Annotated in this window: 101 protein-coding genes and 3 pseudogenes (1 of these 104 only partly in view); 66 read left to right on the top strand and 38 right to left on the bottom strand. The window is 60.8% G+C overall.

Annotated features, from left to right (window positions below):
• A protein-coding gene (locus RCCGE510_RS05560) for an APC family permease (protein WP_007627963.1) crosses the window boundary here: on the top strand, positions 1 to 1381 show its 3' portion. It extends 404 nt beyond the left edge of the window; only the last 1381 of its 1785 coding nucleotides appear in the window; its start codon lies beyond the left edge, outside the window; the stop codon is at positions 1379 to 1381.
• Between the two features lie 199 nt (positions 1382 to 1580).
• Here RCCGE510_RS05560 and RCCGE510_RS05555 read toward each other — a convergent pair whose 3' ends face one another.
• Positions 1581 to 2612: an aldo/keto reductase gene (locus RCCGE510_RS05555; RefSeq protein ID WP_007627962.1), complete on the bottom strand. Its 1032-nt coding sequence runs from the start codon at positions 2610 to 2612 to the stop codon at positions 1581 to 1583.
• A gap of 225 nt (positions 2613 to 2837) precedes the next feature.
• Positions 2838 to 4106 carry an NAD(P)/FAD-dependent oxidoreductase gene (locus RCCGE510_RS05550; RefSeq protein WP_007627961.1) on the bottom strand — a complete coding sequence of 423 codons (1269 nt, stop codon included), beginning with the start codon at positions 4104 to 4106 and terminating at the stop codon, positions 2838 to 2840.
• 115 nt (positions 4107 to 4221) lie between these two features.
• Here RCCGE510_RS05550 and RCCGE510_RS05545 point away from each other — a divergent pair, with 115 nt between their 5' ends.
• The 6 genes from RCCGE510_RS05545 to RCCGE510_RS05530 all read left to right on the top strand — a co-directional run bounded on the left by RCCGE510_RS05545 (position 4222) and on the right by RCCGE510_RS05530 (position 8689).
• On the top strand, positions 4222 to 5202 hold the full coding sequence (locus RCCGE510_RS05545; protein WP_007627959.1) for a 3'-5' exonuclease: 981 nt from the start codon (positions 4222 to 4224) through the stop codon (positions 5200 to 5202).
• Positions 5203 to 5393: 191 nt separating this feature from the next.
• A complete protein-coding gene (locus RCCGE510_RS33120) occupies positions 5394 to 5540 on the top strand; it encodes a DUF1127 domain-containing protein (RefSeq protein WP_081525675.1) in 147 nt (48 codons plus the stop codon).
• Positions 5541 to 5715: 175 nt separating this feature from the next.
• Positions 5716 to 6021 carry a hypothetical protein gene (locus RCCGE510_RS35095; RefSeq protein ID WP_192815278.1) on the top strand — a complete coding sequence of 102 codons (306 nt, stop codon included), beginning with the start codon at positions 5716 to 5718 and terminating at the stop codon, positions 6019 to 6021.
• 122 nt (positions 6022 to 6143) lie between these two features.
• Entirely contained in the window at positions 6144 to 6980 is an 837-nt protein-coding gene (kduI, locus tag RCCGE510_RS05540) for a 5-dehydro-4-deoxy-D-glucuronate isomerase (RefSeq protein WP_007627956.1), read from the top strand.
• Positions 6977 to 7741, top strand: coding sequence for a 2-dehydro-3-deoxy-D-gluconate 5-dehydrogenase KduD (kduD, locus tag RCCGE510_RS05535; RefSeq protein WP_276310626.1), 765 nt, complete (start codon positions 6977 to 6979; stop codon positions 7739 to 7741). The genes kduI and kduD overlap by 4 nt, the downstream gene beginning before the upstream one ends.
• A 204-nt stretch (positions 7742 to 7945) precedes the next feature.
• On the top strand, positions 7946 to 8689 hold the full coding sequence (locus tag RCCGE510_RS05530) for a FadR/GntR family transcriptional regulator (protein ID WP_007627946.1): 744 nt from the start codon (positions 7946 to 7948) through the stop codon (positions 8687 to 8689).
• A gap of 4 nt (positions 8690 to 8693) precedes the next feature.
• Here the strand turns inward: RCCGE510_RS05530 and RCCGE510_RS05525 are convergent, their stop codons facing one another.
• From RCCGE510_RS05525 to RCCGE510_RS05515, 3 genes are all read right to left on the bottom strand, one after another.
• On the bottom strand, positions 8694 to 11975 hold the full coding sequence (locus RCCGE510_RS05525) for a hypothetical protein (protein ID WP_007627939.1): 3282 nt from the start codon (positions 11973 to 11975) through the stop codon (positions 8694 to 8696).
• Between the two features lie 279 nt (positions 11976 to 12254).
• Positions 12255 to 12863 (bottom strand): DUF2026 family protein, encoded by a 609-nt coding sequence (locus RCCGE510_RS05520; RefSeq protein WP_007627937.1) that lies wholly within the window; start codon positions 12861 to 12863, stop codon positions 12255 to 12257.
• Between the two features lie 335 nt (positions 12864 to 13198).
• A complete protein-coding gene (locus RCCGE510_RS05515) occupies positions 13199 to 14737 on the bottom strand; it encodes a DHA2 family efflux MFS transporter permease subunit (RefSeq protein WP_037077846.1) in 1539 nt (512 codons plus the stop codon).
• Positions 14738 to 15133: 396 nt separating this feature from the next.
• Between RCCGE510_RS05515 and RCCGE510_RS05510 the strand changes: the two genes are divergently transcribed.
• Both RCCGE510_RS05510 and RCCGE510_RS05505 read left to right on the top strand, forming a co-directional pair.
• Positions 15134 to 17155 (top strand): beta-N-acetylhexosaminidase, encoded by a 2022-nt coding sequence (locus tag RCCGE510_RS05510; RefSeq protein ID WP_007627935.1) that lies wholly within the window; start codon positions 15134 to 15136, stop codon positions 17153 to 17155.
• A gap of 269 nt (positions 17156 to 17424) precedes the next feature.
• Complete coding sequence (locus RCCGE510_RS05505; RefSeq protein WP_007627934.1) at positions 17425 to 18447, top strand: class I SAM-dependent methyltransferase; 1023 nt, start codon at positions 17425 to 17427, stop codon at positions 18445 to 18447.
• Between the two features lie 77 nt (positions 18448 to 18524).
• Here RCCGE510_RS05505 and RCCGE510_RS05500 read toward each other — a convergent pair whose 3' ends face one another.
• From RCCGE510_RS05500 to RCCGE510_RS05480, 5 genes are all read right to left on the bottom strand, one after another.
• Positions 18525 to 19727: an ROK family transcriptional regulator gene (locus tag RCCGE510_RS05500; RefSeq protein WP_007627933.1), complete on the bottom strand. Its 1203-nt coding sequence runs from the start codon at positions 19725 to 19727 to the stop codon at positions 18525 to 18527.
• Between the two features lie 69 nt (positions 19728 to 19796).
• Positions 19797 to 21026: an MFS transporter gene (locus RCCGE510_RS05495; RefSeq protein ID WP_007627931.1), complete on the bottom strand. Its 1230-nt coding sequence runs from the start codon at positions 21024 to 21026 to the stop codon at positions 19797 to 19799.
• A 15-nt stretch (positions 21027 to 21041) separates the two neighbouring features.
• Positions 21042 to 21818, bottom strand: coding sequence for an SDR family oxidoreductase (locus RCCGE510_RS05490; RefSeq protein ID WP_007627929.1), 777 nt, complete (start codon positions 21816 to 21818; stop codon positions 21042 to 21044).
• A gap of 24 nt (positions 21819 to 21842) precedes the next feature.
• A complete protein-coding gene (locus RCCGE510_RS05485) occupies positions 21843 to 22706 on the bottom strand; it encodes a MurR/RpiR family transcriptional regulator (RefSeq protein ID WP_007627927.1) in 864 nt (287 codons plus the stop codon).
• Positions 22707 to 22727: 21 nt separating this feature from the next.
• Positions 22728 to 23117, bottom strand: a complete 390-nt coding sequence (locus tag RCCGE510_RS05480; protein WP_007627924.1) for a RidA family protein — start codon at positions 23115 to 23117, stop codon at positions 22728 to 22730.
• Between the two features lie 111 nt (positions 23118 to 23228).
• Between RCCGE510_RS05480 and RCCGE510_RS05475 the strand changes: the two genes are divergently transcribed.
• The 3 genes from RCCGE510_RS05475 to RCCGE510_RS05465 are packed head-to-tail and all read left to right on the top strand — an operon-like array spanning position 23229 to position 26318.
• Positions 23229 to 23711 carry a hypothetical protein gene (locus RCCGE510_RS05475; protein ID WP_007627923.1) on the top strand — a complete coding sequence of 161 codons (483 nt, stop codon included), beginning with the start codon at positions 23229 to 23231 and terminating at the stop codon, positions 23709 to 23711.
• A 30-nt stretch (positions 23712 to 23741) separates the two neighbouring features.
• Positions 23742 to 25217 (top strand): M81 family metallopeptidase, encoded by a 1476-nt coding sequence (locus RCCGE510_RS05470; protein ID WP_007627921.1) that lies wholly within the window; start codon positions 23742 to 23744, stop codon positions 25215 to 25217.
• Positions 25218 to 26318 (top strand): D-TA family PLP-dependent enzyme, encoded by a 1101-nt coding sequence (locus RCCGE510_RS05465; RefSeq protein ID WP_007627919.1) that lies wholly within the window; start codon positions 25218 to 25220, stop codon positions 26316 to 26318. It begins immediately after the preceding gene.
• Positions 26319 to 26405: 87 nt separating this feature from the next.
• Here the strand turns inward: RCCGE510_RS05465 and RCCGE510_RS05460 are convergent, their stop codons facing one another.
• The 5 genes from RCCGE510_RS05460 to RCCGE510_RS05440 form a co-directional block, all read right to left on the bottom strand.
• The gene (locus tag RCCGE510_RS05460; RefSeq protein WP_007627918.1) at positions 26406 to 27092 is read right to left on the bottom strand and encodes a TetR family transcriptional regulator; all 687 of its coding nucleotides are present in this window, start codon (positions 27090 to 27092) and stop codon (positions 26406 to 26408) included.
• Positions 27076 to 28176, bottom strand: coding sequence for an NmrA family NAD(P)-binding protein (locus RCCGE510_RS05455; RefSeq protein WP_007627917.1), 1101 nt, complete (start codon positions 28174 to 28176; stop codon positions 27076 to 27078). The genes RCCGE510_RS05460 and RCCGE510_RS05455 overlap by 17 nt, the downstream gene beginning before the upstream one ends.
• A 66-nt stretch (positions 28177 to 28242) precedes the next feature.
• Positions 28243 to 28827 carry a glutathione S-transferase family protein gene (locus tag RCCGE510_RS05450; protein ID WP_007627916.1) on the bottom strand — a complete coding sequence of 195 codons (585 nt, stop codon included), beginning with the start codon at positions 28825 to 28827 and terminating at the stop codon, positions 28243 to 28245.
• Positions 28828 to 28999: 172 nt separating this feature from the next.
• Positions 29000 to 32131, bottom strand: a complete 3132-nt coding sequence (locus tag RCCGE510_RS05445) for an efflux RND transporter permease subunit (RefSeq protein ID WP_007627915.1) — start codon at positions 32129 to 32131, stop codon at positions 29000 to 29002.
• A complete protein-coding gene (locus tag RCCGE510_RS05440) occupies positions 32131 to 33234 on the bottom strand; it encodes an efflux RND transporter periplasmic adaptor subunit (RefSeq protein WP_007627914.1) in 1104 nt (367 codons plus the stop codon). Before RCCGE510_RS05440 ends, RCCGE510_RS05445 begins: the two co-directional genes overlap by 1 nt.
• A 96-nt stretch (positions 33235 to 33330) precedes the next feature.
• Between RCCGE510_RS05440 and RCCGE510_RS05435 the strand changes: the two genes are divergently transcribed.
• The 3 genes from RCCGE510_RS05435 to ftsZ are packed head-to-tail and all read left to right on the top strand — an operon-like array spanning position 33331 to position 36272.
• Positions 33331 to 33912 (top strand): TetR/AcrR family transcriptional regulator, encoded by a 582-nt coding sequence (locus RCCGE510_RS05435; RefSeq protein WP_037077866.1) that lies wholly within the window; start codon positions 33331 to 33333, stop codon positions 33910 to 33912.
• 46 nt (positions 33913 to 33958) lie between these two features.
• A complete protein-coding gene (gene fabF / locus RCCGE510_RS05430; RefSeq protein ID WP_037077841.1) occupies positions 33959 to 35236 on the top strand; it encodes a beta-ketoacyl-ACP synthase II in 1278 nt (425 codons plus the stop codon).
• A gap of 43 nt (positions 35237 to 35279) precedes the next feature.
• Positions 35280 to 36272, top strand: a complete 993-nt coding sequence (gene ftsZ / locus RCCGE510_RS05425; protein ID WP_037077865.1) for a cell division protein FtsZ — start codon at positions 35280 to 35282, stop codon at positions 36270 to 36272.
• A gap of 18 nt (positions 36273 to 36290) precedes the next feature.
• Here the strand turns inward: ftsZ and ugpC (RCCGE510_RS05420) are convergent, their stop codons facing one another.
• From ugpC (RCCGE510_RS05420) to RCCGE510_RS05400, 5 genes are all read right to left on the bottom strand, one after another.
• Positions 36291 to 37424, bottom strand: a complete 1134-nt coding sequence (gene ugpC, locus RCCGE510_RS05420; RefSeq protein WP_007627909.1) for a sn-glycerol-3-phosphate ABC transporter ATP-binding protein UgpC — start codon at positions 37422 to 37424, stop codon at positions 36291 to 36293.
• Positions 37425 to 37517: 93 nt separating this feature from the next.
• A complete protein-coding gene (locus tag RCCGE510_RS05415; protein ID WP_037077838.1) occupies positions 37518 to 38723 on the bottom strand; it encodes an extracellular solute-binding protein in 1206 nt (401 codons plus the stop codon).
• Between the two features lie 73 nt (positions 38724 to 38796).
• Positions 38797 to 39654, bottom strand: a complete 858-nt coding sequence (locus RCCGE510_RS05410; protein WP_007627907.1) for a carbohydrate ABC transporter permease — start codon at positions 39652 to 39654, stop codon at positions 38797 to 38799.
• Entirely contained in the window at positions 39651 to 40535 is an 885-nt protein-coding gene (locus RCCGE510_RS05405) for a sugar ABC transporter permease (RefSeq protein WP_007627906.1), read from the bottom strand. Before RCCGE510_RS05405 ends, RCCGE510_RS05410 begins: the two co-directional genes overlap by 4 nt.
• A 13-nt stretch (positions 40536 to 40548) precedes the next feature.
• The gene (locus RCCGE510_RS05400; RefSeq protein WP_007627905.1) at positions 40549 to 41706 is read right to left on the bottom strand and encodes a Gfo/Idh/MocA family oxidoreductase; all 1158 of its coding nucleotides are present in this window, start codon (positions 41704 to 41706) and stop codon (positions 40549 to 40551) included.
• Positions 41707 to 42023: 317 nt separating this feature from the next.
• Between RCCGE510_RS05400 and yghX the strand changes: the two genes are divergently transcribed.
• Positions 42024 to 42911, top strand: a complete 888-nt coding sequence (gene yghX, locus RCCGE510_RS05395) for a YghX family hydrolase (RefSeq protein ID WP_007627904.1) — start codon at positions 42024 to 42026, stop codon at positions 42909 to 42911.
• A gap of 66 nt (positions 42912 to 42977) precedes the next feature.
• Here the strand turns inward: yghX and RCCGE510_RS05390 are convergent, their stop codons facing one another.
• Entirely contained in the window at positions 42978 to 44351 is a 1374-nt protein-coding gene (locus tag RCCGE510_RS05390; RefSeq protein ID WP_007627902.1) for an MmgE/PrpD family protein, read from the bottom strand.
• 39 nt (positions 44352 to 44390) lie between these two features.
• Between RCCGE510_RS05390 and RCCGE510_RS05385 the strand changes: the two genes are divergently transcribed.
• The 18 genes from RCCGE510_RS05385 (at position 44391) to RCCGE510_RS05300 (ending at position 65115) form a co-directional block, all read left to right on the top strand.
• Positions 44391 to 45365 carry a LysR family transcriptional regulator gene (locus RCCGE510_RS05385; protein ID WP_192815277.1) on the top strand — a complete coding sequence of 325 codons (975 nt, stop codon included), beginning with the start codon at positions 44391 to 44393 and terminating at the stop codon, positions 45363 to 45365.
• 37 nt (positions 45366 to 45402) lie between these two features.
• Positions 45403 to 46308 (top strand): LysR family transcriptional regulator, encoded by a 906-nt coding sequence (locus tag RCCGE510_RS05380; RefSeq protein ID WP_007627898.1) that lies wholly within the window; start codon positions 45403 to 45405, stop codon positions 46306 to 46308.
• A 178-nt stretch (positions 46309 to 46486) separates the two neighbouring features.
• A complete protein-coding gene (locus RCCGE510_RS05375; RefSeq protein WP_007627896.1) occupies positions 46487 to 47431 on the top strand; it encodes an ABC transporter permease in 945 nt (314 codons plus the stop codon).
• Positions 47428 to 48246: an ABC transporter permease gene (locus RCCGE510_RS05370; protein ID WP_007627893.1), complete on the top strand. Its 819-nt coding sequence runs from the start codon at positions 47428 to 47430 to the stop codon at positions 48244 to 48246. The genes RCCGE510_RS05375 and RCCGE510_RS05370 overlap by 4 nt, the downstream gene beginning before the upstream one ends.
• Positions 48243 to 49871: an ABC transporter ATP-binding protein gene (locus RCCGE510_RS05365; RefSeq protein WP_007627891.1), complete on the top strand. Its 1629-nt coding sequence runs from the start codon at positions 48243 to 48245 to the stop codon at positions 49869 to 49871. The genes RCCGE510_RS05370 and RCCGE510_RS05365 overlap by 4 nt, the downstream gene beginning before the upstream one ends.
• Before the next feature lies 1 nt (position 49872).
• On the top strand, positions 49873 to 50736 hold the full coding sequence (locus RCCGE510_RS05360; RefSeq protein WP_007627890.1) for a serine hydrolase: 864 nt from the start codon (positions 49873 to 49875) through the stop codon (positions 50734 to 50736).
• A 24-nt stretch (positions 50737 to 50760) separates the two neighbouring features.
• On the top strand, positions 50761 to 52305 hold the full coding sequence (locus tag RCCGE510_RS05355; protein WP_007627889.1) for an ABC transporter substrate-binding protein: 1545 nt from the start codon (positions 50761 to 50763) through the stop codon (positions 52303 to 52305).
• A gap of 135 nt (positions 52306 to 52440) precedes the next feature.
• Positions 52441 to 53889 carry a M20 family metallopeptidase gene (locus tag RCCGE510_RS05350; protein WP_007627888.1) on the top strand — a complete coding sequence of 483 codons (1449 nt, stop codon included), beginning with the start codon at positions 52441 to 52443 and terminating at the stop codon, positions 53887 to 53889.
• A gap of 145 nt (positions 53890 to 54034) precedes the next feature.
• Positions 54035 to 55168, top strand: a complete 1134-nt coding sequence (locus RCCGE510_RS05345; protein ID WP_007627887.1) for a transporter substrate-binding domain-containing protein — start codon at positions 54035 to 54037, stop codon at positions 55166 to 55168.
• A 1-nt stretch (position 55169) separates the two neighbouring features.
• Positions 55170 to 55793, top strand: a complete 624-nt coding sequence (locus tag RCCGE510_RS05340; RefSeq protein ID WP_007627886.1) for an ANTAR domain-containing protein — start codon at positions 55170 to 55172, stop codon at positions 55791 to 55793.
• A gap of 194 nt (positions 55794 to 55987) precedes the next feature.
• A complete protein-coding gene (locus tag RCCGE510_RS05335; protein WP_007627884.1) occupies positions 55988 to 56833 on the top strand; it encodes a nitrilase family protein in 846 nt (281 codons plus the stop codon).
• A 30-nt stretch (positions 56834 to 56863) separates the two neighbouring features.
• Positions 56864 to 58012, top strand: a complete 1149-nt coding sequence (locus RCCGE510_RS05330; protein WP_037077833.1) for a substrate-binding protein — start codon at positions 56864 to 56866, stop codon at positions 58010 to 58012.
• Positions 58013 to 58062: 50 nt separating this feature from the next.
• Positions 58063 to 58896: a branched-chain amino acid ABC transporter permease gene (locus tag RCCGE510_RS05325; RefSeq protein WP_007627880.1), complete on the top strand. Its 834-nt coding sequence runs from the start codon at positions 58063 to 58065 to the stop codon at positions 58894 to 58896.
• Positions 58883 to 60646: an ATP-binding cassette domain-containing protein gene (locus RCCGE510_RS05320; RefSeq protein ID WP_037077831.1), complete on the top strand. Its 1764-nt coding sequence runs from the start codon at positions 58883 to 58885 to the stop codon at positions 60644 to 60646. The genes RCCGE510_RS05325 and RCCGE510_RS05320 overlap by 14 nt, the downstream gene beginning before the upstream one ends.
• Positions 60639 to 61346, top strand: coding sequence for an ABC transporter ATP-binding protein (locus RCCGE510_RS05315; protein WP_007627878.1), 708 nt, complete (start codon positions 60639 to 60641; stop codon positions 61344 to 61346). Before RCCGE510_RS05320 ends, RCCGE510_RS05315 begins: the two co-directional genes overlap by 8 nt.
• Positions 61347 to 61356: 10 nt before the next feature.
• Positions 61357 to 62517: an amidase family protein gene (locus RCCGE510_RS05310; RefSeq protein ID WP_037077829.1), complete on the top strand. Its 1161-nt coding sequence runs from the start codon at positions 61357 to 61359 to the stop codon at positions 62515 to 62517.
• Positions 62518 to 62747: 230 nt separating this feature from the next.
• A complete protein-coding gene (locus tag RCCGE510_RS05305; RefSeq protein ID WP_007627876.1) occupies positions 62748 to 64508 on the top strand; it encodes an MOSC and FAD-binding oxidoreductase domain-containing protein in 1761 nt (586 codons plus the stop codon).
• 382 nt (positions 64509 to 64890) lie between these two features.
• Complete coding sequence (locus RCCGE510_RS05300; RefSeq protein ID WP_007627875.1) at positions 64891 to 65115, top strand: hypothetical protein; 225 nt, start codon at positions 64891 to 64893, stop codon at positions 65113 to 65115.
• A 39-nt stretch (positions 65116 to 65154) separates the two neighbouring features.
• On the opposite strand, the gene RCCGE510_RS05295 is transcribed toward RCCGE510_RS05300, so the two are convergent.
• Together RCCGE510_RS05295 and RCCGE510_RS05290 are read right to left on the bottom strand one after the other, a co-directional pair.
• Entirely contained in the window at positions 65155 to 65595 is a 441-nt protein-coding gene (locus RCCGE510_RS05295) for a DMT family transporter (protein WP_007627874.1), read from the bottom strand.
• Positions 65592 to 66077, bottom strand: a complete 486-nt coding sequence (locus RCCGE510_RS05290) for a DMT family transporter (protein ID WP_007627873.1) — start codon at positions 66075 to 66077, stop codon at positions 65592 to 65594. The genes RCCGE510_RS05295 and RCCGE510_RS05290 overlap by 4 nt, the downstream gene beginning before the upstream one ends.
• Positions 66078 to 66255: 178 nt before the next feature.
• Here RCCGE510_RS05290 and RCCGE510_RS05285 point away from each other — a divergent pair, with 178 nt between their 5' ends.
• Both RCCGE510_RS05285 and RCCGE510_RS05280 read left to right on the top strand, forming a co-directional pair.
• The gene (locus tag RCCGE510_RS05285; RefSeq protein ID WP_007627872.1) at positions 66256 to 66495 is read left to right on the top strand and encodes a hypothetical protein; all 240 of its coding nucleotides are present in this window, start codon (positions 66256 to 66258) and stop codon (positions 66493 to 66495) included.
• 194 nt (positions 66496 to 66689) lie between these two features.
• Entirely contained in the window at positions 66690 to 67067 is a 378-nt protein-coding gene (locus RCCGE510_RS05280) for a nuclear transport factor 2 family protein (protein WP_240539630.1), read from the top strand.
• Position 67068: 1 nt separating this feature from the next.
• On the opposite strand, the gene RCCGE510_RS05275 is transcribed toward RCCGE510_RS05280, so the two are convergent.
• Entirely contained in the window at positions 67069 to 68835 is a 1767-nt protein-coding gene (locus RCCGE510_RS05275) for an SLC13 family permease (RefSeq protein WP_007627864.1), read from the bottom strand.
• 183 nt (positions 68836 to 69018) lie between these two features.
• On the opposite strand from RCCGE510_RS05275, the gene ligD reads away from it, so the two are divergent.
• The 8 genes from ligD (at position 69019) to RCCGE510_RS05235 (ending at position 79096) form a co-directional block, all read left to right on the top strand.
• Entirely contained in the window at positions 69019 to 71664 is a 2646-nt protein-coding gene (gene ligD, locus RCCGE510_RS05270) for a DNA ligase D (protein WP_007627863.1), read from the top strand.
• 167 nt (positions 71665 to 71831) lie between these two features.
• A complete protein-coding gene (locus RCCGE510_RS05265; protein WP_037077826.1) occupies positions 71832 to 72560 on the top strand; it encodes an FCD domain-containing protein in 729 nt (242 codons plus the stop codon).
• A gap of 51 nt (positions 72561 to 72611) precedes the next feature.
• Entirely contained in the window at positions 72612 to 73604 is a 993-nt protein-coding gene (denD, locus tag RCCGE510_RS05260) for a D-erythronate dehydrogenase (RefSeq protein WP_007627861.1), read from the top strand.
• Between the two features lie 150 nt (positions 73605 to 73754).
• Complete coding sequence (gene ugpC, locus RCCGE510_RS05255) at positions 73755 to 74822, top strand: sn-glycerol-3-phosphate ABC transporter ATP-binding protein UgpC (RefSeq protein WP_007627858.1); 1068 nt, start codon at positions 73755 to 73757, stop codon at positions 74820 to 74822.
• Positions 74823 to 74978: 156 nt separating this feature from the next.
• Complete coding sequence (locus RCCGE510_RS05250) at positions 74979 to 76283, top strand: ABC transporter substrate-binding protein (protein WP_007627857.1); 1305 nt, start codon at positions 74979 to 74981, stop codon at positions 76281 to 76283.
• Between the two features lie 136 nt (positions 76284 to 76419).
• Positions 76420 to 77352: a sugar ABC transporter permease gene (locus RCCGE510_RS05245; RefSeq protein ID WP_007627856.1), complete on the top strand. Its 933-nt coding sequence runs from the start codon at positions 76420 to 76422 to the stop codon at positions 77350 to 77352.
• Between the two features lie 22 nt (positions 77353 to 77374).
• A complete protein-coding gene (locus RCCGE510_RS05240; RefSeq protein ID WP_007627855.1) occupies positions 77375 to 78292 on the top strand; it encodes a carbohydrate ABC transporter permease in 918 nt (305 codons plus the stop codon).
• A gap of 123 nt (positions 78293 to 78415) precedes the next feature.
• The gene (locus tag RCCGE510_RS05235) at positions 78416 to 79096 is read left to right on the top strand and encodes a redoxin domain-containing protein (protein ID WP_007627854.1); all 681 of its coding nucleotides are present in this window, start codon (positions 78416 to 78418) and stop codon (positions 79094 to 79096) included.
• A 14-nt stretch (positions 79097 to 79110) separates the two neighbouring features.
• Here RCCGE510_RS05235 and RCCGE510_RS05230 read toward each other — a convergent pair whose 3' ends face one another.
• A complete protein-coding gene (locus tag RCCGE510_RS05230; RefSeq protein WP_007627853.1) occupies positions 79111 to 79704 on the bottom strand; it encodes a TetR/AcrR family transcriptional regulator in 594 nt (197 codons plus the stop codon).
• A gap of 145 nt (positions 79705 to 79849) precedes the next feature.
• Here RCCGE510_RS05230 and RCCGE510_RS05225 point away from each other — a divergent pair, with 145 nt between their 5' ends.
• Positions 79850 to 80248 (top strand): RidA family protein, encoded by a 399-nt coding sequence (locus tag RCCGE510_RS05225; RefSeq protein WP_007627852.1) that lies wholly within the window; start codon positions 79850 to 79852, stop codon positions 80246 to 80248.
• 55 nt (positions 80249 to 80303) lie between these two features.
• On the opposite strand, the gene RCCGE510_RS05220 is transcribed toward RCCGE510_RS05225, so the two are convergent.
• The 3 genes from RCCGE510_RS05220 to RCCGE510_RS35485 form a co-directional block, all read right to left on the bottom strand.
• On the bottom strand, positions 80304 to 80894 hold the full coding sequence (locus RCCGE510_RS05220; RefSeq protein ID WP_007627851.1) for an SOS response-associated peptidase: 591 nt from the start codon (positions 80892 to 80894) through the stop codon (positions 80304 to 80306).
• A 181-nt stretch (positions 80895 to 81075) separates the two neighbouring features.
• On the bottom strand, positions 81076 to 82167 hold the full coding sequence (gene dinB / locus RCCGE510_RS05215) for a DNA polymerase IV (protein ID WP_007627850.1): 1092 nt from the start codon (positions 82165 to 82167) through the stop codon (positions 81076 to 81078).
• Positions 82168 to 82170: 3 nt separating this feature from the next.
• Entirely contained in the window at positions 82171 to 82434 is a 264-nt protein-coding gene (locus RCCGE510_RS35485; RefSeq protein WP_081525674.1) for a hypothetical protein, read from the bottom strand.
• A 174-nt stretch (positions 82435 to 82608) separates the two neighbouring features.
• Between RCCGE510_RS35485 and RCCGE510_RS05210 the strand changes: the two genes are divergently transcribed.
• The 5 genes from RCCGE510_RS05210 to RCCGE510_RS05190 all read left to right on the top strand — a co-directional run bounded on the left by RCCGE510_RS05210 (position 82609) and on the right by RCCGE510_RS05190 (position 89254).
• Complete coding sequence (locus RCCGE510_RS05210) at positions 82609 to 83370, top strand: ImuA family protein (RefSeq protein WP_007627848.1); 762 nt, start codon at positions 82609 to 82611, stop codon at positions 83368 to 83370.
• The gene (locus tag RCCGE510_RS05205) at positions 83291 to 84805 is read left to right on the top strand and encodes a DNA polymerase Y family protein (protein ID WP_007627847.1); all 1515 of its coding nucleotides are present in this window, start codon (positions 83291 to 83293) and stop codon (positions 84803 to 84805) included. The genes RCCGE510_RS05210 and RCCGE510_RS05205 overlap by 80 nt, the downstream gene beginning before the upstream one ends.
• Entirely contained in the window at positions 84805 to 88065 is a 3261-nt protein-coding gene (locus RCCGE510_RS05200) for an error-prone DNA polymerase (RefSeq protein WP_007627846.1), read from the top strand. The genes RCCGE510_RS05205 and RCCGE510_RS05200 overlap by 1 nt, the downstream gene beginning before the upstream one ends.
• A 269-nt stretch (positions 88066 to 88334) precedes the next feature.
• Positions 88335 to 88799 carry an NUDIX domain-containing protein gene (locus RCCGE510_RS05195; protein ID WP_007627844.1) on the top strand — a complete coding sequence of 155 codons (465 nt, stop codon included), beginning with the start codon at positions 88335 to 88337 and terminating at the stop codon, positions 88797 to 88799.
• A 173-nt stretch (positions 88800 to 88972) separates the two neighbouring features.
• Positions 88973 to 89254: a hypothetical protein gene (locus tag RCCGE510_RS05190; protein WP_037077861.1), complete on the top strand. Its 282-nt coding sequence runs from the start codon at positions 88973 to 88975 to the stop codon at positions 89252 to 89254.
• A gap of 18 nt (positions 89255 to 89272) precedes the next feature.
• On the opposite strand, the gene RCCGE510_RS05185 is transcribed toward RCCGE510_RS05190, so the two are convergent.
• Positions 89273 to 90598, bottom strand: coding sequence for an aminotransferase class I/II-fold pyridoxal phosphate-dependent enzyme (locus RCCGE510_RS05185; RefSeq protein WP_007627840.1), 1326 nt, complete (start codon positions 90596 to 90598; stop codon positions 89273 to 89275).
• 100 nt (positions 90599 to 90698) lie between these two features.
• Here RCCGE510_RS05185 and RCCGE510_RS05180 point away from each other — a divergent pair, with 100 nt between their 5' ends.
• From RCCGE510_RS05180 to RCCGE510_RS05160, 5 genes are all read left to right on the top strand, one after another.
• Entirely contained in the window at positions 90699 to 91661 is a 963-nt protein-coding gene (locus RCCGE510_RS05180) for a nitrate ABC transporter substrate-binding protein (RefSeq protein ID WP_037077823.1), read from the top strand.
• A 60-nt stretch (positions 91662 to 91721) separates the two neighbouring features.
• Positions 91722 to 92612: an ABC transporter substrate-binding protein gene (locus RCCGE510_RS05175; RefSeq protein WP_007627836.1), complete on the top strand. Its 891-nt coding sequence runs from the start codon at positions 91722 to 91724 to the stop codon at positions 92610 to 92612.
• A complete protein-coding gene (locus RCCGE510_RS05170; protein WP_007627835.1) occupies positions 92609 to 93538 on the top strand; it encodes an amino acid ABC transporter permease in 930 nt (309 codons plus the stop codon). The genes RCCGE510_RS05175 and RCCGE510_RS05170 overlap by 4 nt, the downstream gene beginning before the upstream one ends.
• On the top strand, positions 93535 to 94314 hold the full coding sequence (locus RCCGE510_RS05165) for an amino acid ABC transporter ATP-binding protein (RefSeq protein WP_007627833.1): 780 nt from the start codon (positions 93535 to 93537) through the stop codon (positions 94312 to 94314). The genes RCCGE510_RS05170 and RCCGE510_RS05165 overlap by 4 nt, the downstream gene beginning before the upstream one ends.
• Before the next feature lie 69 nt (positions 94315 to 94383).
• On the top strand, positions 94384 to 95574 hold the full coding sequence (locus tag RCCGE510_RS05160; protein ID WP_007627832.1) for a M20 aminoacylase family protein: 1191 nt from the start codon (positions 94384 to 94386) through the stop codon (positions 95572 to 95574).
• A gap of 230 nt (positions 95575 to 95804) precedes the next feature.
• Here RCCGE510_RS05160 and RCCGE510_RS33110 read toward each other — a convergent pair.
• Together RCCGE510_RS33110 and RCCGE510_RS05150 are read right to left on the bottom strand one after the other, a co-directional pair.
• Positions 95805 to 96073: pseudogene (locus tag RCCGE510_RS33110) on the bottom strand (flavin reductase family protein); the annotation flags it as partial.
• Between the two features lie 222 nt (positions 96074 to 96295).
• Complete coding sequence (locus tag RCCGE510_RS05150; RefSeq protein WP_007627829.1) at positions 96296 to 97087, bottom strand: aldolase; 792 nt, start codon at positions 97085 to 97087, stop codon at positions 96296 to 96298.
• A 156-nt stretch (positions 97088 to 97243) separates the two neighbouring features.
• On the opposite strand from RCCGE510_RS05150, the gene RCCGE510_RS05145 reads away from it, so the two are divergent.
• Complete coding sequence (locus RCCGE510_RS05145; RefSeq protein ID WP_007627828.1) at positions 97244 to 97978, top strand: GntR family transcriptional regulator; 735 nt, start codon at positions 97244 to 97246, stop codon at positions 97976 to 97978.
• Positions 97979 to 97989: 11 nt separating this feature from the next.
• On the opposite strand, the gene RCCGE510_RS05140 is transcribed toward RCCGE510_RS05145, so the two are convergent.
• On the bottom strand, positions 97990 to 99231 hold the full coding sequence (locus RCCGE510_RS05140) for an FAD-binding oxidoreductase (protein WP_007627822.1): 1242 nt from the start codon (positions 99229 to 99231) through the stop codon (positions 97990 to 97992).
• Between the two features lie 12 nt (positions 99232 to 99243).
• The gene (locus RCCGE510_RS05135; RefSeq protein ID WP_007627813.1) at positions 99244 to 99435 is read right to left on the bottom strand and encodes a tautomerase family protein; all 192 of its coding nucleotides are present in this window, start codon (positions 99433 to 99435) and stop codon (positions 99244 to 99246) included.
• A gap of 124 nt (positions 99436 to 99559) precedes the next feature.
• Here RCCGE510_RS05135 and RCCGE510_RS05130 point away from each other — a divergent pair, with 124 nt between their 5' ends.
• Positions 99560 to 100357 (top strand): shikimate dehydrogenase, encoded by a 798-nt coding sequence (locus RCCGE510_RS05130; RefSeq protein ID WP_007627812.1) that lies wholly within the window; start codon positions 99560 to 99562, stop codon positions 100355 to 100357.
• 39 nt (positions 100358 to 100396) lie between these two features.
• Here RCCGE510_RS05130 and RCCGE510_RS05125 read toward each other — a convergent pair whose 3' ends face one another.
• From RCCGE510_RS05125 to RCCGE510_RS05110, 4 genes are all read right to left on the bottom strand, one after another.
• The gene (locus RCCGE510_RS05125) at positions 100397 to 101164 is read right to left on the bottom strand and encodes an SDR family oxidoreductase (protein WP_007627811.1); all 768 of its coding nucleotides are present in this window, start codon (positions 101162 to 101164) and stop codon (positions 100397 to 100399) included.
• Positions 101164 to 102015 (bottom strand): sugar phosphate isomerase/epimerase family protein, encoded by an 852-nt coding sequence (locus RCCGE510_RS05120; protein ID WP_037077821.1) that lies wholly within the window; start codon positions 102013 to 102015, stop codon positions 101164 to 101166. Before RCCGE510_RS05120 ends, RCCGE510_RS05125 begins: the two co-directional genes overlap by 1 nt.
• A 176-nt stretch (positions 102016 to 102191) precedes the next feature.
• Positions 102192 to 103925 carry a hydantoinase B/oxoprolinase family protein gene (locus tag RCCGE510_RS05115; RefSeq protein ID WP_007627802.1) on the bottom strand — a complete coding sequence of 578 codons (1734 nt, stop codon included), beginning with the start codon at positions 103923 to 103925 and terminating at the stop codon, positions 102192 to 102194.
• A 16-nt stretch (positions 103926 to 103941) separates the two neighbouring features.
• Positions 103942 to 106017 (bottom strand): hydantoinase/oxoprolinase family protein, encoded by a 2076-nt coding sequence (locus tag RCCGE510_RS05110; RefSeq protein ID WP_052029474.1) that lies wholly within the window; start codon positions 106015 to 106017, stop codon positions 103942 to 103944.
• Between the two features lie 230 nt (positions 106018 to 106247).
• Here RCCGE510_RS05110 and RCCGE510_RS05105 point away from each other — a divergent pair, with 230 nt between their 5' ends.
• From RCCGE510_RS05105 to RCCGE510_RS05085, 5 genes are all read left to right on the top strand, one after another.
• A complete protein-coding gene (locus RCCGE510_RS05105; RefSeq protein ID WP_085989756.1) occupies positions 106248 to 107063 on the top strand; it encodes a transporter substrate-binding domain-containing protein in 816 nt (271 codons plus the stop codon).
• Positions 107064 to 107168: 105 nt separating this feature from the next.
• Positions 107169 to 107942 carry an amino acid ABC transporter ATP-binding protein gene (locus tag RCCGE510_RS05100; RefSeq protein WP_007627799.1) on the top strand — a complete coding sequence of 258 codons (774 nt, stop codon included), beginning with the start codon at positions 107169 to 107171 and terminating at the stop codon, positions 107940 to 107942.
• 4 nt (positions 107943 to 107946) lie between these two features.
• Complete coding sequence (locus tag RCCGE510_RS05095; RefSeq protein ID WP_007627798.1) at positions 107947 to 108609, top strand: amino acid ABC transporter permease; 663 nt, start codon at positions 107947 to 107949, stop codon at positions 108607 to 108609.
• 8 nt (positions 108610 to 108617) lie between these two features.
• Positions 108618 to 109286: an amino acid ABC transporter permease gene (locus RCCGE510_RS05090; RefSeq protein WP_007627797.1), complete on the top strand. Its 669-nt coding sequence runs from the start codon at positions 108618 to 108620 to the stop codon at positions 109284 to 109286.
• A gap of 18 nt (positions 109287 to 109304) precedes the next feature.
• Positions 109305 to 109649 carry a RidA family protein gene (locus RCCGE510_RS05085; protein ID WP_007627795.1) on the top strand — a complete coding sequence of 115 codons (345 nt, stop codon included), beginning with the start codon at positions 109305 to 109307 and terminating at the stop codon, positions 109647 to 109649.
• A 69-nt stretch (positions 109650 to 109718) separates the two neighbouring features.
• On the opposite strand, the gene RCCGE510_RS05080 is transcribed toward RCCGE510_RS05085, so the two are convergent.
• The gene (locus tag RCCGE510_RS05080; protein WP_007627794.1) at positions 109719 to 110621 is read right to left on the bottom strand and encodes a LysR family transcriptional regulator; all 903 of its coding nucleotides are present in this window, start codon (positions 110619 to 110621) and stop codon (positions 109719 to 109721) included.
• Between the two features lie 122 nt (positions 110622 to 110743).
• Here RCCGE510_RS05080 and RCCGE510_RS05075 point away from each other — a divergent pair, with 122 nt between their 5' ends.
• From RCCGE510_RS05075 to RCCGE510_RS34670, 4 genes and pseudogenes are all read left to right on the top strand, one after another.
• Entirely contained in the window at positions 110744 to 111736 is a 993-nt protein-coding gene (locus tag RCCGE510_RS05075) for an ABC transporter substrate-binding protein (protein ID WP_007627793.1), read from the top strand.
• Between the two features lie 5 nt (positions 111737 to 111741).
• Positions 111742 to 113166 carry an amidase gene (locus RCCGE510_RS05070; protein ID WP_007627792.1) on the top strand — a complete coding sequence of 475 codons (1425 nt, stop codon included), beginning with the start codon at positions 111742 to 111744 and terminating at the stop codon, positions 113164 to 113166.
• 227 nt (positions 113167 to 113393) lie between these two features.
• Positions 113394 to 113840: pseudogene (locus RCCGE510_RS35480) on the top strand (ABC transporter permease subunit); the annotation flags it as partial.
• Positions 113841 to 113845: 5 nt separating this feature from the next.
• Positions 113846 to 114027: pseudogene (locus tag RCCGE510_RS34670) on the top strand (porin); the annotation flags it as partial.

Below are 114027 nucleotides of genomic sequence, written 5' to 3'. Positions count from 1 at the left end.
GGCGGATTCGCAGATGGTCCTCGACTGGATCTCCGCGCATGCCGCTTCCATCACCGCCGATAGCCCCCGCGTCGCTGAATATATTGCGGCCCATGCCGGCACGACACCTGAAGACGCCGTCAAGGCGCTGCTGAGTACCGACGGCATCGCCGCGCTGACGCCGGCAGTCCGCAGCTGGTCGCTCTTCAGCTTCAGCATTCCCTTTCTTGCCACCGCCAATATCAATGCCACCTTCTTCATCGGCGGCATCCTGATGCTGATCATCTTCGCGATCCAGCATCGCGGCATTTCGGAAACGGCCAGCGTCCAGAAGTGGCTGGCGATCATCGTGCTGGTGCCGCTGCTGATCATCGGCCTCTATCCGATCATCAGCGGAAACATCGTCGCCGCCAACGTCACCGGCCTGGTGCCGCCGACGGCCGGCTATTCCGGCGCCGACGGTACCTGGAGCAACGGCGGCTGGACACTCTTCCTCGGCGGGCTCTATATCGCCGCCTGGTCGACCTACGGCTTCGAGACGGCCGTCTGCTACACCCGCGAACTCAAAGATCCGAAGACAGATACGTTCAAGGCGATCTTCTATTCCGGCCTTGCCTGCTGCCTGTTCTTCTTCCTCGTGCCCTTCGCATTCCAGGGCGTTCTCGGCCACGCCGGCATGCTCGCCCCCGGCATCGTCGACGGCACCGGCGTTGCCGAAGCCCTCGGCGGCCTGATCGGCGCCGGCCGGGTCGTTACCCAGTTGCTCGTCGTGTTGATGATCATGGCGCTCTTCCTCGCCATCATGACGGCGATGGCTGGTTCCTCGCGCACGCTCTACCAGGGCTCGAAGGACGGCTGGCTGCCGAAATATCTCGATCACGTCAACGAAAACGGCGCCCCGACACGGGCGATGTGGACCGATTTCGCCTTCAACCTCTTCCTGCTCGCCATCGCATCGGATACCGGCGGCTACTTCTTCGTGCTCGCCGTCTCGAATGTCGGCTACATCATCTTCAACTTCCTCAACCTCAATTCCGGCTGGATCCATCGGATGGATTCCGGACACATCGAACGCCCCTGGAAGGCGCCGACCTGGCTGATCGGTCTCAACACCGTGCTGGCCTTCGTCAACGCGCTCTTCCTCGGCGCCGGTGCCAAGGTCTGGGGTTATTCCAATGCGCTCTGGGTCGGGTTCATCTTCGCCGCCCTGATCCTGCCGGTCTTTGCCTATCGCCACTATGTGCGCGACGGCGGCAAGTTCCCGGCAGGTGCGATGGAGGATCTCGGCCTCGTCGGCCAGGATCTCGGCGTCAAGAAAGCCGGCATGCTGCCCTATCTGGCACTCGCCGGCGGCCTGGCGATCGTCCTGATCGCCAACGTGATCTTCCAGCTACCGGCTTAAAGTGCCTCCCAAGCAGAAAGGCCGCCATGGAAAAAACATGGCGGCTTTTTGCGTTGGTGGCGGCAGACCAATGCATGTCGCCCGGAAATGTACAGCGGTTCCGGGGTAACGACATGCATAAAACAATGAGCTAAAGCGCGTCGCATGGTCAAATTTGTTGCGACGCGCTTTAGGAGACAGCTCGGTTATGGAGCGAAGCTCAGCGGCCGCCCTCGATCTTGCGGTGGCGCTGGTTGATGCCGCCCTTGCCGTAGGGGTAGTCGAAAGGCTGAGGGGCGCTTACCTCATCCAGTCTCGCCAGGTCATCGTCGGAAAGCTTGAGCTTCATGGCGCCAAGATTGTCGGCGAGTTGCTCCGGCGTGCGAGCGCCGAGGATGACCGAGGTAATTGCCGGCTGCGCCGCCGTCCAGCCGAGCGCCACCTGCGCCATGCTGACGCCATGCGCCTTGGCGATCTCCTCGACAACACCGATGATCGCCCAGGTTCGTTCCATCGCATTGCGCGGCGCATAGGACTCACCGCCGCGATTGGGATTTTCGCCGAGCCGGGTGGCGCCGGTCGGCATCTCGTCGCGTTTGTACTTGCCGGTCAGCCAGCCGCCGCCAAGCGGCGACCAGGGTAACAGGCCCATGCCGGCATCCTGGCAGGCGGCGACGATTTCGAGCTCGATGTCGCGCACCAGCAGGTTATATTGCGGCTGCAGCGTCACCGGCCGCGTATAGCCCCGCGCCTTGGCGATCTCGGATGCCTTGGCGATATGCCAGCCGACATAGTTGGAGAAGCCGTAATAGCCGATCTTGCCCGACGATACCGCATCGTCGAGGAAGCGCAGCGTCTCCTCGATCGGCGTCAACGCGTCCCAGGCATGCATCTGGTAAAGATCGATCTGCTCGACGCCGAGACGGCGGAGAGAATCGTCGAGCGCTTGGCCGAGATGCCGGCGCGACAGCCCGATGTCATTCGGTCCGTTGCCCATCGGAAAGCGTCCCTTGGTGGCGACGATCGCCTGGCGGGCTTCGGTCGGACGAGCCTTCAGCCAGCGACCGATGATCTCTTCCGACTTGCCGGCGCTGTAGACATCGGCGGTATCGATGAAATTGCCGCCCCAGGCGAAATAATCGTCGAGCAGCTTGTGCGAGGCGGCCTCATCGGCCTCCGCGCCGAAGGTCATGGTTCCCAGGCAATAGGCGGTGACGACGGTCCCGCTGGGACCGAGCTTGCGATAGTCCATTTCTTCCTCCTCATGCGGATACCCGCAGCCGACGCGCAAACGGTCGGGGTAGAAGCCGGGGCTCCTGCAATCTATGGCTATATTGTGCTTGAGGCGGCCGCTTGCCGCCGGATGACGTAGAGCGCCCTCGGCTTGGGTAGCAAAGGCGCAGGGGGAGCATAGCCAATCCCGATCGTGCCACAAGTGGGAAAAAAATATTCCCAGCTGCCTCGCAGCCGGCGGCGACTATCGGTCTTGGGACAACGAGCCGGCGATCAGGTCGGCGGCAGTGACGCCGGTCTCGTAGGCGCCATGCGCCGTCGAATAACGCGCGCGCGAGCAGGCCTCGCCGGCAAAGAAGATCCGTTCGTCACGTGGTGTCGCGAGGACCCCGCGAAGATCGGAAGCGCCGGGTTCGGCATAGGAATAGGAACCGCCGATGTGGGGCGCTGCGGCCCAGGCCGACATATCAGCCACCGACAATTGCTTGCGGATATCGGCGCCGAATTGTGCCGCCAGTTCATCGGCGGCAAAGGAAAAGGCAGCCTCTACCCCCTGCCGCTCCAGATCATGGGCGAGATCACCGGCAAAATAGGCTTCGACGACGGCAGCGCCGAACGGCCGGAGCTGATAGGTGCCGGTCGCGCCGCGGCTGATGGAGCCGAGCATATGGGTATCGGCCGGCAGCGCCTCCTGATTTGCGAGCCGGAGGAAGAGCTTGTCGGCGAGCCCGAGCGGCAAACGCGCCGCCGCCTCGATCTTATCAGGCAGAGGAGGATCGAAAGCGATCCTGCCGGCGGCAAGCACATTCGTCGAAACGGTCACCAATACGATGCGGGCACTGAGCCCACCCTGGTTCGTCTCAATGTCGATGCGGCCGGCATGGCGGTGATTTATGCGCGTCACTTCGACGCCGAGCCTCGTCGGGACCGGCAGGCCGTAACGGGAGATCAATGTGCCATAGCCTTCACGCACCCGCCAATCGGGGCCAGGACCGGGGTCGTACCTGTTATAGTCGAGGACCGACGAGCGCTCCAGTTCGGCGCCGGTGATATAGGTGCCGATCGCCCGGATCTGGCCATTCCAGGGATTGCCGGCTTCGAGCATCTCGGCCAGATCGATGTCAGCGCCTTCATGACTGTCGAGCCGTTCGAAATAGGCGCCGATCGCCTCTTGCGCAGCTTGGGTTGCCGCATCGTCGCGCTGCAGCCGCCGACCGCCGTTCCACGGCGCCGGTGTGCGGTCAACCGTCAATCCGACCTCACCGGCGATCGCCGTCCAGGCGTTGGTCCGCGCCCCATGCAGCCAGCCGCAGCCGAGATCGAGTGCGATATCACCGGCTTCAGGCAGTCCGACGCTCCAGGCGCGGCCGCCGAGACGATCACCGGCTTCAAGCAGCAGGATCGAAAGATCCGGGCGGATCGCCTGCAGGCGACGGGCAGCGGCAATGCCGGCCGCCCCGGCGCCGATGATAACGACATCCTGTTCGACACCCTTACCGTTGTCACCGGGCATGGCTTTTCCTTTGGCTGCTCGTGCTCAGCTAATCTTTCCTGTCGATGAAAGGCAAGGGCTGGGGATAGCGCCACGCGCGATGGATTAAACCGCGCCTGCGTGACATACAGGTCCGATGAGCGTGCAGAGAGATTCGCAACTCGACATGTTTGCCAAGCCGTCACTGACGGTGGCCAAGGCGCGCGGTCCCTCGCGCCGGCCGTCGTCGCAGCCGGCCGCCAATTCCGATGAAGACATGGCGCGCACGCTTGAACAGAGCGGCAATTACCGCATCCTCCGGAAGCTCACCGCCCGGCCGATAGCCTCGGTCAGACGGCCGGAATTTTCGCGGCTCGGCGTCATTCTCGATACGGAGACGACCGGTCTCAACCACCGCAGCGACGAGATCATCGAAATCGGCGCCGTCGCCTTCACATTCGACGATGACGGCGCACTCGGCGATATCGTCGGCATCTATGGCGGCCTGCAGCAGCCGTCGCGATCGATACCGCCGGAGATTACCCGGTTGACCGGCATTACCGATGCGATGGTCGAAGGCCAGGTCATCGATATGAGATCGCTGAGCGCCCTGATCGAACCCGCGGATCTGATCATCGCCCACAATGCCGGTTTCGACCGGCCGTTCTGCGAAGCCTTCTCGAAGATTTTCGCCGGCAAGGCCTGGGCCTGTTCGGTTTCGGAAATCGACTGGAGCGCCCGTGGCTTCGAAGGCACCAAGCTTGGCTATCTCGTCGGCCAGGCCGGCTATTTCCATGACGGCCATCGCGCGGTGGACGACTGCCACGCGTTGCTGGAAATCCTCGATCGGCAGCAGGGCGACGGCGAAAGCCCGTTCGCCGAGCTTTACCGCGCCAGCCAGTGCTGCCGCATCCATCTCTTTGCCGAACACAGCCCGTTCGAGATGAAGGACCATCTGAAGGCGAGAGGTTATCGCTGGTCGGATGGAAGCGACGGCCGGCTGAAATCCTGGTGGATCGAGGTCGGCGAAGACGATCTCGGCGACGAACTGTCCTATCTGCGTTCGGAAATTTACCGGTGGAAAGAGGCTGAGCCGCCGATCGTGCGGCTGACGGCCTTCGATCGTTTCAAACTCTGACCGCGAAACGGTTCGGACCCGGACCGGCAAGGTGCCGCCTTTTTCGGCGACCCATGCAAAGCTCGCATAGGTGCAGTGATGCATTGGCGCTGCAACAATCGATCGGCTCGTACTATATACAACTCATCGAAGCGAACGAAGCGCCAAGGACTGGCAGCTAGGCTTCGAAAGCCCATCGAAAGGGGATCATCATGAACGTAGCACGCTCTTTTAATAACTGGCGCAAGTATCGTCAGACGGTCGCTGAACTGGGCCGTATGTCCACGCGCGAACTGAACGACCTCGGCATCGGCCGCGGCGACATCAACGCCATCGCTCGCGCTGCCATCGCCCGCTAACGGTCTGCACAGTAAGCACTTTTAAAGACTTGGCCAGCGCCTGCTTTCTCCCGAAGCGGGCGCTTTGCTTTTGTGCTTCCGGCAGATCGAACCGCTGTGGAACGAGCCAGCTGCTTTTCGCATAACGCATAGCTGCCTTGCAAAGAAATGCCTACCAACTGAGCAAGAAATAAGTATGATTATTTCTATCGAAGCGATGCACCTCCTCCCGCATCCCTTCGATATGCAGGCGCCCCATCCTCCTCCCAGGGTCGTCTGCGGGAACGGCAGCACTCCTCCTCCCAGCTGTCGTTCGGTTTTTTTCGAAAGCCTGCCGCACCTCCTCCCGCGGCAGGCTTTTTCGTTTTTGGCCGATCACGCCGCAACGCACCGCTCGCGACCCATCGCCAGGGCTGGTGATTTTTTCCTGTTTATCGCTGATTTTGCTCCCGATTCCTTCGGTCGCCGCCGGCTGCGAGCCGGTGCTGCAGAAACATATTGACTTCGAATTTGTCGTACAACTATGTAACCATTCGGTTCATTGCCGAGCCAAACGGCCGCCGACGGATCCGGCTTCGCTGGAGCAATGACGCTTGACGACAACGAAACTGAAGGAATTTTGACATGCAGATCGACGTGAGGCACGCCTCCCATCCCGAGGCCGTGCGCGAATACGACACGGAGACGCTGCGGCGTCATTTTCTGGTGGAAACCGTCTTTGCGGGCGGCGAGATCCGGCTGACTTATTCCCATTACGACCGCATGGTCATCGGCGGCGCGACGCCGCTCTCCGACGGATTGCCGTTGACGGCCCCGACCGCGATCGGCCAGGAAACCTTTCTCGCCGAGCGTGAACTCGGCGCGCTCAACATCGGCGGCGCCGGTCGCATCATCGTTGACGGCACCAGTTACGATCTTGCCAAATATGATTGCCTCTATGCCGGCAAGGGCGCCAAGGACGTCCGGTTCGAAAGCGTGGATGCCGCCGATCCGGCCAAGTTCTATCTGGTCTCGACGCCGGCGCACCAGACGCATCCGACGGTATTGCTCACCCGCGAAAAGGCCCGCCACCTGACGCCGGGCGACGCCGCGACGGCCAACAAGCGGTCGATCTACCAGTTCATCCACCCGGAGGTTTGCCAGTCCTGCCAACTGACCCTCGGCTTCACCATGATCGAGCCGGGCAGCGTCTGGAACACCATGCCGGCCCATACGCATGACCGGCGCATGGAAGCCTATCTTTATTTCGATCTCGAAGCCGATCAGCGCGTTTTCCACTTCATGGGCGAGCCGCAGCAGACCCGGCATATGCTTGTCGCCAATGAACAGGCGGTCATCTCGCCGCCCTGGTCGATCCATTCCGGCGCCGGCACCAAGAATTACAGCTTCATCTGGGCAATGGCCGGCGACAACAAGAGCTTCACCGACATGGACCATATCGCCATTGCGGATCTGAGGTGAGCACCGTGGCAAATCCCTTCGACCTCACAGGCAGAACGGCCGTTGTCACCGGCGCCAATACCGGCATCGGCCAGGCCATCGCGGCAGCGCTGGCTGGGGCCGGCGCTTCGATCGTCGCCGTCGGGCGCTCCTCGATGGACGAAACCGAGGCGCTGGTGAAGCAGGCGGGAAGCCGCTTCCATGTCGTCAAGGCCGATCTCGGCACGATCGAACCGGTCAAGGGGATCGTCGCTGAGACCATCCAGACCTTTGGCGGCCTCGACATCCTCGTCAACAATGCCGGCATCATCCGCCGCGCCGATGCGCTCGACTTCACCGAGGAAGACTGGGACGCGGTGATCGACGTCAATCTGAAGACCGCCTTCTTTCTGTCGCAGGCGGCCGGCCGCCATATGGTCGACAAGGGCAGGGGCAAGATCATCAACATCGCCTCGCTGCTCTCCTTCCAGGGCGGCATCCGCATCCCCTCCTATACCGCCTCGAAAAGCGGCCTTGCCGGACTGACCAAGCTGCTGGCCTGCGAATGGGCCGGCAAGGGCGTCAACGTCAACGCCATCGCGCCCGGTTATTTCGTCACCAACAACACCACGGCGCTGCGCGAGGATGCCGACCGCAATGCCGCCATCCTTGCCCGCATTCCGGCCGGGCGCTGGGGAACGCCTGATGAACTCGGCGGTGCCGCCGTCTTCCTGGCATCGTCGGCATCCGACTACGTGCACGGAACGGTATTACCCGTCGATGGGGGTTGGCTGGCACGGTGATCCGTCGGTCGACTAAAAGCGCGCCGCATCAAATTTGATTCATGCAACGCGCTTTAGTTCTTTGTTTTGATGCATGTCGTTATTCCGGAACCGCTGCACACTTCCGGGTGACATGCATTAACGTCGCTTTGCCTTTGCTGCCGGCATGCGTTAGCAAAAGGACATGAGGCTGGCGCAGCCGCATCGGGGCGGGATCGACACAAGATGACGGACAGGGACAACGCGGTCACCACCACTCGGCAGCCGCCGAACCTGCGCAGCGGCCTTGCCGATACGCTGATGGCGCAAATCGAGTCCGGCGATCTGAAACCCGGCCAGCGCCTGCCGACCGAACAGGCGATCATGAGGACGACCGGCGTCAGCCGGACGATCGTTCGCGAAGCGCTCGCGACGCTGCGCGCCAAGGGGCTGATCACCACGCGGCAAGGGCTTGGGGCGTTTGTCGCGAACGATCCGACGCCCAGATCCTTCTCGATCATTCCTAACGACCTGCAGTCGATCGACGAGGTTCTGCGTGTGCTGGAGCTGCGCATGGGGGTCGAATACGAAGCCGCCGGTCTTGCGGCACTACGGCGCACGCCTGAAGATCTCGGCCGCATGCAGGCTCGCCTCGATGCGCTCGACGCGGCGCTCGAAGAGGGCGGATACGGCGCCCAGGAGGATTACGCCTTTCACAGGTCCATCCTGGTCGCGACCCAGAATTCCTATTACAGCCGCCTGTTCGATACCTTCGGCAACATCATGGTGCCGCGGCAATGGGCGCGCCTGGACAAAATGACGGTGACCGAGCGCAAGCGTCATGCGGCCCGCATGCGCCGGGAACATCATGCCATATTCGCGGCGATCCGCGACGGCGACGAGGCGGCGGCGCGTCGCGCCATTCGCAGCCACCTGTCGAAGAGTGCGGCGCGCTTCGAAGAGTTGCGCGACGCGACCAATCCGTCCTGAACGTTCACGGCTTCGGCTTCATCAGCCGCCGCCAGGCGGCATGATCCGTCCGCAGATCGACGGAGGCGTGAACCTCAGGCAACAGCGGTTTGCGTCTGCGCCGGCCGAAGCGCCGTTTGAAGCCGAGGATATTTTCGACGAAACTCCTGGTGTAGAGCCCGGGGCCGCTGGAATAGATCCGCCACCCGCCGTCGCAGGCGATCTCTCCCGCCTTGACGCGCGACCAGTCGGCCGCGGCCTGATAGCGGTCATGAAAGGCCGCATCGCTGCTGCTGAAATAGGTGTTGCGCTGGCGCAGCGACGCATGCGGCAGCACTGACGTGACCGAGATCGGGTTGGCGACGGCGATTGCCTTCCAGAGCCCGTCGGCTTCGGCTTCCAGCGCCAGCGTTTCGCAATAGCGCAGATGCGCATGCACATACATCAGCCCGATCTCGCGGCCGAAAAACGAGGAGGATTCGGCGCGGCGAAACAGCGTCTCCGGACCGCCGGCATAGGTGGCGGGCTTTTCCATCAGCCGCACGCCGTCGGGAAAGAGCAGATGATCGTCGATCAGCTTCATATGAGCGCGCCGCTGATCCGGCGTGAACAGCCCGCCGAGCATCGCCTGCGTCATCGAGATCAGCGAGTAGGAGAGGCCGGTGCGCTTATCGCTCGGGTGCAAAAGCAATTCGACGCCGTCATGGGCGGGATCGAAAATGCCGTAGCCGGCAACGATTCCATCACCCACGAGATGACGATTGAAATCCCGGCGCATCGCCGTGGCGATCTTCCTCAGCCCCTTGGCCTGATCGCCGTGGCCAAGGCGGCGCAAGATCGCGGAATAGCGGACGATCTGCTCGTAGAGCAGGGCAACGGTCCAACTGCTGACCATCCAGTCGCGCAGATGCGGATCGGCCGGCTGCAGGGAATCATTCCAGTCTCCCTCGCCATAGCGGATCAGATGCGTTCCCGGGATGAAAGCTTGGCGGACGGTATCGAGCAGTTTCTCGACATGGATGGCGATGGTGTCGGTCTCCGGCGCCTTCTGCATGGTCTTTTCATCGCGCCAGGAGACCTTCTCGTCGAGGATGGCGAGATCGCCGGTCGCTTCGATATAGTCGCAGAGCGCCTTCAGCGGCCAGACGACGATATCGCCGTGGCTGTCGCCCGCCCTTATGTTGGCGTAGGGCTCCAGCATGAACCATTGCGGCCAGTCGCCCTTTTCCAGATATTGTTCGCTGAAGACGGTTTTCACCACCTCCTTGGCTTCGCTGTCATGCTCGTAGGCAAGCAGGAATTCGATCGGCCCCTGGCAGGCGTCGCGTGTGCCCCAAGCGGCACCGGTATATTGCTCCAAGCCGTGCGGCACGCTCAGATGCACGATGGCGTCATGCGCCAGCCAGGGCAGCAGGGTCGTCTGCGCGGCAAGGTCGGGCGCCGTGCTAGCGATCGTCGTGCCTCGCACAGTGTTGCGCCAGAATTTGGATGCCGGCGCAAGCATGGCTTCATCGGTGAGGCCGGCCTGATAACGCTCTGCCAGCCGCTCGGCTTCTTCGGCATCGGTCATCGAGCCGACGACGGCAAAGGAGAGCGCCTGTGTCGGCTGCGAACGCAGCGCGACGAAAGCGCCGTTGCGTGGCATCCCATCGGCATAAAGCAGTTCGTCGCCGCCGATCTCTTCGATGGCATCGGGCGTCGAACTCACCAGCCAATAGGCGGCGTCGGGATATCGCTCGCCCCAGAGCCAGGCCGGGTCCGGCCGGAAATGGATACGCTTGCGCGCGGCATCGAATTCGATCTGGCCGCCCGCGTCATATTCACGTTCGCCGAGCACGACATGGCCGAACACCAGGAAGCGGCACGGCTTGCCTTCGACGGAGACGGTCCATTGCATCGCGGCTTCTTCGCCGGAGGCGACCGCCGTTACAATGATGGTGCGGCCGGCGCACTGATAGATCCAGCGGCAGTCGCTGAGCCCCATTTCGAAAGCCGACGGCACCGCCAGCAGCTGCCAGCCGGCGCCGACATCCGCCATGATGCGCAGCCCACTGGCGCGCGTCAGGTTGTAAGGGTCGCGGGAGACGGAAAACAGCTTGTGAAAGGAGGTATTGCCGATCGTCAGCTGGGCAGCGAAAATGCCCTGCATCCAGCAGGTGGCGGCAAGGGTGGAATCGTCGAGCAGCATATTCTGGCCGCTTCTGACGATCGCGCCGTGACGGCGCGCCACCAGCAGCTCCTTGTCGCGCAGCACCACGTGGCGGTTCAAAACGCCGTCGGGCACGAAGAACGATAGCAGCTTTCCGTCGACGCGCTCTTCCAGGCTCCGCTGGGGATAGAGCCCGCCGATCGTCTTTTTGTCGAGTGGCTCGACCTCCAACAGTGAAGCGTCCTGCAGCAGGCTGCGCACCGGCGGCACCTCTTCAAGGCCGGCGGAAGCACTTTCCGCGGCCGCAAGCCCGTCAAGTAGTAAGAGATCGGCGTCGCTCGACGCCTCGGGATGATCGGCAGCAAACAGCGCGAAGAAGGTCGCGTTGACGCCGTTTGCGGTGACGGAAAGCGATTTCGACTGGATGGCCGGGCAGGCTGTCTCCTGCTGGCGCCGTTTGCTCGGCAGGCTGGTGCCGAAGCGGCCGACCAGCCGGTCGTCGAGGCGGTCTTTCGCCTGCACCAGCTGGATCGCATCCGTGGCATAGGCAGCCGCGCCGTCGAGGCAGCCCTGGACGAGCCACGGATTGCGGCCACCACCCTGTTTGAGATTTTGCCGGTTCATCACCACAGGTCCGAATGCCTGGTGATCGGCGATGTGATGGTCGACATATTGCGAGGCATAGGCCTCGCTGTTCATCAGGAAGCCGCGATCGCCGAGACCGACATCCTGGATCAGCACCAGATCAGCCGGCAGCGTTCCATCCTTCAGATGCCGGAGGGCGACACGCCAGAACCAGGCCGTCTCGGAAGGATGCAGCGCGAGCCGGACGTTATAGTGAATATCCCCGGCCTCGCCACTCCACGAAAAACTCGTCGCATCGTGCCCGAAGCTGCCATTGGCGCGCGGCCCGACGATTTCGACCACATCGGGCGCCGCGCCGCCGACACGCAGATAAAGCCGGCCGATACCGCCGATGAGCGGCGAACCCTGGATCTGGTTGATCTGCACCGACCCCTTGTCGTCGGCATATTCGATGGCAAACAACGTGCCGTTCGGCAGCGCCGATATCGACAGGCCGGAACCGTTGCTGATCGCAAAAAGGCCAAGTTCTTCTCGGCGGGGCATTTGAAAACTGCGGTCAAGGTTCGGGGCCATTGAGATCTCGTCGATTGGCGTCAGAAGGGAATCGAAGGATGACGCAAAATGATTGAGAGAAATCTTACCGGCGGTCGGCCGATCGGCAAGCTGTCGTCCTGTGTCACGTTGACGCCGGCCGCCTGGCGAAGGGCACGCAGAGCAGGGCGTAGGCGGTCAGGACGGCAACGACCATCCAGGGTTCGTTATCGCCTGGATGCTAGCCGCGGCCTGCCTTCCTGTGCTCGTTGCGGCGAGAAAGGCAGTAGACGATTCCGCTAGCCCAGTGGCGCGTCGCTCTCACCAACTGCCGACAAGAGGATTGCCGACAAGAGGAACGCTTCTGGTCTTGCCTGCCTGACTGTCCATAGAAATAGCGGCAGCCATATTTTTAGGAGTCTTTCGAAACCACGTTGCTGCAACACTTGCAAGATCGCCGATCATCGCAAGTTTGTGCCACTCCTGAAAACGAGCGGCGGTCGCGGCAGGTTCGGACAAATAAAAGAAGTCTCCGGAGTGATCCAAACCATTGATGTTGGGCGCCATGGATGACAAGGGCCGTTGAAACATCTTTGACGGGACCTGGAGACCTGCCGCTGTCTCTGAGAACGCAGGGGCCATGAAATCAATGGCCCAACCCTCTGCTTCGACCCAGCAATGGAAATTCTCACCAGCTCCAGTGACGTAACCATCCTCGCGGTGGTCGGCAAATAGGATCATTGTCCCATCAAGATTATATGCCGCAAGGCCGCCTTTGGGCGTCGCTTTCACCTTATAGTGCTGTTCGAGAATGAACGAGCCGAATGTAGCGAAGTACATGCAGGCGTGCGCAGGATTTCCGTTCTCATTCAGGATCAAGCTATTTATAACTCGATAAATCCGATGATAGTCGGTTTGCTTGATCAGCATTTCTGTTTACCTGCCTCATTCAACTGGGTGCTTTTCGACGGCATAATCCCACATTTCTGCAGCTAGTAGCACAAGGCGCGAGTATGCGAAGCCGAGAATGTCGCCTAATGAATGCATGAAAGGGCCGTGCCCCTATAGGGCGTTGCCCGGGGCACCGCGGATATCATTGTCATGGAAGGCTTGCTCTAAAACGTTCACCCTCGGCTGGCGAGGACCTCTAGGCTGCTGACCTGCCACTGAACTTTCAGTCAGCCCAGGTCAGAGCGTGGTGAATGTGCAAATTCAGCCTGTTGACTGATTCTCTAAGGTTAAAGCGAGTTCGTCAGCGACGGTCTTCAGCCCGGCGCCGGCCGCTTGGCGAAGGGCACGCAGAGCAGGGCGCAGCCGGTCAAGACGGCGATGACCATCCAGGCCTCGTTGATCGCCTGCGCGCTTGCCGCAGTCTGGATCAGCGGATCGAGCAGCGCCGTGGTATCGGCGTCGAAACTGCCGCTATGTCCCGATATGGCCGGAAGCGGAGCGCCGACAAAGGTCGCCGCCTCGATGTCGCCGGCTTGAAGACGGGTCCAGAGGCTTTGGCCCAGCGGTTCCGAGCGGGTGTAGATGATGGTGTCGATCAGCGCGATGCCGATCGCCCCGCCGAGATTGCGCATCAGATTGAAAAGACCGCTGGCATCGGGAATGCGATCGGCCGGGAGCGTGCCGAGCGCCAGCCGCGTCGGCGGCAGCAGGCAGAACATGATGGCGACGCCGCGGACGATCTGCGGCCAGAACATCGCGTCATAGTCCGAACGCGGATCCTGAAAGGCGCTCATGCCGACACCGACCGCAAACAGCGCAAAACCGGCGGCCGACAACAGCCGCGCATCCAAACGCTTCTCCAGCGCGACGGCGACCGGCGCCGTGATCAGCTGGGCGACGCCGGTGACCAGCATCGTCATGCCGATCTCAAGGGCGTCGTGGCCTCTGACGAAAGCCAGGAAGACCGGCATCAGATAGACCGAACCGAACAGGCCGATACCAAGCACGAAGCTCAGGACCGAGCCGACGAGAAAATTCCGGTCAGTGAAATTGCCGAGATCGACGATCGGTCGGCTGCGGCGCAACGTTCGCCGAATGAAACCACCGCCCGAGACCAGGCAGACCGCCAGCAAGGTCAGCACATAGGCCGAGGTCCAGCCGCTGGTCGGCGCCTCTTTCAGGCTGAGTTCCAGCGTCGTCAGCGCGGTTGCCATCAGCAGCAGCGATAGGCCGTCGAGATGCCTGAGTTCGGACGGATCGGGCGCCTGCCGCGGCAGGAAGCGTGCCGCAACGATCGCCGAGGCAATGCCCGGCAGGATGTTGATCAAAAACAGCCAGTGCCAGGAATAGGTCTCGGTCAGCCATCCGCCAACGATCGGCCCGACGGTCGGCGCCAGCACCGCAAGCACGCCGGCGATCGTCGTCGCCAGCGCCTGCCGCTCGTTCGGGAAAAGGATGAACACGGCCGAAAACACCGAGGGGATGAGGGTGCCGCCGGAAAAGCCCTGCAGCACCCGCCAGGCGACCAGCTCGCCGAAGCTGCCGCTGGCGGCACAGCCGGCCGAGGCCGCGACGAACAGGCTGATGGCGGTAACGAACAGCCACCGCATCGAAAGCAGCCGCGTCAACAGGCCGGTCAGCGGGATCGCCACCACTTCGGCGATAAGATAGGCCGTCTGTATCCAGCTCATCTGATCCGGATCGATACCCAGCGCCGACTGGATGGTCGGCAGCGAGGTCGCCACCACCTGGACGTCGAGGATCGCCATGAACATGCCGATGCACATGGCGATGAAGCCGAGCCAAACGATGGCAGGCTTTGCATCGGGATGGGCAGGCTCAACTCGTTCCATGCGATGATCCCGCGCGCGCGGCATTTTCTGCCCCGGTGAGAAGACCGATCATGTTTGCGTTCGAGACGATCGACATGTCAACCGGCAAGTCAGGGCAAACGGGTCGCCAAATGCGATCGAGCTGACCGGGGAGGCCAGGCTCGATCGTGTGATCAACGGATTTAAGTGACGCGAGGCCTTGGCTGCTCTCATCGACCGGCCATATCCCTTCACGAGAAGTCATCCGCCGAGAACCGACCCGACGGGCACTGCGGAAGATTTGAGATCGGCAATTGACGCGCCGGCGAAAAACTGGCTATCCATATTAAATCAATTTGATTGACTTCAAATTCCCAATCCGCTCCCGGCATCCGCGCTGGAATGATCAAGCCCTGATTTTTAAGAGGAAGAGAGACCATGTCCACACCGCGACCAAAAAACCTGCGGCTCGAAACCCTCTGGAACCCGCCTGCAGACGGCAAGGAGTTTTCCTACGTCCTGCGCCTCAAAAACCTCGGAACCGAGCCGCTTTCGAATTTCTCGCTCTGCGTCAGCGGTCCGGGTCGCGTCGATCCGGCCGGCCGCGTCGAGGGTGCCACGGTCTCGCAGCGGATCTCGAATTTCACCGAATTCCAGCCGCCGGCCAATTTCATACTCGGCGCCGGCGAGACCTGGACCATCTCGGTCTACGCACTGAGCCGGGATTTCCACCACTGGACGGACGGGGCGACCAGCGGCTATCTCGCGCTTTCCGACGGCAGCACCATCGTGCTCAGCATCGAGCCGACGCGATCCTCGGTCAGCAACGCACCTCTGAAACGCGGCGCCGAGATTTATCCGGTGCCCGTCAACGCACCCGTTCAGGTGTCGATCATCCCTTGGCCGAACCATGTGGCCGTCGCCGCGCGTCAACCGTTGCCGGCCGGTTTTGCACCGCAGGCTGAGAGCGCTGAAGGGGAGGCGGCAGCAACGGGTTTTGCGGCGCTGGTTGAACATCTCTTCGCCGTCGAAGGCATCGTGCGCAGCGAGGCGGAAGGCGCTGTGCCCGTCGTCCTGAAGGATGCCGCCGGGTTCGGCCCGGAAGCCTATCGGCTGAGCTTCGAAGGTGAGAGGCTCACGATCGAGGCGAGCAGCCGGACTGGCTTTCTCTATGGCCTCGTGACACTCGGCCAGATCTGGCGCGGTGCCAGGCTGCATCCCGGTGTCTTCCAGTTTCCTGGTTCCGGCGAGATCGTCGACGAGCCGGCGATGGGCTGGCGCGGCCTGCATCTCGATGTCGCCCGCCAGTTCTATGGCGCGGCCGAGGTCAAGAAGCTGATCGCAGTGCTGGCCTGGAACAAGCTCAACCGCTTCCACTGGCACCTTTCCGACGACGAAGCCTGGCGCGTCGAGATCGACGCCTATCCCGCCCTGACCGAGATCGGCGCCTGGCGCGGCCACGGCCTTGCCGTTCCGCCGCTGCTCGGGTCGAGCCCGGCCCGGACAGGCGGTTATTACACCAAGGCTGCCATCCGCGAGATCGTCGGAGAGGCAAAGAGCTTCGGCGTGGAGATCGTCCCGGAGATCGATGTGCCTGGCCATTGCTACGCCATGCTGCAGGCAATACCGGAGTTGCGGGATCCGGCCGAGGTCGGCAGCTATTATTCGGTTCAGGGCTTTCCCGACAATTGCATCAATCCGTCCCGCGAGAAGACCTACGAGATCGTCGAGACCATCCTTACGGAACTCATCGAGCTTTTTCCGTTCAAGGTCATCCATCTCGGCGCCGACGAGGTGCCGCTCGGCGCTTGGTCCGGCTCGCCGGAAGCGCTCGAGCGCCTGCGCAGCGTGGCGGGTAACGAGGTTGCCGATGCGCATGCCAAGCGGCTGAACGTGGTGACCAATACTCATGGCGCCGACGACATCCACGGCTCGGGTGCGGCCATCCTGCAGGCGGAGTTTCTGAACCGCGTCCAGCGCTTCCTGGCGAGCAAGGGCTGCATCACCGGCGGCTGGGAAGAAGCAGCACATGGCGATGTCATCGACAAGGCGAAGAGCTATCTCTGCAGCTGGCGCAATGTCGAGGTCTCGGCCGAACTCGCCGAACGCGGCTACGACATGGTCGTCTGCCCCGGGCAGGTCTATTACCTCGACATGGCGCTCAGGCCCGACTGGGATGAGCCCGGCGCCAGCTGGGCGGGAACGTCAGACGCGGAAAAACTTTATAATTTCGATCCGATCGGCGGCTGGACGGCAGCGCAGAAACAGAAACTCCTCGGCATCCAGGCCTGCATCTGGTCGGAACCGATGACGGACCGCGCCGTTTTCGACCGCCTGGTTTTTCCGCGCATCTCAGGGCTTGCCGAAACCGGCTGGACGAAACCGTCCTCCAAGTCGTGGGAACGCTTCAAGGCGCTGGCGGGGCTGATGCCGCTGCTTTACGGGCTGCAGCAGTCGTAGGGCGAGGATTGGGACCGTCATAGAACGGTCCCGGTCGGCCCTCGGGGCACCCGATCGGGTTAGCATGGTAAGTCTTGCAGAACATGCGAATGTACGCATAATTTCTGCGGCTGGAGCTGCCAGGCAAGAACGATAGAGGGCTTTAGAGCATGATGCCGAAAAGTGTGCGCGGTTTTCGGACGACATCATGCTCTAACTCTCTAATTTAGAACAGGATTCAGATTTTAGGCCGACCCGGCCTAAAATCATCCTGGTCTAGGGAGATCCCGTTGGAAACGATCGTCGAGGACGCCAATGCTGGCGTCGTGTCGCCCGAACTCGTGGTCGATGCAATGTTTGCATGCCGAAAGACGGCAGCGATCAGGGCGGCCATCGAGCTCGATCTGTTTACGCATATCGGCGCGGGCAAAACGGCAGAATTGCTGGCGTCGGCAACAAGCGCCGCGGAGCGTGGGGTGCGCATCCTGTGCGACTACCTCGTGGTCAACGGTTTCCTGACAAAGGAGAGCGGACAGTACCGGATGACTGCGGCGACCAGAATGTTCCTCGATCGCAATTCGCCGGCCTATATGGGCTCCGCTGTCGAGTTCGTCGCCGCACCCGAAATACTGGATAATTTTCTGCGCGATCCGGCCGCCATCGTGCGAAACGGCGGTTCGGCCGGGCTTGCGAACATGTCGTCAGACAATCCCGTCTGGTTGAAGTTTGCGCGCGGCATGGGTTCCTTTACCGGGCTCAGCGCCAAATTACTGGCTGAGGAGATCTCCGGCTGGCCGAGGTCTCCCAAAAAGGTTTTGGACATCGCTGCAGGTCCAGGCGTTTTCGGGATCGAAATGGCGAAAGCTTTTCCATCAGCGGAGATCGTCGCCGTCGACTGGGCCGCCGTATTGGAGCTGTCGCGGCAGAATGCGGAAAAAGCCGGCGTGGCTGACCGGTACCGGACGATCGCCGGCAGCGCCTTCGATGTCGATTGGCGCACTGGTTATGATCTCGTCCTGCTTCCAAATTTTCTGCACCACTTCGATCTGCCGACATGCGCCCAGCTGTTGCGAAAGATCATCGCCGGCCTTGCAGAGGATGGACGGATCGTTGCGGTCGATTTCGTGCCGAACGAAGATCACGTGTCGCCGCCTTTTCCGGCAGCGTTCTCCTGGGAGATGCTCGCCAGCACCCCGGCGGGCCAGGCTTATACGCAAAGTGAGCTGACTGACATGGCAAGACTGGCCGGTCTTGCCGGCGTCACGGTCAAGCCGATGCCGCCAACTCCGGCAAGTATCATTCTGTTTGAATAGCCGGTCGACCGTCGCTGTGTCGCCGCGCGCGCAGTAGCCGACCCTGAGACCAAGCCGGCCTACCGGCTTAACTCGATTTAGCCAACCGGCTTTTGCAGGACGTCGAAGCGCGGGTTGGTTTCGGAAAAGATCGGCAGGGCGGCGGCGCCGAGGATCGCGGTATCCTTGCCGGTCATGCCGATCATGACGCGGGGAATGGTCTGCTTGCGGTTGGGGTCGATCGGGGTGTGCAGTGGCTCCAGCCGCTCTGCAAGCCGCCGCATCAGCGATGTCGAGACGCTGCCGCCGAGCACTATGGTCTGCGGATCGAAAGCAAGCTCGAGAAAATCGACGGTCTGCCGCAGCGGCTGGACGGCCTGATCCAGCCATGCGTCCAGACCTTCGCCGCCCCGGGCGATCAGCGCGTCGAGATCGTCAGGCAAAAGCTCCTCGGCGTCGGCAATGCCCATGAATTCATAGGCGACGGCCGGCGAGATATAGCGATCCAGACAGCCGCGCTTGCCGCAGGAGCACGGCTTGCCATGCGGTTCGACGATGATATGGCCGATCTCGCCGGCATTGTTGCGGCTGCCTTTGTAGAGGTGGCCATCGAGGAGCATTCCCGCGCCGATGCCGCCGCCGCCGGCAAGAAACAGATAGACGAAGCTGCTGAGACCGCGGGCGACGCCATGAAGACGCTCGCCGATCGCCGCCGCCGTCGCATCGTTTTCGACGAGCACCGGCACCTTCACCCGCTGTTCCAGCGCAGGCCCGACGGGAAAATCCTGCCAGCCGGGCAGGTTCAGCGGACTGAGAGAGGTGGTGCCGCCATCGGCATAGCGGCCGGGCAGGGCGATGCCGACGCCGAGCAGCCGGTTCCGGTCGAAGACGAAGGCCTGCTGCAGCTCCTCGACGATCGATTGCAGCGCCGGCATCGCCGTCTGCGGATCTGGGTATTCCACGTGGCGCTCAATGCGCGCGCAGACGGCGCCGGAGAGATCCGTCAGAACGCCGCTTGCGCGTTGGCGGCCAAGTTCGAGGCCGATCGAATAGGCGCCGGGGGGATTGATCGAATAGGGGATGATCGGCTGTCCCCGCGCCAGTTTCTGCGCTTCGGCCGGCACGAGAAGGTGCGACTTCTCCAGTTCCTCGACGATATTCGATACGGTCTGGGCCGTCAGCGCCGTCATCCGGGCAATCGCGGCGCGCGACAAGGGGCCGTGCGTGCGGACAGCCTCGATCACCACACGCCGGTTGTGAGACTTGGCCTGCTCGAGATTCGTGCCGGAAATTGCCTTCATGTCGCCTTCAAAGCAAATGCAGCATCACCCTTGTCACAAGACGGACAGCGATGAAAGCCACATTCCTCGTCAGGTCTCTTGAACGTCGGCGTCATCAGGTGCAACGGCATTGCGTCTCTGCAGGAGGGCGAGGATTGCGATCCCCGACAGACCGGTAACGGCGCTGAGGACCGCGGTTCCGGAATAACCGGCCACCGACGTGCCGACGGCAAAGACCAGGGCGCCGATCCCGGCGCTGGCAAAGATATTGACGGAGATCAGGGCGCTGCCAAGCCCTGGCCGATCGGCAATCAGATCTTGCAGATAGGTGATCGGAATGCTGATGATCGCCGCCGCACCGATGCCGGCGAGCAAGGTCAGTGCATAGAGCTGCCACGGCTCGGAGGCAAAGCCGAGCAGGCTGAGAAAGACGGCATAGATGATGGTGCCGGCGGCAAGCGCCGTCATCTGACCGGCCCTTCTGGCAATCCGCGACCAGACGATGATGAAGACGACTTCCAGAAGCGCGACGATGCCGACAAGAATGCCGACATCGCTGAGCCGGCCGTGCGCAGCACCGGTCGCAATCAACGGCAGAAGCGCGTCGTTGAGATGCAGCGTGCTGGTGATCAGCGCCACGCCGGCGATATGCGCCGAAATCCGCGGCGAAACCACCTGCCGCAGTGCGCCGAGATAGGTGAGATGATGGGCCGCCGCCATCTTGGTTGCCGCCCGCTTCGGCAGGGCAAAGACGATGATCCCCTGGCATAGCAGACATGCAATGCTGGCAAACAGATAGGCCGGCAGCATGTTCGAGGCGCCCGAAAGCGCCAGGCCTGTGATCCCCGGGATCAGCACCCAGGAGAGCGAGATCATCGCGCGCACGCCGGAGTTGGCCGTCACCATGTCGCTTCGGTTCATGCCCTGCATCGCCGCGCGTGCATTGGCAAACAGCAGCGAATTCAAAGCCCCGTAGATCGGCAGCGGCAGCAACCCGCTGATGATGAAGATGGCCGCTGTGGGAAAAGTGTAGACCATGCCGTAGCCGACGATGCCGAAAATGCAGGCGCCGATCATCGCCGAACGATACTCGCCAAGCCGATCGGCGAGATTGCCGAGCAGGATGCTGATGACGACGTTGACCGCCGCCGAGGCGAAGCTGAGGGCGGAGTAGAGGCCGTCGCTCAACCCCAATTCGCGGATACCGATGATAGAGCGATAGGGCGCGGTCATCGCCCCCGCCATGCCGAAGGTGAAAATGGCGATCATGCTGACGCGGATCGCCGGATTGCGGAAGACGTCGGGGAAAAGGCGGCTCATGCGGTCAACTGAATGTCAGTAATGTTCTGATTGGGAAAAAGTCCGCGCCAGTTCGGCCTGGCCTGCGGTGAGGCCGCAATCGACAGGCAGGCAGACGCCTGTAATGGCTGCGGCGAGCGGACCGGCGAGGAAGGCGACGGCATTGGCGACATCCTTCGGATCGACGACACGCTGCAGCGGATACCAGCGGCGCGCTTCCTCGAAAACATCCGGATTGGCGCTCGCGCGTGCCTCCCAGGCCTGCGTCTTCACCGTGCCGGGAGCAACCGCGTTGGAGCGGATGCCGAACTTGCCGTATTCGACGGCGACAAGCCGGGTGAAATGCAGAAGGCCGGCCTTGGCGGCACTATATGCCGGGTGCCCGAAGACATTCATGCCGTTGACCGAGGCGATGTTGACGACGGAACCCTTCGAAGCCTTCAGCATCGCCTCGAAGGCGCGGAAACACAGAAATGCCGCTTCGAGATTGAGCGCAGTGTCCGCCCGCCAGATTTCCGGCGTCGTCTCGTGCAGGCTGGTGGCGCGGGCGGCTCCGGCATTGTTGACCAGGGTGCGAACCACCCCGGCCTCGGCGGCGCGTCTTGCCAGTTCGCCAATGCTCGTCTCGCTGGTCACATCACATCCGACCGCTACGAAGCGATTGTCCGGCCCGAGCCGCGAGGCAACGACCGCCGCAGCCGCGGTATCGATGTCGGCAAGCAGCACGATATCGTGGTCGTCGGCGAGCCGGGCGGCGATCGCCGCACCGATATCGCCCGCAGCGCCCGTGACGATGGCTATCGACTGCGTCATTTTCCGTGGCTCCCGCTCATGAGTTCAATCTCCAAGCAATTGCCGGTCGTCACCGTCGCGGTGAATGACGAGCTGCTGCTTGATGCGCCGAAGCGTGGTCGTCGCCTTCGGCTGAACGGCATAGGCGACCAGGCTCGACAGGATATCGACCGTCGCGATGTAAGCGATGCGCGTCGAGGTCGGGCGATAGATATTGTTGCCTTCGGGCAGATCGATCGGCACGACGATTTCGGCCGCCTTGGCGACCGGGCTTGCCGTCTGGGTCAGCGCGATCGTCTTCACCTTGGCGCCGCGGGCAAGCTCGAAGGCGCGCACCAGCTCCAGATTACGCCCCGAGAAGGACGAGCCGATCAGCACATCGCCCGGCCGAGCCGCCGCCGCCATCATCAGCTGCATGCTGTGATCGGAACTTGCGGTGATGCGAATCCCGAGACGGAAGAGCCGGTTCTGCAGCTCGTCGGCGATCATCGATGAATTGCCGCCCGAGCCGAAGGCGTAGATCATGTCGGCCTTGGCGATATGCGAAACGGCGGCTTCGATCGCGGCCAGATCGAGCGACCGGTGCAGCAGAAACAGCGCATTCTGGGCCTTGGTGATGATATCCTGGGCGACATCGGCCGGATCGGTGCTTTTCGATTCCGGCTTGAGATAACGCACGCCGATATGGGCGGTGCGGGCAAGCTGCACCTTGAAGTCGGAAAAGCTCTCGCAACCCAGCCGGCGGCAAAAGCGGGTGACTGTCGGCGGCGATACCTCGGCTCGCTCGGCAAGCTCGATGATCGAGGCGTTCACGGCGAACTCGAAATCGTTGACGACGATCTCCGCGATGCGGCTCTCGGAGGGAGAGAGCCGGCCCCTGTCTTCCTGCAATGTCGAAAATATATCCAAAGCCGCTCCCGCCCTTATTCCTTATGCACCCTTCTTCTTATAGGCCACGCAGTCGATCTCAACCTTGCAATCAACCATCATCGACGATTGCACGCAGGCGCGTGCCGGCGGATGTTCACCGAAATATTCCTGATAGATCTTATTGAAGGTCCAGAAGTCGCGCGGATCGTCGAGCCAGACGCCGACGCGCACGACATCCTCGACGCCGTATCCGGCCTCATCGAGAATCGCCAGCACGTTGGCGATGGTCTTATGGGTCTGGGCGATAATGTTGCCATCAATGATTTCTCCGTCTTCCATCGCAACCTGGCCGGAAACATACAGCCATCCGTCGGCTTCGACCGCACGCGCGAAAGGCAGTGGCTTGCCGCCGGCGCCGGTTTGAACAGTGCCATAGCGCTTGATGGGCATGCTGAAGTCCTTGCAAATTATTTTCTTGATAAGTTGACAAGTGACCATAAAAAGCAGAATTTGACCAGTGAAAAACACTATTTATGAAAAGAATTTCAATCCGGGGGTGTTATGCGCGATCCTTTCCAGAATCCTTTCCCGTCAGACAGCGCCCGGCATGCGATCTGGGAAATGCTCGTTCCGCGCGATATCGATGCCTTTCTGGCCGCCGACTGGTCGATGGTCGAGCATGACTTCGTGGAAGAGGGCTTTATCGGCATCGACGCTCAAAAGCAGGTCGACCCCGACAGGTGGCGCCTGGCATTTCCGACGCTGTCTGCCTATCGCCAGGAATGGCTGAGGCAGGCGAAGGATTTCGCCGAGCAGCGTTTCGCGGAAGATGCGCGCACGGCGATCTTCACCACGACCACGCTCGAAGATATCGAGATCGAAGGCGAGATGGCGCTGGTTCGCAAGAAATTCGACGGCGGCATCACCAAGGCTGACGGCACCCGCGATGTCCTGCAATGGCAGACGCTCTATTATTGCCGACTTCACCAAGGACAATGGAAGATCTCAGGTTTCACCGGCTACCTGCCGAACCCGATGGGTTGACCCGAGGCCGACAACACGAAGGCGACTTTCTTGCGCATTTTCACCGCGGCACTGGCGACCGAGACCAACACCTTCTCCCCGATCTGCGTCGATCGTCGCGCGTTCGAAGCCTCGCTTTATGCCCCGCCCGGCCAACATCCCGAAACACCGACGCTCTGCACTGCGCCGATCACCGTCGGCCGGCGCGTCGCCCGGGAAAAGGGTTGGCAACTGATCGAGGGAACGGCCACCTGGGCCGACCCCGCGGGCCTCGTCAACCGGGTGACCTACGAGGAATTGCGTGACGAAATCCTCGGCCAGCTCCGCGCCGCTATGCCGGTCGATGCCGTCATCATGGGCCTGCACGGCGCCATGGTGGCAGCCGGATACGAGGATACGGAAGGCGATCTTCTCCAGCGCATGCGCGAGATCGTCGGGCCTGATGTGCTTATCTGCGCCGAACTCGATCCGCACAGCCATCTGACGGCAAAACGGGTCGCAGCGCTTAATTTCGCCGTCTATTTCAAGGAGTTTCCGCATACGGACTTCGTCGACCGCGCCGAGGATCTCTGGCGCATCGCGGTCGAGACGCTCGAAGGCCGGGTCAAGCCTGTCATGTCGGTGTTCGACTGCCGGATGATCGACGTCTTCCCGACCTCGCGTGAGCCGATGCGGTCCTTCGTCGACAAGATCATGCAGATCGAGAAGGACGATGCTGATATCCTGTCGATCTCGGTGATCCACGGCTTCATGGTCGGCGACGTTCCCGAAATGGGAACGAAGCTGCTCGTCGTCACCGATAACAAGCCGGAAAAAGGCGCGGCCTCGGCACGCGACCTTGGGCTCGAGCTGTTTTCGAAGCGCGGCACTTTCATGGTTCCGCAGATCGACGAGAGGCAAGCCGTCGCGCGCGCGATGGCTGCCACCGCATGGCCCGTCGTCATCGCCGACGTCTGGGACAATCCGGGTGGCGGCACGGCGGGAGATGCAACCGTCATCCTCGGGGAACTTCTGACCCGTGGCGTCACCAGTGCGGCGATCGGAACTATCTGGGATCCGGTGGCGGTGCAGATCTGTTTTGCGGCGGGCGAGGGGGCGGAAATTCCGCTGCGCTTCGGGGCCAAGTCGGCGCCCGGCACCGGCAATCCGGTCGACGGCACCGTCAAGGTCGTCAAGCTGGTGAAAAATGCCGAGATGCAGTTCGGCGAGAGCCTGGCGCCGTTCGGCGATGCCGCCCATATCGTGCTCGACGGTATCGACATCATCCTCAATTCGACGCGTGCACAAAGTTTCGATCCGAGCCTGTTTTCGGTGATGGGCATCGATCCCGCCAGGCAGAAGATCCTGGTGATCAAATCCACCAATCACTTCTTCGCCTCCTTCTCGAAGATCGCCGCCGAGATCCTTTACTGCTCCGCCGGAACGCCCTATCCCAATAATCCGGCGACGACGCCATACCGGCGGGCGCCGAAGACGATTTGGCCGATCGTCGCCGATCCACACGGACGAGAATGCGGAGCCGCCTAGATGTCCGATGCCAGCTTTGCCGTCGTCGCCAGAATAGGAGACAGGATCGCCGATCTCTCGACGCCGCGTCCGGTGATCGACGAAGACCGGCTGGCTGCCAACATCACCCGCGTTCAATCCTATATGGATCAGCACGGGCTGAACTTCCGCCCGCATATCAAGACGCACAAGATCCCGGCGCTGGCCGTCGCCCAGGTCGCCGCCGGCGCCAAGGGCATCAATTGCCAGAAGGTCACAGAGGCGGAAGTCTTCGCCGCTGCCGGCTTCGAGGACATCCTGATCACCTTCAACATAATCGGACAGCAGAAACTCGAGCGCCTAGCCAAACTGAACGAGCGAATTTCGGCGCTCAAGGTCGTTGCCGACAGCGAACAGACGGTCGATGCGCTTGCGGCGCATTTTTCCGGCCACAAGCCGCTCACCGTGCTTGTGGAATGCGATACGGGCGGCGGCCGCTGCGGTGTGCAGACGCCTGAGGAAGCGGCCTTGCTCGCCAGGCGCATTGCCGCCGCCGACGGCCTGACCTTCGGCGGCATCGTCACCTATCCGAAGCCGCAATCGGCCGCCGCCGTCGAAGCCTTCATCGCCGAAACACTGGACCGCCTGCAATCGGGCGGCATGGACTGCCCGATCGTCAGCAATGGCGGAACGCCGAGCCTGTTCGAGGCGCATCTCGTCCCCTCGGCCACCGAACACCGCGCCGGCACCTATATCTACAACGACCGCCAGATGGTGCGCATGGGCCATTGCACCGAGGACGACTGCGCCATGCACGTGCTGGCGACCGTCGTCTCCCGTCCGACCGCCGACCGCGCCGTCATCGATGCCGGCTCGAAGGCGCTCACTTCGGATCTCCAAGGCTTCAGCGACTACGGCCTGATCGTCGGTTATCCCGAGGCGCGGATCAGCAGCCTCTCGGAAGAGCACGGCGTGATCAATCTCTCAGACTGCACCGGCCCGCGGCCGCAGATCGGCGAAAAACTCTTCATCATCCCGAACCACACCTGTGTGGTCTCCAACCTGTTCGATACGATGGTCTTCCACCGGGGTGGCGTGGTTACCCGCGTCGAGGACGTCGCCGCCCGCGGCCTCGTCTGGTAGGGGTTTGGAGCGCCTCTTCATGAAACCCCTACCGTTTAGGGGACGATCCCAACCTTAAAAAAATCTTTGCGACAAGCCCGATCTGCATCACCTGCCTTCAAATTCATTTGGGCTATTTGACTCCATATGCTCTCGGACGCTGAGGGCGCGTAGGATGAACGCGATCTGGGCTCTCAATTCCACATCGATGTCTTTCTGGTTTTTGAGACGCAATTCAACCAGAACAGGATGCAGAAACGAATTCATTGCGTCGACAACAGCTTGTGCAGTTTCCACTGGACCATCGGTGCTCATTTTAAATGAGGCGTTCATTTCACAAAGGACTTTTGCGAGAATAGCGGTCAACCGTTGAAGATAGAGGTGCGTTACTGTCCAGTTGTCCAAGTAAGCTGCGACGTAGAGCGCGTGGATATTCGGCGCATGGATAAGATCCTCACGAACCCGACGATGAAGGACTTGGAGGATCGTAACCAGCCTTGCCGGCGCTGTATCAGGACTGTCAGCAATATGAGTGATTGCCGACAGCGTGTCGTCGGTAAGCCTGGCAAAAACGCAATGGTCTATGGCCGCTCTGGTTGGGAAAAAGCGATAAATGTTCGCCCGGCTCATTTCCAGGTTATCGGCTATATCGGCGACGTTGGTTTTCTTGCGGCCAATGCGGCGGATATATGCCTCGGCATGATCAAGAATAAGGTTCCTGATTTCAGCGTCTTCGCCCCGGCGTGACCGTGTGCCATGGCTTGGTATCGCTGAGGTGTCAGAGGCCGCCAACATTTCCCCTTTGCCTATCTTCGCTGCTTTTCAGAACAGAAAAGCTTTTTTGCAACGCCTCGGGTTGAAGCTTGTCCCAGAGCGACGGTGACCCGTTTAGGCGGGCAAGATCCTCATGTCGCCGTATCCACTGCTCGGCCGACTTCAATCTGTTGGGATGGATGTCATCAAGAAGCTGGTAATCGCGTTTGATGACGTCATGTTTCCACATATTCCAGAAGCCAGTGAAGTTGTCCCTGAAACTCATCGTGCTCCTATCGGCGGGATCCGCATTGTAGCCGGCCGGCCGATCTGCCGCGTTCTTGAGAGAACCGCCGAAATACTGATGAACGTCGGTATCGATGTAGCGTGCGGGATGTCCCGTCACACGCGCGAACGCCGCAGCGAGTTCGTCGTAACGCACATGTTCGATGGCAACCTCAAGGTCCATTCCGACAGACCTTTCCGTGTTGTCGAAAAGCCAACGAACATAATATGCGCAATCTTCCAGTGAGACATGGACGACGGCTCCATGCCCAAGCGGCACCCTCCAGGTAACAACGCCCTCCTCAATTCTGGGCGTCATTGGCGTAAAGGGCGAGAACGCCATCTCCATGTACGGCCCTGTCGTAAAAATCGCCGCGCCCATCCTGTCGGCATTGGCATTGTTTTGCGACAGAATCCATTCTGCGACGCGCCCCTTGCCGTCATAGTGGCCGGTTCGGAACTGAGAATCATAACCTGACTTTTTCAGCACATAGTCGAGGTTGCCGAAAACGAAGAACCTGACCCCCTCCTCTATGGCGATTTCATAGATCCTTATCGCGAGAAACGTCTCAGTCTTTTCGCCGGTGTTGAATCCGTCAATATTGACGAAGGCTCCGTCGCAAGCCCGAAAGCCCTTCCGAATGACATCTTCGTCCGCGAACGAACCTTCCAGGATCGATACATTCGGCAATTCCTCAAGTTGTCGCGCACGACCGGACGTTGCGTCGCGTGTCAGAGCAAGAACTTGATACTTGCCATCGCCAACGAGCCCCCTGACGACCGACATGCCCTGCGCGCCGGTGGCACCGATCACGAAAATCCTGCTGGTTTCAAATGACATGTCGATTTCCTCCAAAATTTGAATTGGCCACCGCAAGGCGGCGTTCACTGCGTGCAGTCATGTCCGTCATGCCGTTTGCATGATAGTTGCGGACGGTGTCAGGGCCTGTCGAAATGCGGGGCGGGCCTCGCCACGCTCGACGTACCTTTGGAGATTTGGAATTCCCTCCAGAATATCCGCGCCACGCAACGCGCGCAGGACTGTCACCATCAACAGATCAGCCGCACTGAAGTCTCCATCCAGCCAATCGGCGTAACCGAGCTTTGTTGAGAGTTGGGCGAGCCGGACAGACAGATAGTCGGCGTTGCCTGAAGACATGCAGGGCTCGATCGTGTTCAGCGCCGCAAACATCCACATGACCGCACGCGACCGGGCGCTCATGTCGAGCGGCAAGAGACCAGGGTACGTATGCGCGATGTGATGGACGATCGCGCCGGATTCGAAAAGCACCAGATTCCCGTCCTCATAGGTCGGCATCTGTCCGAAGGGGTGGAGCGCGCGGTACTCAGGACGGCGCATTTCGGAGAAGGCCAGTAATCGCAGCCGATAGGGCTGACCGACTTCCTCAAGCGCCCACCGCACGCGCATATCCCGGTGGAACCCCCGGCCGCCATCGGGCGGGTTTTTGAAAATTGAGACGATCGGGGTCATGTTGCACCTGTTAGTTCGTGAGCGTGGATCGTTCAGCTGGAGACCGGCGTTGCCGGGCTTGGGGCGGGACTCTGTCCCCTTTCGAAGGAGACGGCAGACCTTATGCCCGATAATGTGACGGCCTGCCCTTTGACCCTCCGACGCGTCAGGGACGCTTCGGAGGGTCATTGCATCACTCGGCCGCCAGATGCAGCTTCGGTTCCAGGCGGGTCGCCTCCGGCTGTGTGACGCCATGGTCGGCGTGCACCGCGTTGTCCTCCGTCGGCTTGATCCGGAACCAGGCCGCATAGAGAGCAGGAAGGAACAGCAGGATCATGAGCGTGCCAACAGCCGTCCCGCCGATCAGCGTATAAGCCATCGATCCCCAGAACACTGAGTGGGTCAGCGGAATGAACGCGAGTACCGCCGCAAGCGCCGTGAGGATAACCGGACGAGTTCGTTGCACGGTCGCTTCGATGACAGCGTGATAATCGTCCAGACCTGCCGCCTGATACTCCTTGATCTGCTCGGTCAAGATAAGCGTATTGCGCATCAGGATGCCGGCAAGTCCAATCAGACCCAGAATGGCGTTAAAGCCGAATGGTTGATTGAAGAGGAGCAAAGCCGGCACTGCGCCGGCAAGGCCAAGCGGCGCCGTCAGTATGACCATGGTCATGGTCGACAGGCTGCGAACTTGAAGAATGATCACGATCAGTGTCGCTGCGATCATCAAGGGGAAGATCTTGACCAGCGCGGCGTTTGCCTTGAGGGATTCCTCGATATTGCCGCCCATTTCGATCCGATAGCCGACCGGCAGCGAGGTGATCAATGGCTGCAGAGCCTGCATGACGGCTTTCGACACTTCCGGCGGTTGCGTTGCCTCGCTGATGTCAGACCGGACGGTGATGACCGGCGTGCGGTCACGGCGCTTCATGATCGGCTCTTCGAAGCTGACCTCCGAGTGACCGATCTGATCGAGCGGAATCGCCCTTCCGTCCCTGCTGATCAGCGAGAAGTCTGAGAGCTTTGAGGGATCAAGACGATTGTCGCCGCCGCTGCGCGCAACAACCGGGACGTTGCGGATGTTTTCACGGACCTGGGTGATCGGAACGCCCGTCAGCAGAAGCTGCAACTGTTGGGCGGCTTCGGCCGGCGACAGGCCGATGAGATTAAGCCTCTCCTGGTCAGGAATGAAGCGGACGATAGGCGTGCGGTTGCCCCAATCGCGGTTGGACTGGCGAACGTCCGGGACGGTTTTCATGATCGCGAGTGCTTGTTCCGAGATCTGATAGAGCTTCTCGGGATCGGGCCCCATAATGCGAAACTCGACGGGGAACGGTGTGTAAGGGCCAAACACGAGCTGCGTGACGCGAACGGAGGCTTCCGGCGCAAGGCCATCGGCGATGGCTGCACGCAGGCGATGCTTCAGCGCTTCGCGACCTTCGGCATCGGGGGTGAGCGCGACGATCTTGGCGAACGCCGGATCCGGCAGTTCAGGCGCCATTGCAAAGAAGAATCGTGGCGCGCCCTGGCCGATATAGCTGGTGACGATCTTCGACTCGGGCTGCTCCTGCAGCCAGCGCTCGAGCTTTTCGACAGTGGCCGTCGTCGTTTCGATGCTCGTGCCTTCGGGCAGCCGAACCTCGACCAACACCTCGGGGCGGTCGGAGGTCGGAAAGAATTGCTGCTTGACGCTCCCCATTCCGACGACGGAAACACCCATCACCACGACCACGACGGCGCAGGTCATGAACTTATGGCGGACGGCGAACTTGATGACCGCACGAAGACGTTGGTAATTCGGCGTGCCATAGATAGCGGCGTGGCCTCCAGTAACAGGCTTGATGTCAGGAAGCATCTTGACGCCGAGATAGGGTGTGAACACCACGGCGATGATCCAGGATACGATGAGAGCGAAACCCACGACCCAGAAAATGTTGCCGGCATACTCACCGGCCGTCGATTTCGCAAAACCGACCGGCATTAGGCCGATAATGGTGACAAGCGTGCCTGACAGCATCGGCGCTGCGCTGTGGCTCCAGGCATAGGCAGCCGCCTTGATGCGATCCATGCCCTCTTCCATCTTTACGACCATGATCTCGATGGCGATGATGGCGTCGTCGACCAGAAGCCCGAGCGCCAGGATCAGGGCTCCAAGCGTAATGCGATCGAAGAAGCGTCCGGTCTCCAGCATGATCAGGAAGACCACGGCAAGCGTCAGTGGAACCGCAAGTGCCACGACGATACCGACGCGCCAGCCCAGAGCGATCAGACTGACGAACAGCACGACGCCGAGCGCCATCGCGAACTTCATCATGAACTCGCCGACGGCTTCCTGAATGTTGACGGCCTGGTCGCTGACCTTCGCCAGGGTCATACCGAGTGGCAATGACTGGCTGATCGTCGCGGATCTCTCTTCAAGTGCCTTGCCAAGCTCGAGACCATTCCAGCCCGATTGCATGACGGCACCGAGCATGATGGCGGGCTCGCCTTCGTGTCGAATGATGTAGGTCGCGGGATCTTCGTAGCCGCGACGGATGTCCGCGATATCGGAAAGTTTCAGAGTCCGGCCACCGGCCACGATCGGCGTATCCGCGATGGCCTGTATGCTGTTGTAGGCGCCATCAAACCGGATAAAGACCTGCGGACCGCGTGTATCGATGGAGCCGGCAGGCGTGACGGTGTTCTGGTTCTGTAGGGCCGACGCAATGTCCTGCGCCGACACACCAAGTGTCGCGAGCTTGGCGAAAGAGAATTCCACAAAGATCTGCTCGGGCCGTTCCCCAAGAATGTTGATCTTCTTCACGCCCGGCACATGCAGAAGGTCCTGCCGGATCGTTTCCGCCTGACGAACCAGGTCACGCATCGGCATGCCCTTGGCTTTCAGCGCGTAAAGGGCAAAGCTGACGTCGGAATACTCATCGTTGACGAAAGGCCCGAAGACACCAGGCGGCAGGCTCCTCGCCTCGTCGCCCAGTTTCTTGCGTGCCTGATAGAATTCTTCCTCGACCGCGCTAGCCGGCGTATCGTCTTTGAGGGTGACCGTCAGGAATGCGTAGCCCGGACGAGTGGTCGTCTCCACCCGATCGTACCAGGTCAGTTCCTGAAGACGTTTTTCAAGCGGTTCCGCGACGAGATCCTGCATCTCGCGCGCCGTTGCGCCCGGCCAGACACTCGTGACGGTCATCGTCTTGATGGTGAAAGACGGATCCTCTGCGCGCCCGAGGCTCACGAAGGCATAGACGCCTGCTGCAGCTAGAAGGACGATAAAAAAGAGGGTGACGGCCCGCTCACGAACGGCGAGCGCGGAAAGATTGAAGCTCATCACTTGGCCACCTCTGCTTTTTCGATACTCGTGCGAATTTCCGCGCCATCGGTCAGGAGATGCGCGCCGAGAGCCACAACCACCTCCCCTGGCTTCAAGCCCGAAACGATCGCGTCTTCTTGACCAAGTCGTTCAATTTTAAGATCACGGAAGTGCACCTTGGACGCTTTCTCGTCGACGACCCAGATACCGCTACGGTTGCCATCGTCCAGGAGAGCGCCGACCGGCACCTCGGCATGGGACTGCGCATCCTTGTTCGGAATCTTGATCGTCACCGTTGCACCCAGGGATGCCGTGGCTGCACCTCCTTGCAGGACCCAGCGGGTTTCGTAGGTGCGGGTTCGCGTGTCTGCCGCAGCAGAAATCTGGCGAAGCACCGCGTTGTCCTCAGTGTCGCGGCCATAAACGGTGGCTTGCGCGGTCGCGCCGATCTCCGGCCGGAGATTTTCCGGCATCCATACCAGAGCTTCTCGTGCTCCGGCCTGGGCAAGCCGAATGACCGTCTGGCCGGCGGCAACCACCTGTCCGGGCTCACCCAGCGTTTCGACAATTGTTCCGTCAGCGTCTGCCAGCAGCACTGTATATGTCGCCTCGTTGTCGGCGACATTCGCGTCAGCTTGCGCGGCGGCAAGTTGCGCGGCGGCAGTATCAAGGGCCGCCTTCGCCTTTTCATATTGCTGTGTGGACGCAGCCAAGTTTTTCACCAGAGCACCAAAACGCTTTTCGTCGGCCTGCGCCTGAACGAATGTTGCCTGGGCAGCCGCAACGGCATTGCGTTTCGCGGTCAGCGCGAGACGCAGATCCGTTTCGTCGATCTTCATCAGCGGCTGTCCCGCTTTCACCTCGTCACCGAGGTTGACCAACCGTTCGATGATCTTGCCGGGAACCCGAAAGCCAAGGTCGCTCTGGACGCGGGCCGCAATCGTCCCGGTAAAGCTTCTGGCGACGGTATCCGGTGTCGTTGCCTTCACGACGCTCACAAACGGGACAGCGGTCCGGGGATCGGCGGCTGCCGAGACTTTCTCGGTCGGCCAAAAGACAAACGCTGCGGTGGCGGCGCCGGCGATCACGACCGCAGAGGAGAGAAGAAACTTCGTTTTCATGGGATGACCCTTCTTGACGGTCGATGCATCGGAATAGATTGCAACTTAAATCTAAAGCGTATATAGATGTCAAGTGAAATCTAAATGGAGCGCCAAATGCGAGTCACTCGAGCCCAAGCTGAAGCCAATCGAGACGCCGTGATCACTGCCGCAAGCCGACTCTTTCGCGAGCACGGTTTTGACGGGATCGGTCTTAAAGACCTGATGCAGGGAGCCGGCCTTACCTCGGGCGGCTTCTATAAGCAGTTCGAATCCAAAGACGATCTCGCGGCGCTCGCATCCCGGCGGGCGATGGAGAGTGCAACGCGCCGGTGGTCGTCCGTTGCAGCCTCAAGCTCGGATCCGTTGCGCGCGGTCGTCGGTCTCTACTTGTCGGCGGACCATCGCGGAGAAACGGCAGACGGATGTCCGCTCGTCGCACTTGGGTCTGACGCGGCTCGGCAAAGTGCGGAAATCCGGACACCCTTCCAAGACGGGATCGAGGCTCATCTGCAAGTGCTGGAGGAACTGATGCCGGAAAAGGGCGAGCCCGACGCCAATGAAAAGGCAATGGTGGTGTTGTCCCTGATGATCGGTGCGGTCACGCTATCAAGGATCATGACGGACGCGGATCTGTCGGACCGCCTGCTTCAAGCGGCGGCCAACGCGGTAAAGCGTCTCGCCCTCGACGGAGACTAGGAAGCCACCGTTCCCGTCCTGCAACACACAATTTCTCGGAGGTATCATGCGTCGTATCGTCGTCACAGGCATGGGAGCGCTTAGCCCGCTCGGTGCCAATGTCTCAAACTCCTGGACACGGCTCAAAGCCGGAAAATCCGGGATTCGCCGCCTATCGGACGAGGTTGTCGGTGATCTCCCCGCCAAGATCGGTGGCGTGGTCCCATCCATCGCCGAGGACGCAGAAGCAGGGTTCGATCCTGATCTTGTGCTGCCGCTGAAAGATCAGCGAAAGATCGATCGCTTTATTCTTTTCGCGCTCGCAGCGGCTGACGAAGCACTTGCGCAGGCGCGTTGGAAGCCCATTTCGGAGGAGGACCGCGTTCGAACGGCGACGATCATTGCTTCCGGGATCGGTGGCTTCCCCGCCATCACTGACGCTGTGCGGACTGTCGACCATAAGGGGCCACGACGTTTGTCGCCCTTCACCATCCCGTCGTTTCTGGTCAACCTGGCAGCAGGTCAGGTATCGATACGACATGGGTTGAAGGGTCCCCTTGGAGCACCGGTGACAGCGTGCGCTGCAGGCGTTCAGGCGATTGGTGACGCCGCCAGGCTCATTCGTGCGAACGAAGCCGACATCGCCATCTGCGGCGGGACGGAAGCCTGCATGAATATCGTGAGCCTTGGCGGCTTTGCTGCTGCCCGGTCCTTGTCTGCGGGGTTCAACGACACGCCTGAACTGGCATCGCGACCGTTCGATACACTCCGCGACGGGTTCGTCATGGGCGAAGGTGCAGGCGTGCTGGTCATCGAATCCCTCAGCCATGCCCTTGCGCGCGGCGCCGAGCCTTTAGCCGAATTGGTCGGCTACGGCACGACAGCCGACGCTCACCACATCACGTCCGGTCCTGAGGACGGATCGGGCGCCGCGAGAGCCATGCAGATTGCAATCCAACAGGCCGGCATTTCTCCTCAGGAAATCCAGCACGTGAATGCTCACGCCACCTCAACGCCGGTTGGGGACCGCGGGGAAATCGAGGCCATCAAGTCTGTGTTCGGGAAGGGATCCGGTCTGGCGGTGAGCGGCACGAAATCAGCGACCGGTCACCTGCTCGGTGCTGCCGGTGGATTGGAAGCAATCTTTGCAATCATGGCTCTGCGCGATCAGATCGCGCCGCCAACGCTGAATCTGAACGCACCCGACCCTGCCAGCGACGGAATTGACATCGTCGCCAAGGTGGCCCGGCCGCTGTTCATGGATTACGCGATCACCAATGGCTTCGGGTTCGGCGGCGTGAATGCGAGTGCGCTGTTTAAGCGCTGGCCTGCAAAAGCGGCATAGGCCTCTACAAACAATTCGAACGAGGATAGGACGGATTATTATGATGCACCCCCTACAGAAACCGGCAGGCTGGAAGCCGAAGATTGCCGTGATCGGTGTCGGAGGCGGCGGCGGAAACGCCGTCGACAACATGATTACGCAGGAATTATCCGGTGTCGATTTTGTGGTTGCCAACACCGACGCTCAGGCGCTCGTCAAGTCGAAGGCGTCGCAGGTCGTGCAACTTGGCCTGAAGGTTACCGAGGGTCTGGGCGCCGGCTCGCTCCCGGCAATCGGTCGTGCCGCTGCGGAAGAGTCGATCCACGAGATCATGGAGCATCTCGCCGGTTATCATATGTGCTTTATCGCCGCTGGCATGGGCGGTGGCACAGGCACCGGGGCAGCGCCGGTTATTGCCCGCGCCGCACGGCAGGCCGGCGTTCTCACGGTCGCTGTTGTCACGGAGCCGTTTGCGTTCGAAGGCTCGCACCGCATGCGCCAGGCAAAAGACGGCATCGAACAGCTCCTCGAAGTCGCCGATACTGTCATTGTTGTCCCAAACCAGAGCCTTCTTCGCCTGTCGGACCCTCACACGACGCTTGCGGCGGCCTTTGCTTCGGCTGACGCCGTGCTCTACGCAGGCGTCAGCTCGATCGTCGACCTGATCCTGAAGGAAGGCGTGGTCAATCTCAATTTCGCCGATGTGAAAGCGATCATGCGGGACATGGGCACGGCGGTGATGGGGACCGGAGAAGCTGCGGGCCAGGGCAGAGCGACTGCGGCCGCGAAAGCAGCCCTGGAAAATCCGCTGTTTGGCGACGCGATACTTAAGGACGCAAAAGGGGTTATCGTCTCGATCTCTGCTGGTCGAGATCTCACCCTGTTCGAAGTCGATGAGGCGGCCGGCCGCATTCGCGAAGAAGTCGATGGGAATGCCGAGATCATCTTCGGCGCAAGCTTCGACGAGAGCCTCAGTGACCGTATGCGGGTCTCTATCGTTGCCACCGGCCTTGGTCCCGCCGCCCGAATTCCCTCAATTGTCCAAATGGTCGCCTGACTGCGGTTTCGCAATGCTTCACGCCGCCGTCGGATTGATCACATTCATATCGATTTCGGTCAATTCGACGCGCCGCTCGAAGGCAATGCCCGCTTCGTCGAACAGATGGCAGTCCGCGGCATTGATGCCGGTTGCGACAGGTGCATCGGCGCGAATGCCGACGCTGCCGGGCAGCATGGCGCAGAAGTTCTCGGCCTCGCCGTTGAGCGAGGCGTAAGCGACCGTATTGGCCCCAAGGCGTTCGATCACCGTGGGCGTCACGGTAAAGACGATATCGCCGCCGTTCAGCTGGATATGCTCCGGGCGGATGCCGAGTGTCATCGTCTTGCCGGCCATGCCGTCGCGCGGCTTCACCGGCAGAACGGCGGTCTGGCCTTGATAATCCACCTCGACGCCATTGGCGCCGACGCCCTTGCAGGTCACCGGCAGAAAATTCATTTTCGGGTTGCCGATGAAGCCGGCGACGAACTGGTTGGCGGGCTTGTGATAAAGCTCCAGCGGCGCCCCTGTCTGGGAGATATCGCCGGCGTCAAGCACGACGATACGGTCGGCCATGGTCATCGCCTCGACCTGGTCGTGCGTCACATAGATCATCGTCGCCTTCAACTGCCTGTGCAGCTTGGCAAGCTCGATGCGCATATCGGCGCGCAGTGCCGCGTCGAGGTTGGACAGCGGCTCGTCGAACAGGAATATTTTCGGTTCGCGCACGATGGCGCGGCCGATCGCGACGCGCTGGCGCTGGCCGCCGGATAACACGCCGGGTTTCTGCTGCAGCCGCTGTTCCAAGTGAAGGATGCGCGCCGCATTTTCCACCCTGGCCTTGAGCTTGGCCTCTTCCATCTTTTCGACGCGAAGCGGGAAGGCGATGTTTTCGAAGACCGTCATGTGCGGATAGAGCGCGTAGGACTGGAACACCATGGCGATGCCGCGCTTGACCGGCGGCAGGTCATTGACCCTGATACCATCGATGACGATATCTCCAGCCGTCGTCGCGTCGAGACCGGCGATCATCCGCAGCAGGGTGGATTTGCCGCAGCCCGACGGGCCGACGAAAACGACGAACTCGCCGTTCCTCACATCGAGCTGAACGCCCTTCAGAACTTCGTAGTCGCCATAGAACTTCTGAACTTTGTTAAGAAGGAGCTGTCCCAAAAATCTGTCTCCGCCGGCGGTCTTCGTCGCACGTTCGATATAAGGGGAGGGGTCGCGGGTTATGCCGCGACCCCTGGGGAGGCTTAAGAGGACTTATTTGAAGGCTTCGACTTCGCCGGCAGCCTTTTTGAGTGCGGCCTCCGGCTCGGCTTTGCCCGTCACGACGGACTGGATCATCTCGATCATCGAGTTCTGGAAGCCCTTGTAGTCGGTGAAGAGGGGCTCGGGACCACCATAGTCGATGCCTTCGATCAAAGGCTTCCAATTGGGATCCTTGGCGACGAACTCGTCGACCTTTGCAGAGGGGCGGAGGGGCGTGAGGCCGGCGCCGCCCTGCAGCTCATATTCGGACTGAACATCAGGGGAGGTGATGAACTTGGCGAACTCCGTCGCCTTGTCCTCGACGCCCGAGCCCTTGAAGATCGCCAGGCTGTCGGTGATCAGCAGCGTGCCGGGACCCTTGGCATCGGGACCGAGCGGCAGCGTCGTGATGCCCCAGCTGATCTGCGTCTTCTTCAGACGGTCGGCGGCACCCGAGCCGGCCTGGATCATCGCCACCTTGCCGTCGAGGAAGATGGCGCGGACTTCGTTCTGCTCATAGGCCGTCGGGCCTTCTTCGGAGTAGGGGACGATATCCTTATAGGCTTTCAGCGCGGCGAGAATCTGCGGGCTGTCGAGCGTGACCTTGCCGTCTGCACCGATCACACTGCCGTTGTTGGTGTAAACCCAATGCATGAACTGGTGCATGGTATTGTCGAAGGTTTTGGCGGAGAGGCCGTAGCCCGGAATGCCGGTCTTTTCCTTGATGGTCTTTGCCATCTCGATTTCTTCAGCCCAAGTCTTCGGCGGCTTCTCGGGGTCGAGGCCGGCCTGCTTGAAGAGATCCTTGTTCCAGTAAAGCGCCTTGGTGGAGAAGGCGATCGGAACGCCCCACTGGTTGCCCTCGAAGGTCACCGTGTCGACGATGTGGGGATAGTAGGTCTTCTTCTCGTCATCGGTCATCGGCACCGGAACGATAAGATCGTTCTGCGCGAATTCCTTCAGCGTGCGCGACCCGACATAGGCCATGGCGACCGGGGTGCCGGCGGCAGCGAGCGTCGTCGCCTTGTCCTGGCACTGCGCCCATCCGACGACCTCGGGGGCGACCTTCCAGCCGGTGTTCTTTTCTTCCCACTGCTTGATGTATTTGATGTGGACCGGGTCGATCGTGTCGCCGCAATAGATCCAGCTGATTTCCTTGTCGGCTGCATGGGCAGTGACCGCGGTCATTGCCGTCGAACCGAGCAAGGCGAGCGCCATAAGGCCTGTCCTGATTGATATACTCACGTCGTGACTCCCGTTCTTGTGTTAGCTGTTCACTCGTTTTTTGGTCTTATTGTTTCACCGCACCGGCGGTCAGCCCGCCGACAAGGTAGCGCTGAAGGAAGAAGATGACGAGCATCGCCGGCGCGATGCCGACGAAGGAAGCCGCCATCAGTTCGTTCCAGATGACCTCCTGCTTACCGAAGTAGGCAAAGAGGCCCACCGGCAGGGGCATGTATTCGGTCTTCGAGTTGAAGGTCAGCGCGAAGATGAATTGCTGGGCATAGGCACCGATGAAGGTGGTTATGGCGACGACGATGATCCCCGGCATCGCAATCGGCAGGATGACGCGGCGAAGCGTGTAGAAATGGCTGGCGCCATCCATATAGGCCGCTTCGTTGAGTTCCTGCGGGATACGGATCATGTAGGTGCGCAGCAGCCAGATCGCTGATGGGATCAGGAAGGCGACGCCGGGCACGATCATGGCGAGATAGGTGTTGAGCACACCCATGCTGCGCATCAGCCGGAAAAGCGGGATCAACAGCACGGCGCCGGAGAACATGTTCACCGTCAGGAACGCGCCGAGCAGGATCCCCATGCCCTTGAATTCGAATTTCGCGAAGGCATAGGCCGCCGGAATGACGAGGCAGAGCACGATCAGCGTGACGATGATCGAGATGAAGAACGAGTTGAAGATATAACGCCCGAAGCCCGGCACGCTGATCCACATCGTCCGGTAAGCCTCGAAGGAACCGTTCTCCGGCCAGAAGCGGTAGGGAGAGGAGAAGAGCTGGCTGAGCGGCTTCAGCGACACCATGAAGCCTTCGAAGAAGGGCGCCAGCACGAAGAAAAGAAACAGCGCGATGCCGCAATAGATCAGGATGATTTCCCACCAGCGGTAACGGTCGATCATGGCGGCATTGCTCATGCGCGCTTCTCCGGATTGAGGCGGCGGGTAACGCGGAAATAGGCAAAGCAGAAGAGCGACAGGAAGATGCAGATCAACACGGCGCGCGCTGCCCCTTCACCGTATTTCTTCGAGCCGATGGCGGTCTGATAGGTATCGATGATCATCGTCGTCGTCTCGCCGCTCGGTCCGCCCTGCGTCAGGATCCAGATGATGTCGAACGAATTGAAGGTAGCGATCAGCGACAGCATCGACATGGTGATGATCGCCGGAACCATCAGCGGCAGGGTGATGCGGCGGAAGCGGTACCAGCGGCCGGCGCCGTCGGTCCAGGCGGCCTCATAGAGATCCTTCGGAATCGATTGGATCGCCGCCAGGAAATAAATCGTCACCAGCGGCACGCCGATCCACACGTCGGTGATGATCGTTGCCCAGAAGGCCGTGCTTCCATAAGCGAGGAAGGCGACCGGACCGTCGACCAGCCCGAAGCGCTGCAAAACGCCGGATATCATCCCGAACTGGCCATTATACATCCAGCCCCACATGAAGATGCCGATCGCCATCGGCACGATCCATGGCGGCATGGTCAGCAGCCGGAACAGAGAACGGCCGGGCACGGCGGCATTGAGCATGGTTGCGCCGAAGGTGCCGATCAGCATTTTCAGCGCGACCGAGAAGAACGTCCAGATGAAGGTGCGGACGATGACCTCGGCAAAGGTGCCGTTGAAGATCTTCTGGTAATTGACCCAGCCGACCCAGTTGGTGGTCTTCTTCAGCGACGCATCGGTGAAGGAGAGAATGAAGGTATCGACCAGGGGATAGGCGACGATGGCGAGAACATAGAGAACAGCCGGAAGGAGAAGGATCCAGGCAAAGATGAAGGCGCTTCTTTGGACACTCATCTTGCCGCCTTCCTCAAGCCGCTCTTGCGTGAAGGGCCTCGTCGAAGCGGTCCCAGACGGGGCGCAGGTCGACGACCGTTTTCTTCATCCTCGCTTCGTCCATCGCTAAGGCGAGGATGCCGGCTTCAAGCGCATTCAGTGTGGAAACGGGGAGTTCGAGCCCGGTGCGCACACTTTCCAGCAGGTCGCTCGCCATCTGCTCGTCGGCGCCGTAATGCTGGGAGAGCTCCGTGGCGGCATATTTGTTTTCGACCACCTTGTTGCCGGTCAGTTGCTCGTGCACGTCGAGATAACCGCGGACGAAATCGCCTTCGGCCATGCCGCGCGAGCCCATGATGGCGAAGCGGCGGAACTGGTCGGGCACGTTCAGATTGGTGTGGAAGTTCATGCCGACGCCATTTTCATATTCGACGATCGCCACCTGATAGTCGATAATATCGGCATCGCTGTCGAAGACCTTGTCCGATCCCATCCAGCCGCTCGGCTTGCGGTGGAAAAGCTCGAGGTCGTTGATGCCTTCGCGCGCCGGGTCATTGGCCGGAATGAAGCTCTTGCGGCCGCCGAAACTGGCCACGCGCTCGGGCCGTGCGCCGACGACACCATTATAAAGGTCGAGGTCGTGGCAGCATTTCTCCAGCATGAAGCTGCCGGAATAGCGCTCATAGCGGCGCCAGTCGCGCATGAAGAAGGCGCCGTGATAGGGCTCGATATGTTCGGAGGCTTCGATCGACACGATCTGGCCGAGTTTGCCCTCGGCCTGGATGGCGCGGAGATCCTTATAGAGTGGAGAGTAGCGCAGCACCAGACCGACCATCAGCCGCTCATGGCCGAATTTCGCCATCAGATGCGCAAGCTCGATGCTCTCGGCAATGGTCGTGACGATCGGCTTTTCGCAGAAGACCTTGAGGCCGGCCTGAAGTCCGAGCCTGATATGATCGAGATGCAGGTGATTAGGGGAGCCGATCATCAGCAGATCGAGCTTTTCGGAAGCGAGAAGCTCTTCCGGCGACCCATAGGCCTTGCCGACTGAAACGCCCTTTTCCGTCAATCCGGGAAGTCCGGCAGGCTCCGGATCCACATAGCCGACAATGTCGAAGCTGCTATCGATTGCCTTGAAAACATAGCCGAGATAGCCGAGCCGGAATCCGAGCCCGATGATTCCCACTTTCATGCCGATCAAGTTCCCATTTAGTAATTCATTTTCTTCAAGTTGGGACAAAAATCGGGAGGCGTCAATAGAAAACGGGGCTCGAAGCTTGAGCATGAAATTTATTTTCATAGATCGATAGGCGGCGGTCGATTGCCGGGAGCGACCGGCCGGACGCGGATTGCCGAATGGAATAGCGGGCACCGCTTGAAGCAACGGCATCTGCCGCCGCCGGCGGCCAGCGCTACGGCCAACACACGCGGGACTCGCGAAATGGTGAAAAGACACGTGAGGTTACGTGTGTAGGATGCTGGGAGACCCGAAGGCAAGGAGGAGCCATCATGACCCGCATGACAGCCAAGGATTTCCCGCAGGAACTTCTCGAACTCTACGATTATTACGCGCACGGGAAGATTACAAAACGCGAATTTCTCGACCGAGCCGGCAAGTTCGCCGTCGGCGGGCTGACCGCAGCCGCCATTCTTTCGTCGCTGAGCCCTGACTATGCGCTGGCGACCCAGGTCGAGTTCACCGATCCAGACATATCAGCCGAATACATCACCTATCCCTCGCCCAAGGGAAATGGAGATGTCCGCGCCTATCTCGTCCGCCCTAAAAATGCCGCCGGCAAAGTTGCGGCCGTGGTGGTCGTTCACGAAAACAGGGGCCTGAACCCCTACATCGAGGATGTGGCGCGGCGCGTGGCAAAAGCAGGGTTCATCGCGTTGGCGCCGGATGGACTGACCTCGGTCGGAGGTTATCCCGGCAACGACGAGAAGGGGCGGGACCTGCAGCAGAAGGTCGACCCGGAAAAGCTGATGAACGACTTCTTCGCAGCGGTCGAATTTCTGATGCAGAGCGACCTCACCACCGGCAAGGTCGGCATCACCGGCTTCTGCTACGGCGGCGGCGTCGCCAATGCTGCGGCAGTGGCCTATCCCGAACTTGCCGCAGCCGTGCCGTTTTACGGCAGACAGCCGCGCGCCGAGGACGTGCCGAAGATCAAGGCCCCGCTGCTTCTCCACTATGCCGGTTTGGACAAGGGCATCAACGAAGGCTGGCCGGCCTATGAAGCGGCGCTGAAATCGTCGCAAAAAACCTACGAAGCCTATGTCTACCCCGACGTCAATCACGGCTTCCACAATGATTCCACGCCGCGCTACGACGAAGCGGCCGCCAAGCTCGCCTGGCAGCGAACGGTCGACTGGTTCACGAAATACCTCGCCTGAGAGGGCCGCGGACTGAACGATTTGCGGTGGGGAGCCATTCCCCGCCGCTATCCATGACGTGGCTTGTCAAGGCGACTGGCGGTCTGCAACCAGGCTCCAGAAGAGATCGTCGCCGGACAGGTCTTCGAAATCGGCAAGCTTGCGAAGTTGCAGGAAAGCAGCGCCTGAGACATTCCGATTTCCCCAGCGCAAGCAGTCCAGGAACTTGACTTCACGTTCATGCACACTCATCGGCGCTTCGAGCGATCCCTTGGCATGCAGCCGAGACTTGTTCAAAACGCGCCCATCGCGCGTCGTGACCGTGACGATGTGCGGGAGGCGCTCGACGCCTCTTTCCTCTTCGGCCGAATAGGACTGCATTTCGATGCACGGCATGAACTCCCGGATTTCCAGCCGTTCGATCGCCTGCCGCGTAAAATCCGAAAGGCTGAGAGATCCCTTGAGGAAAGCTGTCGCCAGGCAATATTGCATCGAGAAGCGGGCCTGCATCTCGTCGGCGGGCTCGGGATAAGCCAGGTTGCGGACAGCGGATATGCCGACTTTCGTCTCGATCCCGGCAATATCATCAGCCAAAAGCCCGTGCTCCTGCTTCAGATCCAGAAGCGCGTCGATGGCGCGATGGGTCGAGGCGCAGCAGGGATGACGCTTGGTCACCACGCCCCGGCTTTCGATGATATGCTCGTCCGTAAATGCCAGGCCCTCCCAACCCCTGGCATCATCGCCCCCGAAAAGATCGCGGAAGCCTTGCGGCCGTTCGAGGATATCCGGCCGCCCGCTCAGGCCCGCCAGCGCCATGCGCACCGCATCCACGGCATTGCGCGCGGCAATGCCGGCATGAAGCGGTTTGGCGCTGGTGCCGAATTGGCCTTTCGGGCCGCAGGCAAAACTCGTCGCCAGGCTCATCGCTGCGGCCAGGCGCTCTTCATCGGCGCTGAGAAGCCGTGCCACGCCAGCCGCCGCCCCGATGCTGCCAACCGTCGCCGTCGCGTGCCAGCCCCTGTTGTAGTGAGAGGGATTGACGCCGAAGCCGACCGCCGCTTGTGCTTCCAGCCCGGCCAGGTAGGCCTCGAGAAACCGTCTCCCGCTGGTCACCTTGCGGCTCGTCAGAACCGCCAGCAGCGCCGGCACCAGCACCGCTGAGGCATGCGCCCTGGCCGGATGGAAATTGTCATCGAAATCGAGCGCATGCGCCGCCGTTGCGTTGATGAGTGCGGCGAGCGAGGGCGAGGCGGAGCCGCCGGTGACGAGCCGTGCTTGGCCGCCGCCGGCGATTTCCCCGTCGTAAGCGCGGGTGAGCGCGGCCACGCTTTCATCGTTCCTGCCGGCAATCATGCAGCCGATGGTGTCCACCACGGCATCTCTTGCCCGCTCCATGGCGAGGTTTGAGAACGTCGTGCGCGACAGGACCTGTTCGGCGATCTTGCGGAGAGTGCTGGCCATTGACGAAAGTCTTTCCGTGAGTTTGGTTCTCAGCGGAAAATGTTCAACTTTCCGCAGGTCCGCAATCTTATGCGGTTTGCGGGTAGGGCTATCCGTATGGGAGATAGAATGGCGCGAGACACGAGTGCGGCGATCGGCCTGAAGCATATCGAGGCCTATGACGCCATCGCCGCGACCGGCTCGACGATCGCTGCCTCAGTCGAGCTTGGGATCTCGCAATCGAATGCCAGCCGTTTATTGCAGCAATTGGAAGACTATCTCGGCGTCCGGCTTTTCGAACGGGAGAAGAACCGGCTTCAACCGACCCGCGAGGGACTGCAGCTCGGCCCGGAAATCCGCGCCATCTCCGACCGGCTACGCGCCTTGAAAACGGCGGCGATGGAGCTCGAGAGCGGTCGATCGCGCGAGATTATGCTGCGGCTCGCCTTTCCCGCCAGCCTTTCCGCAACACGCATTCCGAAGCTGGTAAAGAATTTTCTTACAGCCAATGGTCCGATGCGCGTCGAAGTCGCGTCCGGCAGCTATCTCGCCATCGAACGGATGGTGGCCGACGGCGAGGCCGATCTCGGTTTCGCGCGTCTGCCGCTGATGAGCCCGGGATTGAAACAGGAGAAGATCCTGTCGTCGCGGATCATTTGCGCCGTGCACAACGATCATTCCAAGGCCGGCAGCCGGCACTTGTCGGTCGGCGACCTCAAGGGGCAGGATCTGATCATGCTGAACCGGGAGCGACCGGTTCGCCACGAGCTGGAGGCGTTGTTCTACAAGGCCGGCATCCGTCAACGCCCCCTGCTCGAGGCGCATTCGGTGGCGAGTGCCTGCGCGCTGGCAGCACAAGGGCTCGGCATTGCGCTGGTTGGGGAGATCATCGCCCGCGAATATGCGACGCTGCCGCTGCGGTTCATTCCGCTCGATCCGGAACTGCCGCTTGCCTATGCGCTGATCAGCGGAGAGAAATTTCCGATGCCCAAGGCCGCCAGCCTCTTTCTTCAAAGCATTTCGGACTGGGCATGATGACAGTGCTGGAACCATCCCAGGGGATCGCGAACGCATGAATATCAAGCAACTGGAAGTCCTGCGCACGCTTCTGGCGACGGGGTCGACGATTGCCACGGCAAAGACGATGGGGCTTAGCCAGTCCGGCGTCAGCCGCCTCCTCCAGCAGCTCGAGGCGGACCTTTCGATGTCGCTTTTCGTGCGCGACAAAGGCCGTCTCATCCCCACCCCCGAGGCCCTGCTTCTTGCCCGCGATGCCGAGAACATCTTGCTCGCGGTCGATCGGATGTCGGGCCACGCGGAGGACTTAAGAAGCGGCGCCGCTGGCCCGGAGATCGTCCGCATCGGCCTGCCGAGCAGCATGTGGGAGCATTTCGCGCCGGCGATGCTGGCCGATTACATCAGCGATTTCCCCGGTGTGCGGATCGAAACCTTTTTCGAGACGACGACGGCGATCAACAAGCTCGTCGAGCAGAGGGTGATCGATTTCGGCTTTCTACGCATGGAGGGCGAGAGCGGACCGGGCATCGAGGTCGAGCGCGTCGCCACCGGCGAAAGCGTCTGCGTCGTTCCAAAGGATCATCCTCTTGCGAGGCTGGAGGAAATCACGGTCCGGAATTTGCGCGACGTTCCTCTCATTCTGATTGGCCGCCAACGGCCGAACCGCATGGCGCTCGACCAGACCTTCCGGCGGGCCGGCATCAAGCAGATCGTCAAGATCGAGACGCACACCAACAGCTCCGCCTGTTCCTACGTCGCCCATGGCCTCGGGGTCACGATCATCAGCAGCTTTTATGCGAATCTCTATCGCCACCTGCCGGTGGTTCACCGTCCCTTCGTGCCACGCGCGACCCAGGAATTCGGATTGGCGAGGGCGGTCGGGACGCCACTCTCAATTGCCGCTCACGCTCTGAGCGATGCCTTGAAGCGGCAGATTCAGCTTTCACAAAAAGACATTTGAAATAAAATACTTAGCCCTATGCTTTACGCAAAGGCAGCCGCTTTGGTTGCGGCCGTATTCCGCATAGACTTATGACGGAATCGCATAATATTGCGGATATTTCTTCATTCGATCATAGTCTGCAGCAACGAAACCGATGGCGCCGGGCACTCACCGTCGCCCATCGCGGGGAACAAAAATGCTGAAATTCATTCTGAACCGCCTGCTGATGGCCTTGCCGACGATCGTCCTCGTTTCGGTGACCGTCTTCACGCTGATCCGCTTCATACCCGGCGATCCGGCGGCACTGATGCTGGGTGATATGGCCGAGCCGGATCAGATCGCGGCGATGCGCTCCGAACTCGGCCTGGACAAATCGCTGCCGCAACAGTTCCTGATCTGGACCGCCGATGTCGTCCAGGGTGACTTCGGCCGCTCGATCGTCAACGGCGAGGCGGTTCTGCCGCTCGTTGCCTCGCGTTTTCTGGTCAGCGCCGAAATCGTCGTCATCGCCGTGCTTCTGGCGAGCCTCATCGCCGTGCCGGCCGGCGTCATCGCCGCGTGGCGGCAAAACAGTCTGACGGACCTGGCGCTGGTCGGCACGGCCACAATCCTGCTGTCGATCCCGACATTCTGGCTCGGACTGCTGCTCCTGCTGTTCTTCGGCTTGAAACTCGGCTGGCTACCGGTCCTCGGCTATGTCTCGATCGGCAGCAACGTTACCGGCGGCCTGCTCTACCTCGTGCTGCCGATCATGACCCTGGTCATCCATGAGATGGGTGTGCTGATCCGCATGGCACGCGCCTCGACGCTGGAAGTGCTGCGTCTCGATTATATCACCCACGCGCGGGCCAAGGGCCTTTCCGAAAGCGCCGTCCTCTGGCGGCACGCCTTCAAGAACGCCTTCGGCCCGACCTGGACGGTCATCGGTCTGATCCTCGGCAATCTGCTTGGCGGCATTGCCGTCATCGAGACGGTCTTCACCATTCCGGGGCTCGGGCGGCTGATGGTCGACAGCGTTTTTGCCCGCGATTACCCCGTCATCCAGGGCTGCCTGCTGTTCGTCTCGCTTTCCTATGTGCTGGTCAATTTGGTCGTCGACCTGCTCTATCCCTTGTTCGATCCGCGGGTGGTCGCCGAATGAAAAACGTCACGTTCAACGGCTTCATCGGCAGCGTCCTGATTGCCGCATTGCTCGCCTCAGCTGCGATCGGTCTTTTCTGGACCCCCTATGATCCGATGAAGCTCGGCTTCACGGCGCGGCTGGCGGCGCCAAGCAGCGCCCACTGGCTCGGAACCGACGAATTCGGCCGCGACGTCCTCAGCCGCCTGATCGTCGGCGCCCGGGCGAGCGTCTGGATCGGCACCTTGACGGTCACATTCGCGACGGTCTGCGGCACGCTGATCGGTCTCGTCAGCGGCTACGCCCGCGGTTGGATCGATGCAGTCATCATGGCCGTCAACAATGCGCTTCTCGCCTTTCCGGGCATCCTTCTGGCGCTTGGATTGCTCGCCGTCTTCGGCGCCAACCAATATGGCATCATCTTCGCGCTGGGCATTGCCTATTCTCCCTCCATGGCCCGCGTTGTCCGGGGTGCCGTCCTGTCGCTGCGCGAGCGGGAGTTCATCGAGGCTTCGAAGGTGATGGGCAATGGCACGCTCTACACCATGTTCCGCCATATCCTCCCCAATTGCATCGCCCCGATCACCGTGCTTGCGACCTCGATGTTCGGCTGGGCGATCCTATCGGAAAGCGCGCTCAGCTTTCTCGGTCTCGGCGTTCCGCCACCGGCGCCGACCTGGGGCAACATGCTGGCTGCCGGGCGCCCCTTCATCGAGCAGGCTGTTTGGCTGGGTCTGTTCCCGGGCCTGGCGATCGCCTTGACGCTCCTCGGCATCAATCTTCTGGGCGACGCTCTTCGGGACAAACTCGATCCGCGGATGAGGGGGCTGAAATGACCAATGAAACGCTTTTGAATGTCCGCGACCTGTCGCTTCAAGTCGCCGGGACCGGTGTGCAGGTCGTTAAGAACGTCAGCTTCGATATTGCGCCAGGCGAGATCTTCGGCATCGTCGGAGAAAGCGGATCGGGCAAGACGCTGGCAACCCGCGCCCTGATCTCGCTGCTGCCGGCACCCATCAAAGTGATCGGCGGCTCCGTCGCTTACAAGGGACGCGACGTGCTTTCCATGAGCGGCGCGCAATTGCGCCAATTGCGTGGTGCGGAAATCGGTGTCGTCTTCCAGGAGCCGATGACTTCGCTCAATCCCTCGATGACCGTCGGCCGCCAACTCGAAGAAGGGTTGCAGCTGCATACGAAATTTTCGCAGGAAGAACGGCGCAGCCGGATCCTCGACATGCTGAACCGGGTCGGGATCCGCGATCCGGCCGGGGCGCTCACGTCCTACCCGCATGAATTCTCGGGCGGCATGCGCCAGCGCATCATGCTGGCATCGGTGATGCTGCTGAAACCGGCGCTCTTGATCGCCGACGAGCCGACGACCGCGCTCGACGCGGTGATCCAGCGCGACGTCATGGAATTGATGGTGGAACTGACACAGGCGGAAGGCACCGCCGTGCTGCTGATCAGTCACGATCTGCCGATGGTAGCCCGTTACACGAACCGCATCGTCGTCATGGAAAAGGGCGTGATCGTCGAAGAAGGACGCACCGCCGATCTGCTCGACGCACCGCAGCGTGCCTATACGAAGAAACTGCTTTCCTCCCTGCCGTTCCGTGGGCAGACGCGAACGATCGACAAGACCAAGGCGCCTATGGTTTCGGCGCGGGATATCGTCGTCGACTATGCAGGCCGGCGGTCGCTGATGAAGAAGGCAACGCCAAAGCGGGCGCTGCATGGCGTCAGCATCGATATCCACGAGGGCGAAGTCGTGGCGCTGGTCGGCGGTTCCGGGTCCGGCAAGACCACGCTCGGCCGCACCATTGCCGGACTGGTCCGGGAGAGCGAAGGCGATATCCGGTTCAAGGGACGCAGCCGCGACGACGACTGGATGGACTATCGGTTGAATTGCCAGATGGTTTTTCAGGATCCCTATTCCTCGCTCGATCCGCGCATGACCATCGTCGCACTTGTGGAAGAAGCGCTGCGGCTCGTTCCCGATCTCGACGCTGCGGCAAAGCGCAAGCGCGCCCTGGAGACGCTTGAAGAAGTCGGGCTTGGGGCCGACTACGCCGAGCGCTACCCGCATGAGCTTTCCGGCGGCCAGCGTCAGCGCGTGGCGATTGCCCGGGCCATCGCGCGTCGGCCGAAATTCCTGATCGCCGACGAACCGGTATCGGCGCTTGACGTGACGGTCCGGGCGCAAGTGCTCGAACTCCTGTCCGATCTGCAAAAACGCTACGGCTTTTCCTGCCTGTTCATCAGCCATGATCTCGGCGTGGTCGAACAGGTGGCCGATCGCGTCGTCGTCATGCAGGACGGCCGGATCATCGAGGAAGGCGACCGCGATACGATTTTCGACAGCCCGAAGGAGGCCTATACGCAAAGGCTTCTCTCGGCCATCCCCGCTCTGGACCACAATGCTCAGGGCGGCGTGACCCTCAAATGGCGCCTGGAGAACTGATATGACGACGATGAGTGAATCCGCACTGCTTGCGGAGCGATTGAACGCGATCTGCGATGCCCAGCCGTTCGTAACGCGCTTCATGGTGCGTGCGCTTGGCAGCGGCGAAACGATCGGCAGGGGCGCGGACGAGGAAACCCCTTCCGCCAGCACCCGAAAGACCTCGATCATGATGGCGGCCTTGAAGGCCGCCCATGAGGGCCGCCTGGATCTCGACGAACGGATCACCTACGAAAAGCGTTTCGCCGAGGAAGTGGCGAGCGGGATGTTCCGCTATCTCAGCCCCGGTATAGTCATATCGCTGCGCGACGCCATCACCGGCATGATGGTGCTGAGCGACAATGTCTGCACCAAGATGGTCTTCGAAAGACTGACGCTCGAAGAAGTCGATGGTTATTGCAAGTCGATCGGCATGACCGGCACCAACCATCGCTTCCTCATCCCGCCCTTGGCGCTGTCGCCCGATCATTCATTGAAGGCCGTCACGACGACGACGGCGCGGGATCAGGTCTATCTGCTGCAAACCATCCTCGATGCGCAGGATTCGCTGGAAGCCGCGGACCGGCTCGGCTGCTCGCAGGCGCTCAGCGCCTATGCGCTTCAAACCCTGAAGAACCAGATCCTGCGCTATGCCATTCCCTCCCGGCTGCCGTTCGGTGTGCTCGTCGCCCATAAGGGCGGCACGGGAAAGCGCGGCCGGATGAATGCCGGTATCGTCTACCGCGACGCTTCCCCCTTCTACATCATCGCCGCCTATACCGACGACGTACCGCAGGAAATGCCGGACGGCACCCCCGGCTACACCGTCGCGCTTGAAACCATCGGCAGGCTTTCACGCGCCTGCTGGGATCAACTCCAATCCTGACGAACCATAAAAGAGGGTAGAACAATGCATAAGCTTCTTCTTGCAGGCACCATGTTGATGGCGGTAACCGGCGCGGTCGACGCCCGCGACATCGTCGTGGCTCAAAGCTCCGATCTGCGCAGCAACAATCCGGGCGTCAATCGCGACGGCAATACCGATGGCGTCATCCTGCATATCGTCGAAGGGCTCGTCGGCTATGCCAACAACGGCGAGGTCAAGCCGCTGCTCGCAAAGAGCTTCGAAGTCTCGGCGGACGGGCTGACCTACAGCTTCAAATTGCGTGACGGCGTCAAATTCCACAACGGCAAGACGTTGACCGCCGATGACGTCGTGTGGAATTGGAGCCGCTATCTCAAGCCCGAAACGAAATGGACCTGCCTTCCCGATTTCGACGGCAGCGGCACCGTGCATGTTACCGCGGTCAAGGCAGCCGATGCTTCCACAGTCACCATCACGCTGGAAAAGCCATCGGCGGTTTTCCTTGGCCTGCTGTCGCGCCCCGAATGCGGCTACACCGGGATGATCTCGCCGGAATCGGTCGGCGCGGACGGAAGCTTCATTAAGCCGATCGGCACCGGACCCTTCAAATGGGATGAATGGAAGAAGGGCGAATATATCCATCTCGCCAAGTTCGACGATTATGTCTCGCCGGAGAATGACGGCAAGCCCGACGGCATGGTCGGCTCCAAGCGCCCGCTCGTCGATGGCATCAAGTTCATGGTCATTCCCGATGCTTCGACCGTCAAGGCCGGCCTCCAGTCCGGCGTGCTCGATACCGCGGAGATTTCGCCGGATCTCATTCCCGAATTCAAAACAAGCGACACGATGCAACTGATCGTGGCTCGCAACAACGGCAAAAACCTGTTCTACATCCAGACGCGCGACAAGGTTCTGAGCAATCCCGGCGTGCGCCGCGCCATGGCGATGACACTCGATCTCGACCAGCTCGTCGAGGCCGCCTCCAATGGCACCGGCGCCGCCAACGGTTCGATGGTTTCGCAAGACTCGCTCTATTTCGACGATGTCCAGAAGACACGTCTGCCCTACGACGTCGAGGCCGCCAAGAAGGAACTGGCGGCAGCCGGCTATAAGGGCGAGCCGATTACCATCATCGCCAACAAGCGCAGCAACGTGCCAAGCTTCCCGGCGGCGGTGATGGCGCAGGCGATGATGCAGCAGGCAGGTCTCAATGTGCAGATCGAGGTGCTCGACTATGCGACGCAGGTCGATCGTCGCCGCTCCGGCAACTACCAGATCATCTCGCAATCGGTCGCGCCGCGGCTCGATCCGGCGCTGATGTACGGTTTCTATGTCGGCAACAAGGACAAGAACGCTTCCTTGATGTGGGATGACCCAAAGGCAGTCGAGTTGATGAAGGCGGCCTACGCGGAGGCCGACCAGACGAAGCGTCAGGCGATTTTCGACGAGTTTCACACGCTGATGCTCAAGGATATGCCGGGCATCTTCCTCTATGACATGGTCGACGTCTGGGGCGCGACCAAGAAGCTGAAGGGTCAGCCCGTCTGGCAGTCGAATGCCCGTCTTTGGGAAGTTTCGCTCGACAATTGAGCCTGAACTGCCGCGCCCGGATGGTTCGGGCGCAGCCATCCAGCTTCGACAATCAACAGGAGATCCGGCAGGCAGTTCTGCCGGGTCCGGTGCAACACGTCCCTGTGGCGGCAGGACAGACAGCGAGGAAATGCCATGAATCTTGACGCGATCAGCTCCATTGCCGCGACGATCGAAAAGATGAAGCCGGATTATATCGCGCTCAGCGACAGTATCTGGGATTTCGCGGAACTGAAATTCGAGGAGCGGCGCTCGTCGCAATTGCTGGCAAGGACACTCGAGCAAAACGGCTTTGCCGTGCGCTGCGGCGTCGCAGACATGGAAACGGCCTTCATCGGCGAATCAGGCAGCGGCAAGCCGGTGATTGCTTTCCTCGGCGAATTCGATGCCCTGGCCGGAATGAGCCAGACCGCCGACGTCGCCGAGCCTTGTCCTGAGGCGGCGGGAGCGACCGGCCACGGCTGCGGGCACAATCTGCTTGGCGTCGGATCGCTGATGGCGGCGGTTGCGCTTGCCCGCCATCTCAAGGAGAACAAGCTGCCCGGGACGGTGCGTTATTACGGCTGCCCGGGAGAGGAGGGCGGTTCCGGCAAGACCTTCATGGTTCGCGCCGGCGCATTCGACGACGTCGATGCCGCCCTGACCTGGCATCCGGCTCCGTTCAACGGGGTTCGCTCGACGAACAATCTTGCCGTCCTCGAATATTACTATCGCTTCAGGGGTGTGGCGGCCCATGCTGCCAACAGCGCCCATCTCGGCCGCTCGGCGCTCGATGCGGTCGAACTGATGAATGTCGGGGTCAATTTCCTGCGTGAACACATGCCGCAGGATTGTCGCGTTCACTACGCGATCACCGACACCGGCGGCAGGGCCGCCAATGTCGTGCAGGCCAGCGCCGAGGTTCTCTATCTGATCAGGGCGCCTGACATGCCGCAGGCGCTCGAGCTCGCCGGGCGCGTCGAGAAAGTTGCGCGCGGTGCCGCGATGATGACCGAAACCAAGGTGGAGATTGTGTTCGACACCGCCTCGACGAACCTTCTTCCCAACATCACGCTGGAAACGGCAATGCACGAAAACATGGTCGCGCTCGGGCCGATCGCCTTCGATGAGGCCGACATCGCCTTCGCCAGGAAAATCCAGGCTACCTTCACTGAGGAAGCGATCAGCAGCAGCATCCGTCTCTATCAGATCAAGGGCGATGTGTTCTCCAATGCCAAGGTCGATGGCTCGGCGCCCTTGCACACCGGTCTGCGCGATTTCGAAGGACAATCGCATTTCCGGGCCGGATCGACCGATGTCGGCGACGTCAGCTGGGTGACGCCGACTGCGCAATGCTGGGCGCCAGCCTGGGCGATCGGCACCAATCCCCATACCTGGCAGGTCGTCGCGCAGGGAAAAAGCCCGGTCGCGCACAAAGCCATGGTGCATGCGGCCAAGACGCTGGCGACAACGGGTCTCGCCTTGATGTCGTCATCCGACCTCCTGGCAGCCGCGACGGCCGAGTGGCGGGAAAAGACCAGCGGCAAAGCTTATATATGCCCGATCCCCGACAATGTGATGCCCGCAACGGTTCACAACCGGTAGTTCCCGTCTCCTTCTGCCGTGACAGCGACCTGCATCGTGCCCGCTTGCAGCACCCCATGAAAAAGCACTAAGGGTATGGAAGTCGAAATCGCGGAACTGAGGCATTCACCGCTTTCGAACCTCCAACACGTCGGAAAAGGCAAAGATGACAAGCTCCGAATGGCGGGTGGGAGTGCTGTTTTCCAGAAGCGGAATTAGCGAAGTCACGGAAACAGAGCACTTTCTTGGCACCGCACTTGCGATCGAGGAAGTCAATGCGGCGGGCGGCGTGCTTGGCAAACCCATCGTTCCGATCGCCTATGATCCGGGCGGAGACCAGACCGCCTATCGCAATCTGGCGCGGCGCCTGCTGGCCGACGACGACGTCAACATCATTTTCGGCGCGTCGATGTCAGCCAGCCGAAAGGCCGTGCTGCCGATTGTCGAGCGGCACAACGGACTGCTGTTTTATCCGTCGATGTATGAAGGTTTCGAGTATTCGGAGAATGTGGTCTATACCGGCGCCACTCTCAATCAGAATACGTTCGCGCTCGCAGAATACCTGCTCCGCAATCATGGACGCCGGATCCTCTTCGTCGGCGCGGATTATATTTATCCGCGCGAATCCAATCGGGTCATGCGGGATGTGCTCGAGGCAAAGGGCGGTGAAGTCGTCAGCGAACGATATCTTCCTCTTCATGCCGACGAGCAAACGCTGCGTTCGGTTATTTCCGATATCGTTCGTCTCGAGCCTGATGCCATCTTCTCGACGATCGTCGGGCGGCCGGCGCAGCGGTTCTACCGCATGTATGCCGAGGCGGGGATCGATCGCAAGCGGGTTCCGATTGCCAGCCTGACCATGGCCGAGAGTGAGATTCGCGAGATCGGAGCCGACGCTTGCACCGGCCATATTCTTTCGGCGACCTATTTCCAGACGGTCGAGAACGAGGCGAATGAGCGCTTCGTAGCGGCGTTCAAAGCCCGCTTCGGCCAGGACTTCACCACCAGCGTATGGTCGCAGCCGGCCTATGCACAGGTTCACCTTTTCGCCCGCGCGCTTGCCCGGGCCGGCTCGCTCGAGACCCATCGCATTTCCGAGGAAATTCTCCTGGAGGATTTTTCTGCTCCGGAAGGGCGGATCAATTTCGACGCCGATACCCGACATCTCTGGCTGCATCCCCGCATCGGCGTGGCGCGGGCCGACGGGCTTTTCGACATTGCCTGGCAGGCGCCTGGACCGATCCGGCCGGACCCCTATCTGACGGCTTCGCGGTTCGAAGACGTCTGGTTGGAGGCCTGAGATGGCGGGACCGAACCGGATCGTTCAGGATCTGCGGCGCGCACGCGTTCTGGTTGTTCATCCACGCGACGAGGACGGCAACTTGCTGATCGCCCACCTCAAGCGCCTTGGCTGCGAGGTTCGCGCGACCTGGCCGCTTCCGCCTGCTTTGCCGCCCGACATCGACACCGTCTTCCTGCATGTCGAGGATGTCCATGTCGAGCACGCGCTCGAGATTATCGACCTGCAGCAGACGGCGATCATCGCCATCCTGACCTATGAAAGCCCGACAGCACTCCAGGCGATCATCGATCTCAACGCCCACGGCGTTATCAGCAAACCGCTGCGGCCGCTCGGCATCCTGACGCAATTTGCGCTTGCACGCTATCGGCATAGTTACGAAAAACGGCTCGCCGGAAAGGTGCAGAAACTCGAGGAAACCTTGAAAAGTCGCCGGCTTGTGGAAAAAGCCGTCTCGGCGCTGCGGGTCATGAATGGTCTCGACGAGGCGGCGGCCTATAAGCTCTTGCGCGATCAGGCGACGTCAAAGCGCGTTCCGATGGCGACGATCGCCGAATCCGTCATTGCCGCGCAGGACACGATGAAAAGCCTTGGACTGTCCATCGGCGCAAAACCTCATATTTAAACCCTGCGTTGTCTCTGCGCGCCTCGTGAAAATACCCGATAGAGCGGCTTGACGGTCGCATTCTTTCGTGCAAGCCTACAGATAACGAGCAGGTTTGCTCAGCGGCAGGGCTGCCGCATTCACATCATGGCTATGTAGCCTCTGGTTCACGGATTGAATTCCGTGCCAGAGGTTTTTTGCGTTTGGAGACGAGATTGAGCATCAAGACCTCAACCGCACGGATGGCAACCGTCGCAACCGTCCAGTTCGAACCGATCGTCGGTGATCGCGCCCATAACCTCGCGGCCATCGAGCGGCTGGCGAGGGCAGCGAAGGCCAAGGGCGCGGAGATCGTCGTTCTGCCGGAACTGGCCGACAGCGGCTATAGCTTCCGTGACGGCGACGAGGTTGCCGCATTGGCGGGCCCGGTACCCGGCGGCCCGAGTGCCGAGACGCTTTGCCGCCTTGCCGGGGAGCTTGGCCTTTACATCGTTAGCGGCGTTGCCGAGCAGGATGGCGACCGGTTTTATAACAGCGCTCTCCTCTGTGGTCCCGACGGATATATCGGCAAATACCGCAAGCTCCATCTGTGGAATAACGAAAACCGTCTCTTCAAAAAAGGTGATATCGGGCTGCCGGTATTTGACCTGCCCTTCGGCCGTATCGGCATCGCCATCTGCTACGACGGCTGGTTTCCGGAAACATTTCGCCAGTTGGCGCTGGCCGGCGCGGAACTGGTCTGCGTGCCCACCAACTGGGTACCGATGGCCGGCGCAGAAAGCGTAGCGGAGCCGATGGCCAATATCCTGCACAAGGCGGCCGCCCACACCAACGGCCTTTACATCGCCTGCGCCGACCGGATCGGCGTCGAGCGCGGCCAGTCCTTCATCGGCCGCAGCCTTATCGTCGGCCCGCAAGGCTGGCCCATCTCCGGTCCGGCCAGTGCCGATCGCGAGGAAATCCTCCTTGCACAAATCGATCTGTCGAGCGTCACCGAGACCCGTACGCTCAACAGCTTCAATCATCTGCTCGGCGACCGCCGAGCCGATGTCTACGGATAACATCGACCCAACTCAAGAAAGGGGAACAAAATGCAAATGAGAACCATAATCCTGACACTGGCATCTGTGGCATTCGCCACCGCAGCTTTCGCCGAGGATCCAATCAAAATCGGCGTGCCGGTCGGGCTTTCGGGCGCAAACAGCGTGGTCGCGCCGTCCGTCGTCCAAGCTGCCGAACTCGCCGTTGAAGAAATCAATGCCAAAGGCGGCGTGCTCGGGCGCCCGTTGGAGCTTGAGATCGCCGACGATGCCTCCGGGGCGGCCGGCGCGCAAAAGGCCTTCGATTCCCTGGTTTTCCAGAAGGAGGTGAACGTCGTCATCTCCATGGAAACCAGTGCTGCGCGCAATGCCGGATTGCCGATCATTTCCAAGGGTGACGTGCCGTATATCTACACGTCTTTCTACGAAGGCAAATCCTGCAACGCCAAGCTTTTCGTCGATGCCTGGGTTCCGGAACAGCAGGTGCCGCCGGTCGTCGACAATTTCATCAGCAAGCAGGGCGCCAAGAAGTTCTTCCTGATCGGTTCGGATTATTCTTTCGGACGCGGCATGCTGACCTTCGCCAAGGGCTATATCGAAAAGTCCGGCGGGAAGGTCGTTGGCGAGGAATATCTGCCGATGGACGGCAGCGACTGGACGGCCATCATCTCCAAGGTCCGCTCCTCCGGCGCCGACGCCATCATTACCTCGACGGCCGGCGGCGCACCGAACGTGACCTTGACCAAGCAGTTGCGCTCGTCCGGCGTCACCCTGCCTTACGGCAATCTCGCGGTCGACGAAGGCACCGCCAAGAGCATGGGCGCGGATGCCAAGGACATCTTCCTCTCCGCATCCTACGTCACCGGCATCGACAGCCCGGAAAACAAGGCTTTTCTCTCGGCCATGGAAAAGAAGTTCGGCAAGGAACTGCGCACGCCGAACGATCTTTCCGTGCCGCAATATGAGGCGATCTACCTTTACAAGGCAGCCGTTGAGAAGGCCGGCAGCACTGATACGGCTGATGTGCTCAAAGCCCTTCCTGACGTTTCCTTCACCGGCCCGCGCGGCAAGATCTCGATGAACAAGCAGCACCATGCGCCGCTGACGATGTATCTTGGCCAAGTGAAGGACGACGGCAGCGTTGCAGTGGTCGATAGCTTCAAAGACGTCGATCCTGGCGATCAGTGCCCGAATCTCTGAAACCAGCGGGGCGGGGCAGGGTGCCCCGCTCCAGCATCGGAGTTCTAGAAATGACCCTCTTTCTCGATATCGTCAGCACTGCGGCCATTCTCTTCATCGTTGCCGCCGGGCTGCTTGCGATCTTCGGCGTGCTGAAGATCATCAATTTCGCCCACGGCGCATGGCTGACCATCGGGGCTTACTGCGCTGTCGTCGTCAGCGGGTTCGGCCTTAATCCGTGGCTTGCCATTCCCTTCGCGTTCCTGGTCGGAGCGATCCTCGGCGGTGTTGCCGAACGGTTCATCGTGCGGCCTCTCTATCGCCGGCCGCTCGACGCCATTCTTGCAACCTGGGGCCTTGGCATCGTCATCGGCCAGTTGATCACGCTCTGGTTCGGCCGCGACGTGCAGTTCACGCCGGTCCTGCTGCCCGGCACCTTCGATCTCTTTGGCACCGGCTACTCGGCCTACCGCCTTTTCGCCATTGCCGCGGCCATCGGTTTGGGCCTCGGCTTCACCTTGCTGCTCGATGGGACAAGGCTTGGTCTTTCCGCCCGCGCGGTCATCATGAACGAAACACTGGCGCGCGGGCTCGGTATCGACACCGAAAAGGTGCGGCTGGCGACCTTCATGATCGGCACCGGCCTTGCCGCGCTTGCAGGCGTGCTGCTCGCGCCGCTAACCAGCGTCGATCCCACTATGGGCGTCACCTGGCTGACCGGCGCCTTCATGCTGGTGATGGTCGCGGGCTCTTCTTTTGGCGCGCTTGCGGTCGCCTGCCTGATCTTCGGGGCCGCTCAGGTGCTCGTCAGCATCTATTTCAGTCCAATCCTCGGCGGCATCACCGTGGCCGTCCTCTGCGCGATCACACTGCGCATACGTCCGAAAGGATTTGCCCGTGCCTAATCGATCGAAACTCCGGCTTGTCCTGCTTCTGGCGCTGGCGCTCGCCGCTCTCCTGCTGATCGTCTTCGGACCGATGTTTCTCGGCCGCTTCAGCCTCAACGTCCTGACGCGTTCGATGATCTACGCCATGCTGGCGATCACCGTCGACTTGCTCTGGGGCTATACGGGCGTTCTCACCTTCGGGCAGGCGGCATTTTTTGGCGTCGGCGCCTATGCCACCGCCATGGTTCTCACCCATATCGGCGCAAGTCCGGCGCTTTTCGTCGTCGCTCTTGCCGCCGCCATCTTCATTCCGCTCGCCCTTGGCCTCGCCGTCGGCTGGCTGGCGTTCTATCACGGATCGACACCACTCTATGCCACGGTGATCTCGCTCGTTGTGCCGATCGTCGTCACGCAGCTGGTCTTTTCGGGCGGCACCTGGACCGGGTCCTCGAGCGGCCTCGTCGGTTACGACACTCTGCCGCTCGGGCTTCCCGGCTATTTCCGCCTGTCGGGCGCCTGCCTGCTGGCTTTGGCTATTGTTGCGATCGTCTTCGTCCGGTCGGACGCCGGCCGTCTGCTCGTCGCAATCCGCGACAATGAAGCCCGCGTCGCCTATTTGGGCATGAACCCCGCCCGGTTGAAAATCGTCGTGACGGGCGTTCTTGCCGGCGTATGCGGCCTTGCGGGCTTCCTCTACGCCAACGCCTCCGGTGTCGTCGCACCCGAAAACACCGGTTTCGTTTTCGGAACCGAACTCGTGGTCTGGACGGCACTCGGTGGCCGGGGAACGGTTATCGGGCCCTTGTTCGGCGCAATCGGTATCGACTATCTGAGCGCCAGTCTTTCGGGCGATCTGCCCTTCCTGTGGCAGTTGATCGTCGGTGCACTCTTCGTCGTCATGATCATCCTTTTGCCGGGCGGCCTCGCCTCCCTGGTGACGCGGTTCCTGCAGTCGGCAAACGCCGACAGCACTCTAAAGTCCTTGCCGACGCGCATCGTCACCAGGGATGATGGGTTGGCAGGCAAAAGCCTTCTGTCGATCCGTGGTCTCGGCAAGTCCTATGGCAGCCTCTCCGTCCTCAAGGGCATCGACCTTGAAATCGGCGCCGGAGAACTCGTCAGCTTGGTCGGCCCCAACGGCGCCGGCAAGACCACGCTGATGCGCTGTCTGTCGGACGGTACCGAGCAGATCGAAGGGCAAGTGGATATCATCGGCACGAATATCGCCGGCCGTGCACCCGAACGGATCGTCGCCCTCGGCGTCGGCCGGAAATTCCAGGTCGCCAGCATCTTCGACAGCATGACCATCGGCGAATGCCTGAAGATGGCGCGTCTCAGCCGCGAGATACCCAACCCGATGCGATCACCCGCCGAGATCAAGCTGCCGCCAGCGGCTGCCGAGATCCTGACGCTCACCGGCATGGCCAGCATGCTGGACAGGCCGGTGTCGCTGCTGTCGCATGGTCAAAGGCAGGCTCTCGAACTGGCGATGGTCGTCGCTCTGGAACCACGCATCATTCTGCTCGACGAACCGACCGCGGGTCTCACCAAGACCGAGCGCATGACCATCGGCACCATCCTCAAGAAACTGACGGACGAGATGGGTTTTGCCGCCATCCTTGTCGAACACGATCTGGATTTCGTGCGCGACATATCGAGCCGCATCGTGGTTCTCCACCAGGGCAAGCTCGTTCTCGACGGCACGGTGAATGACGTGGTCAATTCCGAAATGGTTCGCACCATCTATGCAGGAGGCGCCCATGGCTGACGTGTTCAAACTCAAGCTCAGCGGCGTGTCGAGCGGATATGGCGCGGTCGATGTCGTCAATGGCGTATCGCTCGCCATCCGGCCCGGCGAGATTTTCGCCCTCATGGGCAAGAATGGCATGGGCAAAACGACGCTGCTGAAGACGATCCTCGGCTTCCTGCGTGTCGGCAGGGGCGAGATCGAGGTCGATGGTGCCCCTATCATCGACAGGAAACCCGCAGAGCTGATCTCTTCCGGGATAGGCTATGCGCCCCAGGAATTGCCGTTGTTTCAGGATCTCTCCATCCGCGACAATCTGCGCCTGGCGCTGAAGGGCGATGGGGATCTGGCATCCGCGCTGGAGCGGGTCTACGGCTATTTTCCGTTCCTCAAGAACCGGTTAACCCAGAAGGCCGGCACGCTTTCGGGCGGGGAGCAGAAAATGCTGATCCTGGCACGGGCGCTGATGCTGCGGCCAAAGCTGCTGCTGATCGACGAAATCTCCGAAGGCCTGCAGCCTTCCGTCGTCCAGAACATCGCCAAGGCGTTGAGGGACGACCGTGAGCAACGCGGCACAACCATCCTGCTGGTCGAACAGAACCTGGATTTCGCCCTTTCGGTGGCGGATCGCTGGGCCATTCTCAAACTTGGAGCGATCGAAGAGGAAAGCCCCAATGATCCAGACAGCCGCGACCGTGTCCTGCAGCATTTGAAGATCTAGGGAGCGTTACGTGCAGGACCGGTGGAATGCATTCATGCCCTATCCGGACGCGGATGTCGGTCGCGCGCCCACCGGTCCGCTCTCCAGCCTTCGCCTGGCGGTAAAGGACCTCTTCGACGTTGCCGGCTATCCGACTGCGGCCGGCAATCCCGCCGTGCTCGCTGCCTCCGGCATCAAGACAGCGACAGCGCCCTTGGTCCAGACGCTCTTGGATACCGGCGCCTGTTTCGTCGGCAAAACCAATACCGATGAACTCGCCTATTCCCTGATCGGCGGCAACATCCATTTTGGCATGCCAATCAATCCACGCGATCCCACCCTCATTCCCGGCGGATCGTCGTCGGGCTCAGCCGTCGCGGTTGCCGCTGGCCTCGCGGATCTCGGCCTCGGAACAGACACGTCCGGCTCCATCCGGCTGCCCGCCGCCATCAACGGCCTGATCGGCTGGCGGCCGACACATGGAAGCCTCGACAACAGGGCACTGCGTCCGCTGGCGCCAAGCTTCGATGTGCCGGGTTTCATGACGAGAAGCCTGGAACCCATGGCCGCGGTGATGAGCGCCGTCGGCATGCCCGCGGCACATGACCGGCCATCATCTATTCTCATTCCCGAAGATATCTTCGAAACCATCGATGGTGCGATCGCCGATGAGATGATCGCCAGCCTTCGATCTTCGGCCATGCCTATCCGCAAGATCGATTCTATCGCCTCATTCAGCCTCGCGGATCTTGCTGTCGCGTTTATCACCATCCTCCAAAGGGAAGCCTGGACAAGCAACAAAACGCTCTTCGAGCGGAGTCCTGATGCCATTGCTCCCGATATCGCCGCGCGTCTTCGATCAGGATCTCGCCTGGACGATGAGGAGGTGCGCGCGGCATACAGGATCCGAAAGCTACTTTCCGCGGAGATTGACCGGTTACTCTGCGAAAATGTGGTTGTCGCTCTTCCGACATTGGCCATGAGCCCGCCAACGCGCGATGCCCAGCCGGAAAGCTTCGCCGCATTTCGTTCCGCCTGCATCAAGCTTCTGTGTCTCTCAGGCCTTAGCGGCTGCCCGCAGCTGGCTTTTCCAGCTGCCAGTTGCGCGGGGAACGTTTCGCTTTCCTTGCTCGGCGCGCAGAGCACCGACAGAATGCTTATGAATGTGGCCGGGCGACTAAGACCAGATTGAAATCCGGGATCAACAGGGAACGGCACGCCTTGCTTGCCGGCTCGCGGACTAAACGGAATCCCGGCGGCAACACCATCGTATGATCGATCGAAAAGCCCTTCTGTGTTTCTATCGGCAAGCCTATTATCGCGAAAGCCGCTGTGAGCACCCTCGAGAACGGGCCGGGCTCGTGCTGCAGCCATCCTCTGTCAATCTCGAAATTACGGTGATCACCATTCGGGAGAAATGTCATGGTACGCTTGCTTTCCGTCAATGTGGGCCTGCCGCGCGACATCACTTGGCAAGGCAAGATCGTCAACACCGCCATTTGGAAAACGCCGGTCGACGGTCCGCGCATGGTGCGGCGACTGAACGTGGACGGCGACGGACAGGCCGACCTCGCCGGCCATGGCGGTGAAGGCCGTGCGGTCTTTGTCTACCAGATCGATTCCTACCGGTACTGGCAGGAGCAGTTGCGCCGCGACGACTTTGTCTACGGGCAGTTCGGAGAGAATTTTACCGTCGATGGTTTGCCCGACGCAGAAGTCTGCATTGGAGACCGGTATCGGATCGGCGCCGCACTGTTCGAGGTGACGCAGCCCCGCGTCACCTGCTACCGGCTTGGCATACGCATGGACGAGCCGGAGATGGCCGCGTTGCTGGTCAAACATGGCCGTCCCGGCTTCTACTTGCGTGTGCTGGAGGAAGGGGAAGTGCGGGCAGGCGACGAGATCGTGAAGGTTATGTCCGGCCCCGAAGGCATGAGTATTTTTACGATCAACGCGCTGCTTTACATGCCCGGCCACCCTCGTGACCAGTTGGAGCGCGCGATGCACATCCCGGCGCTCAGCGCCGGTTGGCGAGGATCATTCGAGGCGCTGCTCAAGCAGGGGCGGGAGGAGGGAGCAGCGACGGGAAATGCCGGGCTTGCCGGCGCATCCGGTCCGCCTCCCGCATGGCGCGGTTTCCGCCCTATGCGTGTGTCGCGTAAGGTGCATGAAAGCGGCAGCGTGACCTCCCTCCTGCTCGAACCGACGGATGGCCAAGCCGTTGCCGCGGCACTGCCCGGGCAGTTCGTGGTGCTGCGGCTCGGGCCAGCTTCTGCGCCGGCGATGATGCGTAGCTATTCGCTGTCAGGCGAGCCCAGCGCCAGTCATTATCGCGTCAGCGTCAAACGGGAGGCCCATGGCCTTGCCAGCGGTTATATCGATGACGAACTGCAGGTTGGAGACATCGTGCAGGCAAGCGCCGCGCGCGGCAGTTTCACGTTGCGGCCGGGCGCCTCGCCCATTGTTCTCTTGAGTGCGGGTATCGGCGTGACGCCGGTGCTGGCGATGCTTCACGTTCTGGCGGCCGAAGCGTCGACCCGGCAAGTCTGGTGGTTATACGCTACCCGCAACGGCCGCGAACATCCGTTTGCCGAAGAGGCGCGCAGGCTGCTCGGAACGCTCGCGCACCATCGCAGCCACATTCGCTACAGTTTGCCCGATCCGGAGGATCGGCCTGAGCTGGATTTCGACGCTTACGGCCGTCTGGATGTTCAGGCGCTGAAAATGCTCGACCTGCCGCGCGATTGCGATGTCTATATCTGCGGCCCCTCGACATTTATGAGCGATCTGACCGTTGGACTGACAGATCTGGGCATCGCCCCGGAGCGCATTCACAGCGAGATGTTCGGCGCCGGCGCGTCGATAACCCCCGGAATGTCTGCTTCGCCGCCTCGTCCGCCGCATTTACCGGCAGGGTCTCCAGGCTCTGGGCCGATGGTGTCGTTTGCGCGCACCGGCCTCAATGTGCGCTGGGAGCCGACATTCCAGAGCCTGCTCGAACTGGCGGAGGCCTGCGACGTGCCGGTGCGATGGTCGTGCCGAACCGGCGTCTGTCACACCTGCGAGACCGGACTTGTCGCAGGGAGCGTCGGCTACCGGCCCGACCCCGTCGATGCGCCGGCGGATGGCAACGTGCTGATCTGCTGCTCGAAGCCCCAGGGCGACATCGTGATCGATTTGTAGAGATAGGATATCTTGCACGTCTTGGCGGATGTTTGATTGTCACTGCCTTGCAAGCGTGGAGATACGATGCTGCCCAAAGGCGAACGAACCTTCGTGCTGCTGGGCTTCCTCGCATGACGCGCAAAGAGGACTGCAACAGCTTGAATCGCGGCACAATCCTCAAGCCGCTTCCGATTTAAGCAATTATGCGGTAGCCTGCCTGCTGGCTTAAATCGAGCGAAGGTTTTCGTTCGACGCTGAGACGGCCTCAAACGACGAAGTACCGACCGTCGGGATTTCAAATTACGTTCTGTCATCGACAATCAGGCCAAATGCGATGTGCACGGAACAAGGATGCCCCCAATGGGTTTCGAACCTTAGCGTTCAATAGGAGGAGCATTTCATGCCTACGGTTGCAGCGACATCCATCACTCCACCGGACCAGCACCTCGTCACTGCGCTCGAAGCTATCGAGCCGCTGTATGAGAAGCTCGAGCTTCAAACGGAAACGCTAGTGCTGGCCGCGGCGCTGGAAGCAGGATGGTCTCCGGATGAGGCAACGAAGGCACTTGCGGCGCTGAGGCTGCAGGATGCTCTTTCCACCCTGGACGAACGAGCCCGCCGTTAGGGATTATCGACTGCTTCGCACACTTTTGCGCGACATGCTTTAGTGCGAGCCGCCGGCTTTGCGTCGCCTGCGGCTGACCATCATTCCGCCGACGATAAGAACAATACCGATCGCGTTCGCCCAAAACGACGTTGGAACGGCGCTGAGATAATCGAATGCCACCCCAGTTACCATCTGGCCGCCGATGATCAGCAGGGCTGCATTGACCGCACCGATGCGAGCGATCGCCCAGCTGCCTGCCGCCACGAAGATGACGCCGATCGGACCACCCAGAAAGACATACCAGGGCGCCTCGGCAGCGCCCACAGGAAGCAGGCCGCCGACAAAGAGGCCAAGGCATGTGAGAACGGCAAAACCGACGGCGTGATTCCAGAAAGATGCGATCAACGGCGTGGTGGATATGCTCAACCGTCCATTGAGCTGGCGACTGAGGCCGACGAGCACGCCGCCGAGGCAAGCCAGGAGAACGAACACGGTCATGCCGCACCTCGCCCAAACAGGATGATGAGCGCGCCGCCGGTGACGACCAGGCCGAGCGCGGCAATGTCTCGCATGTCCGGCCGCCGCTTCGGCAGACCGAACAATCCCCAGCTGTCGGCCGCCAGGCTGAAGGCGACCTGGCCTGCCAAACCCAGAGCCAAGGTGCCGGAGAGCCCGAGCGGCGAGTTGACCGCCGTCGAGGTCAGAATGACCGTTGCGGCGCCGGATACCCCACCGAGATAGGCCCACCACGGCGCGCCGGTGGTTTTTCTCACCGTCGGAGTGCGTCGGCGGTAGAGCGCTAAAAGAAGAATAGCGGCGGCGACCATGCCTGTGCCGTGAGCAGTCCAGGATGAGAACAGCGGATTGCCATACCGTGCCAACTCCCCGTTGAGATGCACCATGAACGTCAAGAGCCCACCCGTCGCAAAAGCTCCGATGAAGTAGATGGGATGCGAATTACGTGCTGCGTCGATGGTCATTGCAGATCCCGTCAAAGAATCGATTGCGCCTGATATTTTTCAGATTGCTACCACAGCAGGCGCATCTTTTCAGGACGCGCAACGACGCTGCATAATCGGCGCGTCTTGCACCCGGCTGGAGCTTTCGGCTTCGACATCGGAGTGCTAAACGGCGCCGGTTGTATATAAAGGAAATATCGTGAAAAAATTGGTTCGCCTGCTGCTGACGATCGCTCTAGCCATCGTCATTTTTACCGGTTTCCGCTGGTATCGCTATATCTCCAACACCGACAGCCCCTATGACGAAATCGGCATCACGCTCAACAATGCCATGCCCGGTCCAATCAACAGCTGGGGCTGCGCCAAGCTGAAAATCACCTTTGCCGGTTCCCTGCCACCCTACGGCTGCGCCGTCGGCGGCGGGACGCAGTGGAAGTAACACCAAGCCTGATGGGGGACTTCTGAAGTTTGGCACGAATGCCACGCTATCTGGCCATTCTGCCACTGGCAGCGTGGCTCCCGGAACAGGATAAAGAGTTGGAGCATGATGTCGTCCGAAAACCGCTCACACTTTTCGGCATCATGCTCTAGCCATGCGATGTCGTCGCGTGAACCGTGTTTGCCCCAGGAGAGATGATGTCACGAAATACCGAATTGCTAAGCGCCATCCAGATCTATTTCGATGCGCTTTATACTTGTGATCTCCAGCTGTTCGACAGGGTTTTCCACCCGGCCTGCAGCCTGTTCGATGCTGATGAAGGCGCAATTGTCGTTGATCCGATCGCGGCCTACCGCCGGGTCATCGCCGAGCGGATTTCGCCTTCCAGCCGCTCGCAACCGCGTGAAGACGAGATTGTTCTGATCCACTGGCTCTCGGATGTTTCTGCCACCGTCAAAGTCCGGCTGCGCATTCATGAGAATGTTTTCATCGATCATCTGTGCCTTGTGAAAGACAAGGACGGCTGGCGGATTGTTGCCAAGATTTGGCATCTCGAAAGAAAAACGGCATAGGTCAGATTGGCCAGACGGCCAGCAGGGCCGGCACACTGACAAGCACGACGATGAACGAGAGTGGCAGGCCCAATCTCGCATAGTCGCCAAAGCGATAGCCGCCCGGCCCCATGACCAGCGTGTTGCACTGGTGTCCGATGGGTGTGAGGAAATCACAGCCGGCTCCGATCGCCACCGCCATCAGAAAAGCATCGGGCTGAAAGCCCAACTTGGCGGCAAAGGTCGCGGCAATCGGAGCCATGACCAGAACGGTCGCCGCGTTGTTCAAAAATGGGGTTACGGCCATTGCCGCAACCAGAATGAGAGCCAGCGCGCCGAACGGCGGCAGCATTTCGGCGATCCGCGAGAGGAGGTCGGCGATGATGTCGGTGGTTCCCGTGGTTCTCAGCGAATCGCTGATCGGGATGAGAGCGGCCAGCATGATCAGAATGGGCGCGTCGAGATGATGATAGACTTCACGCAACGGAATAGATCCGCTGACCACCATCAGAAAGGCGGCGGCAAAAAATGCCGTCGCGACAGGAATGCCGCCGAAGGCTGTCGCCGCCATGGTGGCCAGGAGGATGATGACGGGGATCATGCCATTGCGGGCGTTGCCGAGCTTCAAGTCGCGTTCGACCAGCGGCAAACATCCCCATTCGCGTAAAAGATCCGGCAGTTTCTGCAAGTCGCCCTGCAAGACCACGACGTCGCCGTTGCGGATCTTGATCTCGCCCAGACGCTCGGTGAAGCGCCTGTCCCGGCGGCTGACGGCAAGAAGGTTGAGGCCGGTGTTGTGGAAGAGAGCGACGTCTTTTGCGCTGACGCCGATCAGCCGGGAATGTTCGCCGACGATAGCTTCAACAGAACTGATGTCCTGGCGTGTCTCCGGCTCGTGTTTGCGATCGGACAGTTGAAGCTTGGCTTCACTGACGATCTTGTCGAGGGCGCTCTGCTCCCCCTCGATCATCAGAAGGTCGCCATCCTTGAGCACGGTGTCGGGAAGCGGCGTTCGCCTCTGGCCGCTGCCACCGATAATTGCGGTCACCATCGCATCGCCGCCGGCGGGTTTCTGCAGCCAGCTGACGGACCGGCCGATCGCCGCCGACGGCGTGGTGACCTTGGCCTCGGTCGTGTAGTTTTTGATCGCCACCGCCTCATCCATCGAGGTTTCTGCCCGGGTTCTTTCCGGAAGCAGCTTGTAAAACAGCGCCAGAAAGACAACGCCGGCGACCGCGAGCGCCAGGCCGACAGGCGTATAATCGAACATCGTGAACGGCTGCCCGGTGATCTCCTCACGCACCCGGGAGACGATGATGTTCGGCGATGTGCCGATCTGCGTCATCAACCCGCCGAGCAGAGAGGCGAAAGACATCGGCATCAAGAACATCGACGGCGATACGCGTGATTTCCGAGCCATTTGCACGGCAACGGGGATCATGATCGCCAGCGCACCGATATTTTTGACGAAAGCCGACAGGGCCGCGACGACGGCAACCAGGATGATCAGCTGCGTCCGTGGCCCGCGTCTTTCGGGAGAAAATCGGCGCAACGCGACATCCATGATTCCCGATCTCGATATCGCCGCACTGACGATGAGCGCGCTGCCGACGATGATGACAATGTCATCGGAAAAACCGGAAAAGGCATTTTTGGCCGGGACGATGCCGGCAATGATGGCAACGAGCAGCGAACTCACGGCGACGATATCGTATCGATAACGACCCCATACAAAGGCACCCATCATGAGCGCGATGATGAGAAGGGAAAGCCATTGGTCAACGCGCATGTCTGCATCCCGGTGGTAGCAATTAACGTTTGAAGCATGAGAACGATACGACGCGACGGCGAATTTTTTTCACCGTATTGCCGCTTTGCGCGTGTTGCCAATATTCAGCGGGAGCAGGCCATCATGGAACCTCCAGCCGCCAGCCGGCATTCCATGCTTGGATATGCTGTTTGGGGAACGACCATGGCCAGTGACAACCTCTCGACATATCGATCGAAGCGCGACTTTCAAAAGACGGCGGAGCCGAGCGGCGACAAGCAGATCGCGCGCAGCAATCGCCGTCGCTTCATCATCCAGAAACATGATGCCACCCGGCTGCATTACGACCTGCGGCTCGAACTCGACGGCGTGTTCAAATCCTGGGCGGTCACCAAAGGCCCATCGCTCGATCCGCACGACAAGCGGCTGGCCGTCGAGGTGGAGGATCACCCGCTCGACTATGGCGATTTCGAAGGCACGATTCCGAAAGGGCAGTATGGCGGCGGCACGGTGATGTTGTGGGACCGCGGCTATTGGGAGCCGGAGGGAAACAAGAGCCCGGAGCAGGCCCTGGCCAAGGGTGACTTCAAGTTCACCCTGGAAGGCGAAAGGCTGCACGGAAGCTTCGTGCTGGTGCGCATGCGCAATGACCGCGATCGGGGCAAGCGCACCAACTGGCTGTTGATCAAGCACCACGACGAGTTCTCGGTCGAAGAGGATGGCGCGGCGATCCTGGAAGAGAAGGACACCTCGGTGGCCTCCGGCCGAACGATGGACGCGATCGCCGCCGGCAAAGGCCGAAAGCCAAAACCGTTCATGATCAAGGGCGGTGATATCAAGGCGGATGCCATCTGGGACAGCAACCACGGGCTGGCTGCCGAAGAGAGAAAAGAGGACCGCCGAGCCGGAAGCAAGCAGAAGAAGGTTCCGACCGTCGACCTTCCGGACTTCATTGAGCCGCAACTTTGCCAAACCCTGGAGCGGCCGCCGGCCGGCACGGGCTGGATTCATGAGATCAAGTTCGACGGCTACCGCATCCAGATGCGCACGCTCGAGGGCGAGGCGACGCTGAAGACCCGGAAGGGGCTCGACTGGACCGGCAAATATCCGGAGATCGCCGAGGCGGCATCGGCGCTGCCCGGCGCCATCATCGACGGCGAGATCTGCGCCCTCGACGACCATGGCGCACCGGATTTCGCAGCCCTGCAGGCAGCCATTTCCGAAGGCAGGACCGGCGATCTCGTCTACTTCGCCTTCGATCTTCTTTATGAGGGTGGCAAGGACTTGCGATCTCTGCCTCTCATCGAACGCAAGGCGCGGCTTCGAAACTTCCTGTCGGATGCCGGCGGTGATCCCCGCCTGCGTTTCGTCGAACATTTCGAAACCGGCGGCGATGCGGTGCTTCGCTCGGCCTGCAAGCTCTCACTGGAAGGCATCGTTTCCAAACAGGGCGATGCACCCTATCAATCCGGCCGCACCGAAAGCTGGGCGAAGTCCAAATGCCGCGCCGGCCACGAAGTGGTGATCGGCGCCTATGCCAAGACCAATGGCAAATTCCGATCCCTGCTGGTCGGCGTCTACCGTGGCGACCACTTCGTCTATGTCGGCCGCGTCGGCACGGGCTATGGCGCGAAGAAAGTGGAATCGCTGCTTCCGAAGCTGAAGGCGCTCGAGACGGCAAAATCGCCCTTTACCGGCATCGGCGCGCCAAAAAAGGAGGCCGAGGTCACCTGGCTGAAGCCGGAACTGGTCGCCGAAATCGAATTCGCCGGCTGGACCGCCGACGGTCAGGCCCGCCAGGCCGCCTTCAAGGGTCTGCGCGAGGACAAGCCGGCCAGGGAGGTCAGGGCTGAACGGCCTGCGAAGCCCGCAGAGACTGAAGTGCCCGAGCCCGCGGTGGAGGCGAAGGCCCGGCCCGTTCGCCGCAAAGGCGCCAAGGCCGAAGTGATGGGCGTGCTGATTTCCAACCCGGACAAGCCGCTGTGGCCGGATGCCAATGACCGCAGAGCGGTGACCAAGGAGGACTTGGCCCGCTATTACGAAGCCGTCGGCGCCTGGATGATCGAGCACATTAAGGGTCGCCCCTGTTCGATCATCCGCACGCCGGACGGGGTTGGCGGCGAGCAGTTTTTCCAGCGCCATGCGATGCCCGGCACCTCGAACCTTCTCGAACTGGTCAAGGTCTTCGGTGACAAAAAGCCCTATCTGCAGATCGACCGGGTCGAGGGTCTGGCTGCTGTCGCACAGATCGGCGCTGTCGAGCTGCATCCCTGGAATTGTGAACCCCATAAGCCGGAGGTGCCGGGCCGGCTGGTGTTCGACCTCGACCCCGGCCCCGATCTGCCGTTCTCCACCGTCGTTTCCGCCGCTCGCGAAATGCGCGATCGTCTCGACGCGCTGGGTCTGATCAGCTTTTGCAAGACGACCGGCGGCAAGGGCCTGCACGTCGTCACGCCGCTTGCGATCAACAAGCGCAAACCTCTTTCCTGGGCGGAAGCGAAGGGCTTCGCGCACGACGTCTGCCAACAGATGGCGCGTGATAATCCAGACCTTTATCTGATCAAGATGACAAAGAGCCTGAGGAACGGCCGCATCTTCCTCGACTATCTCCGTAACGACCGGATGGCGACGGCCGTGGCGCCTTTGTCGCCGCGCGCCCGGCCGGGCGCGACCGTCTCGATGCCGCTGACCTGGACCCAGGTCAAATCGGATCTCGACCCCAAACGTTTCACCATCCGCACCGTGCCGGCGCTGCTTTCGAAGTCGTCAGCCTGGGAAGATTACTGCGATGGCCAGCGGCCACTGGAGCAAGCGATTAAACGCCTTGGCAAAATCTCCAAGGCGGCTTGAGCGTTCTGTCGGAATGAATTTTCTCCGAGGGCCGGTATTGCCCTTCGCCAAACCGCTCCAAATTACAGCGGAGTGGAATGTCGACATCAAGCGTTTGACAATCCCCTCCCCCTGAGGTCTACTGGCCCACTTACCGGACCAGTAGACCTCAGGGGGAGGGGATGGCGATGGATGTTCGAGCAATGCTCGAAGACGACGTTGCGACGCTTGGGGGAGCGCCGAAGAAGTCGATGAAAGACTTCGTCGTCCAGAAGATTGCGACCTTCATCGCCACCGGCATCCTCAAGACAGGTGATCCGCTTCCCAGCGAACGTGAACTGGCTGCCGCGCTCTCGGTCAGCCGTGAGACCGTCCGTGGCGCGATCCTTATCCTTTCCACGCATGGAATTCTCTCGGTTGCGCAGGGAACGCGCACGGTGGTGGCATCGGAAGATGTCGGCGAATTGGCTGTTCAGGCGGCGCGCTATCGCGACATTGCGGCCTACAGTCTCGACAATGTTCATGAGGCGCGGCTGTTGATCGAAGCGCAGGTCGTCAGGGCTGCCGCGGTCAGGATGGAGCCTTCAACGCTTGATTATCTCCGCCAGTCGATCGCCGCACAGGAAGCCGCCAGTGACGATCCTGTTCGCTTCTTGATCTGTGACCGGGAATTTCACACCGCCATCTACCGCTCCAGCGGCAACGCGGTGCTGGCTGACATGGCCGCCGACCTCTATTCCTACCTTCTCAGCCACCGAAGGCGCGTCGTCTCGCAGCCCGGGACGATCGCCACCAGCATCGCCGATCACCGGCTGATCCTCGCCGGTCTGGAGACCGGAGACCCGGACGCCGCATGCGCGGCCTTCGCGATCCACGAAACCCGCATTTACACGACAACCAAACTGCTCCTTGCCTAGTTCGCAGGCGAAGAACAGGTGAGACAGGAAATCGAACACAGGGGGAATAGGATGCATATTCTCATTATCGGGGCGGGAGGCATGATCGGCCGGAAGCTCGCCAACAGCTTGGCACGCAGCGGTTCGCTCGGCGTTCAAACGATCACCCGCATGACGCTTGTCGATATCGCGCCGCCGCCGGTGCCAGCCGGCGTCGTTGCGTCGGTCGAAGCCCTGGCGGCCGATATTTCCGAAGGCAATGCCGCAGAAGCTCTGGCGGCTCGCCGGGCCGACGTGATCTTCCATCTCGCCGCGATCGTTTCCGGCGAAGCCGAGCGCGATTTCGAACTCGGCTACCGGGTCAATCTCGATGGCACCCGAGCTTTGTTAGAAGCAATCCGTCATGAAGGAAGCCGGCAAGCCTATGTTCCCCGGCTCGTCTTCACCTCGTCGATCGCGGTCTACGGCGCGCCGTTTCCCGATCCGATCCCCGACGATTACATCCAGGCGCCGCTCACCAGCTACGGCGTGCAAAAGGCGATATCCGAGCTTCTGCTGTCCGACTATTCGCGCCGCGGCTTCGTCGACGGCGTCGGAATTCGACTGCCGACCATCGTGATCCGGCCGGGCGCCCCGAATGCCGCCGCGTCCGGCTTCTTTTCCGGCATTCTGCGGGAGCCGCTGGCTGGCCAGCGGGCGGTTCTCCCCGTGGAGGAAACGGTCAAGCACTGGCTGGCAAGCCCGCGTTCCGCCGTTAAATTTCTGATCCACGCCGCGACGCTCGACACATCGTCGCTGGGTGCGCGGCGCACGCTCACCATGCCGGGGGTCGCCGCCACCGTTGCCGACCAGATTGCTGCGTTGCGCCGTGCCGCCGGCCCCGAGGCCGCCGAATTGATCGACCGTCGCCGCGACGAGGTCATCGAAGGGATCGTCGCCGGATGGCCGAAATCCTTTGCGCCTGATCGTGCGACGCAACTGGGTTTTTCCGCCGAAGCCAGCGTCGACGAGCTGATCGAGGTCTACCTCGCCGAAGATGCTCCGGCTGCGTCCCGAGGAGATTGAGGAGACGCGAAGGAGGTCCCGCGCGGGCACCCCCCACAGATGCGGGATTGCGGTGGCTGACGGACTTGGGAGAGATGACAGCGGCCGGCAAGACAGAGTGAGATACGAATACTTAAAGCGCATGGCGCTCGATTTCTGGGAGGAGTGAGTATGGCAGGCGTTCAATTCGCGGATGTGCGGAAATCCTTCGGTGTGCATCCGGTCATCAAAGGCGTGGATATCGACATCGCCGATGGGGAATTCGTCATCCTGGTCGGCCCGTCCGGCTGCGGCAAATCCACACTGCTGCGGATGCTGGCGGGGCTCGAGAACATTTCCGGCGGCGAGATCAAGATCGGCGGGCGCGTGGTCAATACGCTGCCGCCGAAGGACCGCGACATCGCCATGGTGTTCCAGAACTACGCGCTCTATCCGCATATGACGGTGGAGCAGAACATGGGCTTCTCGCTGATGCTCAACAAGGCGCCGAAGGCCGAGGCCGAAAAGCGGGTGAAATATGCCGCCGGCATCCTCGGTCTCGATAAATTGCTCGACCGTTATCCGCGCCAGCTTTCCGGCGGCCAGCGCCAGCGTGTCGCCATGGGCCGGGCGATCGTGCGCGATCCGGAGGTCTTCCTGTTCGACGAACCGCTCTCCAATCTCGATGCCAAGCTGCGCGTCGCCATGCGCGCCGAGATCAAGGAGCTGCACCAGCGGCTGAAAACCACGACTGTTTACGTCACCCACGACCAGATCGAGGCAATGACCATGGCCGACAAGATCGTCGTCATGCATGACGGCGTCGTCGAGCAGATCGGCACACCGCTCGAGCTTTACGACAAGCCCGCCAATCTCTTCGTCGGCGGCTTCATCGGCTCCCCGGCGATGAACATGATCAAGGGCAGGCTCGATCCGGAAGACGCCCATCAGTTCGTCGCCGCCAACGGCACGCGGCTGCCCGTTGCCAATCCGCCGGCGAGTGCGGTGGGCCGTGAGCTCGTCTATGGGCTGCGCCCCGAATATATCTCCCTCGATCCGAACGGGGTGCCGGCCGAGATCGTGGTGATCGAACCCACCGGCTATGAAACCCATTTGAACGTTCGCCTTGGCGGCAGCGATGTCAGCTGCGTGTTCCGAGAGCGTGTCAATGCCCGCCCGGGCGAAGCGATCCGCGTGGCGATCGACGCTTCGCACGTCCATCTCTTCGATGCCGAAGGCGGACAAAGGTTGACCGACTGATGCCATCCGGCGGTACGGGAGGGGAGGAGTCTTCCCGGCCGCCGGAGCGCAAGCATTCCATGGGAGTTTCCGCTCCGGGGATGCCAGGCCGCCGTCTACCCAAGCGGGAGGTGGACGCCGGGGAATTGCTCCCGCTGTTTCAATGAGGAGGATCTCATGACGATCAAGAGACGTGAATTTCTTGCTGCATCGGCAGCCGTTGCCGGTGCTGCCGGCTTCGGCATCAAGCCATCTTTCGCGCAGGCCGAACCGACCTACACGCCGGAAAGCGGCGCCAGCCTGCGGCTGCTGCGCTGGACGCCTTTCGTCAAGGGCGATGAAGAGGCCTGGATCGCCAATACCAAGAAATTCACTGAAGCGACCGGTGTGGAAGTACGCATCGACAAGGAGAGCTGGGAGGACATACGTCCGAAGGCAGCGGTTGCGGCCAATGTCGGCTCCGGTCCCGATCTCATCATGTGCTGGTTCGACGACGCGCACCAGTATCCGGACAAGCTGGTCGATCTCACCGAGCTCGGCAATTATCTCGGCAACAAGTATGAGGGCTGGTACGACGGAGTGAAGGGTTATGCGACGCGCGGCGACACCTTCATCGCCATGCCACTGACGGCGATCGGCAATGCCGTCGTCTATCGCGACAGCCACGTGAAGGCCGCCGGTTTCAACGAATTCCCCAACGATACCGCAGGCTTCCTCGAACTGTGCAAGGCGATGAAGGCAAAGGGCACGCCGGCCGGCTTCCCGCACGGCAAGGCCGTCGGCGACGGCAACAACTACGCCCACTGGCTGCTGTGGAGCCATAACGGCATGATGGTCGATGAAGGCGGCAAGGTTACGATCAACAGCGCCGAGACGCTGGCATCGATCAACTATGCCAAGGAGCTGTACGCGACCTTCATTCCGGGCACGGAGAGCTGGCAGGACGTCAACAACAACCGCGCTTTCCTGGCCGGCCAGGTATCGCTGATCGCCAACGGCGTCTCGGTCTATTACACGGCCAAGAACGACCCGAAGCTCGCCGAGATCGCCAAGGACATCCGCACGACAAACTTCCCGATCGGCCCGGTCGGCAAGAGCGTCGAGCTTTGCCAGACGAGCTCGCTGCTTCTCTTCAAACACACCAAATATCCGGAAGCGGCCAAGGCCTACATCAAGTTCATGATGGAAGCCGACCAGATGAATGCCTGGATCCAGGGCTCCAGCGCCTATTGCTGCCAGCCGCTCAAGGCCTTTGCCAAGAACCCGATCTGGACTGCCGATCCGATCCACGCGCCCTATGCGCGCGCCTCGGAAAAACTGCGCCCGAACGGCTATGCCGGCCCGCTTGGCTACGCCTCGGCAGCGACCATGGCCGACTATGTTCTGGTCGACATGTATGCCGCCGCCGTCACCGGCCAGATGTCGCCGGAGGATGCGATGAAGGAAGCTGAACGCCGGGCAAACCGCTACTATCGCGTCTAAGCCATCCTTAATGCATGTCGCCCGGAAGTGTGCAGCGGTTCCGGGGATAACGACATGCATGGAAACAAGCGGCATGCCGGCTGTCGGCATGCCGCAAACTCCTCCGGGAGTTCGAAACGCGATCTGGAGATAAGCAATGTCGATGGCAAATTCGGGGGATAGACGTGGGCCGGTCTCTTCGCTCCTGCAGAACAACAATGTGCTCGGCTTCCTGTTCATGCTGCCGGCGGCGGTGTTCCTCGTCTGCTTTCTCACCTACCCGCTGGGGCTCGGCGTCTGGCTCGGCTTCACCGATACGAGGATCGGCCGCGACGGCATCTTCATCGGGCTGGAAAACTACCAGTTCCTGATGGACGACTCCGTCTTCTGGCTGTCGGTCTTCAACACCATTCTCTACACCTCCGTCGCCTCGGTGCTGAAATTCGCGCTCGGCCTCTGGCTGGCGATGCTGCTCAACCAGCATCTGCCCTACAAATCCTTCTTCCGGGCCATCGTCCTGCTGCCCTGGGTGGTGCCGACGGTGCTGTCGGCGCTGGCCTTCTGGTGGATCTACGATGCCCAGTTCTCGATCATCTCCTGGTCGCTGATGAAGCTGGGGCTGATCAGCGGACCGATCAACTTTCTCGGCGACCCGATCAATGCGCGCATATCCGTCATCGTCGCCAATGTCTGGCGCGGCATTCCCTTCGTGGCGATCTCGCTGCTTGCCGGGCTGCAGACGATCCCGGCGTCGCTGCAGGAGGCAGCCTCGCTCGACGGCGCCACGAGCTGGCAGCGTTTCCGCTATGTGACGCTGCCGATGCTGACGCCGATCATCGCCGTCGTGATGACCTTCTCGGTGCTGTTCACCTTTACCGATTTCCAGCTGATCTACGTGCTGACCAAGGGTGGGCCCGTCAACGCCACGCATCTGATGGCGACGCTGTCGTTCCAGCGCGGCATTCCCGGCGGCCAGCTCGGCGAGGGTGCGGCGATCGCAGTCGCCATGGTGCCCTTCCTGCTCGGCGCGATCATGTTCAGCTTCTTTGGCCTGCAGCGGCGCAAATGGCAGCAGGGCGGCCAGGATTGAGCTCAAGTTTAGGAGAATGACGATGTCGACACGTTCAAACACCGCCGATCAGGCAAACACCGCCGATCAGGTCGTGACCGACAATGCCGAAGGCATGAGCTATCTGAACCGCCTGCCGCGGCGGATCGTCATGCTCTATTTGCCGATGGCCGTTTTCGTCTTCGTGCTGCTCTTCCCGTTCTACTGGATGGCGGTCACCGCGGTGAAACCCAACGACCAGCTGACCGACTACAACAATTACAGCCCCTTCTGGGTGGTCGGACCGACGCTCGCGCATATCAAATACCTGTTCCTCGAGACATCCTATCCGGGCTGGCTGTGGAACACGATGCTGGTGGCGGTCTGCTCGACCTTCCTCTCGCTGGTGGCATCGGTCTTGGGCGCCTATGCTATCGAGCGCGTCCGCTTCACCGGCTCGCGTTCGGTCGGCCTGGTGATCTTCCTCGCCTATCTCGTGCCGCCGTCGATCCTCTTCATCCCGCTCGCCTTCATCGTCTTCAAGCTCGGGATCTACGACTCGCGGCTGGCGCTGATCTTCACCTATCCGACCTTCCTCATTCCCTTCTGCACCTGGCTGCTGATGGGCTATTTCCGCTCGATCCCATTCGAGCTGGAGGAAAGCGCGCTGGTGGATGGCGCCAACCGGTGGCAGATCTTGATCAAGATCATCCTGCCGCTCGCCGTGCCGGGGCTGATTTCGGCCGGCATCTTCGCCTTCACGCTGTCCTGGAACGAATTCATCTATGCCCTTACGTTCATTCAGTCATCGGAGAACAAAACTATTCCCGTCGGCGTGCTGACCGAACTGGTGCGCGGCGATGTCTTCGAATGGGGGGCGCTGATGGCGGGAGCCCTATTCGGCTCGCTGCCGGTGGTGATCCTCTATTCGTTCTTCGTGGATTACTACGTGTCCTCGATGACGGGTGCGGTAAAGGAGTGACAGCGGCAAATGGCGTGCCGAACCACTTTCGGCGGTCTCAACGTCGAGCACTGGGCCTTGTTGCGACACGTGGTATAGTTAGTTTCGGTCGTCCATCTGGACGATACGATAAAGGAATATTCCATGGGGGACCAGAAACGCCCGCTGCAACCCGGAGAAGCCGCGCCCGAATTCGCACTGGCCACGGCCAACTTCGACGGAACGGTCTCTTTCGCCGATTTGAGCGGTCGCCCGTTCGTGATCGGTTTCTTTCGCGGGCTGCACTGCCCGTTCTGCCGGCGTCAGTTGGAACAGCTTGCCGGCGTCCAGCCGACCCTGCGCGCCGCCGGGGTGGAGACCGTGGCCGTTATCAACACTCCGGTCGAACGTGCCCGCCTGTATTTCCGCCACCGGCCGACGCCGGTTACGCTTCTATGTGACCCGGACTGCCGCACGCATCGGGCCTACGGTGTGCCGCATGCCGAGTTCCTTCCCGATGGCAGCCGCGAGCAGCCCGAATGGCCCTATGGCGCAACGATGACGCAGTTCCAGGCGGCACGCATCAACCCCACCGGCGAACTGCCGGAACCGCTGCACCCGATGGAAGCCAACACGATACTCAACGCCAAAGACCGCTTCGAGCTTGTCGAAGCCGACCATGCGATCTTCGCGACCCACGCTACCCAGCTCGTCGGGCACTTCCTGGTCAATGCGAACGGCACCGTCGGCTGGGCACGAATCGAAGCGCTCGACGGACCGAACAGCCTGTCCATCTTCCCGACCGCGGCGGAGATCATCGCCGCCGCCGGCAGCCTTGCACGCTGACCTGCAGCGAACGATCACAAACGCTGCAAAAGCAGACCTGCCGCCAAGGCATGAAAGGCCTCGACTGCTTTCGGCAGCACGTTTTGCGGATTTTCGCTGGCGGCGATCCAGAGGGCCGCATTGAGCGCCGCGCCGCTCAGCAACCGAGCCGTCGCCTCTGCGTCAAGCTGCTTGAGGATGCCTTGGGCGATTAGGCGTTCCACGGTGCTCTTGGTCACCTGCAGACACGTGTTCTGGCTCGGCCATTGCGAGGGATCGCCTAACACCGCAGGGCCGTCGAGCAGAACGATGCGTTGGACTTCGGGATTGAGCGCCATCTCGATATAGGCAGCACCCTCGGCGAGCAGCCCCTGCCAATCGTTACCCGCCAGAGCCCCAATCTCTTTTGCGCGCGCCGCCATTTCCATGTCGATCTGATCGACAACCGCCGCCAGCAGCCCGCGCTTGTCTCCGAAATTGTGGTAAAGCGCGCCCCGCGTCAGGCCGGCGTCAGCCGTAAGCTCGTCCATGGATGCTGCGGTGTAGCCCCTTTCCGCAAAAGCCTTTCGCGCCGCGGCGATTAACTTGCGGCGGTTCTCCTGCATCGATTCGCTGCGTCTGTTCGCCATTCAACCCTGCCCATTCCACATACGTAACGTATATGGATTTGACATACGCCCCGTATGCTTGCTATTACACATACGTACCGTATATCAAATCTCGCACGAGCTTGTGAAGGGTATCGGTCGCCGTCACCAACAAAGACAAATCAAAATGACCCATCGCGAAGCAATCTTTCCTGCCGACAGGCACGCTCTTTACGAAGAGCACGGCTATTCCGCCGCGATCCGATCCGGTGATCTGCTATTTGTGTCCGGACAAGTTGGCAGCCGTTTGGATGGAACGCCCGAACCCGATTTCGAACGCCAGGTCCGGTTGGCTTTTGAAAACCTGAAGGCGACCCTCAGCGCAGCCGGGTGCACGGTGGACGATATCGTTGATGTCACCAGCTTCCACACCGACCCTGAAAACCAGTTCGCAACGATCATGGCCGTCAAGCAGCAGATTTTCAGCGAGCCGCCCTATCCGAACTGGACCGCGCTCGGCGTCAACTGGCTCGCCGGCTTCGACTTCGAGATAAAGGTTATCGCCCGAATTCCGGCAAGGAGATGATATCGCCGGCCCCGGCGGCCTGGGATCGGCATCATCATGCCCCGATTTTGCTAGCCTAGCCTACCTGTTCGACGGTTAAGGTGCCGGCCGGAAGGGGCTTGATCAGCGACTGCGCAGAGACCGTTGGATCGAGCCAGTCGGCCCAGACGCCCCGCTCCAGGATGGCGATTTGGCGATCGTGATAGGGTGCGATGTCCGGCCCCGGCTCCATCGTCAGCATGGTGAAGGCCTGTCCGACCTCAGCGGTTTCGCGCCAGATCCCGGCGATGCAGAAGATCGGCCCGCCCTTTTTGGTGAACAGCCATTTGTCTTTGCGTTTTTTCGTCGGATCCTTTGGATCGGTGAATTCGTAAAAGCCGTCGGCGATGATCAGGCAACGGTGCGAGCTAAACTCCCGGCCTTCCGAGCGGAAATTATAGACAGGCCGCTTGTTCGGCCCAGGCCAGCTCCAGCGCCGCTGCACGAGTTCGCCACCATCACCTTTATCGTCGATCGACCTGACGATCGGCGCCGTGTCGGTAATCTTGATGTCCTCGCGCGCTTCAACGTTCGGCGCACCCTCACCAAAACGGATCTTGATTTTGAGGTCGGCGAAGTCCTCGACGATCGAGGCGACATCCACCATCAAGCGATAATCATTGCACATGCATCCTCCGTTTCGGTTCTGATTGTTCGCGGTGATGTTCCTGCTATGATCGAACTATAATGAGTGCGAAGGTTTTCCAGTCCGAGGCCCCGTTCAATGAGCGCCGCGGCATCATAGACGCCATGACGGCGATGTAGAGAAGACCTCAGCCACACGCTCCCTCAAAGGCGATGCTGGCCATCTAAAGCGCCAGCCGCAACTGCGGTTGCGTCTCAGGTCTCCGCCGTTCCAGCGAAGACAGCGACACGCCAAGCAAGCGTATGCCTTTCGGTGACGGAAAGAGCGCCACCAGAAGCAGGTCCACCAAGTCCTCGAGATCGCCGACCGAAGGCAGAGGCGCCGTAACCGTCTTGCTGCGGGTGATCTGGCTGAAGTCGGCATATTTGACCTTGAGCGTCACCGTCTTGCCGCCGATCTCATTGGCCTCGCAGTAATCCCAGACTTTTTCGATCAGCGGCTGGAGACCTTCGCGCGCTGGTTCGTAGGCGTGAATATCCTTGGAGAACGTATCTTCGGCGCCGACGGATTTGCGCACCCGGTCCGGCCTCACCTGGCGATTGTCGAGGCCGCGGGCAATTCCGTGAAAATATGGCCCCGACTTCCCGAAATGTTCGACAAGAAACTCCAGGGTCATCCGCCTGAGGTCAGCCCCGGTCTCGATCCCGAGACGATGCATCTTTTCGGCGGTCGCCGGCCCAACGCCATGGAATTTCTTGACAGGGAGACGTTCGACAAAGGCCGGGCCGTTCTTCGGGGTGATGACGAACTGGCCATTCGGCTTGTTTTCCCCCGAGGCCATCTTCGCCAGGAACTTGTTGTAGGAAATGCCGGCGGAGGCGGTGAGCCCTGTCGTCGCCTTGATCTTGGCGCGGATCTCATCGGCGATCTCGGTGGCGATTTCCATGCCCTTCAGGTTTTCGGTAACGTCGAGATAGGCCTCGTCGAGCGATAGCGGTTCGATCATCGGCGTGTATTCGGCAAAGATCGCCCGGATCTGTAACGACACGGCTTTGTAAACATCGAAGCGTGGTTTGACGAAGATAAGGCCAGGGCACTTCCTTTGCGCCGTGACCGATGGCATGGCCGAATGAACGCCAAACCTTCGTGCTTCGTAGCTGGCGGCCGCCACCACGCCACGGGCGGCCGGACTGCCAACGGCAACCGGCAGCCCACGCAGTTCGGGATTGTCGCGCTGCTCGACGGATGCGTAGAACGCATCCATATCGACATGCACGATCTTGCGTGGCCGCTCGCTCGCCGCAACGTTCGTCATGGCCTAAGTTCCATCGCGATCTTCATCAGCCAGAGATGGGAAATGCGCACCGCATCTATCACCCTCCGGCGTCAGCATGCGCTCGCATCCCATGGCCATTCGGCGCCGGATTTCCGCCAAGCTGGCACCGGCGCCAAATGTTCTGACCAATAGCTTGCGCTCATGCGAGCAATGCCGATCGCAGCTGCGGCAGGTCAATTCGACCATCGGCGCGCGATGATCCCGCAATTTCGGCACCGTATCATCCACAAGCCGATTTCGGCGCATACGAAAATATTCCTTTCCCGCCATTGATTTGAATCTGTTCGCAGATTCGCTGCAGGGCGCCTTTGATCAACTTACGCGAGCTATATACGCATTGACTCATTTAGTTCATTGGAACAAATATAGAACATATGACTGTTTCTCAAGCCGAAAACGGGTTGTCCGTCGAAGGAGATCATGACCGCAGCCGCTGCCGCCCCGAATCCCATCCTCGATGAGCTCCGCGAGAAGATTGCGCATCTGCAGGGCGCGGCTCCCCGCAAGCGCAGCGTTTTGCCCTTCGGCATCGGCAACATCGATGCGCAGCTTCCGGGAGGCGGATTGGCCTATGGTGCGCTGCATGAGGTCGCCGGCGGTGGAAATGGCGCGATCGATGGCGCAGCGGCCGCCTTGTTTGTTGGCGGCATCGCCGCCCGCACGACCGGCAAGGTGGTCTGGTGCCTGACGCGCTTTGATTTGTTCTTCCCGGCCTTTGCCCAGATCGGGCTGCATCCCGATCGCGTCATCTTCGTTGAGGGCGACAAGGAAGAGACGGTGCTGGCGAGCTTCGAAGAGGCTTTGCGTTACGGCGGCCTCGGCGCCGTTATTGCCGAGTTGGTGCGGCTTCCGATGCCGGTATCGCGCCGGCTGCAATTGGCGGCCGAGAAGTCGGGAACACTGGGTTTGGTGATCCGCCGATGGCGGCGACAGACTGAAGCCGCCGGCTTCGGCTCGCCGACGGCGGCAGCAACGCGGTGGCGCATTTCCGTGCTGCCATCCGAACCGCTGCCGGTTCCAGGCATCGGGCGGGCGCGGTGGCTGGCCGAGCTGATCCGGGTAAGGGCCGGGCAGGGAAGCGAATTCATCATCGGAGCATGCGATGGCCAGGGTCGTATCCGTCTTTCTTCCGACGTTGCCGACCGACAGGATCAGGCGAGCCGATCCATCGCTTCACGCTGACACGCCGCTGGTGGTCATCGCCAGAAGCGGATCGAAGCGATGGATTGCAGCAGCCGATAAGGCAGCTCTGAAACTCGGCCTTCGTGTCGGCATGCCGGCGGCAAAAGCCCAGGCGCTCGTCCAGGGGTTGGTGGTGGCCGATGCCGATCCCTCCGCCGATCTGCAAGCGTTGGAGCGGTTGACGCTCTGGGCACTGTCGCAATATTCCCCTGTCGTCGCCATGGACCCTCCAGATGGCATCGTCCTGGACACCGATGGCGCAGACCATCTTCAAGGTGGCGAGGAGCTGATGCTCTCCGGTCTTGTCAACCGGCTCCGCAGCCGGGGCCTTGCGGCCCATGCGGCGATCGCCGACACCTGGGGCGCGGCGCATGCCGTGGCGCGCGCGGCGGCGAAGGAATGGGTGATCGTGCCGCGCGGTGGGGTCGCCAAAGCGGTTGGGCGGTTGCCGCTGTCGTCGTTGCGATTGCCGGCCGAGACCATCGCCGGACTCCAAACCCTCGGCTTCTTCACCGTCAGCGATCTGACTGCAACACCGCGGGCGCCGTTGACGCTGCGCTTCGGACCGGAGGTCGGACGTCGCCTTGATCAGACCTTCGGCCGTGCTGCCGAGCCGATCGAGCCGATCCGACCCGCTGAACTCGTCGAGGTGCATAAATTCTTTGCCGAACCGATCGGCGCGCCGGAGACCATCGAGAAGTACATCGCCCGCCTCGTGCAGCGACTCTGTCTGGAACTCGAAAAGCGCCGGCTTGGCGTGCGACGCGCCGATCTTGTCGTCCACCGTGTCGACAACACCATTCAGGCCTTGAGGGCCGGCACCGCCAAGCCGGCCCGCGACACCGTCTGGCTGACGAAACTTTTCCGCGATCGCATCGAGAAGATCGAGCCCGGCTTCGGTATCGAGAAGCTGAGCCTGGCCGCCATCCTCGTCGAAGAATTTGGCGAAGCGCAGTCGGCCTCGTCGCTGATCGAAGAACAGGTAACAGACGTGACGCCGCTCATCGATGTGCTCGGCAATCGCGGCGGCCAACGGATTTTCCGCGTTGCGCCGATCGCCAGCGACGTCCCCGAGCGCAGCGTCCAGAGGATCGCGCCGACCGCGGAGGAGGATGGCGCCAGCTGGCCGCTACAATGGCTGCGGCCGCCCCGGCTTCTCCCGCGTCCTGAAGCGATCGAGGTGATTGCGCTTTTGCCCGATCATCCGCCGGTCTCCTTTACCTGGCGCGGCAAGCGGCGACGGGTAAGCCGCGCCGACGGGCCGGAGCGCATTTTCGGGGAGTGGTGGAAACGTAGCGCTGAGTGGATCGCCGTCCGCGACTATTTCGTCGTCGAGGACGACAGCGGCGAGCGCTTCTGGATCTTTCGATCCGGCGACGGTGTCGATGCAGACACCGGATCGCACGAATGGTTTCTGCACGGGGTGTTTGCTTGATGCGCTACGCAGAGCTTCAGGTCACCACGCATTTCTCGTTCCTCAGAGGCGCAAGTTCGGCCGAGGAACTGTTCGCGACGGCAAAGCTGCTCGGCATCGAGGCGCTCGGCATCGTCGACCGCAATAGCCTTTCCGGCATCGTCCGGGCACTGGAGGCCTCGCGCGCGACCGGCCTGCGGCTCGTTGTCGGCTGTCAGCTCGATCTTCAAGGCGGCATGTCGATTCTCGTCTACCCCACCGATCGCGCTGCCTATTCGCGGCTGACACGACTGCTGTCATTGGGCAAAAGCAGAGGTGGGAAAGCCAACTGCATCCTGCATCTCGATGACGTCGCGCTATACGCCGAAGGCCTGATCGGCATTCTTGTCCCGGATCTGGCGGACGACACCTGCGCCTCGCAGCTCATGAAGATGGCGGAGGTCTTCGCTGATCGCGCCTATGTCTCGCTCTGCCTGCGCCGCCGTCCGAATGATCAGCTGCGGCTGCATGAACTGTCGAACCTGGCGGTGAAACATGCTGTGAAGACGGTCGTTACCAATGACGTGTTGTTTCATGAACCCGGGCGCCGGCAGCTGCAGGATGTCGTCACCTGCATCCGCAATGGAACCACCATCGACGATATCGGCTTCCAGCGTGAGCGGCACGCCGACCGGTATCTCAAGCCGCCGGAGGAAATGGCGCGTCTCTTTCCTCGCAACCGACAAGCTCTGACGCGGACGATGGAGATCGTCGAGCGCTGCCGGTTTTCGTTGGAGGAATTGGCCTATCAATATCCCGAGGAGGCGCTTGTCCCCGGCATGACGGCGCAGCAGTCGCTGGAGCATTACACGTCAGAATGCGCGAAAACCCGTTATCCCAATGGCCTGCCGGCGGGTATCGAAAAGACCATCCGCCATGAGCTGGCGCTGATCGAGGCGATGAGATACGCACCCTATTTCCTGACCGTCTTCTCCATCGTCCGCTACGCCCGATCGCAAGGCATTCTCTGTCAGGGCAGGGGGTCGGCCGCCAATTCCGCCATCTGCTACGTACTCGGTATTACCTCCATCGATCCCCAGTGCGGCAATCTGCTGTTCGAGCGGTTTGTCTCCAGGGAACGCGACGAGCCGCCGGATATCGATGTCGATTTCGAACACGAACGGCGGGAGGAAGTAATCCAGTGGATCTACAGGACCTACGGCCACGATAAGGCGGCGCTCTGCTCGACCGTTACCCGCTATCGGGCGAAAGGTGCTATCCGCGATGTCGGCAAGGCGCTCGGTTTGCCGGAGGATCTAATCAAGGCGCTCTCCTCCGGCATCTGGGCCTGGTCGGATGTCGTCGGTGGACGGCAGGTCACAGAGCTCGGCCTCAATCCTAAGGACCGGCGGCTCGCTTTGACGTTGGAACTCGCCCAGCAATTGATGGGAGCGCCGCGGCATCTCGGTCAGCATCCGGGCGGCTTCGTCCTCACCCATGAGCGGCTCGACGACCTGGTGCCGATCGAACCGGCGACCATGGTCGACCGCCAGGTGATCGAATGGGACAAGGACGACATCGAGGCGTTGAAGTTCATGAAGGTCGACGTGCTGGCGCTCGGGATGCTGACCTGCATGGCCAAGGCATTTGCTCTGATTAAAGCGCACAAGCATGACGATCTCGACCTGGCGACAATCCCTGCCGATGATCCGGCGACCTACGCGATGATCCGCAGGGCCGATACGCTCGGCACCTTCCAGATCGAAAGCCGGGCGCAAATGGCCATGCTGCCGCGCATGAAGCCACGACAATTCTACGACCTCGTCATTCAGGTGGCGATCGTCCGCCCCGGCCCGATCCAGGGCGACATGGTGCATCCCTATCTCCGTCGCAGAGAGGGCAAGGAAAAGGTCGAATATCCGACGCCCGAGCTGGAGGCCGTGCTCGGAAAGACCCTTGGCGTACCGCTCTTCCAGGAAAGCGCCATGAAGGTGGCGATGATTTGCGCCGGCTTCACGGCCGGCGAAGCCGATCAACTCCGTCGCGCCATGGCAACCTTCAAGTTCACCGGCGGCGTCTCGAAATTCCAGGACAAACTTGTCTCCGGCATGATCAGCAACGGCTATTCGCCGGAGTTCGCGCAAAAGACATTCTCTCAGCTGGAAGGCTTCGGCTCCTATGGTTTTCCCGAAAGCCACGCCGCCTCCTTCGCGTTGATCGCTTATGCATCCAGCTACGTCAAATGCCATTTCCCCGAGGTCTTCTGTGCAGCGCTGCTGAACGCGCAGCCGATGGGTTTTTATGCCCCGGCGCAGATCGTCGCCGACGCCAGAAAACACGGGGTCGAAGTGCGCCCCGTCTGCATCAATCGCTCGCGCTGGGACTGCACGCTGGAGCCGATCGACGGCGCCGACCGGCATGCGATGCGGCTCGGCATGCGTCTGGTACGCGGACTAGCGACCGCCGACGCGGCCCGCATCGTTGCCGCCCGCGCCGATCAGGCCTTCACCTCGGTTGATGATATGTGGCGGCGATCGGGTGTGCCGGTGGCCTCGCTCGTCGAGCTTGCCGAAGCCGACGCCTTCCTGCCGTCCCTCCGTCTTGAGCGGCGCGATGCGCTCTGGGCGATCAAGGCGTTGCGCGACGAGCCGCTGCCGCTGTTCACCGCGGCGGCGCAACGGGAGGCGCGGACGATAGCCGAACAGCAGGAGCCGGCCGTCGAACTGCGGCAGATGACCGATGGCCATAACGTCGTCGAGGATTACAGCCATACCGGCCTCACCCTCCGGCAGCACCCTTTGAGTTTCCTGCGGAGTGATCTCGACAGCCGCCGGATCGCCACTTGCGCCGAAGCGATGACGGGCCGAGACGGGCAATGGGTGATGGCGGCCGGTCTGGTGCTGGTGCGCCAGCGCCCCGGGTCAGCGAAGGGGGTGATGTTCATCACCATCGAGGACGAGACCGGCGTTGCCAATATCGTCGTCTGGCCGAAGCTCTTCGAGCGCTCGCGCCGCATTGTCCTTGGCGCCAGCATGATGGCGATCAACGGCAGGATTCAACGGGAAGGCGAGGTTGTTCACCTGGTCGCCCAGCAGCTCTTCGATCTCTCGGCGGATTTGTCAGGCCTTGCCGATTGCGACGGACCATTCCGGCTGCCGACCGGCCGCGGCGACGAGTTCGCTCACGGCTCGCCAGGAAGTCCGGATTCCCGGGACAGGCTGGCGGCCGCAAAGCCAAGGGACATATTCATCCCGGATCTTCATATCGACACTCTCAAGGTAAAGACGCGCAATTTTCAATAACTGCCGGTCCTGTCAGGAACTTGCCGACAGCGGTAGTCGCTCCTATCTCATGTCGAACAGACCGATGGAGCGACGAGATGGTGGAACTTGTGGCTGACACTCAATTCGATACGACGATCGAGATCATTCCTCCAGAAGACACAAAAGACCAGCCCGATGGCCGTATTTGCCTTTGTTGTAAGCGCCGGTGCCGATGGATGGACGACGACGGCTGTGGCATCTGCGAGGAATGTCTGGCGTCGTGATGAACGCAAGAAGGGCACAACGCGATGGCAATCCGCAGCGCCGGACTTCTGATTTATCGGCGCGTGTCCAATGACCTCGAAGTCCTCCTCGTCCATCCAGGCGGTCCCTTCTGGGCTAGGAAAGACGAGGCTGCCTGGTCGATCCCGAAGGGATTGGTCGAGCCTAAAGAGGATGAACTGGCGGCGGCAATGCGGGAGACTGCCGAAGAGCTGGGTGTAGCAGTCGACGGCACCTTCCGACCGCTTGGCGAATACCGACAGCCTGGCGGCAAGATCGTCGTCGCGTGGTCGATCGAAGCCGATCCGGTATTGGACGTGAACGCGATACGGAGCTCTGAATTTCAAATGGAATGGCCGCCGAAATCGGGCCGGCTAAAGAGCTTTCCGGAGGTTGATCGGGCGGGTTGGTTTACCCACGCCGACGCAGGAACGAAGCTTTTGAAAGGCCAGCGACCGATGCTTGCCGACCTCCTGAAGCATCAGGAATGATCGGCGGAGACCACTGATTGAGCCACCCCTCTCGCCGCACGCATGCGTGAAGCGCGCGGCAGCTATGAGTTGCCTCTATAGACGTCCATATCCATCTGACAGTCAAAGCCATCTGACTCACATCGAGAAAATCGGCGCTCCGACCCGGCATGGGCACGCGCGAGGAGATAATCATGAACGAGATTTCGAAAACCCTGAACGACATGACGCTCGTCGAACGGTCGAGCCTGCTCGACACCGTCGCCGACGCCCTTGAGGCAACCGCTGAGGAGGCAGGAGGGGAGGGCGACGCCCGCTTCGTCGCCAACTCCATCTGCATCGCCAATACGATCCGGGGACTATCGGGGGAGCTTGGCCCCCGCGATCTGCGGGCGGCCGAATTGCTCCTGGAGCAGGGCATCATGCTCGTCCACCAATTTTCCAACAGGACGAAACCAGGTGGAATGGTTCATTAGGTGTTTAGTCCCGGCCTTTCATGGTGCATGGGCCAGAGCGATCGCATCGGCGACTTCCTCGCAGCGATCGCTGAGCGTGCTGGTCGCGACACGAATATGACCGCTTGGCAAGACGGAGAACTTGCTGCCCGGATTGACGGCGATATTGCGTGCGGCGAGCGTCACCATCGCGAATGGTTCGGACACAACGGGCACCCAGAGACACAGGCCCTGGCCTGCGGGTATCGATATTCCCCGTTCGCTGAGCGCATCGGCAAGAGCATCGCGCCTCTGCTGATAGCGGTCGCGCGCCTCGGCGATGAGCCGCCAGGTTGCCGGATCACGCAATAGCCAGGCGGCGGCCCCCTGCAGGATGCGGCTGGTCCAGCCGGCGCTGAAGGAGCGGTAAGACTGGATCTGGTCGACGATAGGCGAAGAACTCGACAAGACGGCGAGACGCAGATCCGGTCCGAGGCTTTTCGAGTGTGACAGGATATGGATCGTCCGCTCCGCAAATCGACCACCTAGGGAATGCGCAGGTGCTGCCGACACGTCGCCGACGCCATCGTCCTCGATAATCAGCGTATCGCTGTCCTCCAGCACGGCTCCGAGCTGATCGAGGCGGGATGCACTGACGGTAATCCCTGTCACGGAATGCAGCCGCGGCTGAAACAGGAAGGCTGCCGGCCGCTGTCGCAATGCCTCGCGAAGCATATCCGGCAAGAGACCGTCGTTGTCGCAGGCGACGGGGATGATCCTGACGCCCAGATCTTCCAGGATATCGAGCAGCCGCATCGCGGTCGGATGTTCGATCGCGACCGACGAACCCGGAGAGACCAGCGCATGCAATACCGTATAGACCGCGTTGTAACCGCCATTGGTGGCAAGAAACGCTTCCGCCTCGTAGGGCCATCGCTGCGAAATGACATCCTTCAGCTCGGGCACGATACGGCTGCGCTCATAGCTGTTGAGGTCGGCGGCTGACGCGCCATGGGCCAGCGCTTCGGCCAGACCGGGAAGAAGCGCTGCATCCGGCCCGGCAGAGGTAAGGTCGAGTACACCCGCCGCATAATTTCCCGAACTCGCAAGACGCTCCGGCTTGGCGACAAAGCTGTCGCCGCTGACCCAGGTACCGTTGCGCCCGCGGCCGCTGACGATCTTCTGCCGCCGCAATTCACTCCAGGCTTCTGAGATCGTTGCCGGGCTAACGCGCAATTCATAGGCGATATCGCGGATCGCCGGCAGACGCGTGCCGACGGGCAAGGCGCCGGCACGGATCAGTGCACTCGTTTCGAGGGCGATCCCGCGGATGCTGCGGTCGGTTATTTTTTCGGCAAACCAGGAGGCTTCGACCGCATCGCCCATTTTGTTCTCACTTTAAATGTTCAATAACGTAATAACATTTGTACTCATTAATTTGAACATTTAATTTGCCCCTCGTCGAGCAATTACGTGAGTTCTTCGCATGCCTGTCACGCTTCGCATCGCCCTCAGAGACTGGGATTACATGACACCGCTGGTGCTCGGTGATGTCAGGTCTTCCCGTCTCGAAATCAAAGTGGATCGGGTGGGCACGCTGGTCTCCAGTCTCGCCGATGACGAAGCTCATGATGCCGCGGAAATGTCCTTCAGCCGCTATTCGCAGCTGCGTCATGATGGCGATGCTCGGGTCATCGGCATTCCGAACTTCATCATGCGCGGCTTCCGCCATCGCTGCATCATCACAGCCAAGGGCAGTCCGATCCGCAAGCTTTCCGATCTGGCCGGCAAGAATATCGGCGTGACCGGCTGGCGCGATTCCGGAAACACCTGGACCCGCGCTGCGTTGCGCCGCGAAGGCGTCGGTGTCGAGAATGCCATGTGGTATGCCGGGCGCCTGACGGAGGCTCATCCGGTCGTCGACCGGCTCGATGGTTTTGGACGGCCCGGCCGCATCGAAGCTGCTCCCGGCGAGCGCCCGATGGTCGATCTGTTGTTGGATGGTCGGCTGGACGCCGTTTTCACGCCTTTCATGCCGAAGGGCTTTTTCGATCAGGGTTCGCCGCTGCGTCAGGTGCTGGATGATTTCCGCTCCGCTGAAGTCGCTTACTTCCACGAGGTCGGTTATATCCCGGGCATGCATCTGATCGGCTTCAAGGCGGAAATCGTCAAGGAGCATCCCTGGATCATGGATGAACTCAGCGAGCTGATCGACGAGTCCCAGCGTATCTGGTTGGAGAAGCGCGAGAAATACGCGGACACCACGCCCTGGATGATCGACGAACTGCGCCGCTGCGCAGCCGACCTGCCGCCGACCTGGAACGTCAGCGGGCTTGCCGAGAACGAGGCGATGATCGCCGACTTCGCCGAGGAACTTTACGAACAGAAGATCATGCCGCGCCTTTTGACACCCGCCGACCTGTTTCCGTGGCACGCCAAGGCCCGGTGAAACTTCTCGCAGGCCTCATCGTTGAGCCACCATTTCGCAAAAACCAAAAAGGGGAATGACATGCATTCGAAACTGATCGCTTCCGCCGCCCTGTTCGGCCTGATGATGACGACGTCGGTGTTCGCCCAGGAGGCAGCCGTTCCGAAACAGACCGTCAACGACGCGCTTCGCGCCCGCTTGCCGGAGAAGATCCGCACGGACGGCAAGATGATCTCCGTCAACAATGGTTCCTTTCCCCCTTATGAAATCGTCACCGGCACGGAACTGACCGGCGCTAGCGCCGATCTTACCGATGCGATCGGCCAGATGCTCGGCGTCAAGATCGAGCACGAGACCGTTAGCGGATTGACCGCATTGCTCGCCGGCATCAATTCCGGCCGATACCAGTTCGCCTTCGGCCCGATCGGTGACTTCAAGACCCGCGAAGAGGCCAATGATTTCGTCGACTGGGTTCAGGAATACGTGGTCTTTTCCGTCCAGAAGGGCAATCCGAAGGCCATCGGTTCACTCGACAGCGCCTGCGGCAATCGCATTGCCGTCATGGCCGGCGGCTCCGCCGAAAAGGTGATCCAGGCTCAGGTCGAAAAGTGCAAGACGGACGGCAAGCCAGCACTTGAAGTGCAGTCCTACACCGACCAGCCGAGCTCGATCTTGGCCGTCCGCTCCAAACGCGCCGATGCCTTCTTCTCCTCGCAGGCGCCGCTGACCTATTTCGTGTCTCAGGCAAACGGCCAGCTGGAACTGAGCGGCGTCGGCCAGAAGAATGGGTTCGACGATCTCTATCAGGGCGCCGTCGTGCCGAAAGGCTCGCCGCTCGGCCCCGTTCTGCTCGACGCTATCACGGCGTTGATGGACAACGGCGCCTATGCCGCCATCATGAAGAAGTGGGGTCTTGAGAACAACATGATCAAGCAGCCCGGCCTCAATCTTGGCGGAGCCTTGCCGAAATGAGCAATGACCGCACGACTGCCACACCGCTTTCGGGCGGTGCGGACTTTCGGGATGTTGCCAACGCCCACAAGCCCTTTCGAACCGGCCGGCTCGTCCTGTGGGTGGTCGTGCTCCTCATAGCCGCGAACTTCCTGTGGATCGTCGCCCACAACGAGAATTTCGGCTGGCCGGTTGTCGCAGCTTATTTCTTCGATCCGACAGTCATCAACGGCCTTTACGTCAGCCTGGGCCTAACTGTGGTCGCGATGGCCATCGGCATCGTTCTCGGCCTCGCCCTGGCGATCGCCCGGCTGTCGAATGACCGGCTCGCAAGGTCGCTGGCATCGCTGTTCATCTGGTTCTTTCGCGGCACGCCGCTGCTGGTGCAGCTGATCTTCTGGTACAATCTCTCGACCCTGTTTCCCGAACTTTCGATCGCCATTCCGTTCGGCCCGACGCTGGCGAGCTGGGAAACCAATTCGGTGATCACGCCAATGACGGCGGCGATCGGCGGCTTGGCTTTGAACGAAGCGGCCTACATGGCCGAGATCATTCGCGGCGGCCTTCTCTCCGTCGATCGCGGCCAGTTCGAGACGGCGGAAGCGTTCGGCATGACCAAGGCGAGGGCGTTGTGGCGGATCATCATTCCGCAGGCGATGCGCTCGATCGTTCCGCCGACGGGCAATCAGCTGATCAGCATGATAAAAGCGACTTCGCTCGTCAGCGTCATCGCCATGGCCGATCTGCTCTATTCCGTCCAGTCGATCTACAATCGTACGTTCGAGATCGTGCCGATGCTGCTTGTCGCGGTCCTCTGGTACCTCTTCATCACCTCGATCCTCAATCTCGGCCAGAGTTATATCGAGGCCTATTACGGCCGCAGCGAACGGCGCAACACCGCCGCCGCGGCCAAATCCGAGACCCTTGTCGAGGAGGCAAGCCATTGACCGCCGCCGAAACCACAAAACCCCTCGTCAGGGCCCGCAACGTCCACAAGTCCTTCGACCAGCTCGACGTGCTGAAGGGGATCGACCTCGACGTCATGCCGGGTGAAGTCGTCGTGGTGCTCGGCCCGTCCGGATCGGGAAAATCGACCTTCCTGCGCTGCATCAACCATCTCGAAGCGATCAATAAGGGCTTCATCGAAGTCGATGGCGAACAGATCGGCTATCGCGTCCGCAAGGACCGACTGGAAAAGCTCTCCAGCAACAGGATCGCCCGGCAACGGCGCAAGATCGGCATGGTCTTCCAGCAGTTCAATCTCTATCCGCATATGACGGTGCTGCAGAACATCGTCGAGGCCCCGGTCGGCGTGCACGGAGAAAGTCGCAAGGCTGCGACGGAGAATGCCATGCGGCTTTTGGAGCGGGTCTGTCTGTCGGAAAAGGCGGGCAGCTATCCTCGCCAGCTCTCCGGCGGTCAGCAGCAGCGCGTCGCCATCGCCCGCGCCCTGGCGATCAAGCCGAAGCTGATGCTGTTCGACGAGCCCACCTCTGCGCTCGACCCGGAGCTGGTCGGCGAAGTGCTCGCCACCATGCGCGATCTCGCCAAGCAGGGTCTGACGATGATCGTCGTGACCCACGAAATCGGTTTCGCCCGCGAGGCGGCCGATCGGGTCGTGTTCATGGACGGCGGCAATGTCGTCGAGATGGGCAAACCTGAGGATGTGATCGGCAATCCGCAACATCCCCGGACCCAGGCTTTTCTCGCCCGTTTTCTCTGACCGATGTCAGTCGGTTGCTTCGACCTCCGGGCCGGAGCAATGGTTCTTCGATCAATACTGGATGTTTTCATGCCCATTCTCGACAATGCCTATGCCCGCGTTTCCGATTTCGAAGCCATGGAGGCGGAGCTGAAGGCGACCCGCCAGTATCTGCACTCCCGGCCAGAACTCTCCTTCGAAGAAGCGGAAACGGCGCGCTACGTCGCAGAAAAGCTCGAGGGCTGGGGTTATGACGTCACCCGCAATATCGGTGGCCATGGCGTTGTCGCGCGGCTCAGCGCAGGCAAGGGTGGCAAGGGTATCGCCATCCGCGCCGATATGGATGCCTTGCCGATCATCGAAGAAACCGGGCTTTCCTATGCCAGCAACACTCCCGGTAAGATGCATGCCTGCGGCCATGACGGCCACACAACCGTCCTGCTCGGCGCAGCCGAATATCTCGCCCGCACCCGCCGCTTCAGCGGCACAGTGACGCTGATCTTCCAACCGGCGGAAGAGGCGGGCAAGAATAGCGGCGCCCAGGCGATGATCGCCGACGGCCTGTTCGAACGGTTTCCGTTCGACGCAATCTTTGGTCTGCACAACCACCCCGGCGCTCCCGAAGGCACCCTTCTGCTGCGATCCGGCCCGATGATGGCGGCGTCGGATACTGTCAATATCACCATCAATGGCAAAGGCGGCCATGCCTCGCGCCCGCACCTGACCGTCGATCCCGTGGTCGTGGCATGCAACCTCGTCGTCTCGCTGCAGACGATCATCTCGCGCAACCTCGATCCGACCCAGACGGCGGTCGTTACCGTCGGCACGATTCATGCCGGCGATGCGGTCAACGTCATTCCGGAATATGCCAGGCTCGCATTGAGCGTGCGCTCCTTCGAGCCGCGCATCCGCGATCTACTGCAGGAGCGCATCACCAAGCTGGCACGCTCGGTGGCCGAAGGTCACGATGCTTCCATTGAGATCGACTACGATCGTGGAAATCCTGTCGTCGTCAATTCGCCTGTCGAGACGGATTTCGCCCGGATCGTCGCGGTTGAACTGATCGGCGAGGACAAGGTCGCGACCTGCCCGCTCATTCCCGGCAGCGAGGATTTTTCACACTTTCTCGAACACAAGCCTGGCAGCTTCCTGCGTCTCGGCAACGGCATGAATTCCGCCATGCTGCATAGCGCCAAATACGACTTCGCCGATGCCAGCCTGACGGTTGGCGCGGCAATGTGGGCAAGGCTCGCGGAGCGCTACCTTCAGGACGACGTCTGAGGCCGCTGCCGCCCGGCTGCCGCTTCGGATTTGGAGCTTGCACGTTCGGTAGCACCAATTGATTTTGTACCCTTTCCAAGCGAGAACATCGCTTCAGGATCTCATCGCGATCGAAGGCCAACCGGTGAGCTGAACGCCGGAGGTTCAAATCACATCAAGACGTAGAAGACCCGATCTCGACGCGCGATTGGTTCCGCCAGACCGCCTGGATGGAACACTCCGCGTTTCGAAAGCTTGGGTATCAGCATCTCGAAGCGGTCCCTGATCAGAGCATGATCCCTGCCAAGGCGTGCGGCAGCGTCGATCCCGGCCGGATCGACAGCCTGTCGTCGAAGATGCCATCCGAGTGGTGGGCGAACAGGATCTCGCCCATGATGATCTATCGCGACTTGCCAAAGCTCCAGCGCAACATGGCGCCGGCATTCGAAGGCGGCAGCCGCCTCCAATATGGAGGGGATGCAACCTTGGTTCCAGGCATTGGCGTCAGTCCAGCCGCCCGCCGGAAGCGCAGCGATGTGACGATTGACCTGGGTGGGTCGGGGCCGTCGTGTCCGGGTAGCCAGAACATCGACACGGACGCGTTGGGCCGCATCCTCGTTGTTGTACTGGGATGATCCCGGTTCCTATTGGTGTGAAGGTCTAGCTGGCGACCGGCCACGGACATGCGCAGAGGCTTCCCGCCGACGGCACGGTCTTTGCCCAATTCAGAATCTGGGGCGCATCAGTCTGCGTATTCAGGTTCGGATGCCTGAAGCTGTCGGCGGACGCTGGCCAGATGGAGTCGCGCGCTTTCCGGATCGCCCTCGCGCATTTCCAGATAGGCCTTCTGGGCAATCTCGTGCGGGATACGAACAAGGCTGCGGCCGCTTCCCATTGCCTTGAGCTGCACCTCGGCGGCGCGCTCCAGATAGTAGAGATCGTCGAACGCTTCGGCAATCGTCGGGCCGAGAACCATCACGCCATGATTGCGCATGAAGACGATGTCTGCGTCTGCTATCGCTTCGGCAATGCGGAGGCCCTCGTCGTAGCCCAGCGCGAGGCCGTTGTAGTTCTCATCGACCGCAGTGCGCCCATAGAACTTCAGCGAGGTCTGGCCCGCCCAGACAAAGGGGTCTCCCTCGATCATCGAGAGCGCCGTCGCATTCGGCATGTGAGTGTGGAATGCTGCGGTCGCACGCGGCATCACCTTGTGGATCTGCGCGTGAATGTAGAAGGCAGTGGCTTCCGGCTTGCCGTCTCCGCAGACAACGTTGCCGTTGAAGTCGCAGATGAGAAGTTGCGATGCACGGATTTCCGCGAACGCCCATCCGTAGGGATTGACCAGGAAGAGGTCCGAGTGGCCCGGAACAACTGCCGAAAAGTGATTGCAGATTCCTTCCTGCAGATCGAGCTTGGCGGCCATGCGGAAGCATGCAGCCAGATTCCGGCGTGCTTCGATGATTTCCGGCGTGTCGAGTGATGCGTTCTTCAGAACCGCCGGAGCGGCGGCATCGGTCTTCAACTCATGTGCCATGATCTCTCCTTTTGGAATTCTGCTCTGGATGCTATTATATGGTCGACATTATGTCGACCATTATGTAATGGTCGCGTGGAGTTTTTCGCTTTGTTTGATGCAGAGCCGATGAGATGCTAACGAGTGTTCTCAAGCGTGATGAGAGGGTGACAGTGTATGGCTGACATGGGGCCGGCATCTGATAGGGCCGAGAAGATCACTGGAAGTGCGCGCGTATACGCGCAGCTTCGAGATGAGATCCTGCGGCTCGAACTTGCACCGGGATCGCCGATTGACGAAAACAGCCTGAGCGAGCGCTTCGACCTTTCTCGTTCACCAGTTCGTGAAGCGCTCGTCCGCCTGTCCAGCGAGGGGTTCGTAAATATCCTTCCGAACAGAAGCACGATCGTGGCGCCAATCGATTTTAGAGACGTCCCGAAGTATCTGGATTCCCTTGACCTCCTGCAGCGGGCCACGACGAGGCTCGCGGCGCAGTTCCGCACGAATACGGATCTCCGGACGATCGAGAAACTGCAGAGCGAGTTCGAGAAGGGTTTCAATAAGAGCCTGAAAACCCGGGATCCGATCTACAACATTGATGCCAACTTCCACTTCCATATGGCGATCGCCGAGGCGGGCAAGAACACCTATTTCCAGATGTTCTACAAACGTCTGCTGGACGAGGGCAGGCGCATGCTTCACTTCCATTTCGAGTTTCAGGCACTTTCCGAACATATGTCTTTCGAGGAGGTCGCAGTTCATCACGTCCAGATGATCGAGGCGATTCGGGCGAAGGACCTCGAATATGCGGACTTGGTTGCTCACGAACATGCGATGCAGTTCAAGGGACGCTTCCTCGAATATTACGATCAGAGCGTAACAGCGAAGATGAAGTTTACACCAACCGCTTGACGCGGAGACCGTCAGGCAAACCGCTGCGGGCGGAACGGGTACAGATCGACGACGGGCCGTTCGTTGGCGATGATCTGGGCGACAACGTGTCCGGTTGTCGCGCCTAGCGTCATCCCGACCTGTCCGTGACCGAACGCCAGTGTGACGTTTCCGAACGACGGGGCCTTGCCGATGATCGGCATCGTGTCCGTGATGAAGGGACGCGCTCCCATCCAGCGAGTGCTGCCGGTGATGTCGAGAGCGGGCAAGATTGTCTTCGCCCGTTCAGCAAGAACATCCGCCCGGCGAAAGTTCGGCTCAGGATCCGCTCCGGCGATTTCGATGGTTCCGCCGATCCGAAGTCCTGTCGCCATCGGAGTAAGAACGAATCCGCCGGACGCATAGTAGATCGCCCGCTCGAGATGGACTTGTGGATGCGGCGCGTGGACATGGTATCCGCTGAGATGGGCAAGTGGGATCCTCAGTCCCAATTGGCGACTGAGCGACCCGCTCCACGCACCCGCAGCGAGCACGATCTGCTTTGTGTCAATTCGGTCTCCGCTTCGTAGCTTCACGCTGCGGACTTGGCCGCGCTCGCTTTCAAAAGAGAGAGCCTCGTCCGCCACGAACTTGCCGCCCCGTTGGGCGACTTCCTCCGCCAGAGCTTGCGTGAGCGCAAGAGGATCGGTGAAATGATACCAGTCCTTCATGATCACCCCGCAGGTGACGGGACCTTCGATTGCGGGCTCCAGTTGCCTGACCTCTGGGCCAGATATGAAAGTGTGGCCGAAGCCTAGTTCGCTCCGGAGATCCCAGACGAAGCGATCGCGCTCGTATTCTGACCGATCATTGAAGAGCATCAGGTTCTCGACCTGCGAGAGGAGATCGGGCCGCCCGATCCGCTCAAGCAACGCGCCGTAATCGGCATTGACCCTCTTCATCATGGGGGTGAGGGAGGAAGCAATATGGCGAACCGTGTCCGCACGTCCGGCCTTTAGAAATCTCAGCAGCCATGTGAGGTCGCGGGCCAGGGCGCCCGGTCGCACGAATAGAGGGCCCTCGGGATCAAGCAGCCACCGCGGTATCTTCTTGATGACGCCAGGCCGCGACACGGGTACAACCTCTCCGGGTGCGAGAAGGCCGCAGTTTCCGTAAGACGCACCCTGACCGATTTCGCCGCGTTCAATGATCTCGACGGAGTATCCGCGATCCTGCAAAGCCACCGCAGAGCACAGTCCGATGATGCCGCCACCGACTATCGTAACGTCTGCCATTGCCGCCACTGATCAATGTCCCTGTTCGTCCAAAAGGACGCCACCGGTCGCCCAGTTCGCGGAGGATGTCTCGGCGAAGATGACTTGGATGGTCTCCGGTCTGTTGCCTGTCACTCTTGCCATTTCGGCAGTTAGAGCCTTTGCGAGTTCACGCTTCTGCTCCTTGGTCCGCCCGGAGAGCATCTCCACTTTCAAAATCGGCATAGTCGTTCTCGCACATTGATTTTCTCATCGAACCTTCTTTACGGCTTGCCGTCGGTCCTGACTTTTGTTTATCATATGTCGACATTATGTCGAGCGCGAACTTGAAAATAAGAGAGACACGGCGTTGAAAATCACAGGCAAGACCAAGATCTTCTACATGATCGCACACCCGATCGACCACGTCCGTTCGCCCGAGGTGTTCAACCCCTGGTTCGCGGCAAATGGGGTTGATGCGATCATGATTCCGGTACATTACCGTCCTGATGATTTCGAAGCCGCGTGGGACGGCCTACGCCGCACTGCAAATCTCGGCGGATTCATGGTGAGCGTCCCGCACAAGGAGAAGGCCTACCTCCTTTGCGATGAACACGACGAGACAGCGGAACTTGTCACCGCGGTCAACGCTGTCCGGCGTGACGAGGACGGACGTCTGACGGGAGCGAACTTCGACGGACCGGGCTTCATGGCGGGCGTCCTTAACGGTCCTCACGAAGTTGCTGGAAAGTCGGTTCTTCTGGTGGGTGCAGGCGGAGCAGGCGCCTCGATCGGGTTCCAGCTCGCGAAGGCGGGCGCCGAACATATCACGCTCGGCGATCTCGATACTGCTCGCGCCACTGATCTTGCCGAGAGGATCCTCGCGCGCTTCCCGAAGGCGAATGTGACGCTGGGCGGAATTGATCCGCGAGGGCACGACATCGTCGTCAACGCAACGCCGTCCGGGCTGCATCCGGAGACGGACCCGATCCCCGTCGACCTCGATCACATCTCCTCCGACATGATCATAGCCGACATCATCATGAAGCCGCGCGTTACGCCACTGCTCGCTGCAGCCAAGGAAATCGGGTGCGATGTACGGTACGGTGGCGGGATGCTCGACATGCAACGCGATCTGACGCTGGAATTCTTTGGCCTGAAGGCTTGAAGGAAAATGCCGAGATGCAAGCATCTCCTGGCATCTTGTTCAGGGCTGCGCGGCATAAGCATTGTAGGCGGAGCCGACCAAAAAACCGCAATCGACCGGAATAACGACGCCCGTTATCGCCGATGCCTTGTCGCTCGAGAGAAAATTGATCGCTTCCGCAACGTCTTCCATAGACACGAGTCTCCTCAGCGCGGCCGCCTCGATCATCTTCGCAGGGTTTCGCGCTCCCTCGTCGATACGCTGCTGCATGGCCGGAGTGAGCGTGTAGCCGGGCGCGACGGCGTTGACCCTGACGTTCGATGGGCCGAGTTCGGCAGCAAGGCTTTCGGTCAGCATCTTGACGGCGGCCTTGGACATACCGTAGGCAAGCTGAGGCGAGGGTGTGAGCGACGTGAGCGAACACAGGTTGACGATTGATCCGGCACCTGCCGCGCACATCCGGCTTCCAAATGCGCGGCAGACGAGGACCGTTCCCTTTAGGTTGACATCAATTATGCGGTCAAACTCGCCCAAATCCATGTCATTGAGCCGAACAGCGTTCTGCAATATCCCGGCTGAATTGACCAGTACATCGACGGGCCTCTCCGCGAAGAGTGCCGCTGCCAACGCCAGCAGATCCTTCTCGTTGCTCACATCGAGCTGGTGAAAAGCAGCCTTACCCCCGTCGGCGTTTATCTCGCCGGCGATACGTGCTCCGCGCTTGCCGTTCACGTCGATCAGCGTGACGTGGGCGCCGTTTCTCGAGAGCAGACGGGCTGTTGCCTCTCCAATCCCGCTGGCGCCGCCGGTTACGACAGCGTGCATCATTATACCTCTCCCTTATGCAGCTTTGCGACGAAAGGCGCGCAACGCTCGATCCCGATCCGGACCGTTTCGTTTGGGTCGCGCTTCCACCAGTCGAGATCGGAAAAGATCTCCAGCTCGAACGGGCCTGTGTAACCGATCTCGTCCAGCAGACGCTTGTAGCGGGCGATATCGATAATCCCGTCACCGACCATGCCGCGGTCGAACCAGGAGCGCGTAGGAACGAGCCAGTCGCAATAATGGAAGGTTAGAATTCGCTCAGGTCCGGCGCGCCTCAGTTCGTTCTCGAACTCCGGATCCCACCAGCAATGATAGACATCGGCAACGATGCCGAGGATGTCCCCGAACTCGTCGATCAGATCGTTGGTCTGGCGTATCGTATTGATGACATGGCGGTCACCCGCATACATCGGGTGAATGGGTTCGATGCCGATCTTGATGCCGACATCGCGGGCGGTGACGATGAGTTCGCCGAGCGCGTCATGCATCCTTGAGCGAAAGCCGCGAAGATCCTTCATGCCCTGCGGCGGGCCTCCCGTGACGAATACGACGTTTGGAGCGCCGATTTCCGCCGCATCGCGAAGTACCTGCCTGTTTTCATCGAGGGTGGCCTTGAACCCGGCCTCATCTGCCTGATTCATCCACGCGGTCGCGCAGAAGGTCGGTATCCACATGTCGGCGTCACGGAGATGACGGGCAGTCTGCTTCACGCCGTAGTCGTACATCTTGTCGCGCCAGATCGCGATTCCGGAAACTCCATGCCGGCGATATCCTTCGATCGCCTCGGGCATGTTCCATGATCTGGTGGTGATCTGATTGATCGCGAAACGTGACAGGTCCTGTTCCAAAAGCATTCTCCTTTGGGATTGATCTGCATGGGATCCAAATGGAGAGCGTCTCGTTTCCGCATGCTGGGTTCAGAAGTGGGGCCAGCGATCGTGCGAGGAAAGCCATGACGATCCACCGCGCGACTTGAGCAACTCTCAGTGGATGGGAGACCTGAGATGCTCGGGTCTCATCGTGTCACAGCTTACGCTGCCCGCGAACTGCGGGCCGCTTCGGTTGCCGGCCGGTCGATCTCGAGGCCATCGCCGGCGAAAACGACGCCATGCTTCTCTTCGGCATAGCGGCGCGAGATCTTGCCGTTGCCGAGATCCTTGGAGATCAGGTCCAGGCTTCGCTTCAGCGGATCGCCGTAGCCACCGCCCCCCGATTGCTCATGCCGGTAGACGAGACCCTTCTCCACCTGACGCGTAACCTTGGAGGGAAGCAGGACTTCGCTCTCGCTGCCGGGATCGAGCAGGTTGCGTGTCAATGCCGCAGGCTCCCCGCCGAAAAGGCCGTATGGAGCGTGGACATATCGGTCGGCACGGATCTGCAGGATCGCCTCGTCGGCGAGGAAACGATACTGGCGGGCAAGGCCGAGCCCACCACGGAATTCGCCCGCACCGCAGGAATCGTCACGCAGGCAATATTCGTCGATGCGCAGCGGGTAGCGCGCCTCGAGGCTCTCGACAGGTAGGTTCGACAGGTTCTGTGCCGGATTGGTGACGCCCTCGATGCCGTCTTTGTTGAAGCGGCCGCCCCATGCTCCGTTGATCATGTCAACGAGAATGAAGGGTTCGCCGGACTTCTTGTCGTATCCGCCGAACGCGATCACGGTATTGCCGCCTTCGCTGGCGGCGATGACCTTGTGCGGAGCAACTTGCGCCAAGGCTCCCATGACTGTGTCCATCACGCGATATCCGGTGAGGGCGCGGGCAGCGACGGGAGCCGGGGAAACCGGGTTGAGGATGGTGCCGAGCGGCGCCTTCACGGTGATCGCTCGATAGACGCCCGCATTATTGGGCACGTCCTGGTCGAGAGCGCAGCGAATCGTCAGATAAGTCGCCGACTTCGTGAACGAGAATGTCGGGTTGATCGCGCCCCGGACTTGGGGGGACGTTCCTTCGAAATCGACGGTAAGGTGATCGCCCGCGACAGTCATCTTGCATTTGATCGGAATCGGCGCAGTGCTGAAGCCGTCGCCGTCCACATAGTCGGTGAACTCGTAGTCGCCGTCCGGCCAAGACGAGATTGCCTTGCGGGTCAACTGCTCGCCGTAGTCCATCAATTCGTCGAAGTAGTCGTTGAGGATGTCCGACCCGTAACGTTCAAACAGCTTCAGGTATTCACGCTCGCCGATGTTGCAGGTGGCAAGCTGCGATTCAAGGTCGCCGATGACGAGATCCGGAAGACGCACGTTCTCGCGGATGATGTCGAAGATCCAATTGTTCGGCTCGCCCTTGTCGTACAGCTTGACGGGCGGGATCCGGAGGCCCTCCTGGAAGATTTCCGTGGAGTCGGCTGCATTGGAACCCGGAACGCGGCCACCGACATCGCAGTGATGGAAGATAACAACGGAGAACCCCTCGATCTTGTCCTTAAAGAACAGAGGCTTGAACATGAAGATATCCGGAAGATGCATGCCGCCCTGGTAGGGGTCGTTCAGGATGAACACGTCGCCCGGGCGGGCGGTTGCCGAGAAACGGCTGGTGATCACCTCCATAGCGTCCGGCACCGCGCCCAGGTGGAGCGCGACGGTCTTGGCCTGTGTCAGGATCCGGCCATCCCGGTCGCAGAGCGTCGCGGAATAGTCGAGAATGTCGCGGACGATCGGCGAGCGGGCTGTGCGCATGACCGCGTAGGCCATGTCGTCCACGATGGTGTCGAGCGCGCTCTTGATGACCGCGAAGCTGATGGGATCGATATTTCTAGTGCTCATGGGGGGTCACCTTCGTTCAGAGCGAAACAATGATGTTTTGGGCAGCGTCGAGTGACGCTTTGGCGCCGGGCGGAACGACGATCGTCGAGTCCGGGCTCTGCAGTACGGCGGGGCCGGCGACGTCGCCATCGAACGACGCGCGGTCGATGATCGGTGTGTCAACCCATCCGCTTTCACGGCTGAAGTAGACCTTCCGGTGCTCGATCGTGCCTTTCCTGACCTCGAACTGGCTCGACGTGAGGCGCTTGAAATCGAGGATATCTCCAACGACGGTTGCCGATAGCCTGATGTTGACTGTCTCCACCTGGTCGGTCGATGCGTAGCCGTAGAGGGCGATGTAGGCATCGAGGAAGGCCTGCCGGACCTTCGGCAGGTCCGCATCGCTGAGCTTTGCCGGGATCTGGATGGGTACCTCCGAGTCCTGTCCGCGGAACCGCAGGTCGAGCTCGAAGGACAGGGACATGTTTTCCCGGTCATACCCTTCCTTGTTCAATGCCTGGTGGGCCTGCTCTGCCAGGTCGTCGATCACCGTATTCGCTGCATCCGTGTCTAGCGCATGCAGAAATCCGGGAAGAGCTCTGATGAAATAGCGCTCGACGTTGCCGGCAAGCATTCCCATTGCGGTGAAGACGCCTGGGGCACGCGGGAAGAGAACTTTCTTGATGCCGAGCATCTGCGCCAGGTCGCATGCGTGAACAGGACCCGAGCCGCCGAATGCAAGCAACGTGAAGTCGCGCGGATCGACGCCGCGTTCGACAGTCACCGCCCGGATGGCGCGAGCCATGTTCGCGTTGGCAACTTCACGTACGCCGACCGCAGCAGCTTCGATATCGAGCCCCAGAGGACCCGCCAACTGGCTTGCGATGGCGTGGCGGGCGCCCTCGACATCCAGCTTCATCTGGCCGCCAGCAAGAACCGGCGGGAGGTATCCGAGGACGACGTTCGCGTCGGTGACGGTCGGCTCCGTGCCGCCGATGCCGTAGCATGCGGGTCCCGGGTCAGCACCGGCCGACCTGGGACCTACGTGAAGCAGACCGCCCTGATCGATCGCGGCAATAGAACCGGCGCCGCTGCCAACCTCGGCGACGTCTACGTTCGGGACGCGCATGAGGTAGCCGCCTGCCTTGATGAAGCGGCTCGGCGTCGAAATCCCTGCACGGAATTCATACTCGTTCGATCGCGTCAGCTTGCCGTTCTGAACCAGCGAGGCCGATGCGGTCGTGCCGCCCATGTCGAACGCGATCAGGTCGGACATCCCGACCGAACTTCCCAATCGTCCGGCACCGACAACACCTGCAGCGCGTCCGGACGTGATGAAGAATACAGGCTTCTCCTGTGCCATCGGAGCAGTGGCAAGGCCACCGTTCGAATTGCTGACCAGGAGCGGCGCGTTGATACCGATACCCCGAAGTCCCGACTCGAGACGTTGCAGATACTTCCGTAGGGACGGGAGAACGTATGCGTTGACTGCTGTCGTCGACGTGCGCTCGTATTCGCGGATTTCAGGAAGAACAGAGACGGACGAAGTGACCCAGATATCCGGAAAAGCTTCGCGGAATATCGCCTCGGCAGCGAGCTCGTTTTCGGGGTTGCGGTAGGAGTTGAGGAAGCAGATAGCGACTGATTCCACGCCTTCGGACTTGAAGAACTCGCCTGCTTTCAGGATTTCGTCGCGATTGACGGGAGCAAGGACTTCACCCTGAGCGCTCATTCGCTCGCCGATGCCGACGCGATAGCGGCGCGCCACCAGTGGATCGGGCTTGTCCCAAAGAAGGTCGAAAATCACCGGAGTGCGAAGACGACCGATTTCAAGGATGTCTCGGAAGCCGCGCGTCGTGAGGAGACCACACTTAGCGCCCTGTTGCTGAAGAAGCGTATTTGAACCTACGGTTGTTCCGTGAAGAACGTGCGTTACGGCGCCGACGTCCAGACCGGCAATCTCAAGCAGTTGCTTCACTCCAGTCAAAACAGCTTCGCCGGGATCGGAAGGTGTGGATGAGACCTTGGCGAAGAAAGTCTGACCAAGGTTATCCAGCAGGACGAGGTCGGTGAAAGTTCCGCCAATGTCCGTCCCAATTCGGGCTGTGCGCATCGCAAATTCCCTCTCCATTATCGTCGTTTTCGGTCGATCATTGGTCGACAATTTTAATTGGATAATATCAGTATCCCCATACGTCAAGGGATATATGCGTCCAATTTCCGATTCTAGAATGACGAAAAATATTGAAAAAAGTCATTTGACATTGTCGACATTAAAGCGACAATAGATGGGTCTTTAATAACCGGAACATCAGTTTCCGGAGACCTCAGAGGAGAGCGACGATGAAAATTTTTAATTTAATAAGAAGTGCTGCGATCGGCAGTCTGTTGGTATTCTGTGCCACCGGCGCTCAGGCCCAGGAACCTGGATACTGGCAGAAAATCCAGAGCCGCGGATCTCTCAGATGCGGAGCAGCCGTCGCTCCTCCACACGTAATGCGCGATCCTGTCTCCGGCGAGTTTAGCGGCGCCTTCATCGATTTATGCAAGGAAATCGCAAATGTCGTCGGCGTGAAAGCCGAGGTGATCGACACGAGCTGGGACAACATCGTTGCCGGCCTGCAAGCTGACCGATGGGACATGTCGCTCGCGTTGAACCGCACGCCGAAGCGCGCCCTTGCTATCGCCTTCACGGACAGCGCATGGGACTACCAGGTGTCCATCGTCCATAACAAGGCGAACCCGAAGATCGATGCGAGCTGGAAGAGCCTCGCAGATTTCGATAAGCCTGGTGTTACGATCGCGATCATGTCCGGGACCGCGCAGGAGCAGATTCTGTCGACACAGATCAAGAATGCGACGATGCTCCGGCTTCCCGACAATGACGCCACCCGTCTGGCGCTGATGTCTCGTCGCGCGGACGTCCTTGTCGACGATGCGGATAGCAACCTTCTCTTCACGACCAAGAACGGCGGGGATTGGCTCACGGTTCTTCCCGAGCCCGCGATCGCCAAGCAGGGCGTGGGCATGGGTCTGCCGCGCAATGTGAGCGGAGCGGATCTCGCCGTGATCAATCTGTTGTTCGCGGAGAAGATCGCCAAGGGTGAAATGAAGGCAAGCGTCGACGGTTACGTAAAGAAGTTGCTGGATCAGAAATAGTAGAGTCGATTCAGATCACGGTCGCTCCCGCAGTTTATGCTCCCGGGAGCGACGCTTGAAGTTGAGCGGCCAAATTAGCCGCCGCTCCGGCGATGGATACCGGGAATGAATGATCGGCAAAGTTTTATCGAGGTTCGTGACCTGCATAAGAGCTACGGGCAGGGGCACGTGCAGGTCATCAAGGGCCTGTCGCTATCGATGGACAACAAGGACAGGGTTGTCGTCATCGGCCCAAGTGGTGGAGGAAAGAGCACTCTGCTCCGCTGCGTAATGGGCCTTGAGCAGATAGACTCTGGCAGCGTCAGCCTGGAGGGGAAGGCATATGTGAAACGCGGCCCTTCGGAGAAACGGACAGCGATCGACACAACCATTCGCTCCACGATCGGGATGGTCTTTCAGAGCTATACGCTTTTTCCACACTTGTCGGTGATGCAGAATCTCACACTCGCCCCCGTCAAGAGCCGCGGCGTTTCGAAAGCAGTCGCGAGCGTGCGAGCGCGGGAACTGCTTGAGCGCTTCGGCCTGTCTGCGAAGGCAAATGAATATCCAAACCGTCTTTCCGGCGGTCAAAAGCAACGAGTGGCCATTGCGCGGGCGATGATGCTGGATCCTAAACTCATGCTTTTCGACGAGGTCACGTCGGCACTCGATCCTGAACTCGTCTCCGAGGTCGAGCAGATGATCATCGGGCTGGCGGAGAATGGTCTTCCGATGATGATCGTCACCCACGATATGTGGTTCGCGCGAAGGGTGGCGACGAGAGTCATCTTCTGCGCCGACGGCGTGATCCAGGAAGATGCCACGCCGCAGGAATTCTTCGAAAACCCGAAGAACCAGAGAACGCGCGACTTCATCGAAAACGTCCTGCACGCGAGGTAGTGCCATGCAGAACCTCGACTTCTACTTCGCGCTCTCGTCCGGTCTCCAGTTGCTCGACGGCCTCTGGGTCACCTTGTATCTGACGATCTGGTCGAACGTCATCGGGCTTACCTGTGGGTTCCTTCTGGCGTTGGTCGGCGTTTCCCAAATCAGGCCGCTGCGCTGGCTCTACACCGCCTATGTCGAGATCTTTCGCTGTACACCGATCCTGTTGCAGATCGTCTGGTTCTTCTTCTGCGTCCCGATCCTCTTCAATGTCTACTGGTCGGGCGAGTTTCTGGGCCTGCTGATACTCGGACTGAACCTGACGGCGTTCAATGCCGAAGCATACCGGGCCAGTATCCAGGGGATTCCGCCCGCCCACCATGACGCGGCGATCGCGCTCGGATTGGGGAGGCGGGTAACGGCGCTGTATGTCGTCATGCCCCAGGCTGCTCGCAACGCCATGCCCGTGCTTGTCACAAACGCCATCGGGGCGTTCCAGCAGAGCGCTCTCGTCGCCCTCGTGGGCGTCGCGGATCTCATGTATCAGGGCAAGCTCCTGTCGACCCAGACCTATCGCCCCATCGAAGCGTATACGAGCGTAGCGCTCATCTACTTGGTGATATCGGTGACCTTCGGCCAGGTCGCGGGGTTTCTTGAGCGGCGAAGCGAACTTTATCGATAGGACAGACCATGGCCAGTTTTGATATCACGTTCGTCGCGAAGTACTGGCAGACCCTTCTGGTGGGACTGGGCCTCACGCTTCAGTTCACTGCCATCTGCATCTTATCGGGAACATTGCTTGGCTTGGTTCTGGCGTTGATGTCGCGCTCGCCAAACGCGTTCGTACGCACTTTTGTCAGGATGTATGTCGAACTCATCCGCGGGGTGCCAGTACTCATACTGCTGTTCTGGATATTTTTCTGTCTCCCGGTGGTGACAGGCCTGGAAATTGGAAACTTCCTGTCGTCCACGCTTGCGCTGACATTGTTCATGGGGGCTGCGACATGCGAGTCCTTCCGCGCCGCCCTGAAGTCGATCCCGCATGAACAGTACGACGCCTGCACCGCGCTCGGGCTCACCAACAAGTCGAGGATCCTCGATGTCGTCATTCCTCTGATGGTGATGCGCGCGATTCCCAACCTACTGTCGAACACCGTTGCTCTGTTTAAGGAGAGTTCGCTCGCGTCCGCCGTCGGCACCGTGGAACTCATGTACATCGGCCAGAACATCGCGAACTCGACCGCACGTCCAATCGAAGTCCTCACGGTGGTGGGCATACTCTACTTCATTGTCGGCTTCCTGCTAACCCGCCTCGTTTCGCTCGCGGAGACACGGGTGCTCAGCCGTCTAGCAACCTGAAATACGGGAGGCACTACCATGATCACGCGTAGTCACACCAACGCTCGCATGAGCCAGATCGTATCATTCCAGAACTTTGTCTTCCTCGCGGGGCAGGTGGGAGAGCCAGGCGATGATGTCGCTAAGCAGACCCGTGACACCCTTGCGAAGATCGATGCGCTGCTCGCTGAGTCAAATTCATCCCGCGAGCAGATACTCCGCGCCGAGATTTGGCTCGACGACATGCGGGACTTCGCTGCGGTGAATGAGATCTGGGAGGAGTGGATGCCGTACGGACACGCACCAGCTCGCGCATCCGGCGAAGTCCGGGTGGGGAGGCCGGGTCTAAAGGTCGAGATCCTGATCACGGCGGCGCAGGCCTAGACACAAGGAATTCCATGAACGGTTCTATTCCTTACAAGACCTGCGTTCGGCACTACTTTTTTCATCTCTTCATCCGCTGTACGCGCTCATCTGCGACTTGATGTTTTCAGCAAGCCTCGCCGCTGCCGTCTCCAGCACACCTTTCGAGCGGACGACGAGGCGAAGTGAAGGAATGGGGAAATAACGCTCTACGAGCGGCAGCCATATCAGCGCTCCGCGCTCGGTCTCCGCACTGATGTCGAAGGGATTGAGGAAAGTGATGGCGCTGCCACTCATTGCGAACTGTTTGATGACCTCGATCGAATCGGTTTCCACCGTCGGCTGCAAGGGCAGTTCGGCAGAGGCGAAGGCATGATCCATGACGCTGCGGATCGCCATCGTGTCGGTTCCCGTCACGATCGGATACTGAATGCAGTCCGATAAGCGAAGAGCCGACTTTTGTGTGAGGGGATGGTCCGGTGCAACGACGGCACCGATCTCCACGTCGATGGTTTGTAGAATACGAAGGCCGGGATTGGGCAGTATGTTGTAACCCAACCCAATATCGCTTTCGCCCGACATCACACGTGCAGCGATCGCCTCGGGCGATGGCTGGATCTCGACGCGCACAAGCATGCGGCTGTGCTGGCGGATGAATTCGCAGGCCAGGGTCAGGAGTGGGCCGTAGATCAGCCCACCCATAGTGGACAACCGGATCGTGCCTCTTTCCATCCCCTTCAGCGCGGCGATGCGGCCGATCGTTAAGCGGTAATCGCGTTCCACCGCTTGCGCATGTGCGACCAGCACTTCGCCGGCCGCCGTCAGCCGGAGCTTGCGAGGAAGCCGCTCGAACAGGGGCATTCCGACTTCTTCTTCCAGAGCCAAGATCTGCCGGTTAAGCGCGGAGGAGGAGATGTTGAGGTTTTCGGCGGCCTTCCGCATAGATCCGAAGCGGGAGACCTGTTCGAGAAACCGCAGGGTCTTCTGGTTCATGGCCTCGTCTTTCGTGAGCGTTGTGATGCAGAAATCGGGACAGATATGCGCAAAAATGACGCTGTAATGAGGACAATAGTTGACATAGCCTGCTCGCACAACACCAACGATGGGGAACAACAATGTCAACCAAGACCACCCGCGCCAGCGGGCTTGCAATGATGGCCGCAACGCTTCTTCTCGGCGCCAGTGGTCCAGCCGCCGCACTCGACAAGATCCGTTTCGGTCTCGGCTGGCTGCCCGAGGCCGAACATTGCGGCTTCTTCCAGGCCAAGGCGACAGGGCTTTACGAGAAGGCAGGCCTCGACGTGGACCTGATCGCCGGTGGCCCTGGCATCAACACCGCCATGCTGGTGGCGGGCGGTGAGCAAGATCTCGGCATGGGCTCGAGCTTCACCACGCTCAATATGGTCAAGCAGGGTATACCCGGTGTCACAGTTGCGGCCTTCTTCCAGAAGGATCCTCAGACCCTCGTCGCTCATGCAGGGCAGGGGATATCCAAACTGGAGGACGTCAAGGGCCGTCCGGTGATGGTGGCCGACTTTGCCCGCGGCGAATTTTGGCAGTTCCTCAAATACCGTTTCGGCTTCACCGACGACCAGCTGCGCCCCTACACCTACAGCTCCGCGGTCTTCGTCTCCGACAAGACCGCGATCCAGCAGGGGTATGTCACCGCGGACGCCCATTACCTCGGCAACCAGCTCGACCAACCGCCGGTGATCATGCTGCTCGCAGATCACGGCTATCTCAACTATGCGACGACCGTCTTTGGCATGAGCAGCTATATCGAGGCGCACCCCCATGCGGTCAGGGCGTTCCTGAGCGCTACGGCCGAGGGTTGGAAGAGCTGCATGACCGGGGACTACACACCCGCGATGAAGCTCGCGACCTCCATCAACACCGACCCGGCTTATGGCGAGGGGCTTTGGAAGGCATCAATCACCGAAATGCGGGAACGCCATATCGTCTCCAATGAGACCGGCGGGAGCATAGGTGCGATGACGGATGCGCGCTGGGCCGACTTCTTCGCTGACATGGTGAAGGCAGGTGTTTATCCCGCCGACCTGGAGTTCAAGAAAGCCTATACGCTCTCCTATCTTCCGGGGTCGAAGTGAGTTCGATGCTTCGGGATATCGCAGAACCTGCAATCGCCGGGACCGACCTGCTTTACGTGTCCGCCCTCACTCAGGCAGCGATGGTGCGTGAGGGCCGTATCTCGTCCGAGGCGCTCGTGGCGCTGACCATCCAGCGCGCCAAGGACACAGCGACAGACCTCAACTGCATCGCGGTGCCACGTTATGAACGTGCGCTGGAAGAGGCCCGCTCCGTGGACTCAGCGCTTGCCCGGGGCGAAGATCCCGGGCTGCTCTGCGGCGTGCCGGTGACCGTGAAAGACGGTATCGCAACGGCTGGCGACCAACAGACCCTGGGATCGCTATCGATGGTGGACGTCATCGCGCAACGGGACGACATCGTCTGGGCGCGACTGAAGGCGGCCGGCGCTGTTCTCATCGGCAAAACTGCGACCCCGGAATTCTATCATGAGGTCACAACGCATTCCGCCCTTCACGGCGTCACCCGCAACCCATGGTCCTTCAATCATACGCCGGGCGGTTCGAGCGGTGGCGCGGCGGCGGCATTGGCGGCGGGCATCGGCTCGATTGCAATCGGGTCGGATGGTGGCGGATCGTTACGCTGTCCCGCCGCCTGCACCGGAACTCTGGCTTTAAAGCCGACTGTCGGGCGTGTCCCCCATGAGAGCTTTCCAGACACTTTTGGCAATTATTCGTCGATGGGACCGATGGCGCGCTCCGTCGAGGATCTCGCGGCAATGTTTTCGATCATGTCCGGTCCAAATGATCGCGATGCGCTTTCGCTGCTGACAGGCGATGCAGTCGGAAGCCTTGGCGGCGATCTTGTTACGAGCCGAATCGGGTGGCTTGCAAATCCGGGCGGCTATCATGCCGAAGCGGAGATAAGCGACCGCTGCATCACCGCACTTGGTGTTCTGGAGAGGGCAGGAGAAAACCTGAGACGGGATCTCGAGCCGGAGCTTCTCCATGGCGCGCATGCCATCTACAGGGTCATCGGTGCCGTTGGCCATGCCGGTCGCCTTCGCCAATTGGGTGCATCCGCGCGGTCGATGTGGGGTGAGACCTTCAGGGACATCGTCGACCTCGGCATGTCCTTTAGTGCTGCGGATCTCGCACAGGCTCAAGAGGCGCGCACGGCACTGTTCCGCCGCGTGCAGCAGGCCTTTCGGCATGTAGACGTCATCGCCATGCCGAGCCTGACGCGGTCACCCGGGCCCGCTGATGCGCCCTGTCCAGTCCATGGCGAAGACTATGCCGCCTGGGCGGCAGCGCTCTATCCCTTCAATCTTACCGGACACCCGGCCATATCGGTGCCCTGCGGGTTCACTTCAGAGGGCATTCCCGTCGGCATCCAGTTTGTGGCGCGCTGGCATGAGGAGGAGCGCCTTTTCGATGTGGCAAGGATCCTCCAGGCGGCATTGCCGAGTTGGAAAGAGAGGCCAAAGCTGTGACGATACCCGCTCGACAAAACGACGCCATAGGACATGCTGTCATCGACACTATCGCAAGGGAGCGTGCTTCCCTGCGTCTTGTGCTCGACCGGTTCGCACCCCTAATCGCCGGCGTGGTTTTCCTCGTCGCCTGGGAACTCTTCGTCCGCTGGCGGGGTATCCCGCCTTATGTTCTGCCAGCGCCGAGCGTTATCTTCCAATCGCTGTGGACGAATGCCGGCGGGCTGATGCGCGCGCTGGGAAACACGGCACTGGTGACGCTGAGCGCCTTTTCGCTCGCGACCATCAGCGGGATCGCCCTCGGCATTCTGATCGCACTGTTCAAGACGATGGAAAAGATCGTCTGGCCCTACGCAGTGGCGCTGCAGGTGACGCCCATCATTGCGATTGCGCCGCTGGTGATCATCTGGGTCGGGCTTTCCAGGGTATGGCTTGCACTGCTGATCCTGTCCTGGCTGGTTGCCTTCTTCCCGATGCTCTCGGCCACCGTCGTCGGCATAAAATCCGTCGACCGCGGGCTGCAGAATGTCTTCACCCTTTATCGCGCCACGCGTTGGCAGCGGCTCCTGCGCCTGCAATTGCCGGCGGCATTGCCCTTCATTCTGTCCGGCGCCCGCGTTTCGTCGGGACTGTCGGTCATCGGCGCCGTCGTGGCGGAATTCGTCGCCGGCAGTGGCACCTCGACGGGCCTTGCTACATCCGTTTCCAGGTCAACGTTGGCGAAGATGTCGGCGGCGATTCTGACTGGGATGCGGTTACCCGCGGTCAGGTTCAGTTCACCGCCAAGAGCGATACCGAGTATGGTCCTCTGACCGGCGTCATCGTCATGCAGTTCAATGCTGACAACGCCACCGATCAGGA

This window comes from Rhizobium sp. CCGE 510, assembly GCF_000292525.1.
Taxonomy (GTDB): domain Bacteria; phylum Pseudomonadota; class Alphaproteobacteria; order Rhizobiales; family Rhizobiaceae; genus Rhizobium.
Note: the sequence above shows the minus strand (reverse complement) of the source record. Positions and strands in the feature narration are given on the sequence as shown.

Excerpts from the sequence above, each read along its gene's own strand:
- RCCGE510_RS05555 (WP_007627962.1), bottom strand. The coding sequence starts at position 2,612 with ATGGACTATCGCAAGCTCGGTCCCAGCGGGACCGTCGTCACCGCCTAT.
- RCCGE510_RS05550 (WP_007627961.1), bottom strand. The coding sequence starts at position 4,106 with ATGCCCGGTGACAACGGTAAGGGTGTCGAACAGGATGTCGTTATCATC.
- RCCGE510_RS05545 (WP_007627959.1), top strand. The coding sequence starts at position 4,222 with ATGAGCGTGCAGAGAGATTCGCAACTCGACATGTTTGCCAAGCCGTCA.
- RCCGE510_RS33120 (WP_081525675.1), top strand. The coding sequence starts at position 5,394 with ATGAACGTAGCACGCTCTTTTAATAACTGGCGCAAGTATCGTCAGACG.
- RCCGE510_RS35095 (WP_192815278.1), top strand. The coding sequence starts at position 5,716 with ATGATTATTTCTATCGAAGCGATGCACCTCCTCCCGCATCCCTTCGAT.
- kduI (WP_007627956.1), top strand. The coding sequence starts at position 6,144 with ATGCAGATCGACGTGAGGCACGCCTCCCATCCCGAGGCCGTGCGCGAA.
- RCCGE510_RS05530 (WP_007627946.1), top strand. The coding sequence starts at position 7,946 with ATGACGGACAGGGACAACGCGGTCACCACCACTCGGCAGCCGCCGAAC.
- RCCGE510_RS05525 (WP_007627939.1), bottom strand. The coding sequence starts at position 11,975 with ATGGCCCCGAACCTTGACCGCAGTTTTCAAATGCCCCGCCGAGAAGAA.
- RCCGE510_RS05520 (WP_007627937.1), bottom strand. The coding sequence starts at position 12,863 with ATGCTGATCAAGCAAACCGACTATCATCGGATTTATCGAGTTATAAAT.
- RCCGE510_RS05515 (WP_037077846.1), bottom strand. The coding sequence starts at position 14,737 with ATGGAACGAGTTGAGCCTGCCCATCCCGATGCAAAGCCTGCCATCGTT.
- RCCGE510_RS05510 (WP_007627935.1), top strand. The coding sequence starts at position 15,134 with ATGTCCACACCGCGACCAAAAAACCTGCGGCTCGAAACCCTCTGGAAC.
- RCCGE510_RS05500 (WP_007627933.1), bottom strand. The coding sequence starts at position 19,727 with ATGAAGGCAATTTCCGGCACGAATCTCGAGCAGGCCAAGTCTCACAAC.
- RCCGE510_RS05495 (WP_007627931.1), bottom strand. The coding sequence starts at position 21,026 with ATGAGCCGCCTTTTCCCCGACGTCTTCCGCAATCCGGCGATCCGCGTC.
- RCCGE510_RS05490 (WP_007627929.1), bottom strand. The coding sequence starts at position 21,818 with ATGACGCAGTCGATAGCCATCGTCACGGGCGCTGCGGGCGATATCGGT.
- RCCGE510_RS05480 (WP_007627924.1), bottom strand. The coding sequence starts at position 23,117 with ATGCCCATCAAGCGCTATGGCACTGTTCAAACCGGCGCCGGCGGCAAG.
- RCCGE510_RS05475 (WP_007627923.1), top strand. The coding sequence starts at position 23,229 with ATGCGCGATCCTTTCCAGAATCCTTTCCCGTCAGACAGCGCCCGGCAT.
- RCCGE510_RS05465 (WP_007627919.1), top strand. The coding sequence starts at position 25,218 with ATGTCCGATGCCAGCTTTGCCGTCGTCGCCAGAATAGGAGACAGGATC.
- RCCGE510_RS05460 (WP_007627918.1), bottom strand. The coding sequence starts at position 27,092 with ATGTTGGCGGCCTCTGACACCTCAGCGATACCAAGCCATGGCACACGG.
- RCCGE510_RS05455 (WP_007627917.1), bottom strand. The coding sequence starts at position 28,176 with ATGTCATTTGAAACCAGCAGGATTTTCGTGATCGGTGCCACCGGCGCG.
- RCCGE510_RS05450 (WP_007627916.1), bottom strand. The coding sequence starts at position 28,827 with ATGACCCCGATCGTCTCAATTTTCAAAAACCCGCCCGATGGCGGCCGG.
- RCCGE510_RS05445 (WP_007627915.1), bottom strand. The coding sequence starts at position 32,131 with ATGAGCTTCAATCTTTCCGCGCTCGCCGTTCGTGAGCGGGCCGTCACC.
- RCCGE510_RS05440 (WP_007627914.1), bottom strand. The coding sequence starts at position 33,234 with ATGAAAACGAAGTTTCTTCTCTCCTCTGCGGTCGTGATCGCCGGCGCC.
- RCCGE510_RS05435 (WP_037077866.1), top strand. The coding sequence starts at position 33,331 with ATGCGAGTCACTCGAGCCCAAGCTGAAGCCAATCGAGACGCCGTGATC.
- fabF (WP_037077841.1), top strand. The coding sequence starts at position 33,959 with ATGCGTCGTATCGTCGTCACAGGCATGGGAGCGCTTAGCCCGCTCGGT.
- ftsZ (WP_037077865.1), top strand. The coding sequence starts at position 35,280 with ATGCACCCCCTACAGAAACCGGCAGGCTGGAAGCCGAAGATTGCCGTG.
- RCCGE510_RS05415 (WP_037077838.1), bottom strand. The coding sequence starts at position 38,723 with ATGGCGCTCGCCTTGCTCGGTTCGACGGCAATGACCGCGGTCACTGCC.
- RCCGE510_RS05410 (WP_007627907.1), bottom strand. The coding sequence starts at position 39,654 with ATGAGCAATGCCGCCATGATCGACCGTTACCGCTGGTGGGAAATCATC.
- RCCGE510_RS05405 (WP_007627906.1), bottom strand. The coding sequence starts at position 40,535 with ATGAGTGTCCAAAGAAGCGCCTTCATCTTTGCCTGGATCCTTCTCCTT.
- RCCGE510_RS05400 (WP_007627905.1), bottom strand. The coding sequence starts at position 41,706 with ATGAAAGTGGGAATCATCGGGCTCGGATTCCGGCTCGGCTATCTCGGC.
- yghX (WP_007627904.1), top strand. The coding sequence starts at position 42,024 with ATGACCCGCATGACAGCCAAGGATTTCCCGCAGGAACTTCTCGAACTC.
- RCCGE510_RS05390 (WP_007627902.1), bottom strand. The coding sequence starts at position 44,351 with ATGGCCAGCACTCTCCGCAAGATCGCCGAACAGGTCCTGTCGCGCACG.
- RCCGE510_RS05385 (WP_192815277.1), top strand. The coding sequence starts at position 44,391 with ATGTTCAACTTTCCGCAGGTCCGCAATCTTATGCGGTTTGCGGGTAGG.
- RCCGE510_RS05380 (WP_007627898.1), top strand. The coding sequence starts at position 45,403 with ATGAATATCAAGCAACTGGAAGTCCTGCGCACGCTTCTGGCGACGGGG.
- RCCGE510_RS05375 (WP_007627896.1), top strand. The coding sequence starts at position 46,487 with ATGCTGAAATTCATTCTGAACCGCCTGCTGATGGCCTTGCCGACGATC.
- RCCGE510_RS05370 (WP_007627893.1), top strand. The coding sequence starts at position 47,428 with ATGAAAAACGTCACGTTCAACGGCTTCATCGGCAGCGTCCTGATTGCC.
- RCCGE510_RS05365 (WP_007627891.1), top strand. The coding sequence starts at position 48,243 with ATGACCAATGAAACGCTTTTGAATGTCCGCGACCTGTCGCTTCAAGTC.
- RCCGE510_RS05360 (WP_007627890.1), top strand. The coding sequence starts at position 49,873 with ATGACGACGATGAGTGAATCCGCACTGCTTGCGGAGCGATTGAACGCG.
- RCCGE510_RS05355 (WP_007627889.1), top strand. The coding sequence starts at position 50,761 with ATGCATAAGCTTCTTCTTGCAGGCACCATGTTGATGGCGGTAACCGGC.
- RCCGE510_RS05350 (WP_007627888.1), top strand. The coding sequence starts at position 52,441 with ATGAATCTTGACGCGATCAGCTCCATTGCCGCGACGATCGAAAAGATG.
- RCCGE510_RS05345 (WP_007627887.1), top strand. The coding sequence starts at position 54,035 with ATGACAAGCTCCGAATGGCGGGTGGGAGTGCTGTTTTCCAGAAGCGGA.
- RCCGE510_RS05340 (WP_007627886.1), top strand. The coding sequence starts at position 55,170 with ATGGCGGGACCGAACCGGATCGTTCAGGATCTGCGGCGCGCACGCGTT.
- RCCGE510_RS05330 (WP_037077833.1), top strand. The coding sequence starts at position 56,864 with ATGCAAATGAGAACCATAATCCTGACACTGGCATCTGTGGCATTCGCC.
- RCCGE510_RS05325 (WP_007627880.1), top strand. The coding sequence starts at position 58,063 with ATGACCCTCTTTCTCGATATCGTCAGCACTGCGGCCATTCTCTTCATC.
- RCCGE510_RS05315 (WP_007627878.1), top strand. The coding sequence starts at position 60,639 with ATGGCTGACGTGTTCAAACTCAAGCTCAGCGGCGTGTCGAGCGGATAT.
- RCCGE510_RS05305 (WP_007627876.1), top strand. The coding sequence starts at position 62,748 with ATGGTACGCTTGCTTTCCGTCAATGTGGGCCTGCCGCGCGACATCACT.
- RCCGE510_RS05300 (WP_007627875.1), top strand. The coding sequence starts at position 64,891 with ATGCCTACGGTTGCAGCGACATCCATCACTCCACCGGACCAGCACCTC.
- RCCGE510_RS05295 (WP_007627874.1), bottom strand. The coding sequence starts at position 65,595 with ATGACCGTGTTCGTTCTCCTGGCTTGCCTCGGCGGCGTGCTCGTCGGC.
- RCCGE510_RS05290 (WP_007627873.1), bottom strand. The coding sequence starts at position 66,077 with ATGACCATCGACGCAGCACGTAATTCGCATCCCATCTACTTCATCGGA.
- RCCGE510_RS05280 (WP_240539630.1), top strand. The coding sequence starts at position 66,690 with ATGATGTCACGAAATACCGAATTGCTAAGCGCCATCCAGATCTATTTC.
- RCCGE510_RS05275 (WP_007627864.1), bottom strand. The coding sequence starts at position 68,835 with ATGCGCGTTGACCAATGGCTTTCCCTTCTCATCATCGCGCTCATGATG.
- ligD (WP_007627863.1), top strand. The coding sequence starts at position 69,019 with ATGGCCAGTGACAACCTCTCGACATATCGATCGAAGCGCGACTTTCAA.
- RCCGE510_RS05265 (WP_037077826.1), top strand. The coding sequence starts at position 71,832 with ATGGATGTTCGAGCAATGCTCGAAGACGACGTTGCGACGCTTGGGGGA.
- denD (WP_007627861.1), top strand. The coding sequence starts at position 72,612 with ATGCATATTCTCATTATCGGGGCGGGAGGCATGATCGGCCGGAAGCTC.
- ugpC (WP_007627858.1), top strand. The coding sequence starts at position 73,755 with ATGGCAGGCGTTCAATTCGCGGATGTGCGGAAATCCTTCGGTGTGCAT.
- RCCGE510_RS05250 (WP_007627857.1), top strand. The coding sequence starts at position 74,979 with ATGACGATCAAGAGACGTGAATTTCTTGCTGCATCGGCAGCCGTTGCC.
- RCCGE510_RS05245 (WP_007627856.1), top strand. The coding sequence starts at position 76,420 with ATGTCGATGGCAAATTCGGGGGATAGACGTGGGCCGGTCTCTTCGCTC.
- RCCGE510_RS05240 (WP_007627855.1), top strand. The coding sequence starts at position 77,375 with ATGTCGACACGTTCAAACACCGCCGATCAGGCAAACACCGCCGATCAG.
- RCCGE510_RS05235 (WP_007627854.1), top strand. The coding sequence starts at position 78,416 with ATGGGGGACCAGAAACGCCCGCTGCAACCCGGAGAAGCCGCGCCCGAA.
- RCCGE510_RS05230 (WP_007627853.1), bottom strand. The coding sequence starts at position 79,704 with ATGGCGAACAGACGCAGCGAATCGATGCAGGAGAACCGCCGCAAGTTA.
- RCCGE510_RS05225 (WP_007627852.1), top strand. The coding sequence starts at position 79,850 with ATGACCCATCGCGAAGCAATCTTTCCTGCCGACAGGCACGCTCTTTAC.
- RCCGE510_RS05220 (WP_007627851.1), bottom strand. The coding sequence starts at position 80,894 with ATGTGCAATGATTATCGCTTGATGGTGGATGTCGCCTCGATCGTCGAG.
- dinB (WP_007627850.1), bottom strand. The coding sequence starts at position 82,167 with ATGACGAACGTTGCGGCGAGCGAGCGGCCACGCAAGATCGTGCATGTC.
- RCCGE510_RS35485 (WP_081525674.1), bottom strand. The coding sequence starts at position 82,434 with ATGCGCCGAAATCGGCTTGTGGATGATACGGTGCCGAAATTGCGGGAT.
- RCCGE510_RS05210 (WP_007627848.1), top strand. The coding sequence starts at position 82,609 with ATGACCGCAGCCGCTGCCGCCCCGAATCCCATCCTCGATGAGCTCCGC.
- RCCGE510_RS05205 (WP_007627847.1), top strand. The coding sequence starts at position 83,291 with ATGGCCAGGGTCGTATCCGTCTTTCTTCCGACGTTGCCGACCGACAGG.
- RCCGE510_RS05200 (WP_007627846.1), top strand. The coding sequence starts at position 84,805 with ATGCGCTACGCAGAGCTTCAGGTCACCACGCATTTCTCGTTCCTCAGA.
- RCCGE510_RS05195 (WP_007627844.1), top strand. The coding sequence starts at position 88,335 with ATGGCAATCCGCAGCGCCGGACTTCTGATTTATCGGCGCGTGTCCAAT.
- RCCGE510_RS05190 (WP_037077861.1), top strand. The coding sequence starts at position 88,973 with ATGAACGAGATTTCGAAAACCCTGAACGACATGACGCTCGTCGAACGG.
- RCCGE510_RS05185 (WP_007627840.1), bottom strand. The coding sequence starts at position 90,598 with ATGGGCGATGCGGTCGAAGCCTCCTGGTTTGCCGAAAAAATAACCGAC.
- RCCGE510_RS05180 (WP_037077823.1), top strand. The coding sequence starts at position 90,699 with ATGCCTGTCACGCTTCGCATCGCCCTCAGAGACTGGGATTACATGACA.
- RCCGE510_RS05175 (WP_007627836.1), top strand. The coding sequence starts at position 91,722 with ATGCATTCGAAACTGATCGCTTCCGCCGCCCTGTTCGGCCTGATGATG.
- RCCGE510_RS05170 (WP_007627835.1), top strand. The coding sequence starts at position 92,609 with ATGAGCAATGACCGCACGACTGCCACACCGCTTTCGGGCGGTGCGGAC.
- RCCGE510_RS05160 (WP_007627832.1), top strand. The coding sequence starts at position 94,384 with ATGCCCATTCTCGACAATGCCTATGCCCGCGTTTCCGATTTCGAAGCC.
- RCCGE510_RS05150 (WP_007627829.1), bottom strand. The coding sequence starts at position 97,087 with ATGGCACATGAGTTGAAGACCGATGCCGCCGCTCCGGCGGTTCTGAAG.
- RCCGE510_RS05145 (WP_007627828.1), top strand. The coding sequence starts at position 97,244 with ATGGCTGACATGGGGCCGGCATCTGATAGGGCCGAGAAGATCACTGGA.
- RCCGE510_RS05140 (WP_007627822.1), bottom strand. The coding sequence starts at position 99,231 with ATGGCAGACGTTACGATAGTCGGTGGCGGCATCATCGGACTGTGCTCT.
- RCCGE510_RS05135 (WP_007627813.1), bottom strand. The coding sequence starts at position 99,435 with ATGCCGATTTTGAAAGTGGAGATGCTCTCCGGGCGGACCAAGGAGCAG.
- RCCGE510_RS05125 (WP_007627811.1), bottom strand. The coding sequence starts at position 101,164 with ATGATGCACGCTGTCGTAACCGGCGGCGCCAGCGGGATTGGAGAGGCA.
- RCCGE510_RS05120 (WP_037077821.1), bottom strand. The coding sequence starts at position 102,015 with ATGCTTTTGGAACAGGACCTGTCACGTTTCGCGATCAATCAGATCACC.
- RCCGE510_RS05115 (WP_007627802.1), bottom strand. The coding sequence starts at position 103,925 with ATGAGCACTAGAAATATCGATCCCATCAGCTTCGCGGTCATCAAGAGC.
- RCCGE510_RS05110 (WP_052029474.1), bottom strand. The coding sequence starts at position 106,017 with ATGCGCACAGCCCGAATTGGGACGGACATTGGCGGAACTTTCACCGAC.
- RCCGE510_RS05105 (WP_085989756.1), top strand. The coding sequence starts at position 106,248 with ATGAAAATTTTTAATTTAATAAGAAGTGCTGCGATCGGCAGTCTGTTG.
- RCCGE510_RS05100 (WP_007627799.1), top strand. The coding sequence starts at position 107,169 with ATGAATGATCGGCAAAGTTTTATCGAGGTTCGTGACCTGCATAAGAGC.
- RCCGE510_RS05095 (WP_007627798.1), top strand. The coding sequence starts at position 107,947 with ATGCAGAACCTCGACTTCTACTTCGCGCTCTCGTCCGGTCTCCAGTTG.
- RCCGE510_RS05090 (WP_007627797.1), top strand. The coding sequence starts at position 108,618 with ATGGCCAGTTTTGATATCACGTTCGTCGCGAAGTACTGGCAGACCCTT.
- RCCGE510_RS05085 (WP_007627795.1), top strand. The coding sequence starts at position 109,305 with ATGATCACGCGTAGTCACACCAACGCTCGCATGAGCCAGATCGTATCA.
- RCCGE510_RS05080 (WP_007627794.1), bottom strand. The coding sequence starts at position 110,621 with ATGAACCAGAAGACCCTGCGGTTTCTCGAACAGGTCTCCCGCTTCGGA.
- RCCGE510_RS05075 (WP_007627793.1), top strand. The coding sequence starts at position 110,744 with ATGTCAACCAAGACCACCCGCGCCAGCGGGCTTGCAATGATGGCCGCA.
- RCCGE510_RS05070 (WP_007627792.1), top strand. The coding sequence starts at position 111,742 with ATGCTTCGGGATATCGCAGAACCTGCAATCGCCGGGACCGACCTGCTT.